Source organism: Flavobacterium sp. BFFFF1, from assembly GCF_002256285.1.
In the GTDB taxonomy this organism is placed as follows: domain Bacteria; phylum Bacteroidota; class Bacteroidia; order Flavobacteriales; family Flavobacteriaceae; genus Flavobacterium.
Genome location: NZ_NKJE01000001.1, coordinates 159,522 through 274,864 on the forward strand (window position 1 = coordinate 159,522; position 115,343 = coordinate 274,864).

92 protein-coding genes and 2 tRNA genes (1 of these 94 only partly in view) are annotated in these 115,343 nt (G+C 42.7%); 47 read left to right on the forward strand and 47 right to left on the reverse strand.

Features of this window, described 5'->3' with window-relative positions:
- The 6 genes in view from CFE23_RS00610 to CFE23_RS00635 are tightly spaced (at most 58 nt apart) and all read right to left on the reverse strand, a layout consistent with a single transcriptional unit that may run on beyond the window.
- On the reverse strand, nt 1-557 hold the 5' portion of the coding sequence (locus CFE23_RS00610) for a quinol:cytochrome C oxidoreductase (RefSeq protein WP_291082466.1). Its footprint begins 979 nt before the window's first position; the window shows 557 of its 1,536 coding nt (coding positions 1-557); its start codon is at nt 555-557; its stop codon lies beyond the left edge, outside the window.
- Between the two features lie 27 nt (nt 558-584).
- Complete coding sequence (locus tag CFE23_RS00615) at nt 585-1,130, reverse strand: cytochrome c (RefSeq protein ID WP_291082469.1); 546 nt, start codon at nt 1,128-1,130, stop codon at nt 585-587.
- A gap of 8 nt (nt 1,131-1,138) precedes the next feature.
- On the reverse strand, nt 1,139-1,666 hold the full coding sequence (locus CFE23_RS00620) for a DUF3341 domain-containing protein (RefSeq protein WP_291082472.1): 528 nt from the start codon (nt 1,664-1,666) through the stop codon (nt 1,139-1,141).
- Nucleotides 1,659-3,062: an NrfD/PsrC family molybdoenzyme membrane anchor subunit gene (gene nrfD / locus CFE23_RS00625; protein ID WP_291082475.1), complete on the reverse strand. Its 1,404-nt coding sequence runs from the start codon at nt 3,060-3,062 to the stop codon at nt 1,659-1,661. Before nrfD ends, CFE23_RS00620 begins: the two co-directional genes overlap by 8 nt.
- Before the next feature lie 32 nt (nt 3,063-3,094).
- On the reverse strand, nt 3,095-6,160 hold the full coding sequence (locus CFE23_RS00630) for a TAT-variant-translocated molybdopterin oxidoreductase (protein WP_291082477.1): 3,066 nt from the start codon (nt 6,158-6,160) through the stop codon (nt 3,095-3,097).
- 58 nt (nt 6,161-6,218) lie between these two features.
- Nucleotides 6,219-7,568 carry a c-type cytochrome gene (locus CFE23_RS00635; protein ID WP_291082480.1) on the reverse strand — a complete coding sequence of 450 codons (1,350 nt, stop codon included), beginning with the start codon at nt 7,566-7,568 and terminating at the stop codon, nt 6,219-6,221.
- Between the two features lie 254 nt (nt 7,569-7,822).
- Between CFE23_RS00635 and CFE23_RS00640 the strand changes: the two genes are divergently transcribed.
- Nucleotides 7,823-8,176, forward strand: coding sequence for an SPOR domain-containing protein (locus CFE23_RS00640; protein WP_291082778.1), 354 nt, complete (start codon nt 7,823-7,825; stop codon nt 8,174-8,176).
- Between the two features lie 159 nt (nt 8,177-8,335).
- Here the strand turns inward: CFE23_RS00640 and infB are convergent, their stop codons facing one another.
- Genes infB through rimP form a run of 3 tightly spaced genes read right to left on the reverse strand, consistent with a single transcriptional unit; the run spans nt 8,336 to nt 12,890 of the window.
- On the reverse strand, nt 8,336-11,116 hold the full coding sequence (gene infB / locus CFE23_RS00645) for a translation initiation factor IF-2 (RefSeq protein WP_291082483.1): 2,781 nt from the start codon (nt 11,114-11,116) through the stop codon (nt 8,336-8,338).
- A gap of 51 nt (nt 11,117-11,167) precedes the next feature.
- Complete coding sequence (gene nusA, locus CFE23_RS00650; RefSeq protein ID WP_291082486.1) at nt 11,168-12,412, reverse strand: transcription termination factor NusA; 1,245 nt, start codon at nt 12,410-12,412, stop codon at nt 11,168-11,170.
- 10 nt (nt 12,413-12,422) lie between these two features.
- Nucleotides 12,423-12,890, reverse strand: a complete 468-nt coding sequence (rimP, locus tag CFE23_RS00655) for a ribosome assembly cofactor RimP (RefSeq protein WP_291082489.1) — start codon at nt 12,888-12,890, stop codon at nt 12,423-12,425.
- Between the two features lie 174 nt (nt 12,891-13,064).
- On the opposite strand from rimP, the gene CFE23_RS00660 reads away from it, so the two are divergent.
- Nucleotides 13,065-13,889 carry a universal stress protein gene (locus tag CFE23_RS00660; RefSeq protein WP_291082493.1) on the forward strand — a complete coding sequence of 275 codons (825 nt, stop codon included), beginning with the start codon at nt 13,065-13,067 and terminating at the stop codon, nt 13,887-13,889.
- Between the two features lie 77 nt (nt 13,890-13,966).
- Here the strand turns inward: CFE23_RS00660 and CFE23_RS00665 are convergent.
- Nucleotides 13,967-14,037 (reverse strand) — tRNA-Gln (locus CFE23_RS00665).
- 236 nt (nt 14,038-14,273) lie between these two features.
- On the opposite strand from CFE23_RS00665, the gene CFE23_RS00670 reads away from it, so the two are divergent.
- The gene (locus CFE23_RS00670; protein ID WP_291082496.1) at nt 14,274-17,567 is read left to right on the forward strand and encodes a DUF2723 domain-containing protein; all 3,294 of its coding nucleotides are present in this window, start codon (nt 14,274-14,276) and stop codon (nt 17,565-17,567) included.
- Between the two features lie 47 nt (nt 17,568-17,614).
- Nucleotides 17,615-18,250, forward strand: a complete 636-nt coding sequence (locus CFE23_RS00675; RefSeq protein ID WP_291082500.1) for a polysaccharide deacetylase family protein — start codon at nt 17,615-17,617, stop codon at nt 18,248-18,250.
- Here the strand turns inward: CFE23_RS00675 and CFE23_RS00680 are convergent.
- From CFE23_RS00680 to CFE23_RS00700, 5 genes are all read right to left on the reverse strand, one after another.
- Nucleotides 18,247-18,543 (reverse strand): thioredoxin family protein, encoded by a 297-nt coding sequence (locus tag CFE23_RS00680; protein WP_291082503.1) that lies wholly within the window; start codon nt 18,541-18,543, stop codon nt 18,247-18,249. The two genes, CFE23_RS00675 and CFE23_RS00680, sit on opposite strands and share 4 nt — an antisense overlap.
- Nucleotides 18,544-18,593: 50 nt before the next feature.
- Nucleotides 18,594-19,823, reverse strand: a complete 1,230-nt coding sequence (locus CFE23_RS00685) for a metallophosphoesterase (RefSeq protein WP_291082506.1) — start codon at nt 19,821-19,823, stop codon at nt 18,594-18,596.
- A gap of 169 nt (nt 19,824-19,992) precedes the next feature.
- Nucleotides 19,993-20,235 carry a hypothetical protein gene (locus tag CFE23_RS00690; RefSeq protein ID WP_291082509.1) on the reverse strand — a complete coding sequence of 81 codons (243 nt, stop codon included), beginning with the start codon at nt 20,233-20,235 and terminating at the stop codon, nt 19,993-19,995.
- Nucleotides 20,236-20,343: 108 nt separating this feature from the next.
- A complete protein-coding gene (locus CFE23_RS00695; RefSeq protein ID WP_291082511.1) occupies nt 20,344-21,663 on the reverse strand; it encodes a HAMP domain-containing sensor histidine kinase in 1,320 nt (439 codons plus the stop codon).
- A 3-nt stretch (nt 21,664-21,666) separates the two neighbouring features.
- Nucleotides 21,667-22,341 carry a response regulator transcription factor gene (locus CFE23_RS00700; RefSeq protein ID WP_291082515.1) on the reverse strand — a complete coding sequence of 225 codons (675 nt, stop codon included), beginning with the start codon at nt 22,339-22,341 and terminating at the stop codon, nt 21,667-21,669.
- Between the two features lie 149 nt (nt 22,342-22,490).
- On the opposite strand from CFE23_RS00700, the gene polA reads away from it, so the two are divergent.
- From polA to CFE23_RS00745, 9 genes are all read left to right on the forward strand, one after another.
- Nucleotides 22,491-25,325 carry a DNA polymerase I gene (gene polA / locus CFE23_RS00705; RefSeq protein ID WP_291082517.1) on the forward strand — a complete coding sequence of 945 codons (2,835 nt, stop codon included), beginning with the start codon at nt 22,491-22,493 and terminating at the stop codon, nt 25,323-25,325.
- Between the two features lie 11 nt (nt 25,326-25,336).
- Nucleotides 25,337-26,656 carry a serine hydrolase domain-containing protein gene (locus tag CFE23_RS00710; RefSeq protein ID WP_291082520.1) on the forward strand — a complete coding sequence of 440 codons (1,320 nt, stop codon included), beginning with the start codon at nt 25,337-25,339 and terminating at the stop codon, nt 26,654-26,656.
- A gap of 83 nt (nt 26,657-26,739) precedes the next feature.
- Nucleotides 26,740-27,642, forward strand: a complete 903-nt coding sequence (locus CFE23_RS00715; RefSeq protein ID WP_291082522.1) for a nucleotidyltransferase domain-containing protein — start codon at nt 26,740-26,742, stop codon at nt 27,640-27,642.
- Nucleotides 27,635-29,104, forward strand: a complete 1,470-nt coding sequence (locus CFE23_RS00720) for a radical SAM protein (protein WP_291082525.1) — start codon at nt 27,635-27,637, stop codon at nt 29,102-29,104. Before CFE23_RS00715 ends, CFE23_RS00720 begins: the two co-directional genes overlap by 8 nt.
- Complete coding sequence (locus CFE23_RS00725; RefSeq protein WP_291082529.1) at nt 29,085-29,867, forward strand: class I SAM-dependent methyltransferase; 783 nt, start codon at nt 29,085-29,087, stop codon at nt 29,865-29,867. The genes CFE23_RS00720 and CFE23_RS00725 overlap by 20 nt, the downstream gene beginning before the upstream one ends.
- Nucleotides 29,864-31,240: a radical SAM protein gene (locus CFE23_RS00730; protein ID WP_291082532.1), complete on the forward strand. Its 1,377-nt coding sequence runs from the start codon at nt 29,864-29,866 to the stop codon at nt 31,238-31,240. Before CFE23_RS00725 ends, CFE23_RS00730 begins: the two co-directional genes overlap by 4 nt.
- Before the next feature lie 172 nt (nt 31,241-31,412).
- Nucleotides 31,413-32,300 (forward strand): hypothetical protein, encoded by an 888-nt coding sequence (locus CFE23_RS00735; protein ID WP_291082535.1) that lies wholly within the window; start codon nt 31,413-31,415, stop codon nt 32,298-32,300.
- 32 nt (nt 32,301-32,332) lie between these two features.
- Nucleotides 32,333-34,027 (forward strand): ABC transporter ATP-binding protein, encoded by a 1,695-nt coding sequence (locus CFE23_RS00740; RefSeq protein ID WP_291082538.1) that lies wholly within the window; start codon nt 32,333-32,335, stop codon nt 34,025-34,027.
- A 4-nt stretch (nt 34,028-34,031) separates the two neighbouring features.
- Complete coding sequence (locus tag CFE23_RS00745; RefSeq protein WP_291082541.1) at nt 34,032-35,060, forward strand: glycosyltransferase; 1,029 nt, start codon at nt 34,032-34,034, stop codon at nt 35,058-35,060.
- Here CFE23_RS00745 and CFE23_RS00750 read toward each other — a convergent pair.
- Entirely contained in the window at nt 35,054-36,151 is a 1,098-nt protein-coding gene (locus CFE23_RS00750; protein ID WP_291082544.1) for a glycosyltransferase, read from the reverse strand. The two genes, CFE23_RS00745 and CFE23_RS00750, sit on opposite strands and share 7 nt — an antisense overlap.
- A 58-nt stretch (nt 36,152-36,209) precedes the next feature.
- On the opposite strand from CFE23_RS00750, the gene CFE23_RS00755 reads away from it, so the two are divergent.
- From CFE23_RS00755 to CFE23_RS00765, 3 genes are read left to right on the forward strand one after another with little or no spacing between them, the layout of a single operon-like run.
- Entirely contained in the window at nt 36,210-37,289 is a 1,080-nt protein-coding gene (locus CFE23_RS00755; RefSeq protein ID WP_291082547.1) for a radical SAM protein, read from the forward strand.
- A 6-nt stretch (nt 37,290-37,295) separates the two neighbouring features.
- Nucleotides 37,296-38,816, forward strand: coding sequence for a radical SAM protein (locus CFE23_RS00760; protein WP_291082550.1), 1,521 nt, complete (start codon nt 37,296-37,298; stop codon nt 38,814-38,816).
- A gap of 1 nt (nt 38,817) precedes the next feature.
- A complete protein-coding gene (locus CFE23_RS00765) occupies nt 38,818-39,480 on the forward strand; it encodes a methyltransferase (RefSeq protein ID WP_291082553.1) in 663 nt (220 codons plus the stop codon).
- Here the strand turns inward: CFE23_RS00765 and CFE23_RS00770 are convergent.
- On the reverse strand, nt 39,475-40,494 hold the full coding sequence (locus tag CFE23_RS00770) for a LacI family DNA-binding transcriptional regulator (protein ID WP_291082555.1): 1,020 nt from the start codon (nt 40,492-40,494) through the stop codon (nt 39,475-39,477). The genes CFE23_RS00765 and CFE23_RS00770 overlap by 6 nt on opposite strands.
- 232 nt (nt 40,495-40,726) lie before the next feature.
- On the opposite strand from CFE23_RS00770, the gene CFE23_RS00775 reads away from it, so the two are divergent.
- The 7 genes from CFE23_RS00775 (at nt 40,727) to CFE23_RS00805 (ending at nt 49,202) form a co-directional block, all read left to right on the forward strand.
- Nucleotides 40,727-41,464, forward strand: coding sequence for a ferritin-like domain-containing protein (locus CFE23_RS00775; RefSeq protein ID WP_291082558.1), 738 nt, complete (start codon nt 40,727-40,729; stop codon nt 41,462-41,464).
- Between the two features lie 21 nt (nt 41,465-41,485).
- Nucleotides 41,486-42,301 (forward strand): ferritin-like domain-containing protein, encoded by an 816-nt coding sequence (locus tag CFE23_RS00780; protein ID WP_291082561.1) that lies wholly within the window; start codon nt 41,486-41,488, stop codon nt 42,299-42,301.
- Nucleotides 42,302-42,519: 218 nt separating this feature from the next.
- Entirely contained in the window at nt 42,520-42,975 is a 456-nt protein-coding gene (gene rplM, locus CFE23_RS00785; RefSeq protein ID WP_291082564.1) for a 50S ribosomal protein L13, read from the forward strand.
- The gene (gene rpsI / locus CFE23_RS00790; protein WP_291082566.1) at nt 42,975-43,361 is read left to right on the forward strand and encodes a 30S ribosomal protein S9; all 387 of its coding nucleotides are present in this window, start codon (nt 42,975-42,977) and stop codon (nt 43,359-43,361) included. The genes rplM and rpsI overlap by 1 nt, the downstream gene beginning before the upstream one ends.
- Before the next feature lie 185 nt (nt 43,362-43,546).
- Complete coding sequence (rpsB, locus tag CFE23_RS00795) at nt 43,547-44,395, forward strand: 30S ribosomal protein S2 (RefSeq protein ID WP_291082569.1); 849 nt, start codon at nt 43,547-43,549, stop codon at nt 44,393-44,395.
- A gap of 108 nt (nt 44,396-44,503) precedes the next feature.
- The gene (tsf, locus tag CFE23_RS00800; RefSeq protein ID WP_291082572.1) at nt 44,504-45,325 is read left to right on the forward strand and encodes a translation elongation factor Ts; all 822 of its coding nucleotides are present in this window, start codon (nt 44,504-44,506) and stop codon (nt 45,323-45,325) included.
- 127 nt (nt 45,326-45,452) lie between these two features.
- Nucleotides 45,453-49,202, forward strand: coding sequence for a TraB/GumN family protein (locus CFE23_RS00805; RefSeq protein WP_291082575.1), 3,750 nt, complete (start codon nt 45,453-45,455; stop codon nt 49,200-49,202).
- Between the two features lie 10 nt (nt 49,203-49,212).
- On the opposite strand, the gene CFE23_RS00810 is transcribed toward CFE23_RS00805, so the two are convergent.
- On the reverse strand, nt 49,213-49,737 hold the full coding sequence (locus CFE23_RS00810) for a hypothetical protein (protein ID WP_291082578.1): 525 nt from the start codon (nt 49,735-49,737) through the stop codon (nt 49,213-49,215).
- 159 nt (nt 49,738-49,896) lie between these two features.
- Here CFE23_RS00810 and CFE23_RS00815 point away from each other — a divergent pair, with 159 nt between their 5' ends.
- Entirely contained in the window at nt 49,897-53,154 is a 3,258-nt protein-coding gene (locus tag CFE23_RS00815) for a reprolysin-like metallopeptidase (RefSeq protein WP_291082580.1), read from the forward strand.
- Nucleotides 53,155-53,200: 46 nt separating this feature from the next.
- Here CFE23_RS00815 and pth read toward each other — a convergent pair whose 3' ends face one another.
- The 3 genes from pth to CFE23_RS00830 form a co-directional block, all read right to left on the reverse strand.
- Nucleotides 53,201-53,821 carry an aminoacyl-tRNA hydrolase gene (gene pth / locus CFE23_RS00820; RefSeq protein ID WP_291082583.1) on the reverse strand — a complete coding sequence of 207 codons (621 nt, stop codon included), beginning with the start codon at nt 53,819-53,821 and terminating at the stop codon, nt 53,201-53,203.
- A 286-nt stretch (nt 53,822-54,107) separates the two neighbouring features.
- A complete protein-coding gene (locus tag CFE23_RS00825; RefSeq protein WP_291082586.1) occupies nt 54,108-54,719 on the reverse strand; it encodes a 50S ribosomal protein L25/general stress protein Ctc in 612 nt (203 codons plus the stop codon).
- Nucleotides 54,720-54,970: 251 nt separating this feature from the next.
- On the reverse strand, nt 54,971-55,912 hold the full coding sequence (locus CFE23_RS00830; protein WP_291082588.1) for a ribose-phosphate pyrophosphokinase: 942 nt from the start codon (nt 55,910-55,912) through the stop codon (nt 54,971-54,973).
- A 209-nt stretch (nt 55,913-56,121) separates the two neighbouring features.
- Between CFE23_RS00830 and CFE23_RS00835 the strand changes: the two genes are divergently transcribed.
- A tRNA-Leu gene (locus CFE23_RS00835) sits at nt 56,122-56,201 on the forward strand.
- 265 nt (nt 56,202-56,466) lie between these two features.
- Here CFE23_RS00835 and CFE23_RS00840 read toward each other — a convergent pair.
- Together CFE23_RS00840 and CFE23_RS00845 are read right to left on the reverse strand one after the other, a co-directional pair.
- Nucleotides 56,467-56,778 carry a hypothetical protein gene (locus CFE23_RS00840; protein WP_291082591.1) on the reverse strand — a complete coding sequence of 104 codons (312 nt, stop codon included), beginning with the start codon at nt 56,776-56,778 and terminating at the stop codon, nt 56,467-56,469.
- Nucleotides 56,779-56,897: 119 nt separating this feature from the next.
- On the reverse strand, nt 56,898-57,896 hold the full coding sequence (locus CFE23_RS00845; protein WP_291082594.1) for a GntR family transcriptional regulator: 999 nt from the start codon (nt 57,894-57,896) through the stop codon (nt 56,898-56,900).
- Nucleotides 57,897-57,990: 94 nt separating this feature from the next.
- Between CFE23_RS00845 and CFE23_RS00850 the strand changes: the two genes are divergently transcribed.
- From CFE23_RS00850 to CFE23_RS00875, 6 genes are read left to right on the forward strand one after another with little or no spacing between them, the layout of a single operon-like run.
- On the forward strand, nt 57,991-59,031 hold the full coding sequence (locus CFE23_RS00850; protein ID WP_291082596.1) for an aldose epimerase family protein: 1,041 nt from the start codon (nt 57,991-57,993) through the stop codon (nt 59,029-59,031).
- Nucleotides 59,032-59,041: 10 nt separating this feature from the next.
- Nucleotides 59,042-60,115, forward strand: a complete 1,074-nt coding sequence (locus CFE23_RS00855; RefSeq protein WP_291082598.1) for a glycosyl hydrolase 53 family protein — start codon at nt 59,042-59,044, stop codon at nt 60,113-60,115.
- Nucleotide 60,116: 1 nt separating this feature from the next.
- Nucleotides 60,117-61,223, forward strand: coding sequence for a glycosyl hydrolase 53 family protein (locus CFE23_RS00860; protein WP_291082601.1), 1,107 nt, complete (start codon nt 60,117-60,119; stop codon nt 61,221-61,223).
- Complete coding sequence (gene galK, locus CFE23_RS00865; protein ID WP_291082604.1) at nt 61,223-62,392, forward strand: galactokinase; 1,170 nt, start codon at nt 61,223-61,225, stop codon at nt 62,390-62,392. The genes CFE23_RS00860 and galK overlap by 1 nt, the downstream gene beginning before the upstream one ends.
- A 38-nt stretch (nt 62,393-62,430) precedes the next feature.
- On the forward strand, nt 62,431-63,477 hold the full coding sequence (locus CFE23_RS00870; protein WP_291082607.1) for a UDP-glucose--hexose-1-phosphate uridylyltransferase: 1,047 nt from the start codon (nt 62,431-62,433) through the stop codon (nt 63,475-63,477).
- Between the two features lie 28 nt (nt 63,478-63,505).
- The gene (locus CFE23_RS00875) at nt 63,506-65,191 is read left to right on the forward strand and encodes a sodium/sugar symporter (protein ID WP_291082610.1); all 1,686 of its coding nucleotides are present in this window, start codon (nt 63,506-63,508) and stop codon (nt 65,189-65,191) included.
- A 319-nt stretch (nt 65,192-65,510) separates the two neighbouring features.
- Here the strand turns inward: CFE23_RS00875 and CFE23_RS00880 are convergent, their stop codons facing one another.
- The 8 genes from CFE23_RS00880 to CFE23_RS00915 all read right to left on the reverse strand — a co-directional run bounded on the left by CFE23_RS00880 (nt 65,511) and on the right by CFE23_RS00915 (nt 77,224).
- Nucleotides 65,511-66,038 carry a hypothetical protein gene (locus CFE23_RS00880; protein WP_291082613.1) on the reverse strand — a complete coding sequence of 176 codons (528 nt, stop codon included), beginning with the start codon at nt 66,036-66,038 and terminating at the stop codon, nt 65,511-65,513.
- A gap of 63 nt (nt 66,039-66,101) precedes the next feature.
- Entirely contained in the window at nt 66,102-66,383 is a 282-nt protein-coding gene (locus CFE23_RS00885) for a F0F1 ATP synthase subunit epsilon (RefSeq protein ID WP_291082616.1), read from the reverse strand.
- Nucleotides 66,384-66,463: 80 nt separating this feature from the next.
- Entirely contained in the window at nt 66,464-67,972 is a 1,509-nt protein-coding gene (gene atpD / locus CFE23_RS00890; RefSeq protein ID WP_291082619.1) for a F0F1 ATP synthase subunit beta, read from the reverse strand.
- A gap of 248 nt (nt 67,973-68,220) precedes the next feature.
- Complete coding sequence (locus CFE23_RS00895) at nt 68,221-69,750, reverse strand: G-D-S-L family lipolytic protein (protein WP_291082622.1); 1,530 nt, start codon at nt 69,748-69,750, stop codon at nt 68,221-68,223.
- 29 nt (nt 69,751-69,779) lie between these two features.
- Nucleotides 69,780-72,554 carry a carboxypeptidase-like regulatory domain-containing protein gene (locus CFE23_RS00900; RefSeq protein WP_291082625.1) on the reverse strand — a complete coding sequence of 925 codons (2,775 nt, stop codon included), beginning with the start codon at nt 72,552-72,554 and terminating at the stop codon, nt 69,780-69,782.
- Between the two features lie 291 nt (nt 72,555-72,845).
- Nucleotides 72,846-74,690 carry a glutamine--fructose-6-phosphate transaminase (isomerizing) gene (gene glmS, locus CFE23_RS00905; protein WP_291082628.1) on the reverse strand — a complete coding sequence of 615 codons (1,845 nt, stop codon included), beginning with the start codon at nt 74,688-74,690 and terminating at the stop codon, nt 72,846-72,848.
- Nucleotides 74,691-74,701: 11 nt separating this feature from the next.
- Nucleotides 74,702-76,402, reverse strand: coding sequence for a DUF4270 domain-containing protein (locus CFE23_RS00910; RefSeq protein WP_291082631.1), 1,701 nt, complete (start codon nt 76,400-76,402; stop codon nt 74,702-74,704).
- Between the two features lie 15 nt (nt 76,403-76,417).
- Nucleotides 76,418-77,224 carry a glycogen/starch synthase gene (locus tag CFE23_RS00915; protein ID WP_291082634.1) on the reverse strand — a complete coding sequence of 269 codons (807 nt, stop codon included), beginning with the start codon at nt 77,222-77,224 and terminating at the stop codon, nt 76,418-76,420.
- Nucleotides 77,225-77,331: 107 nt separating this feature from the next.
- Here CFE23_RS00915 and panC point away from each other — a divergent pair, with 107 nt between their 5' ends.
- From panC to CFE23_RS00945, 6 genes are read left to right on the forward strand one after another with little or no spacing between them, the layout of a single operon-like run.
- Nucleotides 77,332-78,180, forward strand: coding sequence for a pantoate--beta-alanine ligase (gene panC, locus CFE23_RS00920; protein WP_291082636.1), 849 nt, complete (start codon nt 77,332-77,334; stop codon nt 78,178-78,180).
- A 13-nt stretch (nt 78,181-78,193) separates the two neighbouring features.
- Nucleotides 78,194-78,544, forward strand: coding sequence for an aspartate 1-decarboxylase (gene panD, locus CFE23_RS00925; RefSeq protein ID WP_291082639.1), 351 nt, complete (start codon nt 78,194-78,196; stop codon nt 78,542-78,544).
- Nucleotides 78,545-78,548: 4 nt separating this feature from the next.
- Nucleotides 78,549-79,511 (forward strand): lysylphosphatidylglycerol synthase transmembrane domain-containing protein, encoded by a 963-nt coding sequence (locus CFE23_RS00930; protein ID WP_291082642.1) that lies wholly within the window; start codon nt 78,549-78,551, stop codon nt 79,509-79,511.
- 57 nt (nt 79,512-79,568) lie between these two features.
- Nucleotides 79,569-80,723: an alpha/beta hydrolase-fold protein gene (locus CFE23_RS00935; protein WP_291082645.1), complete on the forward strand. Its 1,155-nt coding sequence runs from the start codon at nt 79,569-79,571 to the stop codon at nt 80,721-80,723.
- Nucleotides 80,723-82,084, forward strand: coding sequence for a DNA repair protein RadA (gene radA, locus CFE23_RS00940; RefSeq protein ID WP_291082649.1), 1,362 nt, complete (start codon nt 80,723-80,725; stop codon nt 82,082-82,084). Before CFE23_RS00935 ends, radA begins: the two co-directional genes overlap by 1 nt.
- 19 nt (nt 82,085-82,103) lie before the next feature.
- Nucleotides 82,104-84,065, forward strand: coding sequence for a biosynthetic peptidoglycan transglycosylase (locus tag CFE23_RS00945; protein ID WP_291082652.1), 1,962 nt, complete (start codon nt 82,104-82,106; stop codon nt 84,063-84,065).
- Here the strand turns inward: CFE23_RS00945 and CFE23_RS00950 are convergent.
- A complete protein-coding gene (locus CFE23_RS00950; protein ID WP_291082655.1) occupies nt 84,062-84,811 on the reverse strand; it encodes a LytTR family DNA-binding domain-containing protein in 750 nt (249 codons plus the stop codon). The genes CFE23_RS00945 and CFE23_RS00950 overlap by 4 nt on opposite strands.
- Nucleotides 84,808-86,634 (reverse strand): histidine kinase, encoded by a 1,827-nt coding sequence (locus CFE23_RS00955; protein WP_291082657.1) that lies wholly within the window; start codon nt 86,632-86,634, stop codon nt 84,808-84,810. Before CFE23_RS00955 ends, CFE23_RS00950 begins: the two co-directional genes overlap by 4 nt.
- Nucleotides 86,635-86,803: 169 nt before the next feature.
- Between CFE23_RS00955 and CFE23_RS00960 the strand changes: the two genes are divergently transcribed.
- From CFE23_RS00960 to CFE23_RS00970, 3 genes are all read left to right on the forward strand, one after another.
- Complete coding sequence (locus CFE23_RS00960) at nt 86,804-87,958, forward strand: vWA domain-containing protein (RefSeq protein WP_291082660.1); 1,155 nt, start codon at nt 86,804-86,806, stop codon at nt 87,956-87,958.
- Between the two features lie 65 nt (nt 87,959-88,023).
- Entirely contained in the window at nt 88,024-89,637 is a 1,614-nt protein-coding gene (locus CFE23_RS00965; RefSeq protein ID WP_291082663.1) for a DUF4139 domain-containing protein, read from the forward strand.
- Between the two features lie 91 nt (nt 89,638-89,728).
- The gene (locus CFE23_RS00970; protein WP_291082666.1) at nt 89,729-91,096 is read left to right on the forward strand and encodes a PQQ-dependent sugar dehydrogenase; all 1,368 of its coding nucleotides are present in this window, start codon (nt 89,729-89,731) and stop codon (nt 91,094-91,096) included.
- Here CFE23_RS00970 and CFE23_RS00975 read toward each other — a convergent pair whose 3' ends face one another.
- From CFE23_RS00975 to dinB, 3 genes are all read right to left on the reverse strand, one after another.
- Nucleotides 91,097-92,134 (reverse strand): NADP(H)-dependent aldo-keto reductase, encoded by a 1,038-nt coding sequence (locus CFE23_RS00975; RefSeq protein WP_291082669.1) that lies wholly within the window; start codon nt 92,132-92,134, stop codon nt 91,097-91,099.
- 27 nt (nt 92,135-92,161) lie between these two features.
- Nucleotides 92,162-92,677: a PAS domain-containing protein gene (locus CFE23_RS00980; protein WP_291082672.1), complete on the reverse strand. Its 516-nt coding sequence runs from the start codon at nt 92,675-92,677 to the stop codon at nt 92,162-92,164.
- Between the two features lie 80 nt (nt 92,678-92,757).
- Nucleotides 92,758-93,840 (reverse strand): DNA polymerase IV, encoded by a 1,083-nt coding sequence (dinB, locus tag CFE23_RS00985; RefSeq protein ID WP_291082675.1) that lies wholly within the window; start codon nt 93,838-93,840, stop codon nt 92,758-92,760.
- Between the two features lie 84 nt (nt 93,841-93,924).
- Between dinB and CFE23_RS00990 the strand changes: the two genes are divergently transcribed.
- From CFE23_RS00990 to lepA, 4 genes are all read left to right on the forward strand, one after another.
- The gene (locus CFE23_RS00990; RefSeq protein WP_291082781.1) at nt 93,925-94,407 is read left to right on the forward strand and encodes a CYTH domain-containing protein; all 483 of its coding nucleotides are present in this window, start codon (nt 93,925-93,927) and stop codon (nt 94,405-94,407) included.
- A 45-nt stretch (nt 94,408-94,452) separates the two neighbouring features.
- Nucleotides 94,453-94,677 (forward strand): CDGSH iron-sulfur domain-containing protein, encoded by a 225-nt coding sequence (locus CFE23_RS00995; protein WP_291082677.1) that lies wholly within the window; start codon nt 94,453-94,455, stop codon nt 94,675-94,677.
- A gap of 13 nt (nt 94,678-94,690) precedes the next feature.
- Complete coding sequence (locus tag CFE23_RS01000; RefSeq protein WP_363331540.1) at nt 94,691-95,605, forward strand: carboxylesterase family protein; 915 nt, start codon at nt 94,691-94,693, stop codon at nt 95,603-95,605.
- A gap of 194 nt (nt 95,606-95,799) precedes the next feature.
- Nucleotides 95,800-97,596 carry a translation elongation factor 4 gene (gene lepA, locus CFE23_RS01005; protein WP_291082682.1) on the forward strand — a complete coding sequence of 599 codons (1,797 nt, stop codon included), beginning with the start codon at nt 95,800-95,802 and terminating at the stop codon, nt 97,594-97,596.
- An 82-nt stretch (nt 97,597-97,678) separates the two neighbouring features.
- Here lepA and CFE23_RS01010 read toward each other — a convergent pair whose 3' ends face one another.
- Nucleotides 97,679-98,611: a 1-phosphofructokinase family hexose kinase gene (locus CFE23_RS01010; protein WP_291082684.1), complete on the reverse strand. Its 933-nt coding sequence runs from the start codon at nt 98,609-98,611 to the stop codon at nt 97,679-97,681.
- A 134-nt stretch (nt 98,612-98,745) separates the two neighbouring features.
- Here CFE23_RS01010 and CFE23_RS01015 point away from each other — a divergent pair, with 134 nt between their 5' ends.
- Nucleotides 98,746-99,708, forward strand: coding sequence for a YafY family protein (locus CFE23_RS01015; protein ID WP_291082687.1), 963 nt, complete (start codon nt 98,746-98,748; stop codon nt 99,706-99,708).
- Nucleotides 99,709-100,074: 366 nt separating this feature from the next.
- On the opposite strand, the gene CFE23_RS01020 is transcribed toward CFE23_RS01015, so the two are convergent.
- Entirely contained in the window at nt 100,075-100,563 is a 489-nt protein-coding gene (locus tag CFE23_RS01020) for a DinB family protein (RefSeq protein WP_291082690.1), read from the reverse strand.
- Between the two features lie 608 nt (nt 100,564-101,171).
- On the opposite strand from CFE23_RS01020, the gene thiL reads away from it, so the two are divergent.
- The gene (thiL, locus tag CFE23_RS01025) at nt 101,172-102,218 is read left to right on the forward strand and encodes a thiamine-phosphate kinase (RefSeq protein ID WP_291082693.1); all 1,047 of its coding nucleotides are present in this window, start codon (nt 101,172-101,174) and stop codon (nt 102,216-102,218) included.
- Nucleotides 102,219-102,286: 68 nt separating this feature from the next.
- Here thiL and CFE23_RS01030 read toward each other — a convergent pair whose 3' ends face one another.
- The 9 genes from CFE23_RS01030 to CFE23_RS01070 form a co-directional block, all read right to left on the reverse strand.
- On the reverse strand, nt 102,287-102,751 hold the full coding sequence (locus tag CFE23_RS01030; RefSeq protein ID WP_291082696.1) for a response regulator: 465 nt from the start codon (nt 102,749-102,751) through the stop codon (nt 102,287-102,289).
- Nucleotides 102,752-102,776: 25 nt separating this feature from the next.
- Nucleotides 102,777-104,231 carry a tetratricopeptide repeat protein gene (locus CFE23_RS01035; protein WP_291082699.1) on the reverse strand — a complete coding sequence of 485 codons (1,455 nt, stop codon included), beginning with the start codon at nt 104,229-104,231 and terminating at the stop codon, nt 102,777-102,779.
- Between the two features lie 657 nt (nt 104,232-104,888).
- Complete coding sequence (locus CFE23_RS01040) at nt 104,889-105,080, reverse strand: hypothetical protein (RefSeq protein ID WP_291082702.1); 192 nt, start codon at nt 105,078-105,080, stop codon at nt 104,889-104,891.
- Between the two features lie 184 nt (nt 105,081-105,264).
- Nucleotides 105,265-106,722, reverse strand: a complete 1,458-nt coding sequence (locus CFE23_RS01045; protein WP_291082705.1) for a sensor histidine kinase — start codon at nt 106,720-106,722, stop codon at nt 105,265-105,267.
- An 871-nt stretch (nt 106,723-107,593) separates the two neighbouring features.
- The gene (locus CFE23_RS01050) at nt 107,594-109,621 is read right to left on the reverse strand and encodes a tetratricopeptide repeat protein (RefSeq protein WP_291082708.1); all 2,028 of its coding nucleotides are present in this window, start codon (nt 109,619-109,621) and stop codon (nt 107,594-107,596) included.
- A gap of 400 nt (nt 109,622-110,021) precedes the next feature.
- A complete protein-coding gene (locus CFE23_RS01055; protein ID WP_291082711.1) occupies nt 110,022-111,794 on the reverse strand; it encodes an ATP-binding protein in 1,773 nt (590 codons plus the stop codon).
- Between the two features lie 358 nt (nt 111,795-112,152).
- A complete protein-coding gene (locus CFE23_RS01060; protein ID WP_291082714.1) occupies nt 112,153-112,314 on the reverse strand; it encodes a hypothetical protein in 162 nt (53 codons plus the stop codon).
- A 209-nt stretch (nt 112,315-112,523) separates the two neighbouring features.
- Entirely contained in the window at nt 112,524-113,288 is a 765-nt protein-coding gene (locus tag CFE23_RS01065) for a LytTR family DNA-binding domain-containing protein (protein WP_291082717.1), read from the reverse strand.
- Nucleotides 113,289-113,558: 270 nt separating this feature from the next.
- Complete coding sequence (locus CFE23_RS01070) at nt 113,559-114,287, reverse strand: metallophosphoesterase family protein (protein WP_291082720.1); 729 nt, start codon at nt 114,285-114,287, stop codon at nt 113,559-113,561.
- A 290-nt stretch (nt 114,288-114,577) separates the two neighbouring features.
- Here CFE23_RS01070 and CFE23_RS01075 point away from each other — a divergent pair, with 290 nt between their 5' ends.
- Nucleotides 114,578-115,240: a response regulator transcription factor gene (locus CFE23_RS01075; protein ID WP_291082723.1), complete on the forward strand. Its 663-nt coding sequence runs from the start codon at nt 114,578-114,580 to the stop codon at nt 115,238-115,240.
- The last annotated feature ends 103 nt before the right edge of the window (nt 115,241-115,343 follow it).

The window sequence follows — 115,343 nt, forward strand, 5'->3', positions numbered from 1 at the left end:
GACCAACCAGCTTGCGCCACTTGCTGAATGGCATAAAACGCCAATGCACCAAGTGAAATAAGCATAATAAATATACATGCCACATATAAAGCAGCCCATGGTTTGTTTTGTAATTGTGTCAAAACATGCTTCAAATGATCTTCATGTTCAGCATGCGCCTCCGCTTCAGTCTGATGATGTTCAGCCGGCGCAGCATATTCTCCATCGTGGTGTTCCACATTGGCAACAGCTACCTTTGCAGAGTCAGTGGCCACGGTGTCTAAAGGTTTAACAGCAATAGTGTCTTTAGCTTCCATAACAACCTCTTCCGACTCATGAGCAACTTCTTTTTCAACAGACTGATTTTGCTGAGCAGGAAGTACTTTAGGCATTTCGTGAGCAGCTTCCTTAGCCGCTTCATGATGCCCGCCTCCATGATGCGCACTTTCAGCATCAAGAATTTTCTGAACGTCTTCAATATTTTTTGGTGCAGTTAAAAAACCATATCCAATTCCAAAAATCCCAAGAAGGATAAGAACTATTGAAAGTGTTTTTAATTTGCTTGAAAATGTGTACATATCTAATAAATCAGTGTGTTATACAATTTAAAGTTCGCTTTTAAGCTTCATTACATAAGCGGCCACCATCCAACGTTCATCGGTATTAAGCTGATTGGCATAGGATCCCATTGAATTCAGACCGTATGTCTGAACATGGAAAATACTTCCTTCGTTGATTACCCTGTCTTTATAACTTGGCACACCAAGAAATTTCTCCCGCTTAGCAAGATTCCCTTTCCCGTCCCCTTTTTCACCGTGACAGATTGCACAATAGATGTTGAACAACTGACCTGCTTTGTCCATGTCTACCGCAGTAGAATCAAGTGGCGATTTAGAAGTGGCTTTCGCCGCATCGTAACCTGCAGTTGTGTTAGCATAATCATAAGGGACAAATCCCCTTTTGATGGTTCCGTCAGGAGGCAACTGACCTTCCTTCCCATTCCTAAAAGCATTGGATTCTGAATAGGTTTCATAACCCACAGACTCATACATATTAGGCATATACTGATAATTCGGATTTTCCTTATTGTGACAGGAAACAGCAACTGCTGAAAATGCTAATAAAAACACTAATTTGTTTAAGGTTTTCATATCTGTTATTAATGTTTTTCAATTACTTTAACTTCAACTGCACCGGTATTCTGGAAAAAAGTGACCATGTCAGCCTCGTCTCCTTTTACTGCAACTTCCATCAAGAAGTGATCGTCTGTTGTTCTCACATCAGGGTTTTCGGCTTCCTTAAATGGCCATAACCTACTTCTCATATAAAAAGTAATTACCATAAGGTGGGCGGCAAAAAATACAGTCATCTCAAACATCACCGGTACAAACGCGGGCATGTTCTGGATATAACTAAAACTTGGCTTACCACCAATATCCTGTGGCCAGTCGGAAATCATGATGTTATTCATCATCCATGTGGCAAATGACAAACCACACAAACCGTAGATAAAAGCACAAATCGCTAATCTAGTGGGTGCAATTCCCATGGCCTTGTCTAATCCGTGAACCGGAAAAGGCGTAAAAACCTCTTCAATATGATGATGTGCAGCACGCGTTTTCTTGACGGCGTCCATAAGCACGTCATCATCGTTATAAATAGCGTAAATAACTTTATTACTACTCATGGTGTGAATCTTTATTTGCTTCTCTTATTCTTTTATAATTTTCTCCAGATGACTTCAGGATTGTTTTAACTTCTGCCTGAGCTATTACTGGGAATGCCCTTGCATAAAGGAGAAACAACACAAAGAAGAATCCTATTGTTCCTATGAAAATACCAATATCTACAAAGGTAGGCTGGAACATCGTCCAGGAAGATGGCAGGTAATCCCTGTGTAACGACGTTACAATGATTACGAACCTTTCGAACCACATCCCAATGTTAACGACGATGGAAATTACGAAAGAGAACATGATGCTGGTACGCAATTTTTTAAACCACATAAATTGCGGCGAAAATACGTTACAAGTCATCATTGACCAATATGCCCACCAGTAAGGACCAGTAGCCCGGTTAAGGAATGCGTACTGTTCGTATTCAACCCCTGAATACCAAGCCACGAACAACTCGGTAATGTAAGCTACACCAACGATAGATCCTGTAATCATGATGATAATGTTCATCAACTCAATATGCTGTACAGTAATGTAAGCTTCAAGATGGGACACTTTTCTCATAATAATCAATAGTGTGTTCACCATCGCAAAACCTGAGAATACAGCACCAGCAACGAAGTAAGGAGGGAATATAGTAGTATGCCAACCAGGAATTACGGAAGTGGCAAAGTCGAATGATACGATCGTGTGAACAGAAAGTACAAGTGGCGTTGCCAAACCGGCAAGTACAAGAGACACCTCTTCGAAACGCTGCCAATCTTTTGCACGTCCACTCCATCCAAAACTAACAATGCTATAAATTTTCTTCGTGAACGGGGTAACAGCCCTATCCCTGATCATCGCAAAATCAGGCAGCAAACCTGTCCACCAAAAAACCAATGAAACAGATAGATATGTCGAGATTGCGAACACGTCCCAAAGTAGAGGCGAATTAAAGTTAACCCAAAGTGATCCAAACTGATTCGGAATCGGTAATACCCAATAAGCCAACCAAGGACGTCCCATGTGGATAATTGGGAAAAGACCCGCCTGAACCACCGAGAAAATGGTCATCGCTTCTGCCGAACGGTTAATGGCCATTCTCCATTTCTGGCGGAATAATAAAAGTACCGCGGAAATCAAAGTACCGGCGTGACCGATACCTACCCACCAAACGAAGTTGGTAATATCCCAGGCCCAGTTTACTGTTCTGTTTAGACCCCAGACTCCGATACCTGTAGAGATGGTATAAGTGATGCATCCTATTCCCCAAAGGAAAGCGGCCAATGCGATTGAGAAAACCAACCACCATTGTTTATTAGCCCTTCCTTCAACAGGCGCGGCCACATCTACTGTTACATCGTGATAAGTTTTATCACCTATGACTAAAGGTTTCCTAATGGGTGCTTCGTAGTGAGACGACATAATCCTTTATATTGTTTCTGATTAATTATTTACTAAGTGTTTCTGACTTTCACGTGATAGAAAACATTTGGTTTTGTTCCCACATGCTCTAAAAGATGATACATTCTTTCATCTTCAGCCAATCTTGCCACTTCGCTTTCTTTGTTATTTACATCACCGAAAATCATAGCTCCTGAAGAACAAGCAGCCGAACATGCAGTTTCAAATTCGTCTTTTTTAACTTCTCTTCCTTCACGTTTTGCGGTGAGGATTGTAAGCTGTGTTTTCTGTATACACATGGAGCATTTTTCCATCACCCCGCGTGAACGAACATTCACATCAGGATTTAGTACCATACGTCCCATATCGTCGTTCATGAAGTAATCGAATTCACTGTTTTTGCTGTAAAGGAACCAGTTAAAACGACGTACTTTATAAGGACAGTTATTCGCGCAATATCTCGTTCCAACGCATCGGTTGTATGCCATGTGGTTTTGCCCCTGACGTGAGTGCGATGTGGCCGCTACCGGACATACTGTTTCACAAGGTGCATGGTTACAGTGCTGACACATCACCGGCTGGAATGCAACCTGTGGATTTTCCGCATATGCAATTTCCATTTCACCAAAACCACTCAAAGAGCCTTTCTTACCCCACAATCCGCTGAAATTTTCCTTTTTATCGTCGTCCTTAGCGAAGGTCTCTTCGGAAGAGTAGTACCTATCAATACGCAACCAATGCATATCACGGCTTCTTCTCATTTCCGTTTTTCCAACCACCGGAACATTATTTTCAGCATGGCAGGCAATCACACAAGCCCCACAACCTGTACAGGCATTTAAATCGATCGAAAGATTAAAATGATGACCAACCGAATGATCAAAAGACTCCCATAAATCCACTGAAGTAGCCGGAACTTCTTTATGGTCCAGAGAAACCATCGGCTGCTCGTTCCATTTCTCTGCTTCTTCAGTATTGAAGACGGTCAATGTCGTCTCTTTGATAATATCTCCACGGCCCATCAATGTCTTCTGCAGCTGAATGCAGGCAAATTCATGTGAACCTGAAGATTTTGTTACTTTAACTGACTGAACATCGTTAAAGCCGTTATATAAAGTGTAGGCATTAACTCCTACCTGCATTTCTTCTTTTAAAGCAGCCTTTTTACCGTACCCTAGTGCTACACCAATAGTACCAGAAGCCTGCCCTGGTTGAATGATAACCGGAACATTTTCCAGTTTAACACCATTCACTTCAAGCGTTACATAGCTTCCGTTTAATCCTCCATTTGCCACATTATAATTCTCAAGACCCCACGCTTTCGCATCTTTGGCAGATACTGTCGCGTAGTTATCCCAGGAAACTCTGGTTATTGGATCTGGAAACTCCTGAAGCCAAGGGTTGTTTGCCTGCTGGCCGTCTCCCATTCCAGTTTTTGTATAAAGCACTAATTCGGTCCCAGCTGATTTTGACTGTGAAAGCGTAGCAGCAGCGGCCGAAGCATCGACATTTGCAGGGCTCATTGGCGTGATTGCACCTGTAAAGACGCCATCATGCACCACTTTATTCCATGTTGAACCAACAGTGTAAGCGGTAGAACTGGTTTTCAGATAGTCATAAAAAGTACCTGAATTTCCTGTCCATGCTAAAAGCGCTTCCTGAAATTGTTTTGTATTCGGGAATAATGGACGGATGGTTGGCTGCGTAAGAGCATAAGTTCCTTTCAACAGGCTTAAATCACCCCAAGATTCTAAATAATGGGTAGTACCAATTGCGATTCCGGAGTTCATCGCTGTTTCATCATCTTTTAAAGAGAATGTCACAGAATACTCCATTTTCTTAATGGCATCGCCAAATTCTTTTCCGTTCGGTAGCGTATATACAGGATTAACGCCATTCATGATCAGAACAGCAACTTTACCTGCTTTCACATCATTAACAACCTGATTCACTTTCTCGTTAGAACCTTTTCTAATCTGTCTCACTCCTGACCCTAAAAACGCCTCGCTCGCAAGCCTGCTGTTGATTGCCAAAACAAGCAGCTGGGCATTCTTATCCTGAATACCCGAAACCAAAAGTCCTTTCGAACCAGAAGACTTCAATTGTTGCGCGGCTTTGTCAACACCCGCCTTGATGTTTGCATCTAGAGATACAGAAGCCGATCCACCGACAACAACATTATATATATGAACCAAAGCTTGTTTTTGCTGCGCTGTAGTCATCGGAATTCTATTATCCGCAGCAGCACCCGACAACGTCATATTTGACTCCATCTGGAAATGTTTCGACATTTTCCCTTTAGAAGGAACTCTACCTTTTGCATAACCTGCATCGTAGCCACCACCCTGCCAGTCGCCAAGAAAATCAGCACCAACAGAGACAATAGTACCCGCCTTAGAAAAATCGTAATCTACCAAAGCACGTTCGCCATAAACCGCTTCGTAAGCATCAAGTGCTTCAGAAGAAGATACAGCATCATAAACAACATGTTTAGCAGTTGGATTCTGCGCGATAAATTCCGCAATTAATTTTTCAGTTGACGGACTCGCCAATGTGCTGGTCATTAAAACGACCTGTCCACCTTTCGCTTTTGCTTCAGCAAGACCCTTTTTTATTTTTGCATCAGCATCAGCCCACGACACATCTTTACCTTTTATCTTAGGATTTTTAAGACGCATGCTGTCATACAGTGACAAAATGGAAGCATGAACCCTGGCGTTGGCAGAAAACTGAGCGCCAGGCATTTTGTTGTTCTCTATTTTTATTGGACGGCCTTCTCTTGTTTTGACAAGAATATTTGCAAAATCAAAACCATCAAAGACAGAAGTTGCATAGTAATTAGCAATACCTGGAATGATCTGCTCCGGCTGCACCACATAAGGAATAGATTTAACTACCGGACCCTCACATGCCGCAAGCGATGCCGCTGCAGTAGAAAATCCAACGTACTTTAAGAAATCACGACGGGTAGTTGAAGAAGAAGACAATGCTTCTTTATCCCCAAGAAACTCATCCGTAGGAATTGCTTCAACAAACTCGTTATTTCTTAACGCCTCAACAATAGAACTATTTTCGTTTAGTTCTTCAACACTTTTCCAGTATTTTTTGTTTGATGACATCTTATATAAATATTAGCTTCTTAATAAATTTTGTTTTTCCGACCCGGCGTAACCGATTTTAATAATGGCATTTTCCACATTCAAGACCACCCATCTGCGCCGCAGTAAGTTTGTCTACGCCATATCTTTTGGAAAGTTCATCGTGTATTTTCTTATAATAGTCGTTGCCTTCCATTTTCACTTCAGTTTCACGGTGGCAATTGATACACCAACCCATTGTTAAAGGAGCGAACTGTTTTTGAACTTCGTAAGTCTGAACAGGCCCGTGGCATTTCTGACATTCAACGCCAGCAACCGTAACGTGCTGTGAGTGGTTAAAATAAGCAAAATCGGGAAGGTTGTGGATACGAACCCACTTCACAGGATGGGTCTTACCCGTGTACTTCTGAGCTGTTTTGTCCCAACCCACTGCTTCGTATAATTTTTGGATTTCTCCGGTGTAGTATTCTTTAGAATAGGCATAAGTAGAGTCTTTATCACCTTGGAATTCCGCAATATTCTTGTGACAGTTCATACAAACGTTCAATGAAGGAATTCCTGCGTTCTTACTAACCCTTGCCGAAGAGTGGCAATACTTACAATCAATACCGTTGTCTCCAGCGTGAATCTTGTGCGAGTAGTGGATTGGCTGTACTGGCTCATAACCCTGATCAACTCCGATCTGCATTAAGAAACCATAAACATAATATCCACTGGCAAGCAATAAGAATATCGCAGTAACCAAAACGAGAAATTGATTTTTAGCATACGCTTTCCAGATTGACATCGTCGGCTCAGCAGCCGCATATTCAACACCATTCGCCTTTGCAATTTTCTTGAGAACCCTCGTTACAAGGAACAGCATCACAATCAGGATAATCATCACGACGGCCAAGGCACCAAGAATTAGGTTATTGGACATCCCGCCTTCAGCATGAGTTCCCGGAGGCCCTGCAGATGTTGCAGGAGCAGCAGCAGGTGCAGGTTCCGATGTATAAGCAATAATATTATCGATATCAGTCGTTGACAATTGCGGAAAAGCCGTCATCACCGACTTATTGTTTTCTTCAAACAATTTTACGGCAGCAGCATCCCCGGACTTAATCATCTCGGAACTGTTGTGAATCCACTTGTAGAGCCATTCTTTATCATGCCTTTCTGCAACGTTCCTTAAAGCCGGGCCCGTAGCCTTAGCGTCAAGTTTGTGACATGCAGCACAATTGGAATTGAACAATGCCTTGCCCGCAGCAGCATCTCCTCCACCAGCAGTAGCCGCCATAGAAGCACCAGCAGCAGGAGCTGTAGTTGCAGCGGCAGGAGCAGGAGCAGCAGGAGCCTGAGCAAGGGAAGTAAGGGAAAAAGCCAGCAGAAAAGCTAAACTGTAATATAAATTTCTTGAAATCGAATTATGGTTACCCACCTTTTTCATATTTTAGATGATTATCGACTAATGATCGTACCGCCTTTTTTCCTGATTCTCAATGAAAAAGCACAATACACTCTTTTTAAACCTGCACAAAAATACGACTTAAGAACCATTCTCAAAACCTTAAATATATCTTAATAACCAATTTATACCAATTCTAAATAATTTTGCAAAGCCTGTTATTGCAGGAAATATTACATTTGTTTAAAAAACACATACTTATGAAAAAAACCAATCGGAAACCCGTTTTGTGCGTCATGGCAATTTTATTTTTGTCAGTAATTCCCGTGTTTTCGCAGGAGGCCAAAACTACCGTCACGCAGGATCCAAAATTCGAAAATCTCCTCAAAGAGAAGCGACGAATCAACTCTTCGATCACCGTAAATGACCGATACAAAATCCAGATTTATAACGGCGACAGCGAGAGCTCTAAAAAAACGCTGTCCGAGTTCAAGAAAGAGTTTAAAAACTTTGATGCAACCATTATATTTAATACGCCGTTTTATAAAGTCTGGGTAGGAAACTTTAAAACACGTATTGAAGCAGAACGCAACCTCAATGAGATTAAATCAAAGTATCCAAATGCATTGTTGATTAAGCCTAATAACTAATCAAGTCTGTTGTCGCCAGCTCCGATCGCAGCGGCATCCTGTCATGGAGCCATGCGGAATGACAGATACCACGGAGCCCGGGAACAGCTCCAAAAAATCAAACCAATACACATAAAAAAACGTCCCGATGGGGACGTTTTTCATTTATAAATAGATCTGTTATTTCAGTTTTTTCTTCACCGCTACTTCCTGGAAAGCCTCGATAATGTCAAGCTGCTCGATGTCGTTGTAGTTCTTAATCTGAATACCACAATCGTAGCCTTTTGAAACTTCCTTCACGTCATCCTTGAAACGTTTTAAAGTGGCCAGTTCGCCTGTGAAAACGACGACGCCTTCGCGGATAATCCTGATTTTAGAATTCCTGAAGATTTTTCCATCGGTAACCATACAACCTGCAATGGAACCCACTTTTGAAATTTTGAATACCTCACGAATCTCTGCAGTTCCGGTGATTTCCTCTTTCATTTCAGGGGAAAGCATGCCTTCCATCGCATCTTTCAGGTCATCAATCGCATCATAGATGATGGAGTAATTTCGGATGTCTATTTCTTCCTTATCGGCCAATGCTCGTGCATTTCCAGCAGGGCGGACGTTAAATCCGATGATGATTGCATCTGAAGCAGACGCTAGCATTACATCCGTTTCTGTAATGGCCCCAACGCCTTTGTGGATGATGTTGATCTGTATTTCTTCCGTAGACAATTTAGAGAAAGAGTCAGACAACGCTTCCACAGAACCGTCCACGTCACCTTTAAGGATAATGTTAAGTTCCTTAAATTGTCCAAGGGCGATACGTCTTCCGATTTCAGCAAGGGTAATATGCCTTTGTGTACGAACAGACTGTTCGCGCATGAGTTGTGTCCGTTTGGCTGCAATCGCTTTGGCTTCCCTTTCATCCTCAAAAACGTTGAATTTATCACCCGCAGTCGCAGCACCATCAAGTCCGAGCACCGACACTGGCGTGGAAGGCCCTGCTTCTTTGACAACATGTCCGCGCTCGTCGTGCATCGCTTTAATCTTACCATGGTGTTTTCCGGCAAGCATGTAGTCTCCTACTTTTAGCGTACCATCCTGAACCAAAATCGTAGAAACGTAACCTTTACCTTTGTCAAGGAAGGCTTCCACTACGGTTCCTGAAGCAGGTTTGTCCGGATTGGCTTTCAGATCAAGAATTTCTGCTTCAAGCAACACCTTTTCCAACAAATCCTTTACTCCGGTTCCCACTTTGGCAGAAATATCATGGGATTGGATTTTTCCGCCCCAGTCTTCCACCAAAAGATTCATACCCGCTAGCCTTTCCTTAATCTTTTCAGGGTTGGCGTTTGGCTTATCCACTTTGTTGATTGCAAAAATAATCGGAACATTCGCAGCCTGTGCGTGGCTGATAGCCTCTTTGGTTTGCGGCATGATGTCATCGTCAGCGGCTACCACGATGATTGCGATATCCGTAACCTGAGCACCACGTGCACGCATCGCAGTAAATGCTTCGTGACCCGGTGTATCGAGGAAGGCGATTTTCTGGCCGTTATCCAGCGTAACACCATAGGCGCCGATGTGCTGGGTAATTCCTCCTGATTCGCCGGCGATCACATTCTCCTTACGGATGTAATCAAGCAGGGACGTTTTACCGTGGTCAACGTGCCCCATTACTGTAACGATTGGCGCGCGGTTCACAAGGTCTTCAGGACGGTCCGCCACCGTTTTAATCGAGTCTTCAATTTCTGTGGTAATGAATTCGACATCAAACCCAAATTCATCAGCAACAATGGTAAGTGTTTCAGCATCCAAACGCTGGTTCATGGTTACCATGATACCAAGCGACATACAGGTACCGATCACTTTGGTAATTGGCACATCCATCATGGTTGCTACTTCTCCAACCGTTACGAATTCAGTAACCTTAATGGTTTTACTTCCTTCATCGATCGCCCTTTGTTCCTCGTCAGATTTCTGGCGGTGCGTATCCCGTTTGTCTCTTCTGTATTTTGCAGCCTTTGATTTCCCGCCTTTACCCTGAAGTTTCTCGAGTGTCTCACGAATTTGGTTTTTCACTTCCTCTTCCGTAGGCTCTACTTTCGCTACAATCGCAGGACGGTTACCAGTCTTGTTAAACCCTGGTTTTATAATTCCGCCGCGGTTTGCGTTATTTCCTGCATTTTGCCCTCCCTGTCCTGGGGTGCCTGGTTTCGGCGCACCTGGTTTTGGAATAATCCGTTTGCGTTTATTTTTATTAAGCCCGTTTGCACCTGCGTTATTCGAACCAGGAGCATTAGGCGTGATCTTAAGATCCTCTTTTTTCTTTTTCGGTTTGTCAAACTGGGACAAATCGATGGTCTGACCTGTAAACGTTGCTCCGGTAAGCTGAACGTATTGGGTTGTGATTGCCTCTTCACCGGATTCAGAAGTAGTAGAGGCCGGAGTAGATTCAGTTTTAACGGGTTCCACCTTCTCAACAACTGGTGTAGGCGCTACAGCAGCAGGCTTTACCGGCTCCGCTTTGGCAGGTTCCGGCTGGACAGGCGCTGGCTGAGCAGGCGCTGGCTGGACAGGCGTTGGAGCGGCAGGCTTCTTAGGATTCAGATCAATAGTCCCAACGGTTTTAGGTCCTGTTACTACCGCCTTTGCCTTAATTACCTCCTGCTGGCTTCTCATCCGCTCTTCATCCAAACGGCGTTTCTCTTCAATCTCACGTTCGCGCTCAATACGCAACGCTTCTTTTTCTTTTCTTTTTTCTTCACCTACTTCTTTCGAAGCTTCCTTATTCCCCCTGTCGCCCGCAAATTGATCCTGGAGGATACCAAATTCTTTCTCGGAAATCTTGGCGTTTGGATTTGCATCGATAGCAATTCCCTTATCCTTAAGATAATCAACGGCCCTTTCCAAGGAAATATTCAGTTCCCTCAAAACCTTGTTAATTCTTATTACTCTCTCTTCAGACATAAATAGTTTTTATAATTACCTTTTAGTTGTGTTGTTGTTTGAAAGGTATCTTTAGTTGTTAAATTCTTCAGTAAGGATTCGCATTACGTCAAGAATGGTCTCCTCTTCAAGATCTGTTCTTCTCACAAGATCATTGACATCCTGTTTAAGAATACTTCTCGCCGTATCCAGACCGATTTTTGCAAATTCAGCAATCACCCAGTCTTCAATCTCATCCGAGAATTCTGTTAATTCAACATCATCCTCTTCTTCAGCAATATTCCCTTCACGGATTACATCAAGCTCATAACCTGTAAGCAGGCCGGCCAGTTTGATATTGTGTCCACCCCTTCCGATAGCTTTTGACACCTCTTCGAGTTTCAAAAATACTTCTGCTCTTTTGGTTTCCTCATTAATTTTGATCGAAGACACTTTTGCCGGACTTAATGCCCTGGTAATGTACAACTGTGTGTTCGTTGTGTAATTGATGACGTCAATGTTTTCATTACCCAATTCACGCACAATACCGTGAATCCTGGAACCCTTCATACCCACACAAGCACCCACAGGGTCAATCCGGTCATCATATGAATCGACAGCCACTTTAGCTTTCTCACCGGGAATTCTCACGACATTTTTAACCATGATCAAGCCATCAAAAACCTCGGGAATTTCCTGTTCAAAAAGTTTTTCCAGAAACTTTTCAGAGGTACGGGACATAATGATTTGCGGCTTATTCCCTTTCAATTCAACGTTTTCTATAATTCCACGAACATTATCTCCTTTCCTGAAAAAGTCTGACGGGATCTGTTTTTCCTTAGGCAATACAATTTCATTTCCTTCGTCGTCAACCAAAATTACAACTCTTGGACGGACGTGGTGCACTTCAGCAGTGTAAATCTCTCCGATAAGGTCTTTAAATTGCTTATAAAGATTGGTGTTATCGTGTTCGTGTATTTTTGAAATAAGATTTTGGCGCAGCGCTAAAATGGCGCGTCTTCCCAGGTCAATCAGTTTCACTTCTTCGGAAACTTCTTCTCCGATTTCAAAGTCAGGTTCAATTTTTCTAGCTTCGGTCAGCGTGATTTCCTCATTTTCAAGATCCAAATCGTCATCAGCAACGATAACCCTTCTTCTCCAGATCTCCATATCTCCTTTATCAGGATTGATGATGATATCAAAATTATCATCTGAACCGAATTTCTTCTTCAATGCATTGCGAAACACATCTTCCAAAATCGCCATAAGCGTTACACGATCAATGAGCTTATCGTCTTTAAACTCTGAAAATGAATCGATTAATGCTAAATTTTCCATGCCAACTCTTTTAATTAAATGTTATTGTAACCATTGCTTCTTTTATATCTGAATAAGGAATCTGCTGCTGCTTCTGCACTGTTTCCTTTCCTTTTCCAATTTTCTTCGGTTCCCTGGCCTGCCATGCTAAGGTAATAAATTCCTCATTTACCTCAACAAGCTCACCTTCAATGTTTTCTGAACCTGTTTTTACTTTCAAAGTCCTGCCAAGGTTTTTCTTATACTGCCTGACATTTTTCAGCGGCGATGAAACACCTGCCGAAGCGACTTCCAACGAAAAATCCTGCTCTTCCCGATCCAGGTTGTGTTCAATAGCCCGGCTGATGTCAATACAATCCTGTAATGTGACACCATGGTCTCCGTCTATGGTTACCATAACCTTGAAACCATCTGAAATATTTAGGTCAATTAAAAAAATGGACGGCTTTTCCTCGAGTCCTTTTTCTAATAATTCGGTGACTTTTTCCGTGAATGTCATAATTTTATAAAAAGAGGGGAGCGATGCTCCCCTCATTATTTAAGTTTTAATAAATAACGGTGCAAATATAGCGATTTTTTTGTAAATCAAAATCATTGCCTTATCTAAAAATAATTCTTACCTTTAAATTGTTAAAACAATTGATTTTTTAATAATCTTCTTACACTTTTTATTATGAAAAGGATTCTCGTCCCTACTGATTTTTCTGAACACGCCAATTATGCGATGAATGTCGCCGCACAAATCGCAAAAAAAACAAACAGCGATCTCTATCTTCTTAATCTATTAGATCTCCCTACCCACATGAACGATGCTGTCAGCAGCGGCGTTAATATTCCTGAAGTTATGCTTTTTCTTAAAAAGACACAGGACAAACTGGCATTACTACGTGAAAACGGTGAACTTAATGGAATACATGTCGTCACTGAAGCCCGAAGCGAGAAAGCTTTTGAAGGCATTGCCACATATAGCAAAGAACACAACATTGATCTGATTGTAATGGGTTCGCACGGGGCGTCCGGTTTTAATAATGACAGCATCGGATCTATTGCTGAAAAAACAGTACGCACTTCCGACATCCCGGTTTTGGTCGTCAAAAGCCACATCCCAAACTTTAAGGCTGAGAATTTTGTTTTTGCATCCGATTTTTCAAACGAAATCAGAAAACCCTTCCAGAAATTAGTCGATTTCGCCAATATTTTTGATGCAGACTTAAATCTGGTAATGATTAACACACCAAACAGTTTTAAATCTACCATGGTCGCCGAAAAGATCATGAAGGACTTCCTGAAGGATTTTGTGATAAACAAACATTCCGTGCACATCTACAACGATACCAATGTAGAAAAAGGTGTGCTTAATTTTGCGAATAAAGTAGATGCAGATATCATAGGCGTGTGCACGCACGGAAGGACCGGATTTGCACATTTCTTCAACGGAAGCATCAGTGAAGACCTCGTGAGCCATGCCATCAGACCTGTTGTTACTTTTAAAATATAGCAGCCTATTCATCGAAAGAGATTGCATCGTAAAACAATTCAAAACAAAAAAGCCTCCCGATTGGGAGGCTTTTTCTGTTGGCCCACTAGGACTCGAACCTAGAAAGACGGCACCAAAAACCGTAGTGTTACCATTACACCATGGGCCAGCATTGCGTATTGCGAGTGCAAATTTAGCACAAAAAATAAACCCTCCAAATTTTTTTACCTAAAAAACAAATAATTTACGCTGTAGCGGAATATATCACCTTCTTAAAAACCCAGCAAACGAAACCCTTTAACCAAATAATCAGCCAATTAATGAAAAAAATGTTAATGCGTATTTGATTACATAAAAAAACATTTTCTTTGTATCACAAAATAAAAACAGAAACAGCTAAGATTTATGGTGCCTTTCAACTTTAAAAAATGGAATACAATTACCGGCTGGTGTGTATTTACAATCGCTTTGATCACCTACACCCTGACGGTAGAACCGACCATGAGTTTTTGGGATTGTGGCGAATACATTCCTACCGCGGCTAAACTTGAAGTTGGCCATCCTCCCGGAGCACCACTTTTCCAAATGTTAGGCGCTTTCTTTGCGATGTTTGCTTTCGGGAATGAAAAACTGGTCGCCTTGATGGTGAACATGATGTCCGTGTTCTCCAGCGCATTCACCATCCTGTTTATGTTTTGGTCTTCCTCCATGATTCTCAAAAAAGTGGTGTCCGGATATTCTGAATTGACCAGGCACAATATGATGATGATTTTAGGGAGTTCCGCAGTAGGCGCGCTCGCTTTTACGTTTTCAGATAGTTTTTGGTTTAACGCCGTAGAAGCCGAGGTATACGCAATGGCAATGTTACTCATATCATTGCTGTTATGGCTTGGGCTTCGATGGGAACAGGATATGAACACCCCACGCGGAAACCGTTGGCTTTTGATCATTTCTCTAATCATAGGATTGACATTTGGCGTACACTTTATGGCGCTACTCACTATCCCCGCAATCGGATTCCTGTATTATTTTAAGCATTACGAGAAAATCACACTGAAAAACTTCATCGTAGCCAACATTGTTGTTGTTGCGATTCTGCTATTTATTTTCAAGCTTCTACTGCCATTGACCATGTCTTTCTTTGCCAATACCGAAGTGTATATGGTAAACGAATTAAATCTTCCTTTTAATTCCGGGACCATATTCGTAGCGTTACTTTTTATCGCTTTCTTTTACTTTGGGTTGAAGTTCACAAAGAATAAAGGTTATGTGCAGTTAAATACCGGAATACTGTGTATCCTGTTTATTCTGATTGGCTTTTCAACCTGGATGATGCTCCCGATTCGCGCCAATGCCAATACCGTGATTAATGAAAACAAACCTTCTGATGCGAGAGAAGTATTGGCCTACTACAACCGCGAGCAATATGGTGTAAATCCACTTTTTTACGGACCACAGTTCTCGGATCTTTATGCAGGACTTGATAAGGAACACCCTTATATCGATAAGGAGCCTAACTACGAAAGGGATTACAAGACCGGCAAATATGTCATCACAAACAATTACAAGAACGCTGAGCAGAACACTGACGACAACCAAAAGGCCATTCTGCCCAGGATGTGGAGCACAGAACACGCAGAGAATTATATGCGTTTCAGCCATCCTCTTGAATTTCGCGCCAATCCAGAATATCCTTACAAAGAGGATCTAGCGCAGTACGGCATTGACACCTTGTCTATGGAGCCGGAAAAAATTCAGGAAGCCGAAGCAGAATTGTATCACGAAGTTGAAAAAACAGTTGCGGAATTCAAGACGGCCTACCGGAAAAATGAAATTGGTATCGAAGGCTACTCTAAATTCCTCAAAAGTTATGGCGATTACCTGATCATCAATAAACCGACGACCGCTGATAACCTCAGCTTTATGGTGGAATACCAATTTGGTTACATGTATTGGAGGTATCTGATGTGGAACTTCAGTGGGAAGCAAAACGACCTTCAGGGCACGTATGACAATATTGACGCCAACTGGATGACCGGAATTAAACCGTTTGATGAGCTTAGGCTGGGATCGCAGGATAATCTGCCATCGGATGTTTTAAATAACAAAGGCCGTAATCTGTATTTTGCACTTCCTTTTATTTTAGGCTTAATTGGATTCATATATCACGCCGGTAAAGATCTGAAAAGTTTTTATGTCCTTTTGGTACTGTTTCTATTCACCGGAATCGCCCTTAAGATCTACCTTAACGAACGTCCATTTGAACCACGCGAAAGGGATTACGCGCTCGTAGGCTCATTTTACGTTTTTGCGATGTGGCTCGGTTTTGGAGTCTATTCGATTTACGATTCGTCGAAAAAATGGCTTTCCACAAAAGTGCTGGTACCGCTCACATTGGGCGTAACGCTACTGGCCGCACCCGTGCTCATGGCTTCACAAAACTGGGATGACCATGATCGTTCCGGGAAATATACAGCTGTTTCTATGGCAAAAGCATACCTGAATTCTTGCGAGCCCAATGCTATATTATTTACTATCGGCGATAATGATACCTTTCCTTTGTGGTATGCCCAGGAAATAGAGAAGGTCCGTACCGATGTCCGTATTGTAAACACCAGCCTGTTCATGACCGACTGGTACATCGACCAGATGAAGGCAAAAGCTTATGAATCTGCACCGATGCCTATCACGTTCAAACACAGCGAGTACGTAGGGGACAAGCTGGACTACGTTGCTTACACCGGACAGGATAGCACGCGCTGGGATGTGGGATTCTTTATCAATTTCATACGAGATCCAAGAACGATGATTGAACTTAAAAATGGCAACAAACTCCATTCTTACCTGACCAATAAAATACGTATTCCGGTTGACAAAAACCAGATTATCGCCAATAAAGTGGTGAGCCCAAAATACTATGACTCCATTGTACCCTATATCGATATTGACATCAAAGGAAACGGCTTGTACAAAAACAGGCTCATGATGCTTGATATCCTTAAGAATAACAATTGGAAACGACCGGTTTATTTTACAGGTGGAAGCGCTAGTGACGAGGAATACCTTTGGATGAAAGATTACCTGCAACTGGACGGAATGGTTTACAAACTGGTTCCCGTAAAAACAACCCTTGACAAAGAAAGCAGCCAGATGGATATGGGACAGATCGATTCTGACAAAATGTTTGATATCGTAATGAAATGGGATTGGGGCAACGGCGAAAGCCCACACATTTATCATGATCCCGAAACAAGGAAAAACAGCATTTCATTCCGGACAAATCTGGCAAGGCTCATGGACCAGCTGATTAAAGAAGGCAAGACGGAGAAGGCTAAAAAAGTAATTGACCTGGCGATGACCAAAATGCCGTTTGAATTCTATGGTTATTATATGATGCTTGATCCTTTTGTAAATGGGTATTATAAACTCCGGGAAGTTGACAAAGCGAGAGCGCTTTCTGCAAAAATCATTAAAAAATATCAGGAAAACTTAAACTATTACAGCACGCTTTCGCTCGCCGAGCAGAAAGATCTTTACAAGGATATTTTTACCGAAATCCAGAAATATAATGGCCAATTGGAAATTATAAAAGACAATAATGACACTACCGTATATGGCCCAATACATACAACTTTCTTAAATTACACGAAAAGATTTGATAAGCTGTACGAAGCCTACGGATTTGAAAAAGAAAAGTAGCCCACAACAAATACAACAGCAATCCAAGGGTTGCTGTTTTTTTTCCTATGAATTTCTACTGGATCAAAACAAATTGGATTGTCAAGCGGCTGTTTTCAAGCTTTGTCTGGGATTTGCCAAATAAGACAAGCACGGTCTACCTGACATTTGACGATGGCCCTACGCCCGAAGTGACACCCTGGGTACTGGAAATCCTGAAAACGGAGCAGGTTAAGGCCACTTTCTTCTGTATTGGAGACAACATCCGCAAATACCCGGAAATATTTAAAAAAGTAGTAGTCGACGGCCATTCCATAGGAAACCACACCTTCAACCACCTCAACGGATGGAAAACAGATCAGCAGAAATACATTGAAAATTTTAGCCAATGCCAACAGGAAATTGAAAATCAGGGTGTTTTTTCAGATTTATTCAGGCCGCCCTATGGCAAAATGACAACTGCGCAAACAAACAAAGTCATACGAGCCGGCAGTAAAATCATTATGTGGGACGTTTTGAGCGCCGACTTTGATCAAAACATTGCCCCGGAGCAATGCACGAAAAACGCCACAGCGAAAACTACCGCCGGAAGCATTATCATTTTTCACGACAGCGTAAAGGCGTTTAAAAACCTTCAAGTGGCACTTCCTGAAACAATAAGAATTTTGAAAGAAAAAGGATATCGGTTTGAAAAAATCGTTTAAAGTTGCTCCTGCACAATTCCAATAAGTGTATTTGCGTCGAGCTCACCGGACTGCCTCCAGATCATCTGTCCGTCCTTATAAATCATAAGAGTGGGAAGGCCTTTAATCCTTAACGCATCAGCCAGCTCCTGATTTTTGTCCACATCGATCTTAATGACCTTAGCCTTATCCCCTAAAGCCGCAGCCACATCACGGATAACCGGATGCATCAAAACGGACTGCTCATTCCACTCTGTATAAAAGTCAATCAGAACCGGAACCTGGGCATTAATCAATTCACCAAATTTTGACATAAAAAAATTTTTTGAGTCAACGAATATACAAATGTAATATTTTTAACGAATTATGCTACTTTCTCGCCTTTTTTTAGTTGGATAATGGTAATTTCCGGCCAGATACCAGCCCTACCCTGATAGGCATGAAAGCCAAACCCGCGATTCACATAAACATACCTTCCCAGATGCTCATACAATCCCGCCCATTGTTTGTAAATGTACTGCGCAGGGCTCCACTTTAAAAATCCCGGTATTTCAATCCCGAATTGCAGGCCATGGGTGTGTCCTGACAACGTCAAATGAAAGTGCTTAGGGTCATTCTTCACCTGATACTCCCAGTGCGAAGGGTCGTGGGACATCAGTACTTTGAAATCCTGGTCCGTTAAACCCAGCGACGCCTTATTCAGATCGCCGGCCTTTTTGAAATTCTTTCCCCAATTTTCAACGCCAACCAACGCGATCTTCTGTCCATCCTTCTCTATAAACCGGTGCTCATTCAGCATCAACTCAAAACCAATCTGCCCATACAGGTCTTTGATGGCCTTGAAATTCATTTCCTTCGCATATTCGGAATGCCACTTGAGGTACTCGCCGTAATCATGGTTCCCCAATACCGAAAATTTTCCGTATTTATAAGGCTTTATCCGATTGAAAGTGTCGATCCAGGGGTACATCTCTTTGGCAAAAGTGTTTACAATGTCTCCCGTAAACAGCATCATGTCTGATTCCTCCTGATTGATAAGGTCGATCGCATACTCAATTTTTTCCTTATCATCAAAACTACCACTGTGCACATCAGAAATCTGCGTAATCCTGAATCCATCGAATGCGTCGGGCAAATCCGGAAAAAAAATCGTCTGCCGGATCACTTTAAAATTGTATTTCCCTTCGAAAATACCATAAATCAGGGACGAAAATGGAATTGCTGCCAATGCCAGTGCGATTTGACTCACAAATTTACGCCGTGAAGGGATCGCTCCGACCGTCGTTTTTGTCAGAAAGTAATTCCCTGCACTCGCAAATAAGCGGAAAATGTCTTCACCAAACATGACAATCATCAGCAGGATTTTTGGCACATATACCAGGATAAAAAGCGTAAATGTGAATACCATTAGCTTGCTTTGGCCAACGGTGCGGTCAAATTGGGAAAACGAGTACAGCAGAAAAATCATGATCAATACACTGAAGATAGTGTAACCAGAAAGCACCCATCGGATTTTTGTTACTGTCCGGAACGCCTGAAAAGCATAAATTTCTATGAGTAGAAAAATAGCTATAGCAATAATCCAACGAATCATTTTTTAATTGTTTTTGCAAATTAACAAAGAATGGCATTGCAATCTTTTTTTCTTACGAAATTTTTAACGCAAAAAAAACCGGTAGAAAGATTCCACCGGTTCTTCAACATAAAACACTATCACCTTAATCAAAAACCTTTTATAATGTAGTGACCATTAAAAACGGTTATTATTTTGTTGCAGTTGTTTTTACTGCCTTTACTTCTTTTTTAGCAGGAGTAGCTGTCTTTACAGTAGCCGTAGTCTTTTTTGCTTCTGCCTTCAACTCTGCCTTTACTTCTTTAGCTGCTTTCTTTGCATGTTTTTCAGATTTAACTTCTTTCGCAGGAACTGCTTTTGGCTGACTTGCCTGTGCTGTGGCCATAGCACTTGTTCCTAATACTAAAACCGCTGCCATCAATAAATTTTTCATCGTGTATATTTTTTAATTGTTTAACAGGTCAAAACTACTTCCGGAAAATGAAGATGGGATTAAGATTTGGGCGAAGATGAAAAATTTAACCTTTATTTAGCGTTTCGGCTATCGCGGAAATTGAAGATGAAATACAGTGCCGTGTCCAGGTTCGGAATCCAGCTTAATATGGATGTTGTGGAAATGCCCAATACTTTTCGCAATAGCAAGTCCTAAACCCTGCCCTTCCTCAGATGTGTTTACCCGAACAAATCGCTCAAAGATTTTGGCCTGCTGCGCTTCGGACAAGCCTGCGCCGGAATCTGAAATTGAAATCTGATAATACGATTTTTCCAACGCATCGGAAATCTTTATAAATCCGCCAACGCTGTTATATTTTATCGCGTTTGAAATGATATTAAACAACAGTATATGCAAAAGCGTCCGGTTACCATCAAAAATAAATTCGCGGGACAGACTTACTTCAAATGCTATTGATTTTTCCAGCAAACGGTCTTCGATTTCACTTTCAATTTCCAGAACCAGCTGTTTTAAATCGACCTGCTCCGACTCCTGAAACTGGTTGTTCTCGATTTTTGAAATCAACAATAAGTTGTTGATGATTTTCCTTAGCATGTCGAGTGTTTTCAGCGAAGACACAATTTTATCGGCCACATCGTCATCAAGCCCTTGGTGTTGCAGCAGGTTTTCGAATCGGTTTTTAAGCAGTGATATGGGCGTCAATAATTCGTGCGAGACATTGGCGATAAATTGCTTTTCCTGTTTAAAATGCTGGTCAATGCGAAGCATCATCTGGTTGAGTACTTCGTCTAATTCCCGGAAATCTTCGGAATGGCTTTTGATTTGCGTAAAATTAAACGAAGCTGCATCGTTCACACGCCTAATTTTGGTATCGATGATCCTGTAAAACGGTTTCAGCAAATAGTCTATGTAAATGGTATCAATCAGGAAAGTCACTGCCACGATAAACAAAAGCAGTCCCAACGTAAAAATCCGGATCATAAAAGTCAATTCCTTTATTTCAGAAACGCTGCTGCCCACCTCAAGCTGGTAACCCTTCCCTTCATAATTAAAATTGTATTGCAATATCCGGTAATCGTCCTGTTGTCCTTCAATGATTCGGGGTTCATCCACAAAAACTGAAGTCGTTTTTATCAGTTGGTCACCCGTTTTAGAAAGCAGTATAAACTCGTCATGCAGTATCGAAAAACTGGCGTAAGTATCGGATTTAATGCTTTCTGTCAGAAACTCCGTGATTTCAGCTTTGCCTAAATTATGAATGAATTTCTGCTTTTTTTCAAGCAGCGTCTTGTTAATATGCTTATAAACCACCTGTTCAATCAGCACGGGAAGCGCAAATACGAGGATCAGGATCAGCAATAACCTGGTGATTACATTAAAAATCGAAATCTGGCTCCTGATTTTCATTGTTTACTGATTAATTCTATAACCCACATTGCGTACGGTTTCAAACCAGTCGATTTCGGTATGCTTGTCGAGTTTATGGCGCAGGTTCCGGACATGTACGTCTATAAAATTAGAATCTGAGTTAATTTCAAGAACATCGCCCCAGATGTGTTCCGTGAGCTGTAGGCGGGTAATCACGCGGTTTTTATTTAAAATAAGGTACCGGAAGATTTGGAATTCCTTTTTTGTCAGGTTCAACTGCACGTCCCCATAGCAAACCTTAAAATCATCAAGCCGGATTGTAAAACCATGGACCACAATCTCATTCGCGGTATAGCCGTGCATGCGCCTGACGATGGCGTGGAGTCGGGCACCGAGCTCTGTTAAAGCAAACGGTTTGGTGAGGTAATCATCTGCGCCAAGCTGTAGCCCGCTGATTCGGTCATCCAGTTCTCCCCGTGCGGTAAGAATGATCACGACCATCTTTGATGCTGTTTTCCTGATGTCACGAAGTACGTCCATACCGTTGCCATCGGGAAGGCCAAGATCGAGCAGCATTACATCATAGGAATTTACCGCAGTTTCTTCCAAAGCATCGGCGCAGCCGCTCACCTGTTTGCAAAGGTAGCCGACACCCCGCAGATAATCGGTAAGCTCGTCAGCAAGTTCCTGATGGTCTTCAACAATTAAGATGTTCATTGTGGGGATATTTGTTCGCCAAAATAACAAATAATACACGGAGAATGATTGTGGCGTTAACAAATTTTAACGTTGATAAAAATACAAATTGAAGTTGCGCATTTTAAGGATAACATTGTATTTTTACCGTTTACACCTAAAACCGTTGTATGTCACAAAAACGCCTTTTCCTGCTCGATGCGTATGCGCTTATTTTCCGCGGATATTACGCTTTTATAAAAAACCCACGGATTAATTCAAAAGGCATGGATACTTCAGCAATCATGGGTTTTATGAACTCGTTGCTCGACGTCATCAAACGTGAAAAACCGGATCATCTTGCCGTGGCATTTGACAAAGACGGAAGCCATGCGCGCACAGAAATGTATACCGCATACAAAGCAAACCGCGATGAAACACCGGAAGCGATAAGGCTCGCCATTCCATACATCCATGATCTACTGCGCGCCATGCATATCCCAATCATCGAATTGGCGGGATGCGAGGCGGACGATCTTATAGGAACCATCGCAAAACAGGCAGAAAAACAAAATTACCAGGTCTTTATGGTGACGCCGGATAAGGATTTTGCGCAGCTTGTTTCGGAGAATATTTTCATATACAAACCTGCCCGAATGGGAAATGGCATCGAAATATGGGGTATTCCTGAAGTGCAGGAACGCTTCCAGGTGGAGCGCCCTGAGCAGGTTATTGACTTTCTTGGGATGATGGGCGATGCTGTAGACAATATTCCAGGACTTCCGGGCGTGGGTGAAGTGACCGCCAAAAAGTTGCTTAAGGAATTCGGGTCGATGGAAAACCTGCTCGAAAACACAGACAAGCTGAAGGGAAAAATGAAAGAGAACATTGAAGCCAATAAGGCTTTAGGCCTTCTGTCCAAACAGCTTGCGACGATTCTATGCGACTGCGACGTGCAGTTTAATGAAGACGATTACGAATTGACCAAGCCCGATGCAGAGAAAGTGGAAGAACTATTCCGCGAGCTTGAATTCCGACGGATGGCCGAGCAGTTCAACAACCTCTTTTTTACCGAACAAAAAACGTACTCCAACATCGAGACGCAGGGATTGTCGCCTACCAGGACAATCGTGAAAAACGAACAGCAATTTGACTTATTTGCACCGGAACCCTCAGGCGATGAGACGGCTCAGGGAAATAACAGCTACTATAAAACGCTTGAAAACACAGACCATCATTATCAGCTTGTCGAGACAGACATGGCCATAAAACTGCTGGTCCAGAACCTGCTAAAGCAACCGGCTGTGAGTTTCGATACCGAAACCACCGGAATTGACGCACTGAATGCCGAACTTGTGGGACTGTCTTTCTCATGGGAAAAAGGCAAGGGATTTTATATTCCTGTCCCTGAAAACCGCGAAGCTGCTCAAACATTGGTCAATAAATTTGACGCGTTCTGGAACGCTGAAACCATCGAAAAAATCGGCCAGAACCTCAAATACGACCTCAAGGTTTTGTCAAATTACGGTGTTAGCGTCAAAGGCAAATTGTTTGATACGATGATCGCACATTATCTGATCAATCCCGATATGCGCCACAACATGGACATATTGTCGGAAACTTACCTGCAATACACGCCAAAATCCATTGAAGATTTAATCGGTAAAAAAGGGAAAAACCAAAAATCGATGCGTGATGTCGCCTTAGACGATATTAAGGAATATGCTGCGGAGGATGCCGATGTCACGCTGCAGCTGAAAGAGCATTTTGCACCGATATTAGACCAGACCGAAACACGCAAACTTTTTGACGAAATCGAAATTCCGCTGGTGCCTGTTTTGGCAGCGATGGAAACCGAAGGCGTCCGCTTGGATACTGATTTTCTAAAGACACTCTCTGGCGAACTGGACAATGATATTAAAATTTTTGAAAGCCGGATCTACGAGGCTGCGGGGGAAAAGTTCAACCTCGCTTCGCCAAAGCAGCTCGGCGAAATCCTGTTTGATAAAATGAAAATCGGCGAAGGAAAGCAGAAAAAAACCAAAACCGGCCAATATGCGACAGGTGAGGAAGTATTGTCATATTTAGCATTGTCAAGCCCGTTTGTACAGGATATTTTGGACTGGAGACAACTGGTGAAACTGCAAAGCACTTACGTTACCGCACTACCCACACAGGTATCGTCCAAAACCGGTCGCGTACATACCGATTATATGCAGGCTGTCGCTGCGACGGGACGCCTTAGCTCCAATAATCCCAATTTACAAAACATTCCCATCCGGACGGAACGCGGAAGACAAATCCGTAAGGCGTTTATTCCGAGAGATGAAAACCACACCTTGCTGTCTGCGGATTATTCGCAAATCGAATTGCGCATCATTGCCGCTTTGAGTGGCGAAGAGAACATGATACGCTCTTTCCGGAACGGCGAAGACATCCACGCGTCAACCGCGTCAAAAGTATTCAATGTGTTGCTGGACGAAGTCACCCGCGAACAACGAAGCCATGCCAAGACCGTAAATTTCGGAATTATTTACGGGGTTTCGGCGTTCGGTTTAAGCAACCAGACGTCGTTAACACGCAGTGAATCCAAAGACCTCATCGATGCATACTATCAAACCTACCCAAGGCTTCGAAGTTATATCAATGAGCAAATCGAAACGGCACGCGAGCAGGGATTTGTGCAAACCATTTTAGGAAGAAGGCGCTATTTAAAAGACATCAATTCAGCCAACGCAGTGGTGCGCGGTGCTGCAGAACGAAATGCGGTGAATGCTCCGATACAGGGAAGCGCCGCCGACATCATAAAAATTGCGATGATCAACATCCACCGAAAGCTGGTTTCTGAAAACTGGAAAAGCAAAATGCTGTTGCAGGTACATGATGAGCTGGTGTTTGACGTACACAATTCAGAGTTGGAAAGAATCCAGCCGATGATTAAATTTGAAATGGAAAACGCCTTTAAACTCGAAGTCCCACTGGAAGTAGACCTCGGAATGGGCAAAGACTGGCTTGAGGCACATTAATTTATAAAACGATGAGAAAAATTACCCTTCTGTTCCTGATCTGCCTTTCGGTAAAAATGAACGCGCAGCAAACCGACAAATACAAAAAACTGGACAGCCTTTTGCACTACCTGTCTGAGAACAACAAATTCATGGGCTCGGTGACGCTTCGGGAAAAAGATAAGATTGTCTTTAGCCATGCCTATGGGTTTTCCGATTTTGACCACAATGTAAAAGCGTTTCCAAAGACCAAATATAAAATCGGATCCATCACGAAGATGTTCACCGCATCAATTATTTTTCAGCTCATCGAAGCAAACATATTAAAACTGGATACCAAAATCTCAAAGTACTTTCCGGAAATTAAAAACGCCGAAAAAATTACGATTGCCGATCTGTTGGGGCACCGTAGCGGTATTTTCAATTTTACCAATGACCCCGATTTCGCGATTTTTTCAGAAATCCCACAAACCCGTGAATCGATGGTGAAAAGGATCGCCGCGTATGAGCCTGTTTTTGAGCCGAATTCAAAATCGGATTACAGCAATTCAAACTACCTGCTCCTGGGCTATATCATCGAAACAATTACCAAAAAAAGCTATCCTGAGAATGTAACGGAACGCATCGTCAAAAAGATTGGGCTCAGTGACACCAAATATTACGGAAAAATTGACGCGTCAAACAACGAAGCATTTTCGTATGCATACGACGGAAAAACATGGGAAAAGCGGGAGGAATGGCAGGAATCCGTCGCTTACGCAGCGGGCGCACTGCAGTCAACTACGGACGATTTAACGGTGTTCGTACGCGCTTTGTTCGAAGGAAAACTAATCAATAAAACTTCGCTCTCTGCCATGACTACCATCACCGACGGCTATGGAAAAGGCATCTTTACCTTCCCATTCTTCGCCAAAACGTTTTACGGACACACCGGCGGTATAGAAGGATTTTCATCGATGCTGGGATACAATCAGGAAGATGGCCTGGCATATGCCATGACCGTAAATGGTGCCAACTATGATACGAACCAGATTGCCATTTATGTCCTGAGCAGTTACTATGGGACGGCTTTCAAATGGCCGGAATTTAAAACCGTAGCGGTGGACGAAAAGAAACTTCAAAGCTACGCAGGAATCTATGCCACTGATAAAATGCCTATAAAGATCACCATTGCCTACAATAATGGCGGTCTTACAGCACAGGCAACCGGTCAGAGTGCCTTTCCATTAACGGCAGAAAGTGAAACCGATTTCACGTTTGAACCAGCGGGCATCACCATCAGTTTTTCGGAGAACGCCTTTAAAATAATTCAGGGCGGCATGACAACCGACTTTAAAAAGGATCAGGAGTAGCAAATTCAAATCTAAAAGCTTAGTTTTAACGCAACCTTAACTTAAAGCGGGCATCAGGTATGTAACCAGAAAACACAACGAAATTGGAGTCTTTAAAAACAATATTGTATTTCTCTTTATTTAAATACCCGCTGAAGCTGGAAGAGATTTGCCGTTTTTCGATTTCCAAGGACTGCCCTAAAATTGAAACCGAACTTCGTGATCTCGTCGCCAAAAAAGTAATTTTCCAGATTGAGGATTATTATTATCCGGAATATGATCCAAGCTGCCTTGAAAAAAGGAAGAACGGCAATAAAATGGCCGCCGACGCCTTGCTGAAAGCGAAAGAACGTGCCCGTTTAATTTCAAAATTCCCTTTCGTGGAAGCTGTGGGCGTGTCCGGATCACTCTCAAAAGGCTACTACGATAACGACAGCGACATTGATTTTTTTGTGATTACAAAGCCCGGAAAACTTTGGCTTTCCCGCACATTTTTGATGCTCTATAAAAAAATATTCCTCTTGAATTCGAGAAAATATTTTTGCATTAACTATTTTATGTCTTCTTCAAGCCTTGAAATCGAGGAGAAAAACCGTTTTACGGCAACCGAGATTAAAACGCTACTTCCCTTTGAAGGCAGGGAGGTATTTGAAGAATTTTACAATAAAAACGAATGGGTATCCCATTTGTTAGGACAACACGACCCAAAACTTGAAGATATTGGCGTGATTGAAAAACCATCAGGTGTAAAGGCGCTTGAAGCAGCACTTAGCACTAAATTTGGCGAATTTCTGGACGTTGTATTTAAAAAAACAACGGTGGCATTTTGGAAATTAAAGTTTCGACAAATGCACACTGAAGATTTTAAAGTCGCATTGAAATCCACTAAAAATATTTCAAAACACCATCCGCTCAATTTTCAGAAAAAAGTGATTGGTGCACTGAATGAAAAATACGAAGAGATCAGAATCAACCATAACATCGAATTACAACGCGAGTATGTCTGATATTCTTTTTTCACATTCCTATTTCTACCGCCGCGATCCGAAACAATGGAAGAATAAAACGCCTTTTCCTCCGTTGGGCACGCTCTATGCGGCCGCACTCATGCGCGAAAATGGCTATAAAGTCAATTTGTTCGATACCTGCCTGGTCCATGATCCGCTTGACATTACTCCGGTAATGAAATTATTGACCCCTAAATACTTCGTTATTTATGACGATGGCTTTAATTATCTTACCAAAATGTGCCTGACAACCATGCGCGAGGCTTGTTTTGAAATGATCCGCATCGGTAAAAGCAATGGCGCTACAATCATCGTCAGCAGTTCTGATGCCACCGACCACGCCGAAAAATATCTATTGCAAGGTGCTGACTATATCATCCAGGGCGAAGGCGAGTTTACGCTGCTGGAATTGATCAATACCCTGGAACGCAACCAGGCGCCCGAAGAAGTCGCTGGAATCGCCTATTTAAGAAACAACGAATACTGCGTGAATGCGAAGCGGCCGGTTTTACAAGATCTTGATGCACTGCCGCTGCCCGCATGGGACCTGGTTGAAATGAACGATTACAAAATTATCTGGAGCCAGAGTAATCAGGAGTTTACATTAAATATTGCCACGACGCGGGGTTGTCCTTACAAGTGCAATTGGTGCGCCAAACCGATTTATGGCAACCGCTACAATTCACATTCCCCGGAATACGTTGCGAATCATTTAGAATTTCTCCGACAGTCATTCGGCGTGAAAAGGTTCTGGATGTGTGATGATATCTTTGGCTTAAAACCGAATTGGGTACAGCAATTCAATGTCGCGTTAAAAAGTAAAAAACTCAATATCCGTTATTACATCCAAAGCCGCGTCGATTTGCTTTTAAAGGAAGACACCATCGATGCATTGGCAGAGTCCGGACTCGAAGAGGTTTGGGTGGGTGCGGAAAGTGCTTCCCAAAAAATTCTCGATGCCATGGACAAAGGTACCACGGTCGAACAGATTTATGACGCTACAAAATTGCTTAAAAGTAAAGACATTCGGGTGGCCTTTTTTCTGCAATTCGGTTATCCCGGTGAAAACGCACAGGATATCGAGGATACCATTGCAATGGTTAAGGAATTGATGCCGGATAATATCGGTATTTCGGTTTCTTATCCTTTGCCCGGGACACCATTTTTCGAAAAGGTAAAATTGGAACTGACCCAAAAAGCAAACTGGGAAAATTCCGATGACCTGGAAATGATGTTCAACGGCACCTACAAATCAAAATACTATAAAAAGTTGCAACGTTTTGTGCACAAGGAGTATCGAAAGACACAAGGCCTGCATAACCTGAAAACAATCGCTGTCAATCCGCTGCAGGTCTCAGTAAAGAAAATCATATCCATTATGAAGCTGGGATATTATGTCCCAGGATCCTACGTTAACCGGATAAGCCTAAAAAAACTGCAAAGTGAAAACCGGATTCGATAGTGCCGCCGAATCATACGATGACACTTTTACGAACACGTCTATCGGAATTTTACAGCGTAAAGCCGTCCATGCCGTTTTATCTGATCTTTTTGAAATTCGAAAACCGGAAAAAGTACTGGAAATTAACTGTGGTACCGGAACTGACGCACTCTGGCTGGCCGATCAGGGATTTAAAGTTATCGCTACGGACATTTCCGAACGAATGATTGAAATGGCAAAAGCTAAAGATAAATGCAACAGTGTTCATTTCGAAGTGGCCGGCTTTGATACTTTAGCGGAAAAATTTTATGGACGCCAATTTGAACTGATTTTTTCGAATTTCGGCGGACTGAATTGTCTTACCAAAAAAGAATTGGGATTTTTTTTCGAAGATCTCGGTAAAATCACCCCGCCAAACGCAGTTTTAGCGTTGGTCGTTATGCCTAAAAATACGCTTTGGGAACGGTTCTATTTTTTTGCCAAAGGGCAGTGGAGCGAAATCCAGCGCCGGAAAAAGGAGTTTGCGATTGCTGATGTTAACGGCGAAAAAATCGTGACTTTTTACCATAATCCAAACGAAATTGTGAGACTGGCAAAACCAGCATTCAAACTAAACCGCGTTTATCCAATAGGCTTTTTTGTACCGCCCTCTTATCTAGAACCCGTTTTCATGAAACATCCAAATATATTGGCTAGCTTGGGAAAACTGGAACGCAAAATCAGGAAGATCAGTTGGCTCGCACGTTTTTCAGACCATTACTGTATAATACTCGGGAAAGAATGAGCATACTCCTGACACATGGTTATTATTTGTCTTCTGATCCAAAAGAACAACGGATCATGAAGCCATACCCACCGTTGGGCTTGCTTTACATTTCCGGTTACCTCAACAGCAAAGGCGTGGCAAATCATGTTTTTGACAGTACGTTTAGTTCGCAATCGGAGCAACTTTCGTTTATTCTGGACAAGAAACCAGAAATCGTCGCCATTTATACGAATTTGATGACGAAGATTGAAGTCATCAGGTTAATTAAAGAACTTAAATCACCGCGTTTTAATTCCCTAAAAATTGTTCTTGGAGGTCCGGATGTGACCTACAACATTGAGAATTACTTAAATGAAGGGGCAGATTTCCTGATCATCGGCGAAGGTGAGGAAACTACATTTGAATTGTATCATGCCATCACCGGCAATACTGCTTTGGCAGATGTAAACGGCATCGCTTTTATCGAAAACGGGGCTATTGTCAAAACCGCTGCGCGCACCAAATTTCGCGAACTTGATGATTTGCCGCTGCCAAACCGCGACGCCATCCCAAATGAAAAATACCTGGACACGTGGAAAAAAAACCACGGGGAAAGTTCGATGACCATCTCCACCCAACGCGGCTGCCCCTACACCTGTAAATGGTGCAGCACCGCAGTATATGGGCAAAGCTATCGCAGAAGGCCTGCACAACTTGTAGCTGCTGAAATGAAAATGCTCAAGGAAAAATACAACCCCGACGCCATTTGGTTTGTCGACGATGTGTTTACCATCAGTCATAAATGGCTGACGGCTTTTCATGAAGAGGTAGTGAAACAAGGTGCGCAAATTCGGTTCGAATGCATCACCCGTGCAGAAAGGCTCAACGAAGAGATTTTAAAACTGTTGAAAGAAGCGGGCTGTTTCCGGATCTGGATTGGGGCTGAAAGTGGCTCACAGAAAATCATCGACGCCATGGACCGTCGCGTTGATGTAAATCATGTAAAGAAAATGATTCAGGATACCAATGCGCTCGGAATTGAAACAGGAACCTTCATCATGGTAGGTTATCCGGGAGAAACCGAGGGCGATATTACCGAGACGATCCAATATCTGAAAGAAGCAAATCCGACACATTATACCATTACGATTGCCTACCCGATTAAAGGTACTTCATTGTATGACGAAATCGAAAAAGACATCACCACTGCGCCTGATTGGTCAACGTCGACAGACAGACAGATTGATTTCAAAAGGGAATATTCAAGAAAGTACTACGACTATGCGGTGTCGAAAGTAGTTAACGAAGTGGAATACCATCGGGAATACATCAGGAATAAATTATCAGTAAAAGCACTGAAACACAAGGCCAAATCGGTAATGGCCGGAACGCTTATGAAATTAAAAAAATAGAGTGGATGGGTTACAAGGGTTAAAATTGCGTATTTTGTATGCTCAGTCAATTTAACTCAGGCTTCTGAAGCAACGCATTCTGATTCCTGGATCGTAGGGTATCAGACCTTCAGTCCACCTTCCGTTGGAACGACATAATTTACTTGGTCATCTATGATAATCTTAAGGAACAATGCTTAACCTGTTAAGCTTTTTCAGTGCAAAATACCCTGAATACGTTCAGGTTCCCCTCGAAAAGATTCCGGGCAACGAAGGATATGTGAAAATTCAGGGGAATGATCAGCCTGTGACCCTATTTAACGTACTCTATGAACCGCAACTCATTGGTCTGACGTTTTCGGACAATAATTTTACAAGCACCGAAATTGAGGGCGTTTCCAATCTCAGTCTTGGAGAAAACGCTATTTGCCTAAAAATTAGTTTTGAGTCTACGATTAAAATTCCCTCTGGGAATACCTTTTTATACCGTGTAAACAATGCGGATCTGGATATCCGATTTTGGAAACGGAAATATTTACAGCGCTTTTACAAAAGAGCGGTTGCCAAAAACAATTTTGTAATTGACGTATTCGATTTTGGCGTTTTCCTGAAAATAACTTCCTTTTTCTATTACCCAAAACCTGTTTTCCTTGTCAGCACTAAGGACAAGGAGGGAAAGAATACGTTTCCGGTGGACACCTGCAGGAAAGTCGGGAACTACTATATTTTTGGAGCAAGGAAGTCAAACAGGATTATAAACAAGGCGGTTGTTGGTGATGAGATTGTTATTGGAAGTTCTGATTTTACCCAGAGGGAGTTAATTTACCAGCTGGGAAAATACAGTTCCGGAAAAAATGAAATTCCGTCTTCGGCAGATGGTCAAACCGGTATTTTTGTCCCATCAACGGTAGCTTCGTATGAAGTTGCGGAAATACATCAGATTATTGCTTATAAAAACCAAAACGTTTACATTGCCAAAGTAACTTCGGGAATCATGAAGTTATCCGATAATCCAATGTTAGCACACATCCATAAATTTTGGCTTATTGAAGGGAAAATCAGAAGCCGCTACCGTTTGTGACTTCGTAAAAATGACACTTAAAAACTTATACCTTGAAACTCCGATCAGGATTTAAAGAAATTGTTTCTATTGTTCCAAAACAAAGCCGAAAAAGTCTTCGGAAGTTTTTATATGCCTCAATATTATTCAGTTTTCTCGACCTGCTTTCCGTCGCATATCTCATCCCAGCCATGCTCCTTTTGCTTGACAGGCAAAAACTGGCTGGAATGCTGCAACAGTACCATATCGGAGTGAATATTTTTAACACGGGCACAATTGTCAGTGGCGTGGTTATACTCGTGCTGATTTACGTTGTGAAAAATATTTTCCAGGCTAAATTTAATACTGCCCTGTATCAATTTTTATACCGCATGTCACAGGAACTTTCCGTTGCGGCAATGAGACGGCATTTGCAACACAATTACATTCATTACCAGCAACAGGACAAAGGGCATTTATTACAGCGTGTCACCACAGCGTGCAGGGATTTTTCTACCAGCCTGATCGCCTCTGCCCTGCTGTTGGCGTCAGAAATCCTCACATTCATAGTCATCCTTTCGGGCATGCTTGCCTGTTATTTCAAACTCACGATCTTCACCATTTTTGTCACAGGGATTTTCGCTTTGATTATTTACCAGATAAAAAAGAAAGAGATAATCCTGATCAACACAAAATACAAAGACGCTGCTGCGAAAGCAAATTCGGAATTGATCAATATTATGGATGGCTATATGGAGATAAAGATTTCTGGCCAGTCCGAAAAGTTTCTGAACCGTTTTTCGGAAGAACAAGAGCCGTTAAGTGACGCCAGCGCCAAGCTTACAGCAACATCTGCTAATTATTCTAAGTACCTCGAAATTTTCCTGATTGCAGGGACCGCCGGATTAATTTTGTACAATCTCACAATGCCCGAAGGAAAAGATGCCTATGTACTGATTTCAGTATTGGCAGCGCTTAGTGTCAAGATTATCCCGTCCATTAATAAAATACTGAATGCACTAACTATGGTGAATTCTCACTACTACACCGTAGAAATACTGAGACAAAACTCCGTTTCGGAACCGCCGCCTACGATGTACACCCTTTTTAATAAAAGTCTTGATTTCATTAATATCCATTTTAGCTATTCCGAACAAATGCCCGTTTTCAGCAATTTGGATTTCCGTATTCGCAAAGGTGAAATTCTTGGCATTAACGGCGTTACCGGGTCCGGAAAAACGACCTTCCTGCATCTCGTCGCGGGATTAATACGCCCTAACAAAGGTGCTATTCATCTGGACAACCAAATTATCCGTGACGATTACTTTTTTTCATTTGTAGGCTATGTACCGCAACAGCCTTTTATTTTTCACGGAACCATTCTGGAGAATATCACCTTGCGGCAGGAACCCGACACGGTCGATTTCGAGTATATCGAATTCCTGCTTAAAAGTCTGTATTTAGAAATACTGCTCGAACGGCCAAAAGGCCTCGATACAATTTTGCTGCATAACACGATGAAACTCTCCGGCGGGCAAAAACAGCGGCTGGCATTAGTACGGGCATTATACCATAAACCGCAGCTTCTGATACTCGATGAAGCCACCAACCAGCAAAATGACCCGATGGAAAAAAGCATCTATCAATTTATCCGGCAAATGGTGCTTTCGGAACAAATGGCTGTGCTGACAGTGACACACAATCCAAACATTGCCGATTTTTGCGATGCTGTTTTTAGGATGGAAAAAGAAACCTTAATACGATGCTAAAACCGTGAAAAAGTTACTGATTCTTTCTCCTGCTTTTCCAAAAGACGAATCTGAAAGCCACGTCATCCCGTTCCTGCAACATGTTTTTTTAGAATTTCGGGCACAGTATCCTGAAATTGAACTCACCGTTGTGGCCATTCACAAACCCATCTCAAAACCGTATTCGTTTAACGGAATAAATGTCATTCCGTTGAACGGCAATGATGTGAAATATCCAGGTAAATTATTATTTCTGACAAAGGCTTTTTCTAAAATCAGACGATTGCACAAAAAAAATAACTATGACGGAATCCTCAATCTTTGGTATCATGAATTAAGTTTCCTTACCTCGTGGATTCATCCAAAAACGTTCACATGGATGCTGGGACAGGATGTGCTGAAAAACAACCTTACATTGCGAATGTTCAGGCCCAGACCGAATAAAATTATGGCTTTGTCGGATTATAATAATGAAATGCTTTTCAGGAACTCCCGAATCAAAGCACACAAAGTCATTCCGATGGCGATCAATGAATCGCTGTTTCCGGAACTGAACACGGAAATAAGGGAAATCGACGTTTTTGGCGCGGGCTGGCTTACACCACTGAAAAATTATCGGTTGTTTGTGGAAGTAATTCTGGAGTTGAAAAAGACCTTTCCATATATCAAAGCTGAAATCGCAGGAACAGGGCCTGAGGAAACGGCACTGAAAAAATTTATTCACGACAACAATCTCGAAGACAATGTGAAGTTCCCCGGATTACTTAGCCATCAGCAGACTTTGGAAAAAATGAATCATTCAAAGGTTTTTCTTCATCCATCGACTTTTGAAGGCGGATCAACAGTATATTTTGAGTCGCTATTTTCAGGATGCCAATTGGTTGGCACCTTACCGATGATGGACAAACCAATTGAAAATTTTCACTGCGTTCGGCATAAAGAAGACATCGTAGCGCGCATGGCAGCGTTGCTTCAAAATCCCAAACCGCCCAAACGAATCACTTACTATAAAATGTATGAGGTATGCCGCGAAATTTATGATCTTTATTATTGATAAAATTCCGCTATAACTGCCGATGTTTTTCGTCCGATGGCTTCAAAAGAAAGTTCATCATTGAAAACCTGACGTGTTTCAAGCCGATTTAATTCGATTTCCGAAGTATTTAACGACAGCAGCAATTTCAAAAGACTGTTGGAATTTCCTTTTTCGAAAAGCAGTGCTGCACTTCCAGCTGTCATTTGCACAAACGAAGGAATGTTGCTTACCAATGGGATACAGCCACAAGCCATTGCCTCGGCCAATGCAATACCGCTGCCTTCCGAATGTGAGCATGAAATGAAATAATCAGCTGCATTGAACCAGTTTTCCAGCTCCTTATTATCAACTTTCCCTTTAAGGATTATATCTCCAGCCAGATCATTTTCAGCAATAAACGACTTCATGATGGGCAGTAAGTTGCTTTCGGCGAAAAACATATAAGCTACAAATTCGTTCCCTGCTTTTTTATAAGAAGACAGCGCTTCGAGCATACAAAAAGGATCTTTATTTTCATCGAGGTCCCCTACCCAGATAAACGTCATTCGGTCGTGATCAATTTTAAGTATATCCCTGCACACCTGCTTATTCTTTAAAACGAATCCGGTCGAGCATTCCATTATTTCACGAACCTGGCTTTCAGAGCGCACCAAACCAGCCGCTACAAAAGGCTGTGCCTGCTCCACACTCACAAACAAATAACAATCTGCCCGCGAGTAGCATTTTTTCTGGATTGCCCTTTTAAGTCTATTTTCGGAAGGGTTTCCAGCGTGGTGCTGGATAATCCATTTAAACCTTTTGCCGAACAGGGCGCTCAATAGATAAAACCGAATCGGAAATGAAAAACCGTGAAAAAGTACAACGGCATTTTTTTTTGACATAAATAACCGGTATGCGCGCAACAAATCCCCAAAATGGTATCTGTAGAGGAAGAATGGTTTTTGTTCCTGTAGATTGGCACCAAATCGGATTACTGAAAAATCAATATTTTTATCGAGAAATTCCAGATAGCCTATCGAATGTGGCGTCAAGTCAATTTCTTCCTGAATCGACCGGATTTTTCTGTCAAATACCGAAATATCAATGAAAGTATGGTAGTTTTGTGCCATTAGTCAAAATTATGAAAATTATTTAAAAACGGTACATTTGTTAAATTGAAAACCCCAAATGATTGAACGCGCGCTAAGATATGCGAATAAAAAAATCCTTCCAGAAAACTATATGTTTTCGCCGGAATGGATTGTATTGGGTGTAAACAATACCTGCAACCTGCATTGTAAAATGTGCGATGTGGGAACCATGAGCCTTGAAACGAATTTCGCCAAAAATCTTGTCGGGACTACACCGCTAAACATGCCGATTGAACTTTTTGAAAGAATTGCCGACCAAACCCAGCAGTATTTCCCAAAGGCAAAACTCGGTTTCGCTTTTACCGAACCTTTGGCCTACCCGCATATTGTCAAAGCAATTGCTTATGCCACAGAACGAAATCTATATACTGCGGTTACCACCAATGCGCTATTACTTCCAAACAAAGCAGAAGCGCTCGTCAACGCCGGCCTGAAGGAAATATTCGTGTCGTTGGACGGCTTGCAGGACACGCACAACATGATTCGTGGAAACGAAAAATCATTCCAGAAAGCTCTTGATGGGATCCGAAAATTATTCGATTTTGAAAACCACCCCAAAGTCTCGATTGTAAGTGCAATCACAGAATGGAATGCCGAAAACCTGAACGCATTTGCAGATTATTTTAAAGACCTGCCGCTGCATGAAATCGGTTTCATGCATACCCAGTTTGGCGAGCCCTCAATAGCGGTAATGCATAACAAATTATGGGGGAATATTTATCCTGCCACCGAATCAAATCTCGACGAAATCAACCTGAACAATATGAATTTACCTTCATTGCTGGAACAGGTAAAAGCAGTCAAAGCAAGTCGCTATCCGTTCCGTGTTTATTTTTCACCCGAGCTTAACGATTTGGATAGTATGGAGATCTACTACCACAAATCTGAGGTTATTCTGGGTAAAAGATGTGAAGCGGTGTATACCAGCATCATGATCAAATCCGACGGCTCAGCAATTCCGGCGCATGGCCGTTGTTACAATCTAAAAGTGGGAAATATTTACAACGACACATTGAAGGACCTTTGGAATTCTCCCGTGTTTGGCAAATTCAGAAAAGACCTTAGAGACGCCGGCGGTTTTTTACCAGCCTGCAGCCGTTGTTGCAGTGCATTTTAATAAAAAATGAAAAATAAAACCATCATATTTAATCCAAGAAGTGCCAACGGCAAGCACCGGATCCCCAATTCGATCCTGCAGGTCGGCGCTTCCATTCATGGCAAATATGAGTATGTTTTTGTCGATGGCAACCTGGAAAAAGATCCTTGGCAGACGATTGAGAACTATCTGAAAACCGGCGAATTCAAATACTTCGGCTCTACAGTAATGCCAGGTCCGCAGTTGCGCCAGGCGATTCCGTTTACAAAAAAAATCCGTGAAGAATACCCCGGCATCATCACAGTCTGGGGTGGCTATTTCGCTTCGAACCAATACAAATCTGCATTGCATTCCGGAGTGGTTGACTATGTGATCAACGGCCCGGGTGACAATACCTTTCCGCAATTAATTGAAGCCATCGAAAGCAGGGAAACGGAGCGTATTTTCCTGATCAAGAACCTGATTTATAAAAATGACAAAGGCGAAATTGTTAAAACCGCCGTCGAAGCGTTATTGGACCAGGATACGCTGCCAAAATTCCCGTATGATTATCTTAACTCCTTTTATCCGGTCAGGGATTACCTAGCGAAAACTTTCATGGGAAATAAAACGCTGTCGTATCATTCCAGTATGGGCTGTCCATTCTCCTGTTCCTTCTGCGCCGTTGTCCCGATATATAATGCGAAATGGAAAGGAATGTCGGCAGCAAGGATTTATGAAGATGTCAAATATTTCAAGGAGCAACACAACATCGACGCGGTAGAATTTCATGACAATAATTTCTTTACATCCAAAAAAAGGGTGTTGGAATTTTCAAACCTGATCATGCATGACAACATCAGCTATTGGGGCGAGGGCCGAATCGATACCATCAATATGTATTCCGATGACGACTTAAAACTGATGCGGCAGGCGGGTTGCAAAATGATTTTTCTGGGAGCCGAAACCGGAAATGATGCCGTCCTGAAGCAAATGAATAAAGGCGGTACCCAAACCGGGCAGATGATCAAGGATTTTGTGTTGCGGATGAAAAACGCGGACATCATTCCTGAACTCTCGTTTGTGCTTGGAATGCCTGCCAAAACGGAAAAAGAAGTGTACGAGCAGATTTTATGGGACATCAATTTCATTAAAGAAATCAAGGTCATTAATCCTCATGCGGAAATCATTATCTACCTATTTAGTCCTGTGCCAACAGAAGGATCTGAATTGTACAGACAAATCATCGATGCCGGATTTTCTTTCCCCGAAACACTTGAGGAGTGGATTTCCCCCAGCTGGGAAAATTTTGACCTCCGCAAAAATCCTTTGACCCCGTGGTTGAAACCTTATATGATTGATACCATAAAGAACTTTGAAACGGTCCTAAATGGTTACTACCCTACTGTTTCCGATTTCAGGATTAAAGGCTATAAAAAAAGATTGCTAAAGACCGTCTCCGGGTTCCGCTATAAAACCGGTTTGTATCATTACCCTTATGAGATTAAAGCTTTGCAAAAACTTTGGAAATACCGCCAACCCGAAATTGAAGGGTTTTATTCAGAATAAAATGAAGTTTATTCTCAAACGAATATTCAGTCCTTTCTTAAAAAAAGCCAGCAGCTTGTACCTGCGCAAGCCCAGGAATTTCAGCTACAACGGCATTTCAGTAATGGTTATGCCATCGGTATTCCCACCATTTATGACCCACAGCACAAAAATCCTCGTGGATTTTATAACACCGATTGAACTGAGCGGCAAAACGTTCCTCGAATTGGGATGTGGCTGCGGCATCGTTTCCATATCGGCGGCAAAAAAAGGCGCCATTGTCACTGCAACGGATATTAACGAAACAGCACTGACCGCATTGGAAAAAAACGGAGGGATTAATGACGTAAAACTGGACATATTGTATTCTGATCTTTTTCAAAATCTACACGAACGATACTACGACTTTATTATTATAAACCCGCCCTATTACCCGAGAAACCCAAAATCGATCGGCGAGAATGCCTGGTTTTGCGGTGAAGATTTTAATTACTTCGAAAATCTATTTTTGCAGCTGCCCCAATTTACTACGCTTGACAATCAAATTTACATGATTCTTTCTGAAGATTGTGCACTTGAAAAAATAGAAGCCATCGCATTAAAAAATGGAATGGTGTTTAATTCGATATTGGAGAAAAAAGTCGTTGGCGAAAAGAATTACATCTTTAAGATTGCACGACTATAATTTCCTGGTCGAATCGCGCTGGCGCAATTCTGTCTTGATTACGGTGGTCTGCGGCTTGATTTCCTCTTTGCTTTCAAGTCTTTCGATTAATAGTTTTGCAGCGGCTTCGCCAATTTCAGGACCATGCTGGCTCACTGTGGAAAGGCTCGGCGTCATTCTCCGGGACCATATCCCATCAGCAAAGCCGATTACCGAGAGTTCTTCCGGAATTTTTACCCCTCGCTTTATTGCGGCTTTCATCGCCATGGTTGACGCATGTTCATCCAGTGCAAAAGCACCGTCTGGTTTTTCGTTGTCGAATACCTTTGCTACCCTGTCATTAAAATCGTCTTCCGCGTCCGTTAAGATGACCAGATTGTCATTGGGTTTAATGCCGTGCTTTTCAAGTGCTGCAAAATACCCCTTTGCCCGAAGCTTTCCGACACTAAGGTTATCAATCGCCGAAAACAATGCTATTTTCTTGCATCCCAACTTAATAAGGTGTTCTGTGGCATACACGGCCGAGTCGTAGTCGTCAACCACCACCTTATCGCAATCCACCTTTTCTGCGATCCGGTCAAACATCACAATTGGCGTACCATCATTTATAATATCGACAAAGTGTTGGTGCTCGTCTGCCTTCTGCGCTTCTTCGGATACCGAAAGTATAAATCCGTCAATCGTACCGTTGCTTAACATGTCAAGCGTATGAATTTCCTTCTCCAATGATTCGTTTGAAATACAGGTGATCACATTATATCCCTTCGCTTCAGCAACCTTTTCAATGCCACTGAAAACTTTGGCAAAAAACGCATTCATAATGTTTGGGATAATTACCCCGATGGTTTTTGTTTTTCGGTTTTTCAGGTTTAGACCGATGATATTCGGTTTGTAGTTTTTCAGTTTCGCAAACTCCTGAATTTTAATCTTCGTGGGTTCACTAATCTCAGGGCTGTCATTTAACGCCTTGGAAACGGTGGATACAGAGACATGCAGCTCTTTTGCGATTTGTTTTAAGGTAGCTTTTTCTTTCATTGGTTAAATGATTTTCAGGCAATATTAAAAAATTAGTGTGAATTGTATAATATTTTTAAGATAAGGTGAAACAAAGGGCGATTCCATTTAATGAATTTTACAATACCAAAACAAACTTCCAGTAAACAAGCGCAAAGTTGATTGTCCGGCTAGGTGTTAATCGCTATTCACAAATATACGATTATATCAATACCGGAGTAGAATGATTATTAACCATTTTTAAATGTTCATTATGAAAAACACAGTGAAAATCCAGGAAGTCAACCCTTCTTTTACAAACAGAAGGAGTTTCCTGAAATTAAGCGGTCTGACCGTAATCGGAACCGGGCTATTGTTAGCCGGATGTAACGATACCGATGACGACAACAACGATCAAAATCAACTGCCTGGTGTAAGAAATGGCGTGTTTGACTTGGGTGGAGGCGACTTGGGCGTACTAACTTATGCTTACGCATTAGAGCAACTGGAAGCGGATTTTTACACAAAAGTTGTAAACGCATCTGGGTTTAACAGTTTTCCCGACGCGGACCGTCAGGTACTGACTGACCTTTACCACCACGAGGTAATTCACCGCGAATTCTTCAAAACCGCATTGACAGGCGCGCTACCGGACCCATCAACCCAATTGCTTCCTGCCCTTGCGTTTGACTACGGAAGCCTGAACTTCAACAACCGAGACCAGGTCTTGGCCACTGCCAAGGCACTTGAAGACACCGGCGTTGCAGCGTACAACGGCGCCGCCAAACAAATTACGAGCGTAGATTATCTTCTACTGGCCGGAAAAATTGTATCTGTTGAGGCAAGGCATGCTTCAGCCATCCGAAGCCTGATTAATCCAAACTCCAATTCATTTGCGGGAGACGACGTGATCAGCACATCAAACGGACTCGACCAGGCGAAAGAGCCCGCTGAAATCCTTGGTGTAGCCGGAGGGTTTATCACTACAGAGTTCACTGCAAATTATTTATAATCACTTTTAAAAATCAGAATCATGAATATTATCAAATTTTTAGAGTCATTTACCAATGAGGAAATGATGCGCAGTGAAGGCTCAAGAAGAGACAGTTTCGGACAATTCGGAAAGATAGGAAGAAACCTGGCGCTTGCCGCGGTACCATTTGGGCTCGCTACCATGACATCAAAGGTTTTTGCATCAGATATTACAGCAACACCAGCGACCCCAACCGGAGCGCTGCAGTTTGCACTTATATTGGAATACCTGGAAAAGGAATTCTACCAGTTGGGCCTGGATTCCGGAGTGATCCCAACCGGCGGAAGGGACGAGAAAGTCTTCATGCAGATTTCTGCACATGAAAGCGATCACGTGACGTTCTTAAGCAACGCACTTGGCGCAGATGCACCTGCAAAACCGACTTTCGACTTTACAGTGGGAGGCGCTTTTGACCCGTTTAACGACAACGGAATTGGCCAGGCTACAGCTTATGCCCAGTTCCTTGCCTTGGCCCAGGCCTTTGAGGACACCGGCGTGCGTGCTTATAAAGGACAGGCAGGAAACCTGATCACTCAGCCCGCGTTGCTAACCGCAGCGTTGCAAATCCATTCTGTTGAAGCAAGACATGCTTCGGAGGTAAGGAGATTGCGCGGACTTAAAGGATGGATTACCGGAAACCAACGCGGCGCAGGAATGCCCGATGCCACACAGGCGGTATATAATGGTGAGGAAGTCACATCGCAAGCTGGATATAATACCGCTGCGCTCTTTGGAGCCGATGCCGGTTCTGAGGCCTATGATGAACCTTTGACTACGCAACAGGTCGTTGATATTGCCAACCTATTTATAGTGTAAGCTTAATTTAAGTTTATACCCATGAAAACCATCCCCACGGATGGTTTTTTTTAGTTTAAAGTTTAAGGGTAAGGTTTTTGAGTAACTTTAATCGTTAAGTTTTGAACTTGTATAAATCCCTCAAAATAATCTTTTACAGACATTTGCATTTAAAATAAATAATCGTACTTTTGCACTCCCTTTATTGGGGATGGAATGTTTAATTAAAATAAATTATTGTGAACACATTAAGTTACAAGACAATTTCAGCCAACAAGGCCACTGTAAGCAAAGAGTGGATTGTTGTTGATGCTGACGGTCATAACTTGGGTCGTCTTGCTTCCAAAGTCGCTATGATCTTGAGAGGAAAGTACAAACCGAGTTACACACCGCACGTGGACTGTGGCGATAACGTAATTGTTATCAACGCGGAAAAAATCAACCTTACGGGTTCAAAAATGGATGACAAAATTTACATGCGTCATACCGGTTACCCAGGAGGTCAGAGAACCTTAACTGCTAAAGTTTTACAGGCTAAAAACCCTGCTGCTTTAGTTGAGAAAGCTGTAAAAGGCATGCTTCCAAAAAACAAATTGGGCGCTGAACTTTTCAGAAACCTGAATGTAGTAGTAGGTCCAGAGCACAAACAAGGCGCTCAAAAACCTAAAACTGTTAACCTAAACGATCTTAAGTAATGGCAGTAATCCACAAAATCGGCAGAAGAAAAACGGCCGTAGCACGTGTGTATGTTTCTGAAGGAACAGGAAAAATCACCGTAAACAAAAAAGAATTCGCAACTTACTTTCCGACCGCTACTTTACAGTACAAAGTAATGCAGCCAATGACCATGACTGAAAACGCAGACAACTATGACGTTAAGATTAACGTGTATGGTGGTGGTGTTACAGGCCAGGCAGAAGCTGTGAGAATGGCTATTGCAAGAGCAATGTGTGAAGTGGGTGAAGGAAACAGAGCGATCCTTAAACCAGAAGGTTTATTGACAAGGGACCCAAGAATGGTTGAACGTAAGAAGTTCGGTCAGAAAAAAGCCCGTAAGAGATTCCAGTTCTCTAAACGTTAATATTACCTGTCCTGTGCTGAGCGTACAGGGCATCAAGTTCATTAAATTATTAAAAACTAAGTTATTGTTACTATTCCCGCTGAGGCTGGAAATTAGTTTAGCATCTAAATGAAGCCAATAGCCAACAGCTAACAGCTGACAGCTTATGGAACATTGCTAATTCGACAGAACGTAAACTATTACAAATGGCAAACAAAGTAGAAGTTAAAGAATTACTGGAAGCAGGTGTTCACTTCGGACACATGACCAGAAAATGGGACCCAAACATGGCCCCTTACATTTATATGGAGCGTAATGGTATTCACATCATTAACCTATATAAAACCGCAGCTAAAATCGAAGAGGCTAACGACGCCCTTAAAAAAATCGCTGCATCAGGTAGAAAGATCTTATTCGTAGCTACCAAAAAACAAGCAAAAGACATCGTTGCTGAGAAAGCAAAAGCTGCAAACATGCCTTACATCACTGAAAGATGGCCAGGCGGAATGCTGACTAACTTCGTAACCATCCGTAAAGCTGTTAAGAAAATGGCTACGATTGACAGAATGAAGAAAGACGGCACATTCCAGACACTATCTAAAAAAGAGCGTTTACAGGTTGATCGTCTGCGTGCAAAACTAGAGAAGAACTTAGGTTCTATCGCTGATATGTCAAGACTTCCTGCCGCGTTATTCGTAGTGGATATCAAAGCAGAACACATCGCAATAAAAGAAGCACAGAAATTAAACATTCCAGTTTTCGCAATGGTGGATACAAACTCTGACCCACGTGAGGTTGATTATGTAATCCCTGCAAATGATGATGCTTCTAAATCAATAGAGAAAATTTTATCTTTAGTAACAAACGCAGTAATCGACGGTCTGTCAAACAGGACTTCTGACAAAGAAGATGCTGGTGATGACGTTGCTGACGAAGTGGAAGCACCGGTAACTGCAGCTGCTCCCGTAGCGGAAGCGCCTGTAGTTGAAGAAGCTCCTGTGGCTGAAGTAGCAGAAGAAGCTGCTCCTGAAGTGACTGAGTCTACTGAAGAATAAAACAAAAACAATTACGAATTATGAATTATGAGTTTACGTGCTGCGTAATTCATAATTTGTAATTCGTAATTCATTTTAAAAAATCTTTTAATCTTTAAATAAAACACAATGGCAACAATCACTGCTGCAGACGTAAATAAATTAAGAACAATCACAGGTGCCGGAATGATGGACTGCAAAAAAGCACTTGTTGAAGCGGATGGGGATTTCGATCTTGCAATCGAAAACCTACGCAAAAAAGGACAAAAAGTAGCCGCTAACCGTTCAGATCGTGAATCGACTGAAGGAGCTGCTGTAGCGGTAGTAAGCGCTGACAAAACGGAAGGTGTTGCAATCACTTTAAATTGTGAAACCGACTTCGTAGGTAAAAATGAAGGTTTCGTGAAACTTGCAAACGACTTGGCAAACCTTGCTTTACAATTTGATACAAAAGAAGATTTCCTTGCTGCTGATTTCAATGGCATCACTGTCGCTGAGAAACTCATCGAGCAAACAGGGGTTATCGGAGAGAAAATCGAAGTAGCCTCTTTCGAAAGATTGAAAGGCGCGTTCGTTGGATCATACGTTCACTCTGGTAAAATTGCCACTTTGGTAGCACTTTCTGCTAACGTTGAAGGCGCTGAAGAAGCTGCTAAAAACGTGGCAATGCAGGCGGCTGCGATGTCTCCAATCGCTCTTGACGAAACTGGCGTTGACGCCGCAACTGTTGAGAAAGAAATCGAAATCGCAAAAGACCAATTGCGTCAGGAAGGCAAAGCTGAAGCTATGCTTGACAATATCGCAAAAGGAAAATTACAGCGTTTCTTCAAAGACAACACTTTGGTAAACCAGGATTACATTAAAGACGGTTCTATGAGTGTTGCTGCTTATGTAAAATCTGTAGATGCAGGTCTTACAGTAACAGGCTTCAAGAGGGTTGCTCTGGGATAATTATAATTCAAAACTACTTAAGAAAAGGCGCTGGTTTATTCCAGGGCCTTTTTTTATTTAATCATAACACTATTGAATTTCATTAAGCGTTGTCTATTATATTTGTTTAACTGAAAAAACAAAACCCTTGAAAAAAATTGCACTGCTACTCGCAATCCTGTCAGGCCCGCTGTTGACAGCCCAAAAAAACAACAGCCTGCTCTGGGAAATTTCCGGTAACGGACTCTCAAAAAATTCGTATTTGTACGGAACAATGCACGTGAGCGACAAGGTTTCCTATCACTTGTCAGACGCTTTTTTCAAACACCTGATGGAAGCCGATATTGTAAGCAATGAAAGTGACCCCGAAAGCTGGGAGGAATTCTCCCGCGACCGCTATCGTGACAACATGCCGGAATACTATTCCAGGAATTATAAATTCTACAGCTATTTCTACCTAAAACCCATTGAAAAAGAAACCCTCAAATACTTGTTTACAGGCAACAGCTACTACGCTGGTTTAATGTCGCTAAATTATTACGATGACGTGAGCGTCGACTACCAGGAAAGCAATGTCCTCGATATGTTCATATACCAAACAGGACGAAAATATAAAAAACGGATTGTTGGACTCGAGAACGCTAAAAAATCAATGCAACTCTTTTACAGCGTCACAGGAAAAGACGCGCGGCCCAAAGATGAAAACAAGTTGCTCGCCCTGAAAATCATGAAAAACCGCCCGCTTGACGAAGCCATGAAGGATTTGTACCGCGAGAAGGACATTGTGATGCTGGATTCGCTTTCGAAACTGACATCTTCGGAAAAATCTCATGAAGCAATGATCGTTAAACGCAACATCACTATGGCGCGCAGCATCGATTCGCTGGCAAAAACCGGAAGTGTATTCGCCGCCGTTGGCGCCGCCCACCTCGCAGGAAAGCAGGGCATCATCGATTTGCTGCGCGCTAAAGGCTATACGTTAAAACCGGTCATTGATTCGCTGACGAACGCGGGTAAAAAGCAGAAAAAGATTATCGAGGAATATTTTCCCGAACCAGAATTCAAGCTTGCTACCACAAGGGACAACATGATATCAATGCCCATGACAAAGAATATCAGGGATGAAGACTATAATATCGAATCTCCGGATTATACCAATGGCGGCGTCACGACCCTCAGGCGTGTACCGTTGAATTATTTTATGAAGAAAGATGCAGACCTATTAAATCCCAAATCCCTTGATAGTCTTTTCTATGAGGGGATTGCCGGAAACATCCTCGAAAAAAAATATTTTGAACAGGAAAATTTTTCAGGGTATGACATCCGGAACATCACCAAAACAGGAAATACGCAGCACTCACGCTTCTACATCACGCCTTTGGAGATTATTGTAATTTCGATGACCGGCAAAGGCGACTATGTGAAACAATATGAAAATCGCGTATTCGACAACATCAAAATCAAGGCTTTCAAAAAAGATTGGGACCTCGTCAGCCCGAAACGCGGCGGGTTTGAAGCTTTGATGCCCTCCTTCGCATCAATTTTCGGCGCAAATCCTGACAAGAGTGACGACATCAACATCCAGGCATACGATCCTAAAGAGAAAGGATCCTATTTCCTCTCTGAAAAAACCCTCAGCGATTTATCTATGCTCGAAGAGTCCGAATATGAGCACAAACAAATCCACTACGAATTTTACATGCAGCACAGCGCCGACACCACGGAGACGCGCTTTGACAAAAACAAAAACGCATACGAATCGGCGTCGACAATCGGCACTAAAAAAATACGGCTCAAAAGCATTATCAAAGGCAACAAATACTACCTTCTGGGAACGGTAAATGCCTCTAAAGAAAATACTTCGCGTTTCTTCGAGTCATTCTCCACGAAACCCTGGCTGTTTGATGCGGCAACAAAGGTTTACACCGATACCATTGCCCAGTTCAGCATTACAGTGCCCGAAAAACAAAACCGGCAATTGTTTTCACAATTTCCATCAAGGGAATCGTCCCATAAAAATATTTTTGAACAGGAACGTGAATATTATAATTTCAATTCCGAGACCGGCCAGAGTATCTCGATGGCATTTGTGAAAAACGGAAAATACGAACGTGCGTTACCATTGGATTCAATCCGGAAAAAACTGAACAAAGAATGGCTCACTGAATTCACCTCAAACGATACTGGCGCGGACAGCACGGCAACTGTTTACGACGAGTATGATTACGACTATAGTAGCAGTACCGCAAGAATGGCTTTCAACAACGCGCTTTACAATCACCGAAAAGGCTATGCAGCCAACCAATGGAATTCGCTCATCGATCAGGAGAAAGACAACTATGAGTTCGTAAACCAATCTCAAACTTTTGACAAGCCTCACAACAGGCATGTGATCGACGCAGTAGTCTCTAAACCAAATGCCACGCAGGCCATACGGTATAGGGCTTACGTTTATGATGATCGGATCTTCACTTTTTCAGCGCTGACTGACAAAATCCAAAATGAGGACACGAAGTTCATGGAACGAACAATGAACTCACTTGAACCGACAGAAAAAAGCAAATTTTCAGATTCGAAGGAAAAAATCAAGACTTTTATTGATGATGCCAACAACCCTAAAGATACCATCCGCTATTCCGCCTTATCCTCAGCTGATGTATTGGAAATTACCAGAACGGATTTTCCGGCAATGCGAAATTTCATCAAAACGTTTACATTTAACGATAAGGAAAGCGAGAAATTCGCCAAACAAACAATACTCGCTAAAATCATCAGCATAGAAAGTCCTGAAGCTCTTGCTTTCGCCGACGAATTTTACAAGAGCGCTGAGGCCACTACCACAGACCAGCTTACGATTTTACGCGCTTTGGCAACACATAAAAGCAAAGCAGCATACACGAAAATCCGCAATCTAATGGAATATGACTTGCCACTGCCGCAGTCCCGTTATGAAATAGTGAACCTGTTTACACAGTTTAAAAACAATGGCGCCCACAGCAGGCATTTGTTTCCGGCTATCTTTGAATTTTACAGCATTCCGGAATACAATGAACCAATACTTGATTTCGCAGGCTATTTATTGGACAAAGACTTCATTTCTTCAAAAACACTCAAATCGTACCGAAAGATGATTGTCACCAATGCAAAATTAGAATGTAAACGGATGGTGACATGGAAACAAAACAATCCGGAAACGACACAAACGGACAATACAGAAGAAGCTGAAGCATCGGTTATCGAGGAATACACACAAAACGATACGCATGTGCCCTCAGAAACGATTATCAGCTACCTTGAACTGATTTACAGTCTTCCACAAGGCAACCAAACAACTGCATTGATCACAAAAATCAAGGCACTCGATATTCCGGAATTGAATACCGAATTGATGCGTCTGGATTTTCTAAATGATAAGCTCGGTAACGATGATATCACGAAGTTGTTGCACAACCCCCAATATGCCTACCCATTAATTTCACTATTGGCGAACCGTGGTAAAAACGAGCAATTTGCCGCCTTAACAGCTGATGAAATGGCTGTTGATGCACTGACAAACTTTAATCAGCTCACACCAAAGGATCCGATAACGATCGTATCTAAACGCACCATCGACTACAGGAGTCGGAAGGTTACATTTTATTTTTTCAGTTATCCTGCCAGGCCATCATACCGAAATGTTTCTAAGAAGGAATTCGTTGCAATCGCATTTATCAATGATGCAAACTCCATAAATCCGCTGGCGTATAAAGTTTTCAATATGCAGGCACCCGAAGATGAGGAAAAGGACCTGGAGCGAAGAATCCAGAGTGTTATCAATGCCGCGTTAAATGAAAAACACACCAGGGCAAGTTTTGAAAAGGAAGATGAAATGCACGCCCAATATTTTTGGGAATACTAGTTCATGCATTTTAATTCCTGATGCTAAAAGTGACTGAATTCAAAACTTGTGGGGTTTTATCCGTTTTGAAATCAAGGCTGTAAACCCTTTCTCCGGTATTCCCCGAAATTCTGAGCGTTCCATCTGTAATTTTGTAATAGCCTGTTTGTCCTTTGCAATAACAAAATCGACCAAAAAGCAATTTTGCGTTCTGAAGTGCATTCCCTTGTAAAACCGAAGACTTATTTTCGTTTTTTGACTCAAAGATGATCTCCTCCCGATACGTTCCATCCTGTACGCCATCCGGCACATTGCGGTTATACGCGACCTTGTATACATTTGTACCAATTTCGTCCATTAATTCATAACTCCTATTCCCGAATTCATCTTCGTGGACGACCAGCGATTTTCCTGCAGTCATTTCCACTGTACATTTTCCATCAGCGGGGCAACCGGACAAAATAGAAATGTGTTGACCATTGTGATCCAATACCGGCCTGGTGTTGCAGCAGATGAGCGTGAAAAATCCTAAAAAAAACAGTATCAATTTTTGCATATCAAAAAGAATTTCAGTGTTTTGGGGTGTTTAAAAGTACAAAAAATATTTTAACACAAAAATGTGTGAAATTCACAACGCTTTCATGAACAATTGATATTTTTTTTGATACATTTGGACACTTTTTTAATTTTTAAAAAATCTATACCCCCCTTTAAAATGAAAAATATTTTACTTTTTTTAATCACAATCGTTTTCTCGGGCCAGATTTTGGCGCAAAAAAACAACGTGTGGCGCAGTGCAGACCCGGCTGCTTTTTCAAATCGCGAGAAAATCAGAACTGGCGCTTATTCTGAGAACCAAAAATTTTACACATTTGATGTAAGTGCGATCAAAAGCCAACTCGCAAATGTGAATAAACGATTTTCAGCTGATGCTGGTGTAAAGATCAGTATTCCTAATGTAAAAGGCGAAATGGAAGAATTCCTGGTTTGGGAGAATTCCAATTTCGAACCAGAACTTCAGGCAAAATTCCCTGAAATCAGGTCGTACATTGGACGCGGTATTACCGATAAAAATGCAAAACTATATTTTAGCCTGTCACCAGAGGGAATTCAAACAATGACTTTAAGGGCTGATAAAGGTTCAGAATTTATTGAGCCTTATACAAAAGACCGTTCACTGTATGTATTGTTTGATTCTCAGACAAGACTGCAGAACAGCCTTCCTTTGGTTTGTAGTACAGCAGACATTGCTGTAAACAAGAACATCAACAGCAGCCCAAGTGTTGCGCGATCAAACAATGGCTCCTACAAAACCATGCGACTCGCGCTTTCCTGTACAGGAGAATATGGCATATACCACGGTGGTACTGTTGCAGGCGCACTGGCAGCAATGAACGCTACCATGACGCGTGTAAATGGCGTTTATGATATAGACCTTGCCATCCACCTTAACATCATTGCGAACAACAATCTTGTGGTTTTCACCAATGCAACCACAGACGGCTATTCTGCAGCTTCCAATATGGGCAACTGGAATGGAGAGTTGCAGGCAAAACTTACTGCTGTTATTGGAGAAGCAAATTACGACATCGGCCATTTATTTGGCGCAACAGGCGGCGGCGGAGATGCCGGCTGTATTGGTTGTGTATGTGTCAATAATCAGAAAGGAAGTGGGATTACATCTCCCTCTGACGGTGTCCCGATGGGAGACAGTTTTGATATTGATTATGTAGCTCACGAAATGGGCCATCAAATGGGAGGCACACACTCCTATTCTGTAAGCTATGAAGGCTCTGGAACGAATGTTGAACCGGGAAGCGGCTCTACCATTATGGGTTACGCAGGAATTACAGGCAATACAACTGATGTTCAGTCAAATTCCGATGATTATTTCACGTATGCCAACATCATTCAAATACAGCAAAATCTTGCCACAAAAACGTGTCCGGTATCTACCCCAACGGCCAATTCAGCCCCTGTTGTGAATGCTGGTGCTGACTATACTATCCCAAAAGGAACGCCATTTGTGTTGACAGGGAGTGCATCTGATGCTGACAATGACGTGTTAGATTACACTTGGGAGCAATTTGACGACGCATCGAACGCCACATCAGGCAATGCGAGTATTGCCTCAGCTACAAAAGTCGCTGGCCCTACTTTCCGTTCTTTTTCGCCTACTGCTGCTCCAATTCGCTATTTCCCGACGATGAGCCGAATTTTAACGAACTCACTCACCAGTTCATTTGAATCTGTTTCAAATGTTTCAAGGCCATTAAATTTCACGCTTACAGCCAGGGATAATTCTATCAATGGCGCGCAAACCAATACAGATGCAATGGTGGTAACCGTTAATGCTGCGGCAGGTCCATTTGCCGTGACGGCGCCAAATAGCGTAGTGAGCTGGCCTGCAGGAAGCAACCAAACGGTAACATGGAATGTTGCAGGGACTACAGCCAATGGAATAAACGCAGCTTTTGTCGACATCTATTTTTCTTCAAACTCGGGCGCCTCATTTAATACCCTTTTGGCAAGCCACGTGCCTAATGATGGCTCTGAGATAGTCACCATCCCAAATTCCCCAGGAACATCAAACCGCATCATGGTAAAAGCAAACGGAAACATTTTCTTTGATATTTCGAACACCAATTTTGCGATTACGTCCCCTGGTGCAACGCAGGCTATTTCCTTTTCAGGCGTCGAGGGTGACCAATATAAATTGGTCTGCAATGGCGATAATCCAGTAACTTATAACATCAATTACACTGCGCTTGGCGGCTTTTCAGGAGCTACAACTTTTTCTGCAACCGGAAATCCGGCCGGATCTACTGTTAACTTTTCTCCAGCATCTGCCTCTGCTACAGGAAGTGTGGTGATGACCATCGATAACCTGTCTACCAGTCCGGCGGGATTCTATACTATAACAGTAACCTCTACCTCAGGTGCTATTACAAAAACAGCTAATTTTTACCTTGTTCTTGGTTTAGGTGTTCCAACACTAACGTCACCTGCCAACCTGGCAATTGGTCAGGCTCCGAATGTAACACTATCATGGTCAGCAGCCACTGGCGCAACCAGCTACAGTATCCAACTCGCAACAGACAGTAGTTTTGCCAATATCGTTTCAACCGCTTCGTCCAATACCAATTCCTACCAGACAAGTGGTTTAAACGAGTTAACCACATATTACTGGAGGGTGGCCCCATTAAGCGCTGAATGCAACTCGAATCCCTTATATGGAGCGCCGTTTCAGTTTACTACCGGGCATTTTGTATGCACAACTGTATCTTCTACGAATATTCCGTTGACAATATCCCAAAATGGCACACCTACGATAAATTCTACATTGAATTTCCCCGCAAATGCAACGATTACAGATGTAAATGTAACCATGCAAATTGTCCATTCGTATGTTGAAGACATCACAGCAACATTAATTAGTCCAGCTGCGACACAAGTCCAATTATTTTCCGGGCTTTGTGGCGACGCGAACAATGTGAATGCTCAGTTTGACGATTCAGGCACACCAATTGTATGTGGTACCGGAACTGCAATTTCCGGTATCCGCAAACCTGCCAATGCGCTCGCTGCTTTTAACGGACAGGCGTCCAATGGAACCTGGACACTCAGGATTGCTGATGGCGTATCCGGCGATGGCGGAACGTTAAACAGCTGGAGCATCAACATCTGCACCGTTGAAATTCCGCTTGGCATTGAAGGAAATACACTGTTCAATTTTGCTGTGTATCCAAATCCAAACAACGGAAGCTTCAATGTTCAATCAGACAAGCTGACTTCAGACAAAGTGAATATGACGGTTTACGACATTCGCGGAAGGGTAATCTTCCAAAAAGACTATAACGGAAGTGCTAACTTTAACGAAAACATTCAGCTGAATAATGCTGAGGCAGGAATCTACCTGCTATCGGTTTCTGACGGTCAAAACAAAGAAGTAAAAAGAATTGTGGTACAATAATCACCATCTTGGATAAGAAAAAGGGAAAGCAATGCTTTCCCTTTTTTTATTTCACGTTATAAGTAGTCATTGTGTTTTCAAGCCCGGCTGTCCCAAAGGAGCGAACCGCATTCGCAGCCATCTCAAGCCTTTCGGGCAACTTCATCTTTTCATCGTCATCCCATTCCCCCAGTACATAATCCACCTGCTTTCCCTTCTTGAATTCATCGCTGATCCCAAAACGGAAGCGCGTGTAATTTTGCGTATTCAACATCTGATTGATACTTTTAAGCCCGTTGTGGCCGCCATCGCTTCCTTTGGGTTTAATCCGGATTGCGCCGAACGGCAGGTTCAGGTCATCCGTAATGACAAAAATATTCTCCAACGGTATGTTTTCTTTATCCATCCAGAATTTCACCGCTTTGCCGCTCAGGTTCATGTATGTGTTCGGTTTCAAGAGAAAATAGGTTCGGCCTTTCAATTTATACTCAGCCATAGCGCCGAGTTTGACGGTTTCAAACGACAACGATTCCTGCTTCGCCAGAAAATCCACTACTTTAAAACCAATGTTATGGCGTGTATTGACATATTCTGCGCCGATGTTGCCGAGGCCGACGATTAAATATTTCTTCATGGGATCGATTACTTCTTTTGATTTTGGAGTGAATAGTTGTAATAGCCAGTTCATCGGGCAAAATTAGAAAAATTAGTCAATTAGATAATGGGATAATTCAGAAATGATATGCCATTATACAACAATTAACCAGCCCGTCCCAAAACTTCGGGAGAAGCGGCATCCTTTTTACGGCTCCTTTAGACTGAAAAAAGATATAGCCTGGATTGGCTCCTAAAAATTTAAACCATTAAGATATTAAGTTGAATTGAGATTACACTTAATACTCTCACTTCCCTATTGATCGTTCAAAAAAAAAGCACCGGTTTCCCGATGCTTTTCCATAATATGTTGAAAAGAATTATTTCTTCTTTCCTCCTTTTGCAGGTGCTTTTGCTGCTTTTGCTGCTTCCTGAGCTGCTTTCATCGCCGCACGTGAGATACGAACCTGAGCCACAACCGTGTTGTCAGGGTGCATCAATTTGTACTTGTCAGAAGTCAGGCTGGTAACATACATTTTGTTACCCATCTCCATAGGCGTGATATCCGCCTCGATGAAATCTGGAAGGTTTTTAGGCAACGCTTTCACTTTCAGACGACGTTGGTTCAAACGAAGCACACCCCCTAAAAGTACACCAGGAGAAGTTCCTGTTACTTTTACTGGTACTTCCATGATGATTTCCTTGTCATCTTTCAGTTGGAAAAAGTCGATGTGAAGGATTCTGTCAGACACAGGGTGTACCTGAATATCCTGCAAAACCGCATCGAATTTTTTACTCCCAAGGTCGATCACAACGGTGTGCGCGTTTGGGGTGTAAACCAAATTCTTGAATTCTTTCTCTTCAGCTGAGAAATGAACTGGTTGACCTCCTCCGTATAATACGCAAGGAACCGCTCCAGCATTACGTACCGCTTTGGTTGCTACCTTGCCCACGCTTTCTCTTTCTGATCCTTTAATTGTAATCGATTTCATTGTAAAAATATATAGTTAATAATAAAACTCTTTATTGGGCTATCAGCTTTTAGCTATCGGCTGTCAGCTTTTTTGGGCGTTACCTTCGGCCCGGGCTTTTCGCTGCAATCTTTTTTATTTTGTCATCCCGAGCGCAGTCGATGGGTATTTCTTCTAAATAAAAAAGGATTTCCGCTTCAATCCCTAACGCGGGTAACGTATTCCTTCAAATCTTTTGTCCGGCTTTGGACTTTCCGACTTTAGTCGTTCGACTACATTAAAAATTTCCCGCTGATCGAGTTGTTGTTCTGTACCATTTGCATCACTTCTGCAAACAGCGGTGCGCAACTCACGACCCGTATTTTTGGAGATTGCTTCTTCAACGGAATCGAATCCGTTACAATCAGCTCACTCAATTGCGACTTTTCTATCTTGTCGTACGCCTCGCCGGATAAAATGGCATGCGTACAAATCGCCCTTACACTCAATGCACCTTTCTCAATCATCAGGTCAGCGGCTTTCGCCAACGTTCCTCCCGTATCAATCATGTCATCTACCAAAATTACGTTCCTTCCCCTGACTTCACCAATCAGCTCCATGGTATCAATCACATTGGCGGCTTTGCGCTGTTTGTAACAAATCACCACGTCAGACTCCAGGAATTTCGAATACGCATATGCCCGTTTTGATCCGCCCATATCGGGTGATGCTATCGTCAGGTTCTCGAGATTCAAACTTCTTACGTATGGTAAAAAGATCGTCGAGGCAAACAGGTGGTCCACCGGTTTCTCGAAAAACCCCTGAATCTGGTCCGCATGCAAATCCATCGTCATGATCCGTGTTGCACCGGCTGCATCAAGCAGGTTGGCTACAAGCTTCGCCCCAATCGGAACGCGCGGCTTGTCTTTCCTATCTTGTCTTGCCCATCCGAAATACGGAATCACTGCGGTGACGTGTCTTGCCGAGGCCCTTTTTGCAGCGTCTATCATCAGCAGCAGTTCCATCAGGTTGTCGGCACTTGGAAAAGTGGAGCAAACGATAAAGACCCGCAATCCCCTGATTGACTCTTCATAAGAAGGCTGGAATTCCCCATCACTATATTTAGAGAACGTTACTTTGCCCAGCGGCACACCATATTTCTCGGCAATTTTCTCAGCGAGATAAGTGCTTTGTGAACACGCAAATATCTTTGCTTCCGGTTCCAGGTTAGACATTGTATTTTGTTGTTTAATAGTTAGTTAGTTGTGTGTCGCGTTAACGAGGTGCAAATTTAGAAATAAAATCGGAGTTAAAAAGCATATTTTTGAGTAATTTTTGTTTTACAAGAAAGAATATTTTTTACATTTGCACCGTGTTAGAAAGGCAGTAACATTATTTTACTGTTTTTTGCGTACATATCGAAGGATTCGATATTGTCTCTCAAGCCCGGATGGCGGAATTGGTAGACGCGCTGGTCTCAAACACCTGTGGGAAACCGTGCCGGTTCGACTCCGGCTCCGGGTACATAAAACCCCTGAGGAATCAGGGGTTTTTTTATTGCTCATTTTGTAAAGAATACAACAATCGAAGGAGGCAAACTTTTAAAGGTTCGACTCCGGCTCCGGTACTTAAGCTCCTTGTAATGAAGAGCTTTTTTTTTGCACTATTTTAAAGTTGGAAAACAATTCGCAGGAGGCAAACCCGCAAAGGGTACAATTTGGGCTTACTCGCAAAATAAAAGGCTTATTGAATCTAACAATAAGCCTTAATTCGAAAATTTGCTGGAAATTTATTTTGCCGCAGTGGTTTCACTGATGAGCTCGCCTTGAGCATCAAACTGGATAATATACAATTCATCGTCGACCTTCAAACCCACTTCGTACACTGTACCGCCTTTCTTATCTTTCATTTTTGAGACGTACGTCACTGCCTTTGCAGGGTAATTTTCCTTAATAAATTGTCTTGCCTCTTTTGGAAGATTTGACATTCTGACTGGCGCTTTCACCTCAGCTGTTTTTAACGAGGCAGGCTGTTTGCTTTCAAAGTTACCAAAAGCAGTAACGCTTAAAAAAACAGCGAATGTTGTGATCATCGTTTTCATAACTTCAATGTTTAAGTTCATATTTCATTCTCTCAAATAAAATTAAACAATATGACAGTTAAAGTTTTACGTTTAAAAACAAGGCTCTTTCAACATTTGCTCGCAAAAATCTTAAATCTTTAGAGCGAATTCCGGAGTATTAACGCACTCTTGTTTTCTACCTGCTCATTTCTGTTCTCCAATACCATTTCCGCCATAATTTTTCCCATGCCAATAAAATCGGTTGAAATGGTCGTGATGCCATTCCCGACAATTTTCTTTAACGGCGTTTCATTGTAGGAGATAATGCCAAAATCACTTCCCAATGCAATCGCCTGTTCATTCGCTTTTTCGATTACGCTCACCAGGTCACGGTCGTTAGGAATAATGTACACCTCACCGGTTTCAATCGTCCGCCGGTCAAACTCCGGAATCACTTCATAGGCAAAGTCAAAGTCTTTGCAAAATTTCACAAATCCTTCTTTCATGCCCAATGGTTCCCGAAAACCCGGAAAAATCAAAATCAGCTTGTTGTAATGCAGCAACTTCGATTTTCCCCTGGCAAGGGCATCATAAATGTCTGTAACAAAATTCTGATACACAGCCGGAAAAGATTTCAGGTCTGGATTGGTCTGGTCCAGAATATACACCTCATTAACCGGTAGGGTTTTTATATATCGGGCTGCCTCAGAAAGATTGGTTGGCATGATCACATACTTTGTGTAATTCCCATTAGCGTCCTCAATCAGTTTTCGAAATACACCAACGTTAAAATGATGAAAGAAAATATCCACACGTGCGTTCCGACCGATATGCGCCAAAAACGAATTGTATAAGTCTTCCTTAAAACTATTCAATTCTTCAAACAGCAGGAAGACCTTTTGTTCAATCCTGACTTCGGTACTTTTGACGTAATATCCTTTCCCGGGAATGGCAAAAACAATGCCCCGTTTTTTCAACTCCTCGTAAGCCAACAATACCGTATCCCTCGAGAGCGAAAACTCCATACTGATCTTATTTACAGACGGAAGCTTTACACCCCGTTGCAGCCGGTCTTCTTCGATAGCTTTCTCAATCGATGCTATGATTTGCCGGTATTTCGGAATTCCAAGGTTGGCTTGTATGGTAATGATTTTCATACCCTATTTTTTACAAATATATAAAACTGGTAGGTACTGGTATGGTCAAGCCGGAAAAAAAATTATTTTTGATTTTGCATTTATCAAAAAAAGAATGGAAAATAAACATATCCCACATTTTTTAAGCCCGGCAATTGAGAATTTAGCCGATGTTGATCCAAATAAGCCCGAAATCGCCACTTACGAAATTGGAAATGCAAAAGGCATGAAGCTGTGTGCTACAAATTTTGGAGCGACCGTGATGTCACTTAAAGTTCCAGCAGGAACTCAACTGCTTGATGTGGTGCTCGGTTTCGATAATGTAGAAAATTACATGAGTTCATTTAGTCTTCCCAGTGCCCCTTACCTGGGAGCCACCGTCGGCCGTTACGCTGGTCGCATCGGAAATGCGGAATTTACATTAAACGGAAGAAAAATCAAGCTCGATAAAAACAATGGCGAGAATTCACTTCATGGCGGGAATCAAGGGTTAAGCCGCGCACACTGGCAAGTGCAAAGTCTGTCGGGAAATGCTGTCGTATTCAGTTATAAAAGTCATGATGGCGAAGACTGTTTTCCGGGCGAACTGCAAATCAAGCTTACTTATCAGTTGTCGGACAATAACGAATTTATAGTTGAATATGAAGCGTTGGCTAAGGAAGATACTGTGATCAACCTTACACACCACAGCTATTTCAATCTGGAAGGCCATAAAGAGTCAGTTGTCAAACAAAAACTTTTTGTGAATTCAGAGAAATTCCTCGAAACAGATGGGCAAAATGTTCCAACAGGAAATCTTATTAACGTCGGCGTTTCTGAATTCGATTTCAGATTTCCCAAAAACTGTCCTGAAAAAATAGACAATACGTTCGTTCTAAATAAAAAGGACTCGCTTGCGGCGTCACTATACAGCATCAATAACCAGCTGAAAATGGAAGTCCATACAGACCAGCCTGGACTGCATCTCTATGTGGGTGGAAATTGCTTTAATCAAATTGATGGAAAGGAATATGCGAAATATCACGCAACAAGTGGCATTTGTTTTGAAACACAAAACTACCCGGATGCACCAAATCATGCGCATTTCCCCAATTCAATATTGAAAAAAGGTGAAGTATACCGGCACAAAACGATCTATCACTTTATCACTTTATAACATCACTACTATGAAAAGTAAAATTTTATTATTGGCGTTTTTTATGCTCGCATTGCTTAACGCATGCTCGGGCGACGACAAAAAAACGGAGGAAAACCCGATATCGGAAGTATTCATTCGCGCGTCGGATATGTCAACATTGCCTGAAGCCGAATCCGCCGGGGCAGTTTATAAAAATGACAGCCAAACAGAAGATGCGCTGGCCACATTGAAAAATGCCGGATGCAATACCATCCGCATCCGTTTATGGAAAGACCCTGCCAATGCACATTCCGGGATGACTGAAGTTAAAGCACTGGCGCAACGCGTAAAAAATCTGGGTATGAAAGTGTGGCTGACCGTACATTACTCCGATACCTGGGCCGATCCCGGAAACCAAACCACACCCACCGCATGGCAAAACCTTTCTTTCACTGATCTTAAGGCAGCCGTTTCCGCTTATACTTCAACAGTCTTAAGCGAAATCCATCCTGATATCTTCCAAATAGGGAATGAAACAAACGATGGGTTTTTATGGCCGAAAGGAAAGCTTACTACCAACGAAAACCAATATCTGGAACTGGTAAACGCAGCCAGCGCGACCATTCGCGCAGAAGCGCCCAATACCAAAATCATGCTGCACTTTGCCGGCCTTACATCTGCAGATTGGTTTTTTGGAAAAGTGTCTTCAGTAGATTACGACTATATCGGACTGTCTTACTATCCGGTCTGGCACGGTAAAAGCCTCACCGATGTGAGGAACACCATTGACGCATTGGGTGCCGCTTATGGTAAAAAAGTTATCATTGCCGAAACCGCCTATCCTTTTACACTTGGATGGGAGGACTACACCAATAATATCGTGGGGCTGGACAATCAATTGATCCCGGCATTTCAGGCGACCCCTGCAGGACAGAAGAGTTTTCTCTCCTCTTTAAAAAATACTGTAAAAGCGAGCACAGCAGGTTTTGGGTTTGCGTATTGGGGTGGCGAATGGATTTCTTTCCGTGGCGATCAGGCAACAAACGGCTCTTCCTTTGAAAATCAAGCGCTTTGGGATTTCGATAATAACGCATTGCCGGTAATGGATGCTTTTGCCGAATAGCATGAAAAATTTGTTGTTTTATTTCCTGTTGCTTTTGGGCCTACAATCGTTTTCGCAGGATCGGAGAGTTTATATCGGCGCGGATCTTTCTTACGTAAACGAAATTGAGGACGGTGCCGCACATTTCAGCAAAGCCGGAAAAAAAACAGATCCCTATGCCCTATTTGCAAAAAAAGGCTGCAACATCGTGCGTTTAAGGTTGTGGCATTCCCCGGAATTCGCTCCGTATTCAAACCTGGCTGACGTAAAAAAATCGATTCGCCGGGCAAAAGCACAGGGCATGCAGGTGTTACTCGATTTTCATTATTCTGATACCTGGGCTGATCCGGGACGGCAGGAAATTCCAAAAGCCTGGGCAAAAATAACGGATTTGAATGTCCTCGGCGACAGTATTTACAATTACACTTTCAACACACTGATTCATTTGTCCAAAGCGCACCTGCTTCCGGAAATGGTGCAGGTAGGAAACGAAACAAACAGCGAAATACTACAGCCACCCGGCAAAGCGAAAGACAGCATCAATTGGAAACGCAATAGTTTCTTATTTAACAAAGGGCTGAAAGCAGTCAGGGATGCTTCCAAAACGCTAAACATAAAAATTGAGTCGCTGCTTCACATTGCCCAACCCGAAAATGCCTTGAAATGGTTTGAACAAGCTGCTAAAAACGGGATAACCGATTTTGATGTCATCGGGATTTCGTATTACCCAATTTGGTCCAAATTTAAATTCGAAGAATTGCCAACTGCCATCAACACGTTAGTCAACACTTATAAAAAGAACCTGATCGTTGTCGAAACTGCATATCCTTACACCATGCAAAACATAGACAAAGCCAACAACATCCTTACCGAAAAAGCACTGATCGAAGGTTACCCGGCAACACCGAGCGGACAGCTGAATTATCTCGTTGATCTGACGAAGTTAGTAATCAACGCCGGCGGAAATGGCGTAATCTACTGGGAACCTGCCTGGGTTACTTCGTCATGCAAAACAATGTGGGGCGAAGGTTCGCATTGGGACAATGCAACTTTTTTTGACGCAGCAAATAACAACGAGGCACTTCCCGCTTTTGATTTTTTTAACCCAAGGAACTACATCAAACACTAATGAAGAAAAAACTGATCCGCAATACTGTCGCGAAATTTGAAAAGGAATTTGGTGCTCCACCAGAAAACCTATTTCTCGCACCGGGACGAATTAACATCATCGGGGAGCATGTCGATTACAACAATGGTTTCGTATTACCAGCCGCAATCAATAAATACATTTGTTTTGCAGTTTCCGAAAGCCATTCCAACCAATGTTCGATTATCGCCATTGACCTGAACGAGAAATTTACCTTCAGCCTCGACAACCCAATAAACCCTGCCACGATCATGTGGCCCAATTACATGTTGGGTGTGCTGGCCCAATTCATCGAAAAACAAATGCCTGTCAAAGGATTTAACCTTGCCTTCAGCAGTACCATCCCCATGGGTGCCGGCCTTTCATCATCTGCCGCTGTAGAATGCGGATTTGGCTATGCGATGAACAAAATGTTTTCATTGGGCCTTACAAATGCGGAAATTGCAGTAACGGGGCAAAAAGCCGAGCATACATTTGCCGGAGTCAATTGCGGCATTATGGACCAGTTTGCAAGTGTTTTCGGCAAGAAAAACAAAGTAATTAAACTGGATTGCGATACGCTCGAACACGAATACCACAACGCCGATTTCAGGAACTATGCATTGCTTTTACTCGACAGTAAAGTCAAGCACACACACCTGACTTCAGGTTACAACGACCGCCGCCGCGAAACGGAGCGGGGATTGTCTATTGTTAAAGAGCATTGCCCCTACGTCAATAATTTCAGGGACTGTACAGAAGTGCAGTTGCTCGAACTGCGCGAGAAACTTGGAGAAGTCAGCTTCCGCCGCTGTCATTTTGTGGTAAAAGAAATCCAAAGGGTGCTCGATGCCGTCGATGCGCTGGATAATTCTGATTTCCTGCGTTTGGGACGGTTGATGACAGAAACCCACCACGGACTTTCGAAAGAATATGAGGTGAGTTGTGCTGAGATTGACTTTCTGGTCGAAACCGCGCTGAAGGAAAAATCGGTTTTGGGCGCCAGGATGATGGGCGGTGGCTTCGGAGGCTGCGCCATCTGCCTCGTAGAGAAAGACAAAGTGGACCACATCATTGAAACGGTTTCAAGTGCCTACAGCGACAACTTCGGGATTGCATTGGAGCCCTATAAAATAAAAATATCAAAAGGAACTTCGGTTCATAAAATGTAATTTGGGTCCCGATAGCCATCTTGACAAAACCTCCTAATATGAAAACATTCGACAGCAATGAACATCCCCACCGCCGTTATAATCCGCTGACAGGCGAATGGATTCTCGTTTCCCCACACCGATCCAAACGTCCCTGGCAGGGACAAAAAGAAGCTGTCTCAGGCAACACGCTGCCGGCATATGATCCGGAATGCTATCTGTGCGCAGGTAATGTTCGCTCGAACGGTGAACAAAATGCTGATTATAAAGACGTCTACATTTTTGACAATGATTTCCCGGCGTTACTCAACGATGAAATGCCATCCGAAATCAATACAGATCCGTTGTTCCGGTACCGACCGGAGCGCGGCATCAATCGCGTGGTTTGCTTTTCTCCAGAGCATAACCTGACCATCCCCGAAATGGAACTTGATGCCATCGAAAAAATAGTCTCGGCCTGGACACAGCAATATCTGGACCTTGGCGGCAAAGACTTCATCAACCATGTCCAGATTTTTGAAAACAAAGGGGCAGTCATGGGTTGTAGCAACCCACATCCGCATGGGCAAATCTGGGCGCAGTCATCGATTCCAACTCAGGTTGAGAAAACACAGAAAAACCTGGACCGATACTATCAGAAAAACAAAAGCAGCCTGCTCCAGGATTACCTTGAACACGAACTGAAACGCAAAGAGCGCATCGTGCTGGAAAATGAACATTTTGTGGTACTGGTGCCATTTTGGGCCATCTGGCCTTACGAAACGATGATTATCAGCAAAAGGCATTTCGGCAGCCTGATTTCGATGAGCAATGAAGAAAAAAGTGCGTTTGCTGCCGCCATGAAAAGCATCACGGTAAAATACGACAACCTGTTTGAAACCTCATTCCCTTATTCATCCGGAATCCACCAGGCGCCTACCGACAAGGCTGCGCATCCGGAGTGGCATTTTCACATGCACTTCTATCCGCCGCTGCTCAGGTCAGCGAGTGTGAAGAAATTCATGGTAGGCTATGAAATGTTGGGTGAAGCCCAGCGGGACATTACACCTGAAAAAAGTGCCGAAATTTTGCGGCAGCTTCCTGATACACATTACAAAAAACGTTAACTTCCAACACTAAAATTTATTTCGGCTTATGAGCACATTATCTACCCAGGACTATATCGTTTTCTTTTGTTATTTTATACTGATCGTTGGTTACGGTTTGTGGATTTATCGCAAAAAGAAAAAAGACGAAACGTCGAGTAAGGATTACTTTCTTGCCGAAGGATCGCTGACATGGTGGGCAATTGGTGCGTCGTTAATCGCGAGTAATATCAGTGCTGAGCAATTTATTGGCATGAGCGGAAGCGGTTTCAAGCTGGGACTGGCGATTGCCACTTATGAATGGATGGCGGCCATCACACTGATTATTGTCGCGGTATTCTTTATTCCTGTATACCTAAAAAATAAGATTTTCACCATGCCACAGTTCCTGAATCAGCGGTATAACGGAACTGTTGCCATGATTATGGCTGTGTTCTGGCTGTTGCTGTATGTCGTCGTGAATTTGATGTCGATTCTTTATCTGGGTGCCTTAGCAATCCATGGGATTTCGGGGTTAGACATTTATTTGTGTATTGGCCTGCTTTCTTTGTTTGCGATTTTCATCACGTTGGGTGGAATGAAAGTAATCGGCTACACGGATGTAATTCAGGTATTTTTCCTGATCCTGGGTGGCCTGGTCGCCACCTATATTGCGTTAGACCTGGTGGGGGAAAAATTCGGACACCCGGGCATCCTCAATGGGTTTAAACTGCTTACGACCAAGGCCAATGATCATTTTCACATGATTTTTGATAAATCGAATCCAAATTATATGGATCTTCCCGGCATATCCGTTTTGGTGGGTGGAATGTTAATCACGAACCTGAATTACTGGGGATGTAACCAGTATATCACACAGCGCGCGCTCGGTGCAGACCTGAAAACGGCCAGGGCAGGAATCCTGTTCAGTGCCTTCCTTAAATTGCTGATGCCTTTGATTGTAGTCATCCCGGGAATCGCTGCGTATGTACTTTATCAACAGGGAATGTTTCACACTGAAATGCTTGACTCGCACGGAATTGTAGATGTAAATAAGGCGTATCCAACGCTATTGAATTTGCTGCCTACAGGATTAAAAGGAGTGGCTTTTGCGGCGTTGACCGCGGCGATTGTAGCATCCCTGGCCGGTAAGGCAAACAGTATTGCAACGATTTTCTCCCTTGACATTTACAAAAAGGCCATCAATAAAGACGCTGACGATAAGACCGTAGTTCGGGTCGGGAAGATGACTGTCGTCGTGGCGATGGTCATGGCCATCATCCTGGCTTTGGTTATCGGCGAAAGACTGATGGGAGAAGGCAAACAGGGATTCCAATACATCCAGGAATACACTGGATTTGTGAGCCCGGGCGTATTTGCAATGTTCCTGCTTGGTTTCTTCTGGAAAAAAACGACTTCCAATGCGGCTTTGTTTTCAATGATTGGCGGTTTTGTATTGTCTATATTGCTTAAATTCCTGCCTGGCTTTATGGACCTTTCCTTTTTATATAGCACGGGCTGGGCAGTGCCTAATGGCAAAGGGGTTTACGAAATCCCTTTTATTGACCGTATGGGCATTGTCTTTGCAGTTTGCGTTGCGGGAATGTATGTCATTAGCAAATATGAAACCCGCAATGGGGTACAACCCAATGGACTTGAAGTGGACAAGTCGATGTTTAAAACAAATGCCGGATTTACTGTTGGTGCGATTATTGTATGCGCCATCACCGCTGCGTTGTACATGTTGTTCTGGTAAAATAATTGCGTTTTTTCACGAAAGGCCATTGTGAAAAACCGATTATCAGTCGTTGCCTTTTTGTCGCAATTACGGTATTCGCACAGGATGTCATTTGCATTGCAATTATTTCACACCAACCTGCTGCGTTATTGCCGGAATGCGATGATTACCGGAACTGTAGTCGTTAGGTGTTGAGTGCATACAATCTTGTAAAGGTAGTGCGGGCTTTTGAATTTATTGGGAGGTTTAGCCCGGATGGAAGCGGCATCCTTTTTATTTTTTCTTTAAAAATAAAAAGATACAGCGGACAGCCGGATCAGCTCCTGAAAAGCCAATTTCAAATCAAAGCAGGGTCAACACGGTGAAAATTTCCCTTTTCAGTAGCGTCAAGCAGGTTTATTTTTAATTTTAAAGCTACTTTAGCCGCAAATTGCATTGCACTTTTTTTGTTTTCGAAAGCGTACATATTGTAATGCTTATTCCGTTGATACCAAAGATTGACCTGATAATATCCTTTACCATCAAGAAAAACGGAGACATATTCCAACCGGGGAATTTCTGAATGTATGTTCCTATAAAATGGGCCAACATAAAATTTAGAGATTATCCTGTTTTTATCCAGATCGATCATTACGGACTTCATTATTGACAAAGATATTCCCCCCGAAAGCGCCATTGCAGCCCATTTTAAATCGCCAATGAATTGCTTACTTGATGAGCCAATGATCGCATACTCGCGCGTTATCAGAAACATATCATATAAGAAATAAAACATTGCTGTAAAAAGTACGGCGGCCAGGAACGTCTTCCAAAGCGGCCTCCTTCCTTGGTGAACAACCAGTTCGAACTTGTTTTCTTCTTTCATGCCATAAAAATAAAAAAAGCCTGACAAATCTGCCAGGCTTTATAAAACGATATTGGGTCGGCTTTAATCCGCCAAAACAATTACTTTATTGTCATTCATTTCAATCGTACCGGAGTTGATGGACAACACGTAAGTGTTGTTATCCACTTTCAAAAATTGGTCGGCTACTTCTTTCCCAAAGTGAAAGGCATTGGCAACGATTTTAATATCGCCTGCTTTCAGGATTGAAACGATTGGCGCGTGGTGGTTCAGGATCTGGAACGAACCGTCTACACCAGGCAGCGTAACTGAAGTCACTTCACCTTTAAAAAGGGAGGCTTCGGGAGAAACTATTTCTAAAATCATAATTTTGAATTAAGAATTAAGAATTAGGAATTAAGAATTCGGCAATGCACCGTAATTCATAATTTATAATTCATAATTAATTAAGCTTCCGCCAACATTTTCTGACCAGCCTCAATGGCATCTTCAATAGTCCCTTTCAGGTTGAAGGCCGCTTCAGGAAGGTGATCCAATTCTCCGTCAATGATCATGTTGAAACCTTTGATTGTGTCCTTGATATCAACCAAAACACCAGGGATACCCGTAAACTGCTCTGCTACGTGGAACGGCTGGGAAAGGAAACGCTGTACACGACGTGCGCGTGATACAGACAATTTATCCTCTTCTGAAAGCTCTTCCATACCTAGGATTGCGATGATATCCTGAAGTTGTTTGTACTTCTGAAGGATTTCTTTTACGCGTTGCGCACAGTCGTAGTGCTCATCCCCAAGTATGTGTGGTGTCAAAATCCTTGAAGTAGAATCCAATGGATCCACAGCAGGATAGATACCAAGCTCAGCGATTTTACGTGACAATACGGTTGTGGCATCAAGGTGGGCAAATGTTGTTGCCGGTGCCGGGTCAGTTAAGTCATCCGCAGGAACGTAAACCGCCTGTACAGATGTAATCGATCCTTTATTTGTAGAGGTGATACGCTCTTGCATCGCACCCATTTCTGTTGCTAGTGTTGGTTGGTAACCTACCGCAGATGGCATACGCCCCAAAAGTGCGGACACCTCAGAACCAGCCTGTGTAAAACGGAAGATATTGTCAACGAAGAAAAGAACGTCTTTCCCTTGGTCAGAACCAGCACCATCACGGAAATATTCAGCAATCGAAAGACCTGACAAGGCCACACGCGCACGTGCTCCAGGTGGCTCATTCATTTGTCCGAAGACGAAAGTCGCTTTAGATTCACGCATACCTGGCTTGTCCACTTTAGACAAATCCCATCCGCCTTCTTCCATAGAGTGCATGAACGCATCTCCGTATTTTATAATTCCTGACTCAAGCATCTCACGAAGCAGGTCATTTCCTTCACGTGTTCTTTCCCCTACTCCTGCGAATACAGAAAGACCACCGTGGCCTTTTGCAATATTGTTAATCAACTCCTGGATCAAAACCGTTTTGCCTACTCCGGCACCACCGAAAAGACCAATTTTACCTCCTTTTGCGTAAGGCTCGATTAGGTCGATTACTTTGATCCCTGTAAAAAGCACTTCGGTAGAAGTTGAAAGTTCGTCAAATCTTGGCGCCTGGCGGTGAATAGACATTCCGTTAGCACCTGCTTTTGGCAAATCGCCCAAACCGTCGATAGCATCTCCGATAACATTGAACAAACGACCGTAAACATCCGGACCGATTGGCATTTGGATTGGAGCTCCGGTACCTACAACTTCAGTGCCACGGCTCAAACCGTCAGTAGAATCCATCGAAATGGTACGTACCGCGTTTTCACCAATGTGAGATTGTACTTCAAGTACCAGCAGGGTACCATCTTTTTTAGTGATTTCCAATGAATCATAGATTTTTGGAAGCTCAACATCTCCGCTGAACACCACGTCGACTACAGGACCGATGATTTGCGCAACTTTTCCTATTACTTTTGACATTGCTTATGTATTTATTAAATAGCTATTTAGGTTTGGGAACGAACAGGCAAAAAACACCTCTTTTTTCCGAGTGCAAAGATAATTTTTTAAAATATAAAATCAATAATTTTTTGAGAAAAAAATATTCCCTTTTTGCGTTATTGTTTAGTACAGCGCTATAATACTGATAAATTACATTCATCGATATCATTCAAATAAAAAACCATTCCTTGCAGGGAATGGCTTTCTAATAGACGGTCAATACGGATCTATTGCAGTCCCGCAGGATAACTTATCGGAAAATCCTGTGGCTTGTAGGTCCTGAGTGTTGACTTGTATGTCGCGTTGATGGCTTCAATAAACTTATTGGCCACGTAGGCATTTGCCCTTGCTGTTAGATGTATTCCATCCAGGCTGAATGCACCACCCTGAACCAAAGCAGAGGTCATGTGATAGTTATCGAACTGGATGCCTCCTGTTGACAACTGTTTCAACGCTGAATTTGCATCAACGAAAGCGAGGCCGGCATTTGTCGCCGCATCTTTGATTACTGCATTAAATGCAGTGGTTGCAGCAGCAATTTCAGCCTGTTCCGTAGGAATCAAAACCCATTTGTCCTGAAGCGGATAGGTCACTCCATTTACTGAAAGCTGACCGGCAGTTGCCGCGGGAACGCCCTGACCAACGAGGAATGTATAATAGGTAGTATTTACGGTGGCGATAACACTTGATACTGGTAATACGAATAAGTCATCTTTCGTGGCCTGCCTTGATTGTCCAAATTGGTTGGCTAAAAGACCCGCAATTGCTGGATTCATTCCGCCTCCCTGCAAGACCTGGGCCAATTGTGGCGCAAGATTCTCAAGCGACTCATCTTTAATCACCAAAGGGCTATTTTGGGTTTCGGAGAAAACAATACTTCTTTCTGGATGTCCGATGAAAGCATACGCTTGATTCAATTGTGCAAATGTCGCGTTAAGGGTTGGTATTTGCGCAGCAAAAGAGGCATTTGTCGGGCTAAGCGGGTCGTACGGAACGGTCTTAAAGTGTGGTACTGAAGCTACGTCTGGGATATTGGCTACAACTCCTTTTGCACCCTGCGAAATCAAAGTCTGCACCAGTGTCGTGTAAGCCGTTGTAAACTGATCAATACTAGTGATTGGATTTGTTCCATCACCTCCGGTTGTTGCATAACCAAGCACATCATTATTTCCAATCCAAAGTGAAAAGAAAGTTGGATTTTGCGCCATAGCATCCGCAATTACGGAAGTGGAAGCGCTGGACCTGAAACGCACGAAGTATGGGTTTGCAGTACCTGACGCCAATCCGGCGATATCGCCATAATTAGGCGCCAGTAAATGAAAGCTCTTTGCACCCGGAACGCCAAGGTTATTAAAAGGTCCGGTTAACGGCACCGCAATCTCGGTGCTTGGCAACGCGCCAGGAAGTGGTACTGGCGATGATCCGTTGAAAATCAATCGTGGTCCCGCGATCAGATTTCCGCCTAAAAGCAGTCCACCGTAATTGTCATTCGTATATGGGATTTTAAATTCACCGCCGCCAGCCAATGCAAACTGGTCCGCAAGTAATTTCGGATAAGCATTTGCCTGACCCGCCTTGAATAAAGCAGCATCACTGTAGCCTGCGGTGATGGAGTTACCCAACGCTACATAGTGCGAAAAATCAGCCTCTCCGGCGGTAATGGGAACTTCTTCAACCGGAGTTGTTTCGTCATCATTACTGGTACATGCTATAAAGGTTAAGGAAACCAGGAATAGCCATTTGAAATTTTTTAGCATAATTCTGTATTTTTTAAAATTAAATAATTTTATGGATTAATAGTCCACGACACCAGCCATTGCTGTCCAATTCTTCCGGCTCCAAACACCTGAATGTAGTCGTTCCCACCGATATTCGATCCGCTTACTTTGATCACTGATTTCAACGATGGGATAGCGTAGTTTACCTGGGCATCGAAAACGGTTACTGAAGGAATTGTCCCATCAGCAAACGAAGATTGCCAAAGGTACTCATCATTCCATCGGGCATTTAAGTTAAACCCGAAGTTTTTAAACAAACTGCTGTTTCCAAAAGACACTTTAACGCGATGCTTTGGCGTATTGAAATAAGACACAAATGATGGGTCTTTTTCTTTGTCGTAATTAAATTCAGCAAAATTATAGTTGATTCCGGCCTCAAAATTCTTATACACCTTTTTAGAAAAGCCCGCGCCGAATCCAAATGAGGTTACTTCGGTATTTGAGTTCGAATACACCTGAAATTTCCGGATGTCGTTATTTCCTATTGCTTGTAAAGCCAAAGCCTGGTTGGTATTCACATCACCGTAATAAGGCGCGTAAACCCTTGCTGTTGTTGCAAAATCGTTATAAATGTTATAATAAGCGTTAAGGTCTAATCCAAGGTCTTTTAACAGGATTGATTTATAGCCAACTTCAAATGCCTTAACCTGCTCCGGTTTTACATAGCCTAATTTAGACACTTCAAGATCAGCCACGTTTCCGGTACTTTTGTATTTGTCTACAGAAGCAACAGTATAAGAATTGTTATAGGCGTTCAAACCATTCAGAGTAACCGTTTCGGGATTTCCCGCAATTGCCTGACCTGCAAGGCTAAGCGTCTGAACTTCAGAATAACGGGTGAGGTTTTCAGGAGCTGAACCGATCAGTGCAAATGAACCAATGTTTAGTCCGATATACTGGTCCTGTGTTGTTGGATTACGGAAACCGGTTTGGTAAGAAAAACGGAAGTTACGGTTTTTATCCTTTCCTGCAGAATATACAAACGAAACTCTTGGCGAAAACTGTCCATCAAAGTTTTGTGACTTGTCATATCTTACAGAACCTGTAAATTTCAATCTGTCATCAAGGAATTTCTTCTGTACCTGTCCATAGGCACCATATTCATCGTAATCAATTGGGCCGTCGAAATCTGTGAAAATAGTTCCCTGTGAATCCATAATATATTTCCTGTAAGAACCACCCACCTGAAACTCAGCAAATTTCAGTAAATCCCTGAAATTATAATTACCATCAGCATGGTATAGTTTGGAATTGTCAAGGAATTTTGACCCCGTCGCAAGGTTCGGGTCGGTAATTACGCTGTTGAATGCATTTCTGTATGCTGCGGTTCCAGGCTGCAATTGCGCGCTTCCATGTGCGGTAAGTGGCAGCGGAGTCGGGTTGATGTTATTAGTAGCCCAATTTCTGGCCAGGCCATCCGCCTGAACGCCATTTACCCCAAGGAAAATCTGGGACTGGAGGTACATTGTCGCATAATCTGTAAACCAGCCGATGTCTGACTTCGCGCGCCTGTTGATGTTTAGCGCCGTGGATTGCATGTCATACGAATCTCCGGCATCTTCTTTGGTCATATACCCTCTGACAAAGTAATTCCTGCCTTTAAACTCTATACGTGTTTGCTGCATGACAAAGTTCTTCAGCATGTAACGGCTCGCGCCCTGGTAGATTGTATTTCCCATACCCACTTTATGCTGCAGGATGATTTCATTTTCATTAGCCCATGGACGGATGTGGATTGCAAAATCAGCTTTTAGGCTATTCACCTTATTGTCGGTCAGGTCACTTTCTGCATAACCATCCCTGCTGATTTGGCCAACGTTATTTACAAAGTTTGTCGCCTCATCACCATAAATATTTAAACCGTCATAATTCCGGTTTACGGCATGACTATCGCCATTTCCCTTGATGTCCCTGGCATCGCCTGCAGCCCATTCCGTTCCTTCCATGTAAGTAAAGTTGGCTTTTGCAGCGAAATAGGGTGAAAACGCTTTCGCGGCCCTGATTCCAAAATCGGTGTAGCTGTGATTGCCCGCAACTTTCTGTGAAGTCTGTCCGTATTTATAGTAGAAACTGATGCCTTCCGAATTAAAAGGGTTTTTACTGTTCATGAACAGGATTCCGTTAAAAGCGTTGGCTCCGTACAACGCTGAAGACGCTCCCGGAAGCAGTTCCACACTTTGGATATCGAGCTCAGAAATGCCGACCAGATTTCCCAAAGGAAAATTCAATGCAGGTGAGGAATTGTCCATATTGTCGGTCAGCTGCATGAATCTTGTATTGGCTATCGTTGCAAACCCGCGCGTATTGATAGACTTGAATGACATACTGCTCGTGTTGAAATGCACTTCCTTTAAGTTTTCCATGCCTTCATAATAGCTTACACTGGAGGTATTCTTGATGTCTTTTATTCCCATTCTTTCAATCGTAACAGGAGATTCCAAGATCCTCTCAGGCGTTCTTGATGCAGAGATAACAATTTCGTTCAGTTTTGTTTCCTCCTCAACGAGTGATACGTTGATCTTTTGGTTGGAAGAAGTTACCTGAACGGTCTGCGACGTAAAACCCACGTTGCTAACCAAGACGGAATAAGGAGGCTGCTTTGAAGTCTTCAAAGCGAACTTACCGTCCGCGTCGGTTATGGAACCTGTAGACTCTCCTACAACAGACACACTAGCGCCAGAAACAGGCAGTCCATTTCCGTCTGTTACGGTTCCCGAAATCGTATTTTGAGCAAAGGAAATGCTGCAAAAAAACAATGACAAAATAAATAAATACACTTTCATTGGTTATGTTTTTGTTAGTTAACATCGCCAATGTACAAATAATTTTGATATTACTAAGAAAGGACTAATAAAATTTAAATATCATCAATTTTAAACCGATTTTCCGAATATAACGGAACGATATTTGTTTTTTAAATTTTTCTTAACAAATTAATGAATGTCATAAATTAAATACTATGCACTCATACTAAATCGATTTTTTTATGCATTAAATGTAAAGTGAAAAATTTCAATAAAACAGAAAAAGCAGGCCCTTTAAGCCTGCTTTTTTATAATACATTTAAAAAATATTTATTCTACGGTCACCGATTTTGCCAAATTACGCGGTTGATCTACATTACAACCTCTCATGACCGCAATGTGATAGGAAAGCAACTGCAATGGTATTGTCGTTAGTAATGGCGACAACGCATCAGAAGTATCCGGAATCTCAATGACATAATCTGCGAGCTCACGAACCTGCGTATCCCCTTTGGTTACCACCGCAATAATTTTGCCGCTTCGGGACTTAATTTCCTGGATATTACTGACTACTTTGTCGTAGTGCCCTTGCTTCGGCGCAATTACAATGACCGGCATATACTCGTCAATCAACGCGATAGGGCCGTGCTTCATTTCTGCTGCAGGATAGCCTTCCGCATGGATATAGGAAATCTCTTTAAGTTTAAGCGCGCCTTCCAGAGCAACAGGGAAGTTATAGCCACGGCCCAGATAAAGGCAATTCGGTGCGTCTTTAAATTTCGCAGCAATTTCTTTAGCCTTGTCATTGGTTAATAATGCCTCTGCTACTTTTTCCGGGATAATTTCCAATTCCTGGAGGTACCTGTGGAAATCAGTATGTGACAACGTGCCTTTTGCCTTCGCAAGACGAAGTGCGATTAGCGTCAGGATCGTAATTTGCGTTGTGAATGCTTTTGTCGAAGCAACCCCAATTTCGGGCCCTGCGTGCGTATAGGCACCGGCGTGGGTTTCCCTTGAAATAGAGGAGCCGACCACATTACAAACACCAAACACAAATGCACCTTTTTCCTTTGACAATTTAATTGCCGCCAGCGTATCCGCGGTTTCACCCGATTGAGAGATCGCGATAACTACGTCAGATTTATTAATGATTGGATTCCTATAGCGGAACTCTGATGCATATTCTACTTCAACGGGAATCCGGGTAAATTCTTCAAGAATGTATTCTGCAACAAGACCCGCATGCCATGAAGTACCGCATGCGACAATCAAAATTCTTTCTGCGTTCAGGAATTTTTCAAGATTGTCCTCTATGCCCGCCATTTTGATAATGCCTTCATTGGCAAGAAGCCTGCCGCGATAGGTATCTTTAATTACATTAGGCTGCTCATAAATTTCTTTGAGCATAAAGTGGTCGTAGCCATCTTTCTCGATCTGCTCCAGGTTGAGCTGAAGTTCCTGTACATAAGGATCAACCAGCGTGTCATCTTTAATTTTCCTAACCTTTAACGGCTTGTGAAGCCGCACAATAGCCATTTCCTCATCCTCCAAATACACTGCGTTTGACGTATATTCGATGAAAGGAGATGCATCAGAGGCGATAAAGAATTCATTTTCGCCCACACCAATAGCCAACGGGCTTCCTAAACGCGCAGCAACAATTTCATCAGGATTCTGTTTGTCAAAAACCGCTATTGCATAGGCCCCAACCACTTGGTTTAATGCAACTTGTACCGCTTTTCCAAGCTTAAGATTTTCCTTTTTCTGAACTTCTTCAATCAAATTGACCAATACTTCTGTATCGGTATCCGATTTAAAGATATAACCCCTTTTAATGAGTTCTTTTTTTAATGGCTCATAATTTTCAATAATACCATTGTGGATAATCGCAAGATTACCTGAGTTGGATAGATGTGGATGGGAATTAATATCATTAGGCACACCATGTGTTGCCCAACGGGTATGTCCTATTCCTATAGTACCATTAGTAGTGATTTCCTTCGCCCTTTCCTCAAGATCGGATACTTTCCCTTTCGTCTTGGAAAGTTTCAGCGCGTCTCCATCAAAAAGCATAATTCCCGCACTATCATATCCTCTGTATTCCAGCCTTTTCAAGCCTTTAATAATTATAGGATAGGCTTCTCTGTATCCAATATATCCAACAATTCCACACATAATATTATCGATTAATTTGGTTTTGTATAATAAATTTCGAGTTTTAGTCTCTTATCATCTGCCACTGTAGGCGCACTTCCCCACAATACTGTTCCTAACGGATGCATTATGGATGCGGACGGCATCCTGTCCAACGTCGTTGCGTTACCAGTGAACGGTATTGGCAAAGTTATAGAATTTTTCAGTCTGGCGTTCGAAATAATGTTAATCGACTCTGTAACCGCAAGTCCGAGCCTAACGTTAGTTGAGTCATTTTTGATCAGGTTGCGCAAATGGTTTGTAATGCGAATCCTGTACTTTATACCACGCCCACCGTCAACGTCTTCGCGCTGTATAATTCCGTCATGCACTACTTTCCCTAGTTTTGTAAGGGTTGAATTAGTAGTTCCATCAGTCGCAAAATCAAGAAGCGGCCGTTTATTCGTTAAGTCAAACAGATACAATCTCTCCGGCTCCCGTGGCTTCACAACACTGGACGCTTCATCCGATTTCATACTTGCCCGATCAACATAAAATGTAAGATTGGCCTCATTGATCAGCCAATTTTGGTTCCGCATGGTCTCTAGTTCATCCGCAACACCGTTTGAATCGTTATCAGGCCCAAACAAATCAATAACTGCCAGGGACCCCTGACCTCCTTTTACGTACAACCTTTCATCACCCAATGTAGTATTCGCAGCGTTCAGCGCGTTTGCATAAGCGGCCTCGTCGGTGTGTTGCTGTAGGCTAATCGTGTTGCCGACCAGATTAAGAATGAATTTCTTGGAAACCCGAATAGTACTGTCAGCTGTATTCGCTTTGTTACGGATTATCTTATCTTCTTTGTAAGCCATTGTAACGGTTCCTTTCTTGAAATTCATCATCGCAAGTGCAGTTCCGTCATCAGAAGCATCATCTTCTATCTGAAAATACAAACCGCGAAAATAATCCCTGAAAGTGGCGTTATTTGAAAGTTTTTCTGAAGACGCATCCACTAATTTTTTCTTGAAAAAAAACCTGTTCAGCCTAAGCCTCATCGCCGGGGCACTTCTTGAAACAACAGGATCTTCTCCCGGCTCAGTGGTTGTTGTAATAATTTCCTTTTCACTAAAAGAAAAAGCCGTGTTTTGTGATATTGCCGTGCTGTCATTCAATGCGCGGCCATTTAAGTCATAATTACCCGAAGCATCAATCCTCTTTTTAAAATTATCAATATTTGGATCATCATTATAGAATTTCTGAGCTTCATCGAACCCTGTTGTTGGGTCCAGGTCATTCAGGTAATATCCATTCTCAAAAACCCTGAGGTCCATTTTGCCACTACCGTAAATGGAATCCAACGTATAGGTTCCGGAACCATCCGTAGCAGTCGCCGTCTTTTTGGAAAAATAAGGAATAGAAAGAAAAACACTATCCACAGCGACATTATTGCCAAATTTAACACCAACATTTGTAACGTCCATTTCGAGCTGTGTTACAAACGATGCTTTTGTAATTCCAAACGTTGGATTTTTATAAATCCCCAACGGATTCACTTCAAGATTATTGGATTGGACCACACCCGTCGCCTTATCATATGCGACAACGGTAGCGCCAGTATATTTTTCAAATCCGAAGTGGTCCTCACCAATTACATCGGAGCCAATATCATTATAATCCTTATCGCAGGAAACAAAAAAAACAGCTGTAACAGACAGGGCAAAAAAAGACTTTATTAATGTTTTGTAATTCATGGGTATAAAAATAATTTATAGAACTTTAGTTTTGTAAAAATCGGTGTAAACCGCTGCGAATTTATCTTTCGGGGCGAAAGGTAAAAAAGGTTTTCCCGACGATTCTATAAATTTTGTTAAACTTGGGGATACGGTTTCAGACGCAATAATTACGGCGTCCGAGTGGTTAATTGATGCCTTAAGAATGTTCTCGTAAGTTGGAATTTCAAGGTCTGTAATAGCCTCACCCGGAATGTTATCAAATTTCACTTTGTTGATCATCTCCGCGTTCAGTGTTCCATCAAACTGTTGGGTATAAACGGAGGTCACTATTTTTGTATGTGCAAACAGCGCTTCGTCTTTATAGTAATGCTTCATGTAAATAGGCAGCATGGCGGCAAGCCAACCGTGCACATGGATAATATCAGGAACCCAATTCAGTTTCTTAACTGTTTCAACGACCCCTTTTGCGAAAAAAATCGCCCGTTCATCATTATCCGGATACATTACCCCTTCCTCGTCTGCAAACGTCGCCTTCCTCTTAAAATACTCGTCGTTATCTATGAAATAAACCTGAATTCTCTCTTTAGGGATCGACGCCACTTTGATAATAAGCGGCATATCAAGATCGTTGACTACCAGATTCATTCCGGAAAGCCTGATTACTTCATGGAGTTGATGCCTGCGTTCATTAATATTGCCATATCTCGGCATGAAAATCCTGATCTGTCCACCCTGATCGTTAATCATTTTTGGAACATCATAGGACATTGAAGAAACTTCATTTTCCGCCAAATAAGGCACCACTTCAGATGATACAAATAATATCCTCTTATCCTCCATATAATTCTACACTTTATGTATTGCCGATAAAAAACAGGCAAAAGTACAAAATTTTATGGATTTATTGGGCAAAATCTTAAGTTTGCAAATTATTAATACAACTACCCATGGTCATTTTTGAACGCCAGTCCGATCTAAAATCGCATCTCGAATCCATCGTGACTGCAAAAACAACGGTGGGTTTTGTACCAACCATGGGAGCGCTGCATGCGGGACACCTTTCGCTTATTGAACAGTCTTTGACAGATAACGACATTACCGTGATGAGCATTTTTGTCAACCCAACACAGTTTAACAATCCAGACGACCTCAAAAAATATCCCAGAACACTGGAAAAAGATGTCGAAAAAATCAAAACCGTCAGCGATGCAGTAATCATCTATGCGCCTACCGTCGACGACATCTACAATGGCAAAACCGAATCAGAATCGTTTAATTTCGACGGGTTGGAAAATCAAATGGAAGGGCGCCACCGGCCAGGTCATTTTGACGGCGTGGGAACCATTGTCAAAAGGCTGTTCGAAATCGTGAAACCCACCAATTCTTATTTTGGCGAAAAGGACTTTCAGCAACTACAAATCGTGAAAAAGCTGGTTTCAAAATACCAAATCCCCGTCCGCATAATCGGAAGACCCATCTTTCGGGAGCCGAATGGGCTGGCCATGAGTTCTAGAAATGAGCGCCTTACACCTGAAGAAAAGCAAAAAGCCGCTGTCATTTTCAGTACGTTACAACACGCCAAAAAAATGTTTGGCACGAAAAGTGTAAACGAAGTTGCAAAATATGTTGACAAATTATTTCAAAAGCAAAAAGATTTCAAGCTGGAATATTTCGAAATTGCTGACGAATCGACCTTATTACCAATAATCCGTAAGAGCAAAAACAAAAAATACCGTGCTTTTATAGCAGTTTTTGTTAACGATATTCGTTTAATTGACACGATTTCATTTAATTAATTACTTTTGCGCCATGCAAATCCAAGTTGTAAAATCAAAAATCCACCGCGTCAGTGTTACTGGCGCCGACCTGAATTATATCGGCAGCATCACCATCGATGAAGCTTTGATGGACGCCGCCAATATTATTGAAGGTGAAAAAGTTTCCATCGTGAACATCAACAACGGCGAGCGCCTGGAAACCTATGCCATCAAAGGAAACCGAAACAGTGGCGAAATCACGCTTAACGGTCCCGCTGCAAGAAAAGTCCAGAAGGGCGACATAATTATCATTATTTCCTACGGAATCCTGGATTTTGAAGAAGCAAAATCTTTTACACCTTCGCTGGTTTTTCCCAATGAGAAAGACAACTCCTTAACGTAGGCGTGTGAAAAGTCGCCTTACAAAATGGCTTTCAATTACATTGCCTCTGCTATTGGGAGTAATCCTGATTGTCTACACCTATGATAAATTTACCGCAGCGCAATTAAAGGAAATCAAAACCCATTTTCGTCGTGCGGATTATTTCTACATCATCATTTCACTGATTATTTCCACTTTGGGTTGTGCGTCCAGAGCGTATCGCTGGAAATTTTCATTGGAACACATGGGTTATAAAAGTTCGTTTGCAAACAACTTTATGGCCATCTCCGTGGGATATCTAATGAATTTGTCCATCCCGCGTTCAGGGGAATTCTCCAGGGCACTGCTTATTAAAAAATATGATAATATCCCTTTCGATAAAGGCTTTGGAAGCATCGTTGCGGAACGAATTGTTGATTCGATTGTGTTGCTTTTTTTGATGATTCTCACGGTCTTTGTTCAATTTGAAGCTGTGAAGAAATTTGTATTGGATAAAATCCCATTACAGCAAACAATCTGGTTGCTCGCCATCGGCACATTATTAACCATCATCGCACTATTGCTTTATTTTTACTCGAAAATGAATTTCATCCTGACACTGAAAGCCAAAGTGTCCGGTTTAAAGGAAGGAATGCTCAGTGTGGTGAAAATGAAGAAAAAGTGGCCTTATATTTTTCATACCCTGTTTATCTGGGTAAGCTATATCGCGATGTTTTACATCACGATCTTCACATTGACTGAAACCAGCGATATTGGTGTAGGCGCTGTACTTTCCTCTTTTCTCGTGGGCAGTATCACAATTGCTGTAACCAGCAGTGGATTTGGCACTTACCCAGTGTTGATGTCAAAAATCCTGCTCTTTTATGGAATAACTGAAACCGTAGGCAACGCGTTTGGGTGGATTGTCTGGATTTCCCAGATTTTACTCGTTGTAATCACCGGAGTAATCTCAATTTTCCTACTCCCCATCCTGAATAGAAAAAAATAATTTCTTAACTTCCCCGACTGTTTCAAAAGATTCATTGAATTTTACCATCGGCGGACTATGAAAAAAATTATTATTCTACTTGCTTTCCTCCTTTGCATGCCTGCTTTCTCTCAAAGAAGCCGTGACACTATTTTTTCGGAAAAGCTAAACATGGACCGCGAATTTACCGTTTCGCTTCCGTTATCATACAGCAAAAATAAGGACCGTAAATATCCGCTATTGCTTTTGTTGGATGGCGAATATCTGCTGGATGCTTATGATGGCGCGCTGGCCTACGGAAATTATTGGGACGACCTTCCGGAAGTCATTATTGTCGCCGTTAACCAAAACAGCGGCCAGCAAAAGGAAAGAAACGCCGATTCAGTAATGGACGAAGAGGGATTGCCCACCGAATCTGGCGCCGCATTCTTTGATTTTATAGGGACAGAATTGCTTCCGGCTGTTGAAAAAAAATACAGGCTTTCACCATTCCGAATTATCGGCGGGCACGACGTTACGGCAGGATTTCTGAACCTATTTTTGTATAAAGAAAACCCACTTTTTAACGCTTACATCTGTTTCAGCCCGGAATTTGGTGAACAAATGATGGAGCGCATTCCCGTAATGCTGCAAACAACCAAAAAGCCAATTTTTTATTACCTGGCAAGTGGTGACGGTGACTTGAAAAAAAACCTGGCGAGCATGCGTACATTAGATCAAAACATCAAAACCATTCTTCATCCGAATGTCTATTATGAGTACGACGAATTTAAAGGCGCATCACATTACTCGCTCGTATTGTACGGCATTCCAAACTCACTATACCATATCTTCGGGCAATACCAGCCTATATCAACGGCAGAATTTCAGGAGAAAATCGTAAAAATGGAAAAAGGATACGTCGATTATCTCGTAAAAAAATATGAAATTATCGAAAAGTCTTATGGGATGAAAATGCCAATCCGTTTGGGTGATTTCAAAGCCATCGAAGCCGCAATTATCAAAAACAATGCGTTTGAGGAATTCGAAAAATTAGCAGGACTTGCTAAAAAAAGTTACCCAAAATCAATGCTCTCCCAATATGAGATGGGCATGTTTTATGAAAAAACAGGCGATACTAAAAAGGCAGCGAAAGCATATCAGAACGCTTACCTTATGGACGAAATCGGGGACCTCACCAAAGACATGATGCTCGAGAAAGCAGATGAATTAAAAAAAGGAGGAAGTAAATAATGTCGAAAATTAAGACGTCTTTTTTTTGCCAGAACTGCGGCGCACAATATTCGAAATGGCAGGGGCAATGCAACTCCTGTAAACAATGGAATACTATCGTTGAAGAGGTAATCCAGAAAGAAGAAAAGATGTCGTGGAAAAGCCAGGACAATTCCACAAAAAAAGCTGCCAAACCATTAAAGATCGACGAAATTGATTCTTCGCAGGAAATCCGTATGGACAGTCGGGATGGTGAACTTAACCGCGTACTGGGTGGCGGTATCGTTCCTGGCTCATTGATTTTATTGGGCGGCGAGCCGGGTATCGGTAAAAGCACACTACTACTTCAGATTTCACTGAAACTTCCTTTTAAAACGCTGTATGTTTCAGGGGAGGAAAGCCAGAAACAGATTAAGATGCGTGCTGAACGGATTACCAAGGCCCCAAACAACTGTTACATCTTAACCGAAACCAAAACACAGCATATCTTCCGCCAGATCGAAGAAATCGAACCGGAAGTGGTCATCATAGACTCTATACAAACACTGCATACCGATTACATCGAGGCATCGCCCGGCAGCATTTCTCAAATCCGCGAATGTACCGCCGAGCTCATTAAATTTGCAAAAGAGTCGAATGTGCCGGTAATCCTTATTGGCCACATCACGAAGGACGGCAGCATTGCAGGGCCGAAGATATTGGAACACATGGTCGACACGGTATTGCAGTTTGAAGGCGACCGAAATCATGTGTACCGCATACTAAGATCGCTTAAAAACCGTTTTGGCTCAACCGCCGAACTGGGCATATATGAAATGCAGGGCAGCGGATTGCGCGAAGTTTCAAACCCATCTGAAATCCTGATTTCCCCAAAAAGCGAAGAATTGTCGGGGACGGCCATTGCGTCGACGCTAGAAGGCATGCGCCCTTTGATGATAGAAATTCAGGCTTTGGTGAGCACTGCGGTATATGGAACACCACAAAGAAGCACGACGGGATACAATGCCAAGAGGCTGAACATGATTTTGGCTGTGCTTGAAAAACGCGCAGGATTCAGGTTGGGTACGAAGGACGTCTTCCTGAATGTCACCGGAGGAATTACCGTCGACGACCCGGCAATTGATCTTGCCGTTGTTGCGGCAATCCTCTCATCAAACGAGGATATTCCTGTCGGTAGGGATTTTTGCTTCGCCGCCGAGGTGGGGCTCTCAGGCGAAATCCGACCGGTTAACCGCATAGAACAACGCATACAGGAGGCAGAAAAGTTAGGATTTTCTACGATCTTTGTGTCAAAGCACAACAAAATTTCGGCGAAGAATTTCGGCATAAAAGTGATGATGGTAGGCCGCATCGAAGAAGTCGCCGGAGATTTATTCGGCTAAAATATTATCAAATTACCCTATGAGAACCGGAAAGCAGAAAATATACTTAGCCCTGAAAATCATCGCAGTCTTTTTTGTGATGATCGTTGTCGGTTTTTTTATTTTCAGGAATACACTGTTGGAGAAAGCCATTGCAAGGGTTTCCAATAAAATGGACCGGGAATACAACAGCACTTTTAAAGTTAGGAACGCCGCCTTTGAAGGTTTTTCAGGAATCAGGATGGAAGAGGTTTCTTTAGTGCCAAAAAATGCCGACACGCTGTTAAATATCAAAAAGGTAAGAACCAGTGTGAATTTCTGGAAACTTATGTTCGGCGAGGTACAGCTTGGCACGCTGGAACTGCATGATGGATTTGTACAATTGGTCAAACGGGGCGAAACAAAAAACTTCGACGCCTTCCTTAAAAAGAAAAGTGAAAACGACCTGCCCAGTGAAAAACGCGATTATGCCGAATGGGCTTACCGCCTGATATCTCAAGGCTTGAACCTGATTCCGACAGACATGCAACTGACAAATCTCGCGTTCCGACTCAATGATAATGGTAAAACAGCCAATATCCTATTCAGTAAACTCAGTCTGGCTGACAAGCAACTCGAAACCTCGATTAATGTCCGCACAACAAATTTTTCGCAAAACTGGCGGCTGGCAGGTTTTGCAGACCCGAGACACAATAAAGCGGATATTCGGTTTTTCAACATCGATACCGGCGCCATAAAAATACCTTACCTCGATGAACGTTATCACTTCAAATCCAGTTTTGATTCCATCAGGGTAAAAGTCGATGACATTGATATGGACGGTGACGAACTACATGTTGACGGATTTGCGTCCATTGCCAATCTTAAAATCAACCACCGGCGTATTGCCAGTAAAGATGTTACGATTAAAAACGCACGTTTTGACTATCGGTTCCTGCTCGGCGAAAATTTCATATCGATTGACAGCGCGTCGACTGTCAGCCTGAACAAACTGAAATTTCATCCGTATGTGTCTTATGATACCGAATCCGATACGGTTTATAAATTGAAAGTAAACATCCCGAAAATGAAAGCACAGGACTTCATCTCTTCCCTTCCGGACGGATTGTTTTCACATTTACAAGGGATGGAAGCCGAAGGGAACTTCAGTTACAATCTTGATTTTATGTTTAACAAAAATAAACCGGGCGCGTTGGTTTTCGACAGCAAACTCGAAAAGGAAGGGCTTAAAATCCTTAAGTATGGCGACGCAAACCTGAGTAAACTCAATGGGGAATTTATATATCATGCCATCGAAAACGGCAGGGAACAGCGCGGCATCCTTGTTGGGCCCGGAAATCCCAATTACACACCGTTAAGCCAGATTTCGCCTTACCTGCGTAAATCAGTACTCACTACGGAAGACCCTTCGTTTTTTTCGCATCGGGGATTCATCAGCGAAGCGTTTAAGCAATCAATTATCAAGAACATCAGGACCAAAAAATTCTCGCGGGGCGCCAGTACCATCAGTATGCAGTTGATTAAGAACGTGTTCCTGACGCGGGAAAAAACACTGTCGCGAAAACTAGAGGAAATATTGTTGGTGTACACTCTTGAAAACAACCGCATTTCGAGCAAAGAGCGCATGCTGGAAGTGTATTTTAATATCATCGAATGGGGTCCGAACGTGTACGGCATTGGAGAAGCGAGCCGTTTTTATTTCCAGAAAAGCCCTTCAGAATTGTCGTTGAATGAATGCCTGTACCTCGCGACAATTATCCCAAGTCCGAAACATTTTATGTGGCAGTTTGATGGTGACGGAAATCTGAAATCGTATGCCAAAAAGAACCAAACAAACCTCACAAACCTGATGCTGCGCCGTGGTGTGCTCATTGCGGAAGATACATTGTACAAATCGCTTCCCGTACTGATATCCGGCCCTGCCAAAAGCTTCATCAGGCTGAAAGTCAAAGATACTACCGTTGTTGACTCTTTGAGAATTGACGAAGAATTTGAATTTTAGCGGAAGTGCTTCAGGAAATCTTCCTTATACGTTGGTGATACCTCTACTTCAGTGCCGTCCTGCAATGTGAGTGAGCCTCCCTTGTTGTAAGATTTCACAAAATTAAGATTGATGATGTGTGATTTGTGCACGCGTAAAAATGGAAGCGGAAGAATATCGGAGAAGTGTTTTAAAAACCTACAGACCATCTTCTTATGCCCATTCGCCAGAAACAAATCAGTGAAATTCCCATTGCCGCGCAGCCTGACAATGTCCTCCATCTTTACGACTTCAAACCCTTCCGAAGTGGGTAAAATAACCTGCTGCTTTTCTGCTTTTGGTTCACGAAAATTTTCGAGGATGATTTTATTTCGGTTAAAGATCTCCTGGTTCTGGATTTGTTGTTGCACTTTATTTACCGCGATAATCAGTTCTTCGATGCTAATGGGTTTTAAGAGATAATACGCAGCACTTTGGTTCAGGGCCTTTAAGGAATATTCTGAAAACGCGGTAACAAAGATCGTCTCAAATTGAAGGTCTTTACAGGCCTCGAGTACATCAAACGCATTTCCGAAAGGCATTTCGACATCCAAAAAAACCAGGCTCGGCTGTAAATCGTGCAGCAAAGGTACCGCTTCCCTGATATTTTGCGCCTCACCGACAATCGCTACCTGCGGGCAATATTTCCCGATGTAATTTCGCAGGACTTCACGCGCTGCGGCTTCATCCTCTACAATTACTGCAGTTATTTTTTGAAATGTCATCATATTTTGTGCGTTAACGGAAATGTGATGGTTACAACGGTACCCGTTTCCGGCGGTGTTTTTTCAGCGATCGAAAAAGCGATTTCTTTTTTATACAAATCATTCAACAGTGCAATGCGCTCTTTGGTGTTGGTTATTCCACGTGACTGGTGGATTTTCTGATTGGCCGTTTTCAGCGCCGCACTTCGCTCAAGTCCAATTCCATTGTCCTCGATCCGGACAATAATTTTCCTTTGCTCCAATGTAAACGAGAGGGTTAAAAAGCCTTTGGATTCAATATATCTCAAACCGTGCCATATCGCATTTTCGAGATGGGGCTGGATAATCATGTTGGGGATTAACGACTGCTCCGCGTCAATTTCATCATCCACTATAATGTTGTATGTAAACTGATCGGGAAAACGCAGGTGTTCCAGGTCGAGGTATTTTGTGAGCTGCTCGATTTCGTTGCTCAACGAAACAAAATCCTTATTGGAATTCTCCATCATATTGCGCATCAGCACCGAATAAGAGGACAGGTATTTATTGGCTTCCAACTCATTGTTCTGCGAGATAAACTGGTTCACGCTGTTCAGGCTGTTGAATATAAAATGTGGGTTCATTTCACGGCGAAGCGACTGTAGCGCGATTTCCTTGTTCTTGATTTTAATCGAATACAATGCTTTGGCAATCAAACCGACAAATAACAGCAACAATAACATCGAACCTATCAGAAAATAATTGAACGTATTTTTCTTCGCAATCAATTCGTCTTTGAGCCCTTTTTCCTTCTCAAGCTGCCGGATTCTCTCTTCGGTAACCTGAAATGTCTTCGCATCAACAAGCGAACTGTCAGCGCGCACCAACGCGTCAAAATTCTTGAAAAAGCCTTCGTACAAAGCGAGACTTTCCTGATTATTCCCAACTGATTTGTAATATTCCAATAACTTTGAAAGGCTTGCTTTAGCGTCGTTGGTACGGCCGTTTTTAGCCGCAATTTGATACGCTTCTTTCAATAAATCGACCGCCTTTTCGGATTGACTATTTTTAAAGTAAACATTTGACAGCAATGACAATTGCCTGATTTCGTTATCACTATCTTTATTTTTCCGGGCATCGTCCAATAGTTTTCCGTGAATTTCAATGGCTTTGTCAAACTGTTTGCCCGACGTGTACACTTTCGCTATTTCGTTCTTGATCTTGATCACCTCATCAGGCCTGTCCTTGCTGTAAGTGATGGCTTTTTCATAGCTTTCGATTGCGCCGACGGCATTGTTCGTCCTAACGTTTAATTCTGCATTCTGGATGTATGCGTCAGCAGCTTCCTCTTTATTTGCCGATTTGTCCGCCAATGAAATGTTAGAGCGGCTGTAGCTTTCCTGAGCCTGGGGATTGCCCGCGTTCTCTAAGCGCTTAAAGTCATTGGAATTCATTTGTTCAAGCAATTTGTTATCCGTTGTCGCAGCCGCCTTTTTATAATTAGTGACCGCCGGGCCGAATTTCTTCTGATTTTCCTGCACTTTAGCAATACTGCGGCGGAGCCTTGCGAGATCTTCCGTCTGGTCCGATTTGGTATACAGGATCGCCTTTTTTAGGTATTCTTCCGCCTTTGCATAGTCTTCTTTTTTAATGAACGTTTCCGCCAATGCTTCATAGTTCCTGGCGATGCGCTGCTGGTCATTTTTTTCAAAGGAGTCCTTGAGTTCCCTGGCGACCGAATTCGTCTTTGACTTTACTTTCTTTTCTTCAGGCGGCTGTAACTTTTTTACGGTATCCTGCGGTCGTACTGATGCCGGGATGAGCAGCAATAGCAGCAATGAATAAAAGGTGTGCCTGAGATGGGACATTCGCATAGTGTATTTTTCGGAATGTAAAGTAACTTAATTCCTTACGTTTTTCCTATCGCTTTCACCAAGTCAAACCGTTGTTTCACCCATTGTTCAAAAATCGATTTCAGGATGTGGATAATTTTGGTTCCGGAATAAAGATCAAACCGTTTAACCAAAATTACTTCTTATGAAAACACCGATCACACTTACCGCAATCCTGCTCGCAACTTCTTTATCTTTCGCAGGCTGTAAAAACAACGACGGAGATAAACCTGTCATGGCACGGCATGCCAAAACTGAAAATACAAAAATTCAGGTGGCACTATTGCTCGACACTTCCAACAGCATGGACGGGCTCATCGAACAGGCCAAATCGCGACTCTGGAACATCGTAAATACGCTGACTACGTTGAAATATTCCGGAAAGACGCCGGATATTGAAATCAGTCTTTATGAATACGGCAACGACGGCCTTTCTGCTGAGGCCAATTACATCCGCCAGGTGACGCCATTGACGTCTGACTTAGATTTAATTTCTGAAAAACTGTTCTCGCTCCGTACCAATGGCGGCTCGGAATACTGTGGCGCAGTCATACAGGATGCCACCAAAAAACTGCAGTGGGCGACTGAAAAATCTAATATGAAACTCCTTTACATCGCCGGAAATGAGCCATTTGACCAGGGACGTATAAGCTACAAAGAAAGTATTAGCGACGCGTTGAAAAATGATATTTATGTGAATACCATTTTTTGCGGAAATGCTTTAGAAGGCATCAACACCCATTGGAAAGACGGCGCCGAAAAAGGAAATGGCAAATACTTTAATATCGATTCGGATGCCAAAGTGCGTTATGTTGTCACACCTTACGACGACAGGATCTACAAATGCAATGAGCGTCTCAACAGCACCTATGTCGGCTATGGATCGATTGGTAAAGAGAAAAAAATGGCTCAGGAAATCCAGGACAGAAATGCCGAAACGGTTTCGAAAGCAAATTACACGGAGCGTGCCGTGAGCAAATCCAAATCGGTTTACACGAACAAAAACTGGGATTTGGTCGATAAAGTCAAAAGTGACGACAAAGCGCTTTCCCGTATGAAAAAAGAAGAGCTTCCGAAAGAATTACAGGGTAAAACGACGGAGGAAATCAAGGCGTTTGTAGCCGAAAAAACCAAAGAGCGCGAAGCGATTCAGTCTGAAATGACGGCATTGGCCAAACAGCGCCAGGCATTTATTGACGACGAACTCAGGAATTCCAAAACGCAGGACGATCTGGGCCAGGCCATCACCACGTCCATTGCCGAATTAGCCAGGGCAAAAGGCTACACTATCGAAAAATAATCCGTTTCTTTCCCAACCAATTTCCTATTGTGATACTCATGAATAAATACGCTAAAACTTACATTATGAAAAATCTTCCCTTTCTGCTGCTTCTGATCGGAAGCATGGCTTTCGCCCAAAAACCAATATTTGTAACTGCAAAGACCAAAGCAGCAACAGTCTACTTCGCCGGAGCTGAATTATCCCAATCAACCTCAGCGACTTTGCCGAAAGGTACGAGTGAGATTATTGTGAAAAATGTCGCTGACTATCTTAACGAAGGTTCCATACAAATTGGTGCGCCGTCGACGGTAACCGTATTATCGGTTCAATTTACCAACAACTATATCAGTGAATATGAGGTTGACGAGAATTCTACTGAAGTCAAAAAAGTGCGCGATAGCATTCAATTGGTATCAAAAGAAGTCAATCGGCTTACAAACGCCCTGAATTCAGAAGCCAAAACACTGGAACTACTGGACAAAAACCAACAGGTTTCCGGAACCAATACAGGTTTAAATCTCGCAGAACTCGCTAAAGTTGTGGAATATTATAAGGCCAAACGAACAGAGATCAGCAACAACTATGATGTGCTTGAAGAGAAAATTAAAAAGCTCAACGACCTCATCGCTAAGTTAAACACCAAGCTCGAGGTCAACACTAAAAATGAGGAGAAGATTTCCAAGGGAAAATTGATTTTGCAGGTGATGAATGAAGTGGCCGGAAATGTCGACTTTGATCTCAATTACCTTACAGGCAGCGCCTCATGGCAGCCGTTTTACGACTTACGGGCGAATAGCATTATTGAGCCGATCCAGATGATGTATAAAGCGCGCGTCACCCAAACCACCGGCATTGATTGGAAGAAAGTAAAATTGACGTTGTCAAGTGGCAACCCCACGCAAAACAACCAGGCGCCTTTATTACAGGCTTGGTTCTTAAATTATGGTGTTTTTGAAAATGACATGTTTAAAGAAACGAAAGATGAGCGGATGGTGAATACAATACAAGGCCAGGCACCGGGATTAAGCGTCGGCTACGCGAAAACCAAGTCAGCAAGCATGACAAACTACACCACCATCAATGAAAACCAGCTCAACATTTCTTTCGACATTGACATACCTTATGACATCCTGTCGAACGGCAAAGCACACAGTGTTGCGTTAAAGGAAATCCAGCTGCCAGCTTCGTACAAATATTACAGCGTTCCAAAAATAGAGAAAGAGGCCTTCTTGCTCGCCGAAATCAGTGATTATTCCAAATACAATCTGCTGCCTGGTGAAGCAAACATTATTTTTGAAGGTCTGTACGTTGGGAAAACCTCCATCAACCCGAACCAAACTGCGGATACTTTAAACCTCAGCATGGGCCGTGATAAGAAAATCAGCATCAAAAGGGAGAAAATCATCGACAAATCAGAAACCAGGTTCCTGTCGTCTAAAAAAGAGCAGACTTTCACCTATGACATCACCATCCGCAACAATAAAAAAGAAACCGCAAACATCATGGTGAAAGACCAATATCCGTTGAGTCCTGACAAAGAAATAGAAATCGAGCTAAAGGAGAGCGACGGCGCTAAAGTCAACACCGAAACCGGCATCCTGACCTGGCAGCTGAACCTGAAACCGAATGAAACAAAGAAGCTGCGGATCAGCTATAAAGTGAAATACCCGAAAGACAAACGGATTGATAATTTATAATTGTTTTTAAAACCTCATAAGCTTATGAGGTTTTTTTTTGCTTAAAAAATTCCTACTTTTACGATGACACAACCTACTTAAATTATTCGCTATGAAATATTTATACTTTTTTACCGCCTTCATTTCTACGTTTGCGGCGGCCCAAACCATTGGGACACAATTATTCGCGACGGGTTTCAATTCACCTGTAGAAATCGTACATGCCGGAGACAGCAGATTATTTGTCGTACAACAAACCGGCACCATCCGAATCCTGAATGCAAACCAGACCATCAATCCGTCACCATTCCTGAACATCTCTTCACTCATCAGCACAGGTGGTGAGCGCGGGCTTTTAGGGCTGGCGTTTCATCCCAATTATGCCACGAATGGTTTTTTCTATGTGAACTATACCAATACCTCCGGCAACACCGTCATTGCGCGGTATTCAGTGAGTGACGCGAATGCCAATGTGGCTAATCAAGCAAGCGCGACGATATTGCTTACCATTCCGCAGCCGTTTTCAAACCACAACGGCGGTACGTTGCGATTTGGCCCTGACGGATACCTTTACATTGGAATGGGCGACGGGGGAAGCGGCGGCGATCCCGGAAACCGTGCGCAAAATAAAAATGAATTGTTGGGTAAAATGCTCCGGCTCGATGTCGATGGGGGAACCCCATATGGTATTCCGGGCACTAATCCTTATGTCGGGATTGATGGCGCAGACGAAATTTGGTCCATTGGCGTGCGGAATCCATGGAAATTCTCGTTTGACACAACCGACGGAAATCTGTGGATCGCAGATGTCGGCCAGGAAAATGTCGAAGAAATAAACAAAGTGGCTGCCGGCGATGGCGGCTACAATTTTGGATGGCGTTGTTATGAAGGCAACAGTGCTTTCGATACTTCCGGTTGCGCGGCGCAGAATACATTGACTTTCCCATTTGCCATCTACTCGTCTGCTACTGGTAGCGGCAATTGTTCGGTAACCGGCGGCTACGTATATCGTGGTACCACTTATCCGAATTTTGTCGGGAAATATTTCTTTACAGATTACTGTTCCGATAAAATTGGTATGGTGGATGGCGCAGGCACCGTTACTTTTTCAAGTGTCCAGCCTGGCGGTAGCTTTACCACATTTGGGGTGAATGCTGCAAACGATTTGTTTATTGCCTCGTCAGCAAATGGCGTAATTTATAAAGTAATAGACACGTCGTTAAGCATTCCCGACAATGAAAAGACAGCCTTTAATGTGTATCCTAACCCGGCTTCCAACGTGTTTAACATCCGTTCCGCGGGCGGCGCTTTCCCGGTTGCGTTATCGGTTTTTGATCTGAGCGGCAAACAATTGTTGCAGCAGGACATTAGCGGTGAAAGTGAGCAAATTGATATCAGCAACCTGCAAGCTGGTGTCTATCTGGTCAATACCGAAGATCATCTTGGGATAAAATCGACAACGCGATTGTTGGTAGATTAATTACGGTGCAGGGTTTGGAAATTGCCGGTGCATGCTGTCAATTTCCTCGAAGATTGCCGGACTTAAATTCAGGGCGTGTGCCTCAATATTTTCCTTAAGCTGTTCCAAAGACGTCGCGCCAATAATAGTGCTCGTCACAAAGGGTTGTGCCCGCACAAATGCCAATGCCAACTGTGAAGGAATCATGCCATGTTCCTCAGCGAGTTTCACATAAAGCGCGGCTGCTTTTCGGGCTTCGTCGGAATTGTACCTGGTGAAATTGGGGAACAGGTTGAGCCGCGCCTCTGGGCTTATCCGGCCTTTTCCGTATTTTCCGGTAAGAATTCCGAAACCAAGTGGTGAGTACGCCAATAATCCAACTTTTTCACGGTACAAAACTTCCGCCAACCCAACTTCGAGCGACCGGTTTACCAAAGAATAAGGATTTTGGACCGTTATGGCTTTTGGCAGGTTGTGTTTTTTACTTTCTTCGAGGAAACGCATCAATCCCCACGGGGTCTCATTGGAAATTCCAAAATGCCTGATTTTTCCCTGCTGGATCAAATGCTGACAGGTTTCCAATATCTCAAACGTGTTGTCTTCCCATAGATCATTCTGGATTGTGAATCCCAATTGCCCAAACATGTTGGATTTACGCTCAGGCCAATGCAGCTGGTATAAATCAATGTAATCCGTTTGAAGACGCTTCAGGCTTTTCTCGACAGAAGAGACAATGGTTTGTGGCGTGTAGCGCAAATCTTCACGGATATAGGGCAACCCGCGATTCGCACCAGCGATTTTCGAAGCGAGCACAATTTGATCTCTTTTTCCCGATGATTTAATCCAGGTCCCAATGATTTTTTCTGTGGAACCGTAATTTTCTTCAATTGCAGGTACGGGGTACATTTCCGCCGTGTCTATAAAATTGATTCCCTGTTCGAGAGCAAAGTCAATTTGGGCGTGTCCTTCTTTTTCAGTATTCTGCCTCCCAAATGTCATTGTTCCAAGGCAAAGTGTACTGACCTTCACGGCAGTTTCGGGCAAAAAGGTATATTTCATAGTAAGATTTGGACGGTAGAGAAGCGATTAGGCTACGTTCTCAAAAGCGATAAAATGGGAAAGGACTCCTTTTGAATTAAATATCGGGAAACTCCTGACTTTGCAGTCATAAGGCGTTCCATCTTTGCGATAATTGACGATAATCCCCTCAAACGGCTTTAGGTTTGCAACAGCTTCGCGAATAGTGGCTTTTGTATTCCCAGAAGTGCCTTCACCCTGAAGCATCTTTGGGCTTTGGCCGATTAATTCCTTTGCTTCATAACCCGTCATGGCCACGACATTAGAGGTAGAGAATACAATCCTGACATTTGGGTCGGTCACCACAATTGTCGTATCATGTTCAATGTCGCGCAATTCACCAAAATCAAAAACCCAGCGGTTCTTGTCCGCAAGAGACTTCAATTGGTGTAAATCGGATTCCGTCGCATTAGTTTGTTGTAAATGAAATGCGAAAATATCCCAACTAACTAATGGGAGCCTGGGCTGTTTCCTGCTTTCAGAAAACTGCGCCGCGATTTCATCATATGCTTTTAGTTCAACCATTCCGTACAATATTTAAACAAAAGTAAATTTATATTCCGTATTACAATTTAAAAAAAAAATCTTTAACGCTTGTTCAACGCTCAAAAATCAAACCTAAGCTGCACAACAACTGCTTTTTTGACTTCTGTATTCAAGTTATTGAGCGAAATTCCCAACAGCCGTACCGAATCTTTCATGCGCTCTTGATACAATAACTCTTTCGCCGTGTCAAACAACAATGACTTATCAGAAATGAAATACGGCAGTGTTTTGCTCCTTGTTTGCAAGGAAAAATCGCTGTATTTGATTTTCAAAGTAACGGTTTTTCCTGCAATATTGTAGCGCCTCAGTCGCCTTTCCAATTCTGCTGCTATCGTTTCAAGCTTTTCCTCCATAAAAATCTCTGAAGTCAGGTTTTCATTGAACGTATGCTCTGTTGCCACAGATTTTGCAACGCGTTCCGGTTTGACTTCGCTATTGTGGATGCCGCGCACAATATGGTAATAATATCCTCCGGACTTTCCAAAATGCTTCTCAAGAAATTCCAGCGGCTTTTGTTTTAAATCCAGTCCGGTAAAAATCCCCAACTGATACATTTTATCACGTGTAACCTTGCCAACGCCATAAAATTTCCCAATCGGAAGTGCCTCGAGAAAAGGGATGACTTCACTCGGCGTGACCGTTTTCTGTCCATTTGGCTTGTTGTAGTCGGAGGCTACTTTAGCAATAAATTTATTTATGGAGATTCCTGCCGATGCCGTAAGTCCCAGTTCATCGTAAATCCTCCTGCGGATTTCCTGTGCGATTAAAGTTGCGCTCGGATTGCCCTTTTTGTTTTGGGTGACATCGAGATAGGCTTCGTCAAGTGATAATGGCTCTACCAGATCGGTGTAGTCAAGGAAAATCTTACGGATCTTCTGAGAAATTTCCTTGTATCGGTCAAACCGTGGCCGCACGAAGATCAGTTCCGGACAGTATTTTTTGGCCAAAACGCCGCTTAGCGCACTTCGCACACCGAATTTACGCGCTTCGTAACTCGCCGCCGAAACCACGCCGCGGTGTTCGCTCCCTCCCACGGCAAGCGGCTTTCCACGGAGCTCAGGATTATCCAGCTGTTCCACAGACGCATAGAAGGCATCCATATCAACATGAATAATTTTGCGCGCTGTATTGAAATCCGCCATGGCACAAATTTAGGCACGTTTTGAAAAAAAGAGAACGTCTACAATCAAAAAATAGTGATACATTTGAAAGAAAGTACACTTACAATGATTGAAATTGAGCGCAAGTTTCTCGTAACCTCTGACGATTTCAAGGCTTCGGCTTCGGCTAAAAACCACATTGCCCAGGGCTATCTGAATTCCCATCCGGAACGCACGGTACGAATCCGAATCAAAGGTGAAATCGGGTTTCTGACCATAAAAGGGAAAGGAAACGAAAGCGGGACTACCCGGCTGGAATGGGAAACTGAATTGTCGTTGATGGATGCTAAACCGCTATTGGCATTATGTGAAAAAGGCATCATTGACAAAACCCGGTACGAAATCCCTGTGGGCAAGCACACTTTCGAAGTTGATGAATTTCACGGCGAAAATGAAGGGCTGCTGATTGCAGAGATAGAGCTGAAGGACGAAAATGAAGCCTTCGAAAAACCGTCCTGGCTTGGTATGGAAGTGACTGGAAACAAGCAATATTACAACGCATATTTAAGCAACCATCCGTATTCCGAGTGGAAAACAAACCAGGAATAACATTTACTATAGTCTCCTTAAACTAAAAACTTTAAAAAATTTAACATGGGTAAAACAAAATTAACGATCAACAACAACGGTTCTGTTAAAATAGAAGGCGATTTTGAAATCGTCGATAAAGACGGCAACGTATACGGACTGCAGGGACGAACAACGTTAAGCATCTGCCGTTGCGGCTTGTCTGCCAATAAGCCTTTTTGCGATGGATCACACCGCAACCATTTTGAACACGAAGCCAAAGCATTTGACCTGCCGCCAATGAAATCGTAATGTAACCCGGATGATGAAAAATGCGCTCCTTGCCCTTAGCTGTTTTTTGTGCTTTCAGGCGTCCGCCCAAAGAATGCAGACGATTACCTATTTTCAAAACGACACGTTAAAACTCGACCTCGATTTATTCCTGCCTGAAAAAATGCCTGACACAAAGTTGCCATTGCTGCTGTTTGTTCATGGTGGCGGCTTTTCGATTGGTAAAAAAGAAGATGGGCAGCCCATTTGCAAATACCTCGCGCAAAATGGAATTGCCGCAGCGTCAATCAGTTATACGCTCTACATGAAAGGTAAAAAATTCAGCTGCGACGGCGTGCTGGCAGAGAAAGTAAAAGCGTTTCAATATGGCGCCAATGATCTTTGGCTTGCGACCTCTTTTTTCTTATCAAATAAAAGCAAATACAATATTGACATAGAAAAAATTTTCATCGCCGGTTCAAGTGCGGGCGGCGAAACGGTATTGCATGCATCGCATTGGAATCGCGAGTTGATGAAAATGTACGACGTAAAACTACCGGATAATTTTAGGTATGCAGGATTGGTTTCCGGCGCGGGTGCGATTATGGACATCAATCTAATCAATAAAAATACCTTAATCCCGATGATGCTTTTTCACGGCAACGGGGATACGACGGTTCCTTATGCTACTGCCGCGCACCACTATTGCCCGACAAACGCAAGCGGATGGCTGATGTTATTCGGGTCATTTTCCATTTACAATTATGCGAAAGACCTCAATGGAAACGTATCGCTCTTTACTTTTTGTGGTGGCGGACATGAATACAGCGGAACGCTTTTCGAAAAAGACCAATACCTGATCCTCGATTTTATAAATAATGTGATTGCCGGGAAAAAGTTCCAGTCGCATACCATCATACCGACAGGAAAAAAGACTGAAAAGTCTGCGGTTTATGGATTTTGTGACTGATTCCTTCTGGTTGTGGGCAAAAGCTGTGAAATCCCGAAACTTTAGATTATATTTGCCGACTGGCGAAAGGCGTTCCAAAAGAACCATAAAACGTCATGATACAAGGCATTGCGTGAGGGATTGAAGCAAGGTGCCGTGCACCGCGAAAAGCCCGACCCGAAGGGGCACGCCCAAAAAAAGAACGAAAAGAGAACATGAAAAATATCAGGAATTTTTGCATTATTGCACACATTGACCACGGGAAAAGCACATTGGCTGACCGGCTTTTAGGTGCCACACAAACTGTGACTGCTCGCGAGGAAAAAGCGCAGCTACTGGACAATATGGACCTGGAACGCGAACGCGGGATTACCATCAAGAGCCACGCGATCCAGATGGAATATACCTATAAAGGTGAACAATACATCCTGAACCTGATTGATACGCCGGGCCACGTTGACTTTTCTTATGAGGTTTCCCGTTCTATTGCGGCCTGTGAAGGTGCGCTTTTGATTGTTGATGCCGCACAGAGCATCCAGGCGCAGACGATTTCAAATTTATACCTTGCCCTGGAAAATGACCTGGAAATTATCCCGGTATTGAATAAAGTCGACCTTCCAAGTGCAAATCCCGAGGAAGTGAGCGACGATATCATTGACTTGCTGGGTTGTAAACTCGAAGATATTATCCACGCCTCCGGAAAAACCGGCTTTGGCGTAGAAAACATATTGGCGGCTATTATCGAAAAGATCCCGGCGCCTAAAGGTGACCCGACGGAACCCTTACAGGCACTGATTTTTGACTCAGTATACAATCCGTTTCGCGGTATTGAGGTTATTTTCCGCGTGAAAAACGGCGAAATCAAAAAAGGCCAGAAAATCAAGTTCATGGCAACCGGAAACGAATATTTTGCGGATGAAATCGGCACTTTGAAACTAAATCAGGTTCCGAAACAAGTGATTTCCGCAGGCGATGTGGGTTACCTGATTTCAGGAATTAAGGAAGCGAAAGAAGTGAAAGTGGGCGATACCCTAACCGATGCCAAGACGCCAACCACCAATATGATTACGGGTTTTGAGGATGTAAAACCGATGGTTTTCGCCGGAATTTACCCCGTTGACACAGAAGATTACGAAGAATTGCGCAACTCAATGGAAAAGTTGCAGCTTAACGATGCTTCACTGGTATTCCAGGCGGAGAGTTCTGCGGCCTTAGGCTTCGGTTTCCGTTGCGGATTCCTGGGTATGCTTCACATGGAAATCATCCAGGAAAGGCTCGAGCGCGAGTTTGACATGACGGTAATTACTACGGTACCCAACGTGTCATACAATGCCTTTAGCAAGAAAGACCCGGAAACGGCAATTATTGTAAACAACCCGTCCGATCTTCCGGAGCCATCAAGGCTGGACCGTGTGGAAGAACCCTACATCAAGGCCACGATCATCACGAAATCGGATTTTGTAGGCAACGTAATGTCTTTGTGTATTGAGAAACGTGGTGTGATTACCAACCAAACGTATTTAACTACAGAAAGAGTCGAATTGAATTTCGATATGCCACTCGCGGAAATCGTATTTGATTTTTACGACCGATTGAAAACCGTTTCAAAAGGGTATGCGTCGTTTGACTACCATCCCATTGGAATGCGGACATCAAACCTGGTAAAAGTGGACGTTTTATTGAATGCCAATCCGGTGGATGCGCTTTCCGCGTTGATTCATGCCGATAATGCATACCATATTGGAAAAAAAATGACGGAGAAGCTGAAGGAACTGATTCCGCGCCAGCAATTTGACATTCCAATCCAGGCAGCGATTGGCGCCAAGATTATCGCGCGTGAAACCGTAAAAGCGTTGAGAAAAGACGTTACCGCCAAATGTTACGGTGGGGATATTTCACGTAAGCGTAAACTGCTCGAAAAACAGAAAAAAGGAAAGAAACGCATGCGCCAGGTGGGGAATGTAGAAATTCCGCAGGAAGCGTTTATGGCGGTGTTGAAGTTGAATGATTAGACGACGTTTATTCTAAATTATAAATTTTGAATTATAAATGAAGACCCTGATAGCGAGATTGTTGTCGGGGTTTTTTTGTTGACTATTTTTTATTTAGCCACTCGTACAGTCGTTTCGCATCTTGCGCCTTGAACAGCTGTGTGCCCTCATTCATCGTCGCTGCAGAGCCACAGGCCACGCCCCAGCGGATCACTTCTTTTAGGGATTTGCCCTCCGACAATGCCCAGACCATGCCGCCCACCATGCTGTCTCCGGCGCCGACGGTGCTTTTCTTCGGAACGTTTGGTGCGGGAACGAATTCGGTGATGTCTTTTGTCACTAATACAGCGCCTTGCGGACCAAGCGACACCACCACAATCTCTGCCTGTCCCTTTTCAATCAGCGTGCGTGCGGCATCATCGGCTTCGTCTGTGTGGAGTTTTTCCACGCCGACGAGTTTTGCGAGTTCCCCCACGTTGGGCTTGACGAGGTATACGCCGGTGTCGAGCGTTTTTTGCAACGCTTCGCCTGAGGTGTCTACGATAAATTTTGTGCCGGACTTCTTCGCGATTTCGGCAATCTGCTGGTAGAAATCAGGCGACATACCTTCCGTTAAACTACCACTGGCTACGAGGAACTTCGGCTTTAAAACAGCAATAGATTCCAGAATCCCGTGTTGCTCTGGTTCTGACAAAGCTTCTCCTGGAAATCCAAAACGGTATTGCGAATTCGTATTTAAATCGAGTGCGATCAGGTTTTCCCGTGTCGGATGTGAGACAGGAATTGTGAGGGTCTCAATCTTTTCCTTTTGGACCAAAGCTTCGAGCTGCTTTCCAGTATCTCCACCTGAAGTAAAGACACATAACGATTCCCCGCCAAGCCTTGCAATGGCTTTCGACGCATTAATTCCGCCGCCACCGGCATCATAATGTGGATTTTCACAACGAATCTTCTGTTCAGGCACCAGACCTTTAAATGTTGTGCTTTTATCCAGTGAAGGGTTTACAGTCAGCGTGATGATATCGAAATTTTTCATACTATATTTATTGCTATTAAAGTTCGGATAAATTCTTCAATATATTGGTTTAAAGTTTAAGGTGCAGGCAACTTTAATCCTTAAACTTTAAACAAACTTTGTTACTTTGCAACATTGTAACTGCATCTTGAGCCATGTTCGACGAATCTCCAAAACGTTTTGACCGCATTGTCGCGATCCTGATCCAACTGCAATCCAGGAAAGTAGTGAAGGCACACGAGCTTGCGGAGCGGTTTGAAGTGAGCCTCAGGACCATTTACCGAGACATCCGGACACTCGAAGTTTCCGGTGTGCCAATATACAGCGAAGCCGGTGTCGGGTATTCGTTAATGGAGGGCTATCGGCTGCCGCCGGTCATGTTTACACGCGAAGAAGCACAAAGTTTCATTGCTGCCGAAAAATTGATGCAGCAATTCACAGACAAGGAACTCGGGAACCATTATGCCGCGGCAATGTACAAACTCAAAGCGGTGTTGAAAAGTTCCGACAAAGACCTTGTGACGGATATGGAATCAAAAGTGCTGATCCGAAACAGCGGGCAGGCCACTGACCAAAAAGCGCCAAACGCCCTAACCTCAATTTTCAGGAGTATCGGAGAAAAAATGCAGGTTATCTTACAATATGAATCCATCGCGTCTGACGGACCGATCGAACGCATCATCGAGCCGGTGGGCGTGTTTCACGAAAACAACAACTGGTACATTTATGGGTATTGCTACCTCCGGGAAGATTACCGCCAGTTCCGGACAGACCGCATTCACCATATTAAAATGACGGACCAGCCATTCTCATTATTCCATGAAGCGCTGGAAACATATTTACACGATGATAAAAACGAAAACCTAACCAAAATCGTCATCCGACTCGATAAAAATATTGCCAAATACATCATGGCTGACCGTCGCGGCTACGGTTTTGTTTCTGAAACAGAAAATGACGGCGAAGTTGAAATGACCTTTATGAGCCGGGATCCGGAACATGGTTTCGCACGCTGGTATATGATGTTTGGTGATTGTGCGAGGATTGTGGAACCGGAAAGTTTGAAAACGCGTGTATCGGAATTGCTTTCTTCAAGCCTTTCAAGATTAAAAGAATAATCATTGTCCTAAATTGGTGTGTAAAATTATTTAATCACCATTGTAAATATTAACAAAATATGTGGGATTTCCGTACCGAAATAATTCGAGATTTTCGTAGGGAAACTTCCATTATCCCCTTCCCTTGAAGTAAAAATACAAATTTCCCGGAACTTAATCTTACGGGAAAACCAGACTTTTTCTTAAAATTGATTTCACCCATTATTCTAGGACAAAACTAAAAAATAATGGTTCGCAACTACGGTCAAGTGACAGCAATGGCAAATCCAGGATAAATTATTTTGGAACATCCGATTCTTCACTCCGGGCACAGTCGACGGGTATAGCAATAAAAAAACCCGGCAGCATCACTCCCGGGTTTTGAAATTACCGCTCCCAAAAAAATGGCGGCTCTATACCCAGACCGCGAAGGTAAACATACATTTGTCCACGATGGTGGATTTCGTTGTCAATGAAATAAAGGATGCTGTCAATAATCGGCGAATTGTACTGCCCAAAAAGATTGAAGGTCTTGCTGAAATCTTCCCGCGGAATCTGCAGGAAATAGGTGTTGATGATGGCGGTAGACGCATCCCATTGCTGTAGAAATTCCGCTTTTGTCGTCAATGCCGAACCCTCCTCTGCATATGGTCTTTCGTCGCGTTCGACAATGGCTTTCAATGCCGGTGCGCCGATGGCCAGTAACTCCAGGGTGAGTTGCGAAGCCGAACGCATGCCGCCGATGGCGTATTCAAAAAATTCATTTTCCGGAAAAGCGTCAATCACACGACGGGTGAGTGCGCGGTGTCCCTGCCAGTGGTTTAACAATTGCGAAGGCGAAATGATCTGTGCCGTTTCTGTAGCTGTTGTGCTCATAATTTTACGTTTTATTGATTTATAGGCCAAAGGTAAAAGTGCGAAGTGACAACAGTATGTCAGTAGCAATTGATAATTCATAATTAGTAATTCATAATTAGTAATTCATAATTAGTAATTCATAATCAATATCAAATGAGGAGCATAATCCCGCTCTCCGCTGTATCTTTTCCCGTTTGCCGGCACTTGTTTCCCGGACGCACGCCACGGGAAAAGATGCCGCTGCTCCCGAAACGTCGGTATGGGGCTAGGGATTTGAGTATCATCGGGATTGCGCGAGGCCCGAAGCTTGGGGAAAGCGTAAAGCCCGTAGCGAGGTACGAGCGAGGACTTGTAGCATTATCGAATTGAAAGCGCCAGCCTTTGATGAAGATACGTCGCGAGGCGATGCCCGACCCGTAGCATACGGAGGGGCGCGCCCGGAAAACATAAACGCTGGGCAGTCGCAGCACGCCTTATAAAAACTTTGCTACTTTGTACCTTTGCCACTCTGCTACTTTGTACCTTTGCCTCTTTGTAACTTTGTAACTTTGTAACTTTGTAACTTTGTAACTTTGTAACTTTGTAACTTTGTAACTTTGTAACTTTGTAACTTTGTAACTCCCGTAATGATTGAAGATAAAAATCCGCAGCGCACCCCACTATCGCAACTCGGCGAATTTGGGCTTATAGCGCACCTGACCAAAAACTTTGAAATCCACCGCCCGTCAACGCTGAAAGGCATAGGTGACGATGCCGCCGTACTCGATTTTAAAGACAAGAAGGTCGTTGTCTCAACCGATTTGCTGGTCGAGGGCGTACATTTTGATCTGGCGTATATGCCGTTGAAGCACCTTGGCTACAAAGCCGTTGTCGCGAATGTTTCCGATATTTGTGCGATGAATGCGCTCGCAACGCAGATTACCGTTTCGATTGCAGTGTCGAACCGTTTTCCGCTAGAGGCGCTAGAGGAATTGTTTGCCGGCATCACGCTCGCTGCGAATGAATATAAAGTCGATGTGATTGGCGGCGATACCACTTCATCACAAAAAGGACTAATCATCAGCATCACCGCGATTGGAGAAGCCGACGAAAGTGAGATTGCGTACCGCAGCGGTGCAAAAGAAATGGACCTACTGGTGGTTACCGGCGATATCGGCGCAGCTTATATGGGATTGCAGGTTTTGGAAAGGGAAAAGCAGGTGTTCCAGGTCAACCCGAATTCACAACCTGATCTCGATGCTTACACCTATTTAATCGAGCGCCAGTTGAAACCGGAGGCGCGCAAGGACGTTCGTACGTTGCTCCATGCTTTAGAAATAAAACCCACATCAATGATTGACATTTCTGACGGCCTTTCTTCAGAGATCATCCACTTGTGCAAGCAATCCAATGTGGGCTGTAATTTATATGAAGACAAGCTGCCGCTGGATCCGCAATTGATTGCGACCTGTGAGGAATTCAATATCGACTCGACAACCGTGGCGATTAACGGTGGCGAGGATTACGAATTGTTGTTTACAATTGCGATGGAAGATTTTGATAAGATCAAAGGCAACCCGAATTTCACGATTATCGGACACATGACCAAAGAAACGGAAGGCATCCATTTAATCACGCGTGCGGATACAAAAATCCCCTTGCGCGCAAGGGGATGGGATTCGTTGGAGGAGTAGTTTTCAGTCGCAGTCGCAGTAAAAAGCAGTCACAATTTTGCGCTGCCAACTGAGACTGCGACTGGTTACTAATTCTGTTCTTCCTGCATCATTTTCTGTACCGTTTCGCTGTAGTAATTTTTCCCTTCGAGGATTTGCTCAAAGGCAATCAGCAGCTCTTCGAACGTGAGGTCATTTTTGACCACAAGTCCTTCCGGCTGGATGGTATCTGCAAAGAAGCGGAATTTTAGTTTTTCGGTATGCATGGTCAGTAGGACAATTTTACATTCTGGCATTTTTTCCCGAAGCAATTTTGCCAAATCGATGCCGGATTCGATTCCTTTTTCATCGTACGTCGGAATGCTGATATCCAGGAAGGCCACGTCAAAGATAGTGTCACTCCCGGTAATCACCTCATACCCCGTTTTTCCGGAGTCTGCGGTAGTTTCCACAATGTGGTAGTCTTCCGGCTTGTATCGGTCCAGCGTATTTTTATACGCCTGAAGGATAAAGGGGTGATCATCCACCATTAATACCTGTACAGTTTTTTTCATTTTTTGGTTTGTTAGGTTAATTTATTTAGGTAAGGGGCAATTCAAATTGTAATTTGGTTCCGTCTTCAGGCCTGGTGATAATCTCCATAGTCCCTCCGGAGGTTGTAATCCTGGAAAGCATGTTCTGCAGACCGATTCCATTTCTTTTTTTGCTGTATACAAATCCGACACCATCATCTTCGACTTCGAGTTGTATATGACGGTCTTTCTTCTGAAATGTTACGGTCACGTGTTGCGCTTTTGCGTGCTTGTTAATGTTCTGGAACGCTTCCTGTAAAATACGGTACAGGTTGATTTTAGCGGTATTTTCCACGGCATTCCACTCAATTGCAGGATCCACATTGAATAAAATATCTGCCTGGCATACAGTGCGTTGCGTATCAATAAAATTGGACACCATCAAAACAAAGTTATTAAAAACGGCCATCTTTTCCGAATTTAAATCGTGTGAAATTTCCCGTATTTCCTGTTCGAGGGTTTTAAGCTCATCAATATAGCCGACACGCTGTACGATGCCTTCATCGTCTTTACGGGTGTTCAGTACGCCGAGATTCATCCTTGTTCCGAATAACTTACCTAGCACGCCGTCATGCAATTCCTGTGCGATGCGTTTTTTCTCTGCCTGTCGGGTTTCTTCGACTTTGTCCTGCTGTGAGATCATCAGGCTGTAGATTTCCTCATTGGCTTTCTGCTGTTCTTGTATGAGGCGCAGTTCGCGGTTTTTCGAGGCCTGCACGCGGATCACGAAGATAAACACCCCGATTAGGATGATGCCAAGTGCGATGTAGATTAAGGTTTTGCGCTGCTCGACGAGCTGCGTCTTTTCCTGTGCAAGTTCATCGGTTTCAAATTCGATGCGGGCGAATTTGTTTTTGGTTTTGCGCTCAGCGACGTCAAGGCTGTCGGAGATTTTGTAGTATTCGGAGGAATATTTTCTGGCGTTTTTTGGGTCAACATCTGATAACTGGCGTAGTACCGCTAGTAAGTCCCTGGTTAGCTTGTTTTCATCTGCCAAACGATATGCTTCTCCCACCATTGCAACAGCATTGAGACTATCCTTTTGCAACGCATAATACTCCGATAAATGAATTTTACTGATTATTATTCCAGAAATTAATTTTGAGCCTTCACGAATTTTCAAGGCTTTCTCAAATAAGTCAGGTAGTCCTTTTAAGTTTCCAAGCTTTAAATAAGTGTAAGCCAAATTGTCATTCAACATTGCAAAAAGGTCGGGGCGGTCCCTAAGAAGATCTTTCTCAGCTAATCCTTTTAAAAACTGTTCTTTTGCTAAACCATACTTCTTTTGTATCGAGTACATTGAACCCAGATTATTTATTGTGACAGCTCTATATTGATAATTAGGGGGGACGGATTCATTGTTCGCCAATTCAATTGCCTTGTCATAATACTTTTTAGAGAGGTCGTATTCCTGAAGTTTTCCGTAAACGATTCCCAACAAATTATTTGCCTCATACTCCATTTGGATATTGTTATACTTTTTTAAAAGCCTAAGCATTTGAATCGCAGTCCTCTCGCATCCTAAAAAGTCACTGTAATTATGTTGAAGTACAGCCTTGGTTAACAGAGTCTGAACTAGGTTTTCATTATCTCCAAGAATAATATATAATTTCTCCGCTTTGTAATTGTATTGATAGACACTATCAGGCTGATTAACTTTGACATAATAATCAAACATGTAGGAATATGCCTTCGCTAAACTGGCAGTATCTTTTGCAGATTTAGAATTTTGAATTATTCGACTAGTAATATCGCGGTATTCATCCCAAAGTTTAATATTATAATATCGACCTGCTACTTTAAAATAATTTTCTCTATTTGCAGCATCGTTGGATTGGTTTGAAACAATCGCTAGTGCTTTGTCATTAAATATTTTCCTTTTATCCGACGGAACCGAATCGTTGTTCGCAATTTCTAAAAAGGAGGATAGGCTATCTGGTGTTTGACGTTGAGAATTAAGTTTGATTTCATGGTTAGTACAGTTTACTAAAATGAAAAAAATGAAAAAAAAGAAACTGAATTTGTATCCCATTAAAAAGCCTTTTGCCAAAAATATGAAAAGTATTGGCATAAAAAAAGGCTATCGAAGTGATAGCCTTTTTTTATTATGTTTGAATGATTAGTTTTTCTTTTTATCTCCTGAAGTAGGAGGAACTCCGGTTGTCGTAGTAACTCCGCCTACTGGCTCACTATCCAACTGCGCAATCAAACTAGCATTTCCTTTTTCTTTATGTTGCTCTTTACCGTTGAATGAAGTAAGACCTACGATGGCTACTAAAACTACTGCTGCGATTAAGATAATTTTTTTCATGATACTTTTAAATTTAGGGGATGTTGTAAATATTTATTGGTTTTTTCCGATTTTGGTGTTGTAAAACTACGCAGCCTGTCGGAAAACAGACTTATATAAAGTACCCTAAATAGTAAACGGATACCGTATCGTGGTGGATGGCAGGTTCTTGTGGGTGGTTGGAATTGTAAAAGCGTGGATGGCGCTAAGACGCACTAAAAGGGATTGAAATTTCGAGTTTCGTACCCGCCCCCAAAGCAGTCGTTACCGTCATTGTGCCGCCAATTTCCTGTGCCCGTTGGCGCATGTTCCTTAATCCGAGTCCTTTGCGGGCATTGTCGGGATCAAAACCGATGCCGTCATCCTGGACTATAATCAGGAGCATTGATTCTCGCCTGCCAATGCTGACCATCACTTTCCCTGCATTGGCATATTTGACGATATTCTGCAAGGCTTCCTGAAGGATGCGGTACAGCTGGACTTTGGTATCGACCAATACCGCGTTCCAATTGATGGAATCATCAGCCTCCAACACAAAGCTGATTCCCGAATGCTGTTCCAATCCCGCAAAAATGGTATGGATCACTTCAGTGAAATCGGTGTTGCTTTGCAATGGGGCGTCCAGGTCGTATGCAATGTTTCGGATTTCCTTTTCCACGTCCTGGATCTTTTCGACGTGTGGCAGACATTGCCGGATGGTTTGCTCGTCCTGTTTTTTGTCCAACACAAACAGGTTCATTCGGATCGCTGACAGCTGGCCCATCACGCCGTCGTGCAGCTCGCGGGCAATACGCTTCTTTTCGAGCTGGCGGCCTTCGTCGCGCTGTTGCTGCTGGGTGATCATCAGGTTGTAGATCTCCTCATTGGCTTTTTGCTGTTCCCGGATCAGGCGGAGTTCGCGGTTTTTGGCACGCTGTACGCGGATTATGAAAATAAACACCCCGACTAGGATGATTCCGAGTGCAGAGTAGATTAAGGTTTTGCGTTGCTGGACGAGCTGGGTCTTTTCCTGGACCAGTTCGTCAGTTTCAAATTCGATGCGGGCGAATTTGTTTTGCTCTTTACGTTCAGCAATTTGAAGACTATCGTCTAATTTGTAATATTCTGTTGAAAACTGTAAAGCCTTCTTAGGCATAACATTTGCCAGTTGCTTTAAGCTAAGCAATACATCTCTCGTGTCACTGCTGTCCTTCGCTAATATGTTGGCCTCACTTGCATATTTAATCGCAGTTACTGTATCTTTTTTAAGGGCAAAAAATTGGGATAAGTGAATTTTCGAAAGGACAACACCTGGAATAAAATTTAAGCTATCTCTAATTTTTAGAGCTGTAGTAAACAGCTGCGGCAATTGACTATAACTTTTTAATCTAAATTTTGAATAAGCTAAGTTATCAGTTAAAGCAGCAAATATTATTGGATCCTTCTTAAAAAGATCTTTGTCTCTAAGTGCAAACTCATAACTTTGGATAGCTTTGGTATATTTGTTTTGTTTCGTATATAATATTCCAATATTATTTAAAGTGCTGGCCTTATATTCACGCTCTTTAGGCATATCGTCTCTTGCTGCGATTGCTATTGCTTTATCGTAATATTTTTTCGCCAGACTGTATTCTTCTAGCTCACCATAAACAATCCCTAACAAATTATTTGCTTCGTATTTCATACCAACATTGTCAATATGCCTTAAAGTTCTCAACAGATCAAAAACTGTCCGTTCGCAGCTCAAAAAGTCACTTTTATTATGTTGCAAAACCGCTCTGTTTAAAAGTGTCGTGGCCAATCTAGCATTATCACGTACTGCTCTAAATAATTTCTCAGCTTTAAAATTATATTCATAGACACTATCTTGAATATTCTTTCGCGCATAATAGTCAGCCATATATGTGTAGGCATTCGCTAAACCGAGAGTATCATTTGCAAGTTTTGATTTTCTTATAATTACCTGATTTACGTAACGATAATCCGCCATCGCATTCATATTAAAATATCTATTTGCTATCCTGACATAATAGCGTCTGCAAACTGAATCGTTTCTCATCCTGGACACAACTGAGAGCGCCTTATCAGCGTTTGCATGTCGGACCTCATAAGAAAGTGAATCATTAAAAGATTTCTTGAGAAAGACCGCTAAACTGTCTTGAGAATGCAAACCATTTATTTTTGGGTCGTTAGTATTGCATCCCCTAAGAAGAATGAGGATTAGGATTATTGAAGGTAAGTAAATTGTTTTGCTCAATATTCTAAAATATATCCAAAAATAACAAAAGTATTGAAATACAAAAGGATACAAGTTACAGTAGTCTTTTGTATTGTTATAATCTTTTTAATTTGCCTTTGTAGAAGTATTGGTTGTCGAGATAGTGGTGTTTGTAGTGGTAGCTTCAGCATCTGGGCGCCAATCCATCAGTGCTGTCACAATACCCCCCTTTTTCCCTTATGTTTCTACATACCATTGAATTAAGTAAGTTCTATGTCCACTAAAACTTCCAATAAACTAAAGTCAACGAGAATTTTATCGCTTTAACCAAATATGGCTAAACTTGCGTGGTATCCGGCAGCTCAAATTGCAGCATCGTACCCGCTCCCAAAGCAGTCGTTATCGTCATGTTGCCGCCAATTCCCTGCGCGCGTTGGCGCATGTTCCTTAATCCGAGTCCTTTGCGGGCTTGTTCCGGATCAAAACCGACACCGTCATCCCGGACTATTATCCGGAGCATTGATTCTCGCCTGCCGATGCTCACCATCACCTTCCCTGCATTGGCATATTTGACGATATTCTGCAAGGCTTCCTGCAGGATGCGGTACAGCTGGACTTTGGTATCTACCAATACCGAGTTCCAATTGATGGAGTCATCAGCCTCTAACACGAAGCGGATTCCCGAATGCTGTTCCAGGCCAGCAAAAATGGTATGGATCACTTCAGTGAAATCGGTGTTGCTTTGCAGTGGGGCGTCCAGGTCGTATGCAATGTTTCGGATTTCCTTTTCCACGTGCTGGATCTTTTCGATGTGTGGCAAACATTGCCGGATGGTTTGCTCGTCCTGTTTTTTATCCAACGCAAACAGGTTCATGCGAATGGCGGACAGCTGGCCCATCACGCCGTCGTGCAGTTCGCGCGCAATACGCTTCTTTTCGAGCTGCCGGCCCTCATCGCGTTGCTGTTGCTGGGTGATCATCAGGTTGTAGATTTCCTCATTGGCTTTCTGTTGTTCCTTTATGAGTCGGAGTTCGCGATTTTTGGCGCGCTGTAGGCGGATTACGAAAATAAACACTCCGATTAGGATGATGCCGAGTGCGGAGTAGATTAAGGTTTTGCGTTGTTCGACAAGTTGCTCTTTTTGTATAGCTAATTCTTCTGTTTGATATTCAATTCGTGCAAACCTGTTTTTTATTGTCCTTTCTCGTAGCTGAAGAGTATCACTAATGGTGTAATATTCCTCCGCATAACGGACAGCATTCTCTGGCTTAACTTTTATCAGCTGTTTGAGAGCAGACAATGTCTCCCGCTTTTGCTTTCTATCAACTGCCAAATCGTATGCTTGCTGTGCTAAAACTCTCGCACTATCCATTTCATTTTTAGATGAATGATATTCCGAAAGATGAATTTTACTGCCAATAATGCCTGGCACATTCTGAATACTATCCCTTATTTTAAGCGAATTATCAAACAATAGAGGTAAGTGTTTAAATTTCTTAAGTTTAAATTCTGCATACCCTAAATTGTCTTGCACCATTGCGTAAATAGAAGGCGCATCGATATAGAGGTCTTTTTCTGCTAACGCTTTACTGAAATAAGTTAAGGATTGTTCATATTTTTTCTGCTTAATCAATAACGTTCCGATGTTATTCAAAGTGGATGCCTTAAATTGACTATCCGCGCGAATCTGTTCGCTATTTGAAATCTCTAACGCCTTATTATAGTAATCTCTTGACAATACGTATTCCGCAAGTTCCGCATAAATTACCCCAAGTAAATTATATGCTTGATAGGTCATATCATCGCTTTGTGTATTCCTCAAGGTTTTTAAAGCCTGAAATACAGCTCTCTCGCATCCTAAAAAGTCACGCTCATTATGTAGCAATACCGCTTTATTAAGAAGGGTTTTGGCAACATTTGCCATATCCTTCTTTTTACTATAAATCAGAAATGCTTTAAAATTGTAGTCGTAGGCGCTTTCGGAAGAAGACCTTTCGCCATAGTAATCAGCAAGATACGAATAGGCTTTAGCAAGACTTAAGCTGTCTTTAGACTGTTCTGCATTTTTGATAATTTTAAATGTAACCATCTTATACTCCTCTAAAGCACTCATATTAAAAAAGCGATTTGCAACTTTGAAGTGATTAACCCGATTTATGGAATCATTTTGCTCCTTCGAGATTATACTTAGCGCTTTTTGAGTGTAAGAATAACGGGCATCATACGGCAGATTATCCTGATTTGCTAGATCAAAAAATATTGACAAACTGTCAACCTTGTCATGAATGTTTTGATCTGCCTTCTTTTCCTTACAGGAAACAATGCATATTAGGAAAAGTAGTAGTAAAGAATATTTCTGTTTCAAGATGATATAGTCTTTTCCAAAAATAGCAAAAAAACATATTGAAAGGCTGTAATAAAAATGAGAGACTTTCTTTAGCCCATAAAATACTTAGTCTTACTTTCTAGCAGAAACAGTTGCGGTTGCACTACTTTATCTGCTGTGAGAGAAGCAATTAAATTTCCTTTTGACTTTGGCTGCGCATCACTCTTCCCATTAAAAGAAGTCAAACCAACTACTGCTAGACCATACCTCCAGAATACCTTCTATAGTACTCCTAACTTAAAAACATATTGAAAACCCATCCTGTCAATTTCGACTTCATCCAACAGGATTTCACTCATACAGCAAAACAATTGGTGTGCCTAAAATATAAATAGACGCTGGATAAAGACACGATAAGGAGTTGCCCGTATTCTTAGACTTATACCACAACGTCTTCCATCGGGAGTGTAAATTCGAGCAGCGTACCCTGCCCTAACCCGGTTATCACGTCCATCGAACCACCAGAGCTGCTGATCCGCGAGCGCATGTTCAGCATCCCGATGCCTTTCTTCTTCTTCGTGTAATTAAATCCAACCCCATCGTCCTGAATCACAAGCCTGACCTGTCCTTCCGTTTTGTCAAACACGACGTTGACCTGGTTTGCCTGCGCATGCTTGTTTACATTCTGGAATGCCTCCTGCAGGATGCGGTACAAGTTGATCTTTGCGAGGCTGTCGACCGCTGTCCATTCTATTGTTTTATCCATCGTGATGGTGATTTCGGCCTTGCAGACGGTCCGCTGGGTGTCGATGAAATGCATCACCATCTGCACAAAATTGTTTGCCACAGCCTGCTTTTCTGAATTCAGGTCATGCGAGATTTCGCGCAGTTCCTGCTCCAGTGTCTTGAGTTCGTCTATGTACACGACCCGTTCCATTTTGGCGTCGTTCCCTTCCTTATCATTCAACAGACCGAGGTGCATGCGCGTCCCAAACAGCTTGCCCAACACCCCATCGTGGATTTCCTGGGCAATCCGCCTTTTCTCTGCCTGCCGCGTTTCTTCGACCTTGTCCTGCTGTGTGATCATGAGGCGGTAAATTTCTTCATTCGCGGCCTGTTGCTCCTGTACGAGGCGCAACTCGCGGTTCTTCGCTGCCTGGAAACGGATTACAAAGATAAAAACCCCGATGAGGATGATCCCAAGCGCGATATAGATGAGGGTTTTGCGTTGTTCGACGAGATTGGCTTTCTCAGTGACAAGTTGGTCTGTTTCATATTCGATACGACCAAGTTTATTGCGGATTTGACGTTCGGCGAGTTGTAAACTGTCTGTGATTTTTATGTATTGTTCTGAGTAATCCGACTTCTTTTTAGGGTTCGAGAGTGCAAGCTGCTTTAAGGAGGTTAATATATCTTTGGGAATACGATTCGTTTTAGCAAGGAAATATGCTTTTGATGCAAAATCATATGCTCTTGATGTATCACTTTGGACAAGATAAAATTCGGACAGGTTTAAATTGCATGCAATAATATTGGGCGCAAACTGCAAACTATCAGCAATTTTTAGCGCATCATAATATAATTTAGGTAAGAGGCTGTAATCATTCAGTTTGAACATTGAGTAGCCAATATTGTATTTTAAATTTCCATACAAAAGTGGGTTATCCTCATATAAATGCTCTTGTTGTAACGATTGGTTAAAATAACCTAATGCTTCCTTATATTTATGTTCTTTTTGATACAAAGCCCCAAGATTATTAAGGGTCGTTGCCTTTGCCTGCATAGCTACCGATACGTTACCTGTACTAGCTATTTGAAGTGCTTTATTATAGTATTCGATCGACTTACGATATTCTGCTAATTCATCATAAATTATACCCAATATATTAGTCCCCTGATATCTTAAATCTTCATCGTTCTCCTTCTGTAGAAGCTTTAAAGCCTTAAAAACTGATTTTTCACTTCCTACAAAATCCTTTTCATTTAACTGGATTATTGCTTTATTAAGCACAACTTTTGCAGTCTTTGCATACTCCTTCTTTACACTATATAGTTTTTCAGCATCAAAATAATATGAATATGCTTTTTCTGACTGAAATTTTTTTCCAAAATAGTCACCTAAATATTCATTTGATTTGGCTAAGCTTAGCGTGTCTTTAGCCTGATTGGCTTTAGGAATAATGATATCGACAGTTTTTCTATAATCTTCCATCGCATTCATATTAAAAAATCTATTGGCGACTTTAAAATAGTTAACGCGGGTTATAGAATCGTTATCTGCCTTAGAAATAATTGAAAATGCTCTTTCAGCATATTCATGCCTTTTTGCGTAAGGGATTTTGTCCTCATTCGCTAAGTTGAATAAGGTTTGCAAACTATCCGAGTCGTCGGAAAGTTTTTTTAGACTTGCTTTTTTGTTACATCCAGTTACGGATATATAAAAAACAGAAATCAGAATAAATAAATATTTACTTTTCAAGATAGTCGTATTCGTTTCAAAAATAGTGAAAAGTAAATACAAAAAAGGCTATCAAAATCGATAGCCTAATATTTAATATTATAAACTGTAATTAATCTTGCTTTTTGCCACCACCAGCATTTTTAACTGGGTCAATCAAGGAAGCTAATAACGTAGTGTTTTTTGATTTTTTCATCTCACTCTTCCCATTAAAAGAAGTCAAACCAACTACTGCTACCAAAACAATTGCCACGATTAAGATAATTTTTTTCATGATACTTTTAAATTTAGGGGATTTTGTAAATATTTTTTAATGTTTGTTTTAATTTGATGTGGTAAAACTACGCAGGCTTTCAAAAAAAAACTTTATTCGATACCCTATATATAGTAGATGGCATCCGTATAAGTGTGGATGGACTGATTTTGAGAGAATTATTGAAAGCAATTCGCGCGATAAACGGCGTTTAACACCGATAAACGGCACTAATTCATGTTGTCCAGGTTCAGGTAAATCTTGCTCAGCTCCTTGTTTTCATTCGTCGTAATCAGGTGGATCAGCATGTCGACATTCTTCTTGTAGGATTTGGAGAATGGAATCTGTACCTTAGAATTTTTAAGGTAGCACACGTTGTTCCCAAGATGGATCCGCGACACGTGGTTGATGTTGATGATATAGGAATTATGGATTCGGATGAATTCAGAAGGCAGCGTCGTCTCAAAGTGCTTCATCGTCTTAAATGCCGTCACCATATCGCCGTTCGCCATGTAAATATCGGTCGAGTTGTTGTCCGCCTTGGCATACACAATGTCTTCCATATCGATAAAGCGGTAATCCCCATACGATTTGATGCAAAGCGTCGTCGGCAGCTCTTCCGTACCGCGTTCAAACTTGATCAGCGTCTTGCGCAGCTCGTGGATGCTCAACGGCTTCACAAGATAATCAAACACCTCGTGCTTGATGGCTTCATAGGCCAGTTCCCGTCCTTTTGTCAGCACAACAACTTTAGGCAATACCTTCATGAACCGGAACAGTTCATTGATCAGCGCGAGTGACAGGTTGCTTTTCTTGCTTTTGGGCTTGATTTCCAGCACAATCATGCGCGGTTTGTGTTCCAGCACCAGATTAACAGCGTCATCATAGTTGTCCGCTTTGCCCAACAGGAAATAGTTCGCAAACTCCCCAAACAGGGACTCCGTTCGCGCACTGCTTTCCGGGTCGTCGTCAATGATGATGTACGGGTACTTCATAACCGCCTAAAATAAGGCTTCCAGTACTGGTATCCAATGCGTTTGGATGGTACTTACGAACAAGGTTATAAACGGAAACCACGTGCCTGCAGCCCTGCATCAAATCTGGTTTTGGAGCTTAATCCGGCTGTCCACTGTATCTTTACCGGCTCCGCTCCGCTCCGCCGGCAAAGGATGCCGTTCCCATCCGGGCTAGGCGTTCGCCGTACTTTGGGACGTCCCGGGTGAGCGAAAACAAACGAAGCAAATTGTAACGTCACAGTGGAACTCCTAATTGTTCCGCCCTTTCTCTCCCAAATACAATTCGGGCAGCGGATCGCTTTGCCAGTACGCCTTCGTATCCACATCCATGACCGTCAGCGGACCTTTGAATGCCGCGCCCGTGTCTACATTCCAGACGCAGTCGCGGTTGGCGGGTACCGTCTGCCCGATGCGCGTTACAGGCGTGTGCCCGATGTAGATTTCTTTGTACAAAGTGAACCGTTTGGGAAAAGCCGGGTCACTGCGGCTCATTTTTGGGTCCAGTGCGAGCGCCGTTTCCCAAAGGGTACGTTCCCAGAAGAACATTTTAGGAAAGTATTCATATGCAACCCCATTCAGGTTTGTAAAGCCCGCGTGCACAAACAACCGGTTGCGGGCATCGAGGTAATAATTTTCCAGTTTTTCGAGAAGCCCGATGTGCTCCAGTTTAACCTGGTCCGAGACATTCCTGTAGGCTTTGACCGTCGCTTCACCACCATGCTTGTACCACAGCAGATTGTCGTTGTTGCCTTTTAGCCATTCCAGCAACAGCGCATCATGGTTTCCGCGGATAAAAATACAGCGGTGGGTTTGTTGCAATGACAACAGTAAATCCAATACTTGCGGCGACTCGCTCCAGCCGTCCACATAATCGCCCAGGAAAATCAACTGGTCCCTGACCGTGACGCCTGCGCGTTCAAATGCCTGCTCGACGGCACGAAGCCCGCCATGAATATCGCCAATTACAAGTGTTCTCATGTCCTAAAAATACAGAAAGCACACCGCAACCAGAAAACTTTAACATTTGTTACGGCAAAACCGTAATTTATCATTATGCCATGTCGTATGTTAGAGGCGTGATAATTTTTTATATTTGGCAAATACTAATTTACTTCGATATGATTTCGTAAGGCACTATTGGTTTTGATAAAAAAAATAAAAAAAGGAGCATCTGGAAGAAGAGCGCTACAGGACGGACTCAAAATCCATGTAGAGTGCGACAAGCGAACTTCTACAATCCTGTCCATCCCTTTAAAAAAATTAACACGATGACACTCCACCTATTGATGGTTGACGACCATCCTACGCAAATCGAAGGCTACAAGCTGATTCTTGGCTATAACGAAACCGGCCACGACATTGTTAACACTACTGCATTTAACGGTGAAAGTGCCTACCACATCATCACAAACCCCGTCAATGCGGGCAGGTTCGACATTGTCTTTCTGGACCTAAGCCTTCCACCATATCCCGAAAAAGACATTCGTTCAGGAGAAGATCTCGCGGTATTGGTCAGGAAAACCTGGCCGAAAACTAAAATTGTGATGCTGACTTCCCATGCCGAGGCTATTGTCCTCTACAACATCATTAAAAAAGTGGAGCCGGAAGGATTATTGGTAAAAAGTGACTTTAGTGCCCACGAACTACTGCATGCATTTGAAAAAATCGTCAACGGTGAAACCTATCACAGTGCGACGGTCCGTGCGGGAACCAAACAGCTGTTATCGCAGGCAAATTACCTCGATCGCATGAACCGGGAAATTATCTTACAGCTATCCAGAGGAAATAAGACAAAGCAGATCGCAGAAATCCTCAACGTTTCCCCAAGCACCGTTGAAAAGCGCAAGGTGCATATCAAGGACTCGCTCGACATTGAAAAAGGCACAGATGACGACATCGTCTGCGAAGCAAAGAGGCGCGGGTTTGTATAAACCTTGCTTAAAATTCCCCTCTCCGGCGTGATTCTAATGAAATAAATGCGCGTGAACTGCGCCGATAAAAAGCGGGCACGACAACACCTCACGGTACCGCGCG

What these genes read in the sequence shown, in the direction of transcription:
- CFE23_RS00615 (WP_291082469.1), bottom strand. Translation starts at nt 1,130, where the DNA reads ATGAAAACCTTAAACAAATTAGTGTTTTTATTAGCATTTTCAGCAGTT.
- CFE23_RS00620 (WP_291082472.1), bottom strand. Translation starts at nt 1,666, where the DNA reads ATGAGTAGTAATAAAGTTATTTACGCTATTTATAACGATGATGACGTG.
- nrfD (WP_291082475.1), bottom strand. Translation starts at nt 3,062, where the DNA reads ATGTCGTCTCACTACGAAGCACCCATTAGGAAACCTTTAGTCATAGGT.
- CFE23_RS00630 (WP_291082477.1), bottom strand. Translation starts at nt 6,160, where the DNA reads ATGTCATCAAACAAAAAATACTGGAAAAGTGTTGAAGAACTAAACGAA.
- CFE23_RS00635 (WP_291082480.1), bottom strand. Translation starts at nt 7,568, where the DNA reads ATGAAAAAGGTGGGTAACCATAATTCGATTTCAAGAAATTTATATTAC.
- CFE23_RS00640 (WP_291082778.1), top strand. Translation starts at nt 7,823, where the DNA reads ATGGCAATTTTATTTTTGTCAGTAATTCCCGTGTTTTCGCAGGAGGCC.
- infB (WP_291082483.1), bottom strand. Translation starts at nt 11,116, where the DNA reads ATGTCTGAAGAGAGAGTAATAAGAATTAACAAGGTTTTGAGGGAACTG.
- nusA (WP_291082486.1), bottom strand. Translation starts at nt 12,412, where the DNA reads ATGGAAAATTTAGCATTAATCGATTCATTTTCAGAGTTTAAAGACGAT.
- rimP (WP_291082489.1), bottom strand. Translation starts at nt 12,890, where the DNA reads ATGACATTCACGGAAAAAGTCACCGAATTATTAGAAAAAGGACTCGAG.
- CFE23_RS00660 (WP_291082493.1), top strand. Translation starts at nt 13,065, where the DNA reads ATGAAAAGGATTCTCGTCCCTACTGATTTTTCTGAACACGCCAATTAT.
- CFE23_RS00670 (WP_291082496.1), top strand. Translation starts at nt 14,274, where the DNA reads ATGGTGCCTTTCAACTTTAAAAAATGGAATACAATTACCGGCTGGTGT.
- CFE23_RS00675 (WP_291082500.1), top strand. Translation starts at nt 17,615, where the DNA reads ATGAATTTCTACTGGATCAAAACAAATTGGATTGTCAAGCGGCTGTTT.
- CFE23_RS00680 (WP_291082503.1), bottom strand. Translation starts at nt 18,543, where the DNA reads ATGTCAAAATTTGGTGAATTGATTAATGCCCAGGTTCCGGTTCTGATT.
- CFE23_RS00685 (WP_291082506.1), bottom strand. Translation starts at nt 19,823, where the DNA reads ATGATTCGTTGGATTATTGCTATAGCTATTTTTCTACTCATAGAAATT.
- CFE23_RS00690 (WP_291082509.1), bottom strand. Translation starts at nt 20,235, where the DNA reads ATGAAAAATTTATTGATGGCAGCGGTTTTAGTATTAGGAACAAGTGCT.
- CFE23_RS00695 (WP_291082511.1), bottom strand. Translation starts at nt 21,663, where the DNA reads ATGAAAATCAGGAGCCAGATTTCGATTTTTAATGTAATCACCAGGTTA.
- CFE23_RS00700 (WP_291082515.1), bottom strand. Translation starts at nt 22,341, where the DNA reads ATGAACATCTTAATTGTTGAAGACCATCAGGAACTTGCTGACGAGCTT.
- polA (WP_291082517.1), top strand. Translation starts at nt 22,491, where the DNA reads ATGTCACAAAAACGCCTTTTCCTGCTCGATGCGTATGCGCTTATTTTC.
- CFE23_RS00710 (WP_291082520.1), top strand. Translation starts at nt 25,337, where the DNA reads ATGAGAAAAATTACCCTTCTGTTCCTGATCTGCCTTTCGGTAAAAATG.
- CFE23_RS00720 (WP_291082525.1), top strand. Translation starts at nt 27,635, where the DNA reads ATGTCTGATATTCTTTTTTCACATTCCTATTTCTACCGCCGCGATCCG.
- CFE23_RS00730 (WP_291082532.1), top strand. Translation starts at nt 29,864, where the DNA reads ATGAGCATACTCCTGACACATGGTTATTATTTGTCTTCTGATCCAAAA.
- CFE23_RS00735 (WP_291082535.1), top strand. Translation starts at nt 31,413, where the DNA reads ATGCTTAACCTGTTAAGCTTTTTCAGTGCAAAATACCCTGAATACGTT.
- CFE23_RS00750 (WP_291082544.1), bottom strand. Translation starts at nt 36,151, where the DNA reads ATGGCACAAAACTACCATACTTTCATTGATATTTCGGTATTTGACAGA.
- CFE23_RS00755 (WP_291082547.1), top strand. Translation starts at nt 36,210, where the DNA reads ATGATTGAACGCGCGCTAAGATATGCGAATAAAAAAATCCTTCCAGAA.
- CFE23_RS00760 (WP_291082550.1), top strand. Translation starts at nt 37,296, where the DNA reads ATGAAAAATAAAACCATCATATTTAATCCAAGAAGTGCCAACGGCAAG.
- CFE23_RS00765 (WP_291082553.1), top strand. Translation starts at nt 38,818, where the DNA reads ATGAAGTTTATTCTCAAACGAATATTCAGTCCTTTCTTAAAAAAAGCC.
- CFE23_RS00770 (WP_291082555.1), bottom strand. Translation starts at nt 40,494, where the DNA reads ATGAAAGAAAAAGCTACCTTAAAACAAATCGCAAAAGAGCTGCATGTC.
- CFE23_RS00775 (WP_291082558.1), top strand. Translation starts at nt 40,727, where the DNA reads ATGAAAAACACAGTGAAAATCCAGGAAGTCAACCCTTCTTTTACAAAC.
- CFE23_RS00780 (WP_291082561.1), top strand. Translation starts at nt 41,486, where the DNA reads ATGAATATTATCAAATTTTTAGAGTCATTTACCAATGAGGAAATGATG.
- rpsI (WP_291082566.1), top strand. Translation starts at nt 42,975, where the DNA reads ATGGCAGTAATCCACAAAATCGGCAGAAGAAAAACGGCCGTAGCACGT.
- rpsB (WP_291082569.1), top strand. Translation starts at nt 43,547, where the DNA reads ATGGCAAACAAAGTAGAAGTTAAAGAATTACTGGAAGCAGGTGTTCAC.
- tsf (WP_291082572.1), top strand. Translation starts at nt 44,504, where the DNA reads ATGGCAACAATCACTGCTGCAGACGTAAATAAATTAAGAACAATCACA.
- CFE23_RS00810 (WP_291082578.1), bottom strand. Translation starts at nt 49,737, where the DNA reads ATGCAAAAATTGATACTGTTTTTTTTAGGATTTTTCACGCTCATCTGC.
- CFE23_RS00815 (WP_291082580.1), top strand. Translation starts at nt 49,897, where the DNA reads ATGAAAAATATTTTACTTTTTTTAATCACAATCGTTTTCTCGGGCCAG.
- pth (WP_291082583.1), bottom strand. Translation starts at nt 53,821, where the DNA reads ATGAACTGGCTATTACAACTATTCACTCCAAAATCAAAAGAAGTAATC.
- CFE23_RS00825 (WP_291082586.1), bottom strand. Translation starts at nt 54,719, where the DNA reads ATGAAATCGATTACAATTAAAGGATCAGAAAGAGAAAGCGTGGGCAAG.
- CFE23_RS00830 (WP_291082588.1), bottom strand. Translation starts at nt 55,912, where the DNA reads ATGTCTAACCTGGAACCGGAAGCAAAGATATTTGCGTGTTCACAAAGC.
- CFE23_RS00840 (WP_291082591.1), bottom strand. Translation starts at nt 56,778, where the DNA reads ATGAAAACGATGATCACAACATTCGCTGTTTTTTTAAGCGTTACTGCT.
- CFE23_RS00845 (WP_291082594.1), bottom strand. Translation starts at nt 57,896, where the DNA reads ATGAAAATCATTACCATACAAGCCAACCTTGGAATTCCGAAATACCGG.
- CFE23_RS00850 (WP_291082596.1), top strand. Translation starts at nt 57,991, where the DNA reads ATGGAAAATAAACATATCCCACATTTTTTAAGCCCGGCAATTGAGAAT.
- CFE23_RS00855 (WP_291082598.1), top strand. Translation starts at nt 59,042, where the DNA reads ATGAAAAGTAAAATTTTATTATTGGCGTTTTTTATGCTCGCATTGCTT.
- CFE23_RS00860 (WP_291082601.1), top strand. Translation starts at nt 60,117, where the DNA reads ATGAAAAATTTGTTGTTTTATTTCCTGTTGCTTTTGGGCCTACAATCG.
- galK (WP_291082604.1), top strand. Translation starts at nt 61,223, where the DNA reads ATGAAGAAAAAACTGATCCGCAATACTGTCGCGAAATTTGAAAAGGAA.
- CFE23_RS00870 (WP_291082607.1), top strand. Translation starts at nt 62,431, where the DNA reads ATGAAAACATTCGACAGCAATGAACATCCCCACCGCCGTTATAATCCG.
- CFE23_RS00875 (WP_291082610.1), top strand. Translation starts at nt 63,506, where the DNA reads ATGAGCACATTATCTACCCAGGACTATATCGTTTTCTTTTGTTATTTT.
- CFE23_RS00880 (WP_291082613.1), bottom strand. Translation starts at nt 66,038, where the DNA reads ATGAAAGAAGAAAACAAGTTCGAACTGGTTGTTCACCAAGGAAGGAGG.
- CFE23_RS00885 (WP_291082616.1), bottom strand. Translation starts at nt 66,383, where the DNA reads ATGATTTTAGAAATAGTTTCTCCCGAAGCCTCCCTTTTTAAAGGTGAA.
- atpD (WP_291082619.1), bottom strand. Translation starts at nt 67,972, where the DNA reads ATGTCAAAAGTAATAGGAAAAGTTGCGCAAATCATCGGTCCTGTAGTC.
- CFE23_RS00895 (WP_291082622.1), bottom strand. Translation starts at nt 69,750, where the DNA reads ATGCTAAAAAATTTCAAATGGCTATTCCTGGTTTCCTTAACCTTTATA.
- CFE23_RS00900 (WP_291082625.1), bottom strand. Translation starts at nt 72,554, where the DNA reads ATGAAAGTGTATTTATTTATTTTGTCATTGTTTTTTTGCAGCATTTCC.
- glmS (WP_291082628.1), bottom strand. Translation starts at nt 74,690, where the DNA reads ATGTGTGGAATTGTTGGATATATTGGATACAGAGAAGCCTATCCTATA.
- CFE23_RS00910 (WP_291082631.1), bottom strand. Translation starts at nt 76,402, where the DNA reads ATGAATTACAAAACATTAATAAAGTCTTTTTTTGCCCTGTCTGTTACA.
- CFE23_RS00915 (WP_291082634.1), bottom strand. Translation starts at nt 77,224, where the DNA reads ATGGAGGATAAGAGGATATTATTTGTATCATCTGAAGTGGTGCCTTAT.
- panC (WP_291082636.1), top strand. Translation starts at nt 77,332, where the DNA reads ATGGTCATTTTTGAACGCCAGTCCGATCTAAAATCGCATCTCGAATCC.
- panD (WP_291082639.1), top strand. Translation starts at nt 78,194, where the DNA reads ATGCAAATCCAAGTTGTAAAATCAAAAATCCACCGCGTCAGTGTTACT.
- CFE23_RS00935 (WP_291082645.1), top strand. Translation starts at nt 79,569, where the DNA reads ATGAAAAAAATTATTATTCTACTTGCTTTCCTCCTTTGCATGCCTGCT.
- radA (WP_291082649.1), top strand. Translation starts at nt 80,723, where the DNA reads ATGTCGAAAATTAAGACGTCTTTTTTTTGCCAGAACTGCGGCGCACAA.
- CFE23_RS00945 (WP_291082652.1), top strand. Translation starts at nt 82,104, where the DNA reads ATGAGAACCGGAAAGCAGAAAATATACTTAGCCCTGAAAATCATCGCA.
- CFE23_RS00950 (WP_291082655.1), bottom strand. Translation starts at nt 84,811, where the DNA reads ATGATGACATTTCAAAAAATAACTGCAGTAATTGTAGAGGATGAAGCC.
- CFE23_RS00955 (WP_291082657.1), bottom strand. Translation starts at nt 86,634, where the DNA reads ATGTCCCATCTCAGGCACACCTTTTATTCATTGCTGCTATTGCTGCTC.
- CFE23_RS00960 (WP_291082660.1), top strand. Translation starts at nt 86,804, where the DNA reads ATGAAAACACCGATCACACTTACCGCAATCCTGCTCGCAACTTCTTTA.
- CFE23_RS00965 (WP_291082663.1), top strand. Translation starts at nt 88,024, where the DNA reads ATGAAAAATCTTCCCTTTCTGCTGCTTCTGATCGGAAGCATGGCTTTC.
- CFE23_RS00970 (WP_291082666.1), top strand. Translation starts at nt 89,729, where the DNA reads ATGAAATATTTATACTTTTTTACCGCCTTCATTTCTACGTTTGCGGCG.
- CFE23_RS00975 (WP_291082669.1), bottom strand. Translation starts at nt 92,134, where the DNA reads ATGAAATATACCTTTTTGCCCGAAACTGCCGTGAAGGTCAGTACACTT.
- CFE23_RS00980 (WP_291082672.1), bottom strand. Translation starts at nt 92,677, where the DNA reads ATGGTTGAACTAAAAGCATATGATGAAATCGCGGCGCAGTTTTCTGAA.
- dinB (WP_291082675.1), bottom strand. Translation starts at nt 93,840, where the DNA reads ATGGCGGATTTCAATACAGCGCGCAAAATTATTCATGTTGATATGGAT.
- CFE23_RS00990 (WP_291082781.1), top strand. Translation starts at nt 93,925, where the DNA reads ATGATTGAAATTGAGCGCAAGTTTCTCGTAACCTCTGACGATTTCAAG.
- CFE23_RS00995 (WP_291082677.1), top strand. Translation starts at nt 94,453, where the DNA reads ATGGGTAAAACAAAATTAACGATCAACAACAACGGTTCTGTTAAAATA.
- CFE23_RS01000 (WP_363331540.1), top strand. Translation starts at nt 94,691, where the DNA reads ATGAAAAATGCGCTCCTTGCCCTTAGCTGTTTTTTGTGCTTTCAGGCG.
- lepA (WP_291082682.1), top strand. Translation starts at nt 95,800, where the DNA reads ATGAAAAATATCAGGAATTTTTGCATTATTGCACACATTGACCACGGG.
- CFE23_RS01010 (WP_291082684.1), bottom strand. Translation starts at nt 98,611, where the DNA reads ATGAAAAATTTCGATATCATCACGCTGACTGTAAACCCTTCACTGGAT.
- CFE23_RS01015 (WP_291082687.1), top strand. Translation starts at nt 98,746, where the DNA reads ATGTTCGACGAATCTCCAAAACGTTTTGACCGCATTGTCGCGATCCTG.
- CFE23_RS01020 (WP_291082690.1), bottom strand. Translation starts at nt 100,563, where the DNA reads ATGAGCACAACAGCTACAGAAACGGCACAGATCATTTCGCCTTCGCAA.
- thiL (WP_291082693.1), top strand. Translation starts at nt 101,172, where the DNA reads ATGATTGAAGATAAAAATCCGCAGCGCACCCCACTATCGCAACTCGGC.
- CFE23_RS01030 (WP_291082696.1), bottom strand. Translation starts at nt 102,751, where the DNA reads ATGAAAAAAACTGTACAGGTATTAATGGTGGATGATCACCCCTTTATC.
- CFE23_RS01035 (WP_291082699.1), bottom strand. Translation starts at nt 104,231, where the DNA reads ATGGAGTATGAGGCAAATAATTTGTTGGGAATCGTTTACGGAAAACTT.
- CFE23_RS01040 (WP_291082702.1), bottom strand. Translation starts at nt 105,080, where the DNA reads ATGAAAAAAATTATCTTAATCGCAGCAGTAGTTTTAGTAGCCATCGTA.
- CFE23_RS01045 (WP_291082705.1), bottom strand. Translation starts at nt 106,722, where the DNA reads ATGAAATACGAAGCAAATAATTTGTTAGGGATTGTTTATGGTGAGCTA.
- CFE23_RS01055 (WP_291082711.1), bottom strand. Translation starts at nt 111,794, where the DNA reads ATGGAAGATTATAGAAAAACTGTCGATATCATTATTCCTAAAGCCAAT.
- CFE23_RS01060 (WP_291082714.1), bottom strand. Translation starts at nt 112,314, where the DNA reads ATGAAAAAAATTATCTTAATCGTGGCAATTGTTTTGGTAGCAGTAGTT.
- CFE23_RS01065 (WP_291082717.1), bottom strand. Translation starts at nt 113,288, where the DNA reads ATGAAGTACCCGTACATCATCATTGACGACGACCCGGAAAGCAGTGCG.
- CFE23_RS01070 (WP_291082720.1), bottom strand. Translation starts at nt 114,287, where the DNA reads ATGAGAACACTTGTAATTGGCGATATTCATGGCGGGCTTCGTGCCGTC.
- CFE23_RS01075 (WP_291082723.1), top strand. Translation starts at nt 114,578, where the DNA reads ATGACACTCCACCTATTGATGGTTGACGACCATCCTACGCAAATCGAA.